Source organism: Vibrio variabilis (assembly GCF_003263785.1).
Taxonomy (GTDB): Bacteria; Pseudomonadota; Gammaproteobacteria; order Enterobacterales; family Vibrionaceae; genus Vibrio; species Vibrio variabilis.
Window position 1 is genome coordinate 1 of record NZ_JYJK01000040.1, and the last position, 115,343, is coordinate 115,343.

The following is a 115,343-nucleotide window of genomic DNA, read 5'->3' on the forward strand; positions in this document are numbered from 1 at the left end:
CGTGGATGAAATCCTATGTGTATCGGTAAACGATACCTTCGTTATGAATGCATGGAAATCCGATCAAGAAGCAGAAAACATCACCTTCATTCCAGATGGTAACGGCGACTTCACTGATGGCATGGGTATGCTGGTTGAGAAAAATGACCTTGGCTTTGGCAAACGTTCATGGCGCTACAGCATGCTGGTGAAAAACGGCGTGGTAGAGAAGATGTTCATCGAGCCAAACGAGCCGGGCGACCCGTTCAAGGTTTCTGATGCAGATACGATGCTGAACTACATCGCGCCAAGCTACAAGACTCAAGAATCTATCACAGTATTCTCTAAGCCAGGTTGCCCATTCTGCATGAAAGCGAAGCAAAACCTGATTGACCATAACCTTCAGTATGAAGAGATCGTGCTGGGTAAAGACGCAACCACAGTGACTTTGCGTGCCGTGAGCGGCCGTACGACTGTACCGCAGGTGTTTATCGGTGGTAAGCATATTGGTGGTAGTGAGGAGCTTGAGGCGTATTTGGGTTAAGGTTCTTGATCCTTGGTCCTTGGTCCTTGGTCCTTGGTCCTTGGTCTAAATAGTATTAGGTCAAGAGATAGTAAAAGCGAGCCTTATCGTTGGGCTCGCTTTTTTTGTTTGAATTTTTTGAAGATTATTTAGCTTCGATTTCTGCTGCGATCACAGAAATCTCTACCAACAAGGCTTCGCGAGCCATGTCGCCGGTCACACAAGCACGTGCTGGTGCATGGCCTGCTGGCACCCATGCGTCCCATACTGCGTTCATTGCTTGGAAATCTTGCATGTCTTTAAGGTAGATGGTTGCTGATAGCATGTGCTCTTTGTCGCTGCCCGCTTCAAGTAGCAGAGCCTCGACCTTATCAAGCATAGTTTGCGTCTGTTCAGTAATGTCTTTAGTGGCGTCTGCACACACCTGACCACAAAGGTAAATCGTGCCATTGTGCTTAACGATGCGGCTCATGCGCTCTTTAGTATGAAGGCGTTCAATCATAATGTTATTGCTCTTTTTAGGCTATCCGAACGATAGGGCTGAAACAGGAAGGCCTATTCTATCGGATACCAAGGACAAGCAACACGCGAACATTGTGACATGCTTGGCGAACCAAAGTTTTTCTCGCTGCGAGCAAAAGCAAAGGGTTAGATCAATCGAACTTGAGAGGTTTAGATTGAAAGGGAAGAAAACTTTGAAAAGCGCTAAAAAGAAAAAAGCCCCGTAATCAACCTTGATTCGGGGCCTTCTTAGATTCTTCTAAGAAAAAGCAGTGGTACTTTAATAGACCGTGCCTTTTCTTGTTTGTTCCCAGAAAAATGATCTTTTTTTAAAATTTTTCCGATCTTTTCGTTACTCACTTATTTTTCAATGAGTTATGCAACGTTCATCTTGGCAATAATTTGCTCTACCAAGTTCACTTCCAACGCTACCTCATCACAAGCATGCTGCCTCGGACATTGGTCACAGTCTTTTAGAACTTTCTCAGGCAGCAGCGTCTTCGATGTTGGGATGAAGTCGTGCTTCATAAAGAACTCTGGCGTACGAGTCAGAACGAACACTTTCTTGATCGCCATCTTACGTGCTTTCTCTACCAAGTGCTGAACAATCGCTGTGCCCTGCCCTTGACCTTGCCAGCCCGCTTCAACACCTAAAGAGCGGATCTCAGCCAATCCTGAGTCATACACATAGAGTGACGCACAACCCGTGACTTCACCATGATGCTCTGCGACGGCGAATGAGCAATATCACGCACCAGTTCATTGCGGCTACGAGGTAGGTTTTCACCAAGGTTCGCCCAGTAAGCCACCATGCTCTCTAGCGCATCGATATCCGTCAGACGAGCAGAGCGCACTTTCACCGCCGAGTTATCACGCGCGGTGAGACGTTTCTCTGCTTGGTCCACCGCGTAAGCGACTTGCTGCGGCGCCACACCACCAAGAGCATTACGCTTCTCTAGGCAGCTCTCAATGGTCAGGATGTCGTAAACATCGTTCTCAATCACTGGCGAGAACTCTTTCAGTTCTTCAATGGAGAGCTCCTCGAGTGCGCAGCCTTTGGCAATCGCACTGACAACGGCAACACCCACAATATGGTGCGCTTCACGGAATGGAATACCTTTAGCAACTAGGTAGTCTGCAAGCTCGGTAGAGTTTGCATAACCTTGCTTCGCCGCTTCCAGCGTACGCTCGCCGTTTACCTTGATACCATCGAAACAGAGCGCGGCCATTTCCATGCAGTCACTCCAAGTGTCGAGTGCATCAAATAGACCTTCTTTGTCTTCTTGCATATCTTTGTTGTAGGCAAGTGGCAGAGCTTTTACTGTCATCATCATGCCCGCTAGCGAGCCGTAGACACGACCGGTTTTACCACGGATAAGCTCTAGAGCATCTGGGTTCTTTTTCTGAGGCATCAAAGAAGAGCCAGACGTCACAGTATCCGCAAGTTCAATAAAGTTCGACTCACCTGAGTTATAGAAGATCATATCTTCAGCCAGACGAGATAGGTGCAGCATAGAGATAGAGGCAATAGACATCAGCTCCATCACATGGTCACGGTCAGATACCGAGTCCAAGCTGTTACGAGTTGCTCTTCTGAAGCCTAGGTTATGTGCAAGCTGCTCACGATCCATTGGGTAAGCCGTACCCGCTAGCGCACCAGAACCTAGTGGGCAGGTATCTAAACGCTTAATGGCGTCATCCAAACGAGAGTAATCACGCTCAAACATCTCAACGTACGCTAAGCACCAGTGAGCAAACGTCACAGGCTGAGCACGCTGAAGATGGGTATAACCCGGAAGAACCGTATCTTGATGTGCTCTTGCGACCTCAACCATTTGCGATTGCAGTCTGTCGAGACCCAGCAAAAGTTGCTGACCCTGCTGACGACACCAAAGTTTCAGGTCGGTCGCCACTTGGTCGTTACGAGAACGGCCGGTGTGCAGCTTCTTACCTAGGTCGCCCACTTTGCCAATCAGTTGTTGCTCAACCCAGCTATGGATATCTTCCGCATCCGATCTTAGGATCTGCTTTGGATTTTCCATCACTTCGAGTTTAAGCTCGTTCAGTGCTAGCTCTAGCTTCTGCTGTTCATCTTCAGTAAGAACACCCACCGAAACCAACGCCTTTGACCAAGCAATTGAGCCAACAATGTCTTGCTCAGCAAGTCGGTAGTCAAAGCGCAATGAATCATTAAAGTCTTTGAATCTCGTATCTGCTGCTTGGGTAAATCTTCCGCCCCATAATGCCATCGTGTCTCTCCTAACTGCTCAGTCTGCGTCGCTGCTTCTGTGGTTACTTATTGTAAGAATAAACCGCTATTCTCGCTGAGTGAATTGAATGCTACTCAGTGTCTTTGTTGATAGGGTTCAAGGTACGACAAACCGAATTAAAAATAAAGTAAAAATTCATTTATTTCACATAAATATTCAAATCAATGCTATTTCAGAGTTTTGTCGCTCATTTTTATCGTCCAGATAAAAAGAAACCCATTTGATAACAAATGGGTTTCTAGATTTCAATCCGTATGATGGAGCGACATTATTTTTTCTTCGCTTCGTTCAATGCTCTGATACGGCTTGATAGCGAGTAAAGACGGATGAAGCCTTCCGCGTGGCTTTGGTCGTACACTTCATCTTCACCAAACGTTGCGAACTCTTCAGAGTACAGGCTGTTTACGCTGCGTTTCTGAGTCACAATCGCCTGACCTTTGTATAGCTTAACCACGACTTCGCCGTTCACGTCCTGTGCCAGCTCTTCCGACGCTGCCAAGATAGACTTACAAAGTGGTGTGAACCAACGACCGTCATAAACAAGATGTGAGGCTTTCACGCCTAGCTCTTCACGGAACTCAAACGATGTTTTGTCTAGAACTAGCTGCTCAACCGCACGCAGTGCTTCCATCATGATTGTGCCCCCTGGAGTTTCGTAGCAGCCACGAGACTTCATACCGACAAGACGGTTTTCAACGATATCGATACGACCAACGCCGTGCTTCACGCCTTTCTCGTTTAGGTAAACCAGAGCGTTGTATGGCGTCATTTTCTCACCGTCAACGGCAACTACTTCGCCTTTTGCTACTTCTAGCGTCACGTATTCTGCTTGATCTGGTGCTTGCTCAGGATCCACTGTCCATGCCCAGCAATCATCGTTTGGCGCATTCCATGTATCTTCTAGAACGCCGCCCTCTGTAGAGATGTGCCATGCGTTTGCATCACGTGAATAGATCTTGGTTAGTGAAGCGGTACAAGGGATGTTGCGCTCCGCGAGGTAATCCAGACACTCTTCACGGCTCACTAGATCCCACTCACGCCAAGGCGCAATCACGGTTAGGTCTGGGGCAAGAGCTGCAAATGCACCCTCAAAACGTACTTGGTCATTACCTTTACCTGTACAGCCGTGACACAATGCGTCAGCACCGACTTTACGCGCTACTTCAACCTGAGCCTTAGCAATAATCGGACGCGCCATTGATGTACCTAGCAGGTATTTACCTTCGTAGTACGCGCCCGTTTTTAGCGTTGGGAAGATGTAGTCAGCGACCATTTCTTCTTTCAGGTCTGCAATGTAGCATTCAGAAGCGCCTGATGCTTTCGCTTTTTCTTCGATTGCCCACAAGCTCTTCTTCGCCCTGGCCTACATCAGCAACAAATGCCACAACTTCACAATCGTAGTTCTCTTTTAGCCATGGGATGATAACTGACGTATCTAGACCGCCAGAGTAGGCAACAACAACTTTTTTTACAGATGGTTTACTCATGTCTCTCTCCTTGTCCGAGCCTGATTTTGGCGGTCAGCTTCTCGGGTTACTTCACTTTAAATTCGTTAATCGTAAATTTGGCTTACTTTCTGATAATTCAGTTTGGGACGAACTGTGTGCCGATACTCTTACCAGCAAACAATTCGACTAATTTTTCTGGGTATCGCCATGTCGCCACTTCAATTGGGCGACCTAGGTCGTTAGCCGCTTCCAGTGCAGCTTGTACCTTAACAATCATGCCATCGGTAATCACTTTGCCTTCAATCAGCGCATCCGCTTCTTGCTTAGTCAGGCTTGGTAGCAGATGACCTTTGCCATCCAGCACGCCGCTCACATCAGATAGCAGCACTAATTCTGCATCCAATGCACCAGCCACTGCGACTGCCGCTTGGTCGGCATTAACGTTCATTAGCTGACCTTGGCTATCGAGACCGATTGAGCTAATGATTGGCAATGCGCCTGTAGCTAAAATCGCTTGTAGAACCGCTGGGTTACCTGGCTTAGCATCACCTACCGCGCCAAGCTCTGGGTCTAGCTCAGTCACTTCACAAAGGCCGCCGTCAGCAAGACTCAAACCTACCGCATTGAGACCCGCTTTAATCGCATCGCCTTGCAGTAGCTTGTTTGCTGTGCCCGCTAGAGCGCCCGCAATCAAAGGGATCTGATCATAAGGTGTCACGCGCAAACCTTGCTTCTTAACAGTAGGAATGTCGAGCTTCTTCATCAGGTCATCTACAAGGTAACCGCCACCGTGAACAATCACGATACTTCGCTGTGCTTGCTGGCTGTAATCAGAGATAGCCTTAAATAGTTTTCCAAGCGTATCAGAGCACGACAGTGCCGCGCCGCCTAACTTGATCACTAATGGTGTATTTTGCTGACTCATGCTGCTCTCCTCGACTAAACCAACGCGGTTAGCTGTGCAAACTGATTTTTGATATTCAAACACTGCATCGCTTGACTCGATGCGCCTTTTAGCAGGTTATCAATCGCCGACACCACGATGATGTGTTGGCCTTGAACCTTATAACCGATATCGCAGAACGGCGTGTTCTCAACATCTTGAATTCTTGGGATAGTTTCCCCTTTGACGCGCACACCTGGTTTGCTCTCGTAAGCCGATGCAAATGCTGATGCAACCTGCTCCGCAGTCACACCATCGTTAAGTTTCATGGTGATGGTCGCCAAGATGCCACGCTTAAAATTGCCTAGGTGCGGAGTAAAAATCACATCACAACCCAAATGCGTTGCAATCTCTGGTTGGTGTCTGTGATTAAAAATCCCATAAGGCTGAAGGCTGACCTCGCAAAAGCTGTTGGTCATCGACGCTTTACGTCCCGCGCCAGAGACACCACTGGTTGCATTGATAACTGGCCACATAGTGCTATCAACAAGACCAGCTTCAAGTAGCGGTTTGATTGCCAACTGTGAAGCGGTTGGGTAGCAACCTGGTACTGCCACGAGCTGCGCGCTTTCAATCTCTTTTGCGTTCCACTCTGCAAGGCCATACACCGCCTTGTCCAACCAGTTTTCGTGCTGATGCTCAAAGCCGTAGAAGGTGGTATAAAAGTCATCGGCTTTCACGCGGTAAGCGCCTGATAGGTCAAACACTTGGCAACCTTGTGCTAAAAACACTGGCGCCAAATCATGGCTCACCTCGTGGGCTGTTGCCAAAAATACAATGTCACACTCGCCTGCTGCTTTTTGCACATCGACCAGCGGCTGTACTGGCATTTCAACTAAGCCTGCCAACTTACCGTGCAACTGAGAAATCGGTTTGCCTGCATCGACACTATTGGCGGACACGTACAAACCTGATAGCGTGAGCTCTGGGTGTTTGGTCACCATGAGAGCCAGCTCTGCTCCTGTGTATCCTGATGCGCCAATAATAGTGGTTTTTAGCATGACTCTGATTCCGTAAGTAAGTCGATTTAACGTTGTTAGTGAAACTTGCAATTAATGATTATAAATATAGAAAAAATGCCATTAATTGATTTTTTATTCATTAATTATGATTTAATATGTTTTTTACAGTCTTAAGATTAATCTGTCAACAGTAGAAGCGAAGATAATATGCAATTACCTAGTTTTTTAGAGGTCTACAAAGGCCTGATCAGCACACCTTCGATTAGCTCCACTGACCCAAGCTGGGATCATGGCAACGAGAAAGTGATCGAAAAACTGGCAACATGGATGAAAGACCTAGGTTTTGAGGTTGAGGTTATCGAGGTTGAACCCAACAAGTTCAATATGATTGCTAAAAGAGGGCAAGGCGAAGGCGGTCTACTATTGGCAGGTCACAGTGATACCGTACCATTTGATGAAGGTCGCTGGAGTTTCAACCCGCATGATTTGACTGAAGCCAATAACCGCTTCTACGGCTTGGGCACCGCAGATATGAAAGGCTTCTTCGCGTTTATCTACGAAGCCGTCAAGAAAATCGACTGGAGCAAACAAACCAAACCACTTTACGTGCTGGCAACCTGTGATGAAGAAACCACTATGTTGGGCGCAAGACACTTTACTGACAACGCACCGTTCAAACCGGATTACTGCATTATCGGTGAACCCACCAGCCTAGTGCCGATTCGTGGTCATAAAGGTCATGTGGCCAACGCGATTCGAGTGACGGGCAAGTCTGGTCACTCTTCAGACCCTGCATTGGGCGTTAACGCCATCGAAATCATGCATGAAGTGTTGTACGCGATGATGAAACTGCGTGACAAGCTAGTGAAAGAGTATCACCACCCAGGTTTCGCTATCCCTAGCCCTACCCTCAACCTTGGTCATATTCACGGCGGCGACAGCGCTAACCGCATTTGTGGCTGCTGTGAGCTGCATTATGATGTCAGACCGCTGCCAGGGATCAGCTTGGATGGTTTGGATAACCTACTGCGGGATGCACTCAAAGAAGTGGAAGCAAAATGGCCAGGGCGCTTATCTATTACCGCGCTTCACGAGCCAATTCCAGGCTATGAGTGCGATCATAAACACCCGTTTGTTGGTGGAATGGAAACATTGTGTGAAACCCCATCAGAAACGGTCAACTATTGTACCGAAGCACCATTTTTGCAGCAGCTGTGCCCTACCTTAGTGCTCGGCCCTGGTTCAATAGACCAAGCCCACCAGCCTGATGAGTTTTTAAGCTTTGATTTTATTGATCCGACCATCAATATCTTAGCCAAAGCAATGAGGCAGTATTGCTTCGAATAAACCATATTCTGTAATAAATTTTCAACAATTCAACCTTTTAACTCGACCAAGTGTGCGTTTTTCGTGCCAGCACGATAAATGCAAACTTGGTTTACTTTATTTGACTCGCACTAACATTTTTCGCTAGATTGTGAGGCTGATAAGGAATAACGGATGTAGTTAAATTACAAGGCAGGACGACTATGAACGAAAAATATGCCCCATTGAAGAGCAATGTTAGGATGCTAGGGCACCTGTTGGGTAACACCATCAGGGAAGCGCATGGAGACGAGATCCTAGAGAAAGTGGAGAAGATTCGTAAACTTTCTAAATCCGTAGTACGCGCAGGCAATGAAGCCGATCGTGACATTCTCATTGAAGAGATTAAAAACCTGCCAAATGAGCAACTGACCCCAGTCGCTCGTGCATTTAACCAGTTCCTAAACCTCACCAACATCGCCGATCAATACCATACGATCTCGCGTAGCTGCGAAGCCGATGTGTGTGAACCAGACCCAATCTACACCCTATTTTCTAAGCTTAGCCAGCAAGATGTCAGCAAGTTTGATACCGTTCAAGCCGTTCGCGACCTCAACATCGAGCTTGTACTGACCGCTCACCCAACAGAAATCACTCGCCGCACCATGATCAACAAGCTGGTCAAAATCAACGAGTGTCTTTCTAAGCTGGAACTAAACGAGCTGTCTGATAAAGAGCGCAAGAAAACCGAGCGTCGTCTCGAGCAGCTCATCTCGCAAAGCTGGCACTCAGATGTGATCCGTCAGCAGCGCCCAACACCACTCGATGAAGCAAAATGGGGCTTCGCTGTGGTTGAGAACTCACTATGGGATGCGGTTCCTGAGTTCTTGCGTGAGTTTGATGAGCGCCTCAAAGGCTATCTAGACGAAGGGCTGCCGATCGATGCGCGTCCTGTACACTTCTCATCTTGGATGGGTGGTGACCGCGACGGTAACCCGTTTGTGACGCATAAAATCACGCGAGAAGTGATGCTACTGTCTCGCTGGAAAGCGGCTGAGCTTTATCTAAAAGATTTCCAAGAGCTTATCACTGAGCTTTCTATGGTTAAGTGTAACGATCAGGTTCGCGACCTTGCAGGTGACGAACACGAACCGTACCGCGCCATTTTGAAACCAGTTCGTAAGTTATTGATTGATACCTTGGAAGTGCTAGAGGCACAGATCAACCATCAAGACGTACCGAACAAGCCAATCCTTGAAGACATCTCCCAGCTATGGGAGCCGCTCATGGCTTGCTACAAGTCACTCCGTGAAAGTGGTATGGCAATCATCGCCGATGGTTCGCTACTCGATACACTGCGCCGCGTCAAAGCGTTTGGTGTGCACCTAGTGCGTCTCGATATCCGTCAAGAGAGTACGCGCCACTCAGACGTGATTTCTGAACTTACCCGCTACCTCGGTCTAGGTGATTACGACCAGTGGAGCGAGCAAGACAAGGTGTCATTCTTAATTAACGAGCTAAGCTCAAAGCGCCCACTGCTACCACGCGATTGGGAGCCTTCAGAGCCGGTTCAAGAAGTGCTCGATACATGCCGAGTGATTGCCTCACAATCTCGTGAAGCGTTTGGTGCCTATGTGATTTCCATGGCTCGCACGGCGTCTGACGTGTTGGCCGTTCACCTTATTCTGCAAGAGTGTGGCTGTAAGTTCCGCATGGACGTCTGCCCACTGTTTGAAACTCTCGATGACCTGAATAACTCAGAAGCGGTCATGAAACAGCTATTCGATATCGACTGGTATCGTGGCTACATCCAAAATCATCAAATGGTGATGATTGGCTACTCTGACTCAGCAAAAGACGCCGGCGTAATGGCGGCGGGCTGGGCTCAATACAGCGCGATGGAAAAACTGGTTGAGGTCGGTGAAGAAGCAGGTATCGACATCACCCTATTCCACGGCCGTGGCGGTACGATTGGTCGCGGTGGTGCACCAGCACACGCGGCACTGCTGTCTCAGCCACCGAAGAGCCTTAAAGGCGGCCTACGTGTGACTGAGCAAGGCGAGATGATCCGCTTTAAGCTGGGTCTACCAGAAATTGCGGTTAACAGCTTCAACCTGTACGCCAGTGCGATTCTGGAGGCAAACCTAATGCCACCACCAGAGCCGAAGCAAGATTGGCGCGACCTAATGGAAGTGCTGTCTCAAGTCTCTTGCGATGCGTACCGTAAAGTGGTGCGTGGCGAGCCAGACTTTGTGCCATACTTCCGCCAAGCAACGCCTGAGCTAGAGCTGGGCAAACTGCCTCTTGCTCTCGCCCAGCAAAACGTAACCCAAATGGCGGCGTTGAAAGCTTGCGTGCTATCCCATGGATCTTCTCATGGAGTCAAAACCGTCTAGTGCTGCCTGCATGGCTTGGTGCTGGTGAAGCGATTCAATACTCTATCGACAAGGGTCACCAAGCACTGCTAGAGGAGATGTGTCGCGAGTGGCCATTCTTCTCAACGCGTTTAGGTATGCTAGAGATGGTTTACACCAAGTGTAATATGGAAATCTCTCGCTACTACGATAAGCGTCTTGCGGATCCAGAGCTGTTGCCTCTTGGTGACAAGCTGCGTGGTCAATTGCAAAAAGACATCGTTGCGGTACTGAACGTAGAAAACCACAACCACCTGATGCAAAGCGACCCTTGGGGACAAGAGTCCATTCGTCTGCGTAACATCTATGTTGAGCCTCTCAACATGCTGCAAGCAGAGCTTCTGTATCGTACTCGTCAGAGTGAAGAAACCGAATCTGAGCTAGAAGAAGCACTGATGGTGACCATCGCCGGTATCGCGGCCGGTATGCGAAACACTGGCTAAACGATATATTATTTTACAAAAGAGACAAAAGGTCGCACATTGCGGCCTTTTATTTTTACTGGCATACTTACTGAGAGTTTTGTTAGTTTTTTGAAGTGGTATCGCATTCTATTCCACTTTTTGCTTATATAATTCAGATATAATTACACTCCGCTGTTCGATAAAAATAAAAATACGACGTCGACGGCGTTGGTCACATGTTCATGTGGCTGTCTAGGTGACAAAGGCTTTAAACACGGTTATTGGTACCCGCTTTGGCGAGGTGCACTGTTCTTTGTGCGAGTTTCCTGGAATCAACCAAGATTCCAAGGCGCTTGCATGGTGTCATCGTTAACCACAAACGCACTTAAAAGAACAACATAACTATTACTAAGATTTTGACCATTTGGATTTAAGACATGTCACTACCACACGTTATCCTTACTGTCCTAAGCACTCGTGACGCAACAGGCTACGACATTACTAAGGAATTTTCTGCTAGCATCGGTTACTTCTGGAAAGCAAGCCACCAGCAGGTTTACCGTGAGCTAAACAAAATGGCTGATAAAGCCCTAGTTACCTGTAAACTTGAGCCCCAAGAAGGCAAACCAGACCGTAAGGTTTACTCAATCACAGATGCCGGCCGTAGCGCGCTTGGCGAGTGGTTTGAGCAACCAACCGTACACCCAACCGTTCGTGATGAGTTCTCAGCGAAACTGGCAGCCTGTGCCGTTCAGCCTTCTGCTGCGTTCCGCATCCAACTGGAAGAGCTTATCGAAGAATCGAAAAAGCTAGTTGCACACTACCGTGAAATTGAAGCGGCTTACTACGCGACACCAAGCACGCTTGAGAAACACGCACGCCTTGAGCGCCTAACTCTTCGCCGTAACCTACTTGCACGTCAAGCATGGTTAGACTGGGCGGAAGAGGCGCTAGCGGAGCTGGAAGCGTTAGCGTAAGATTATTGATCCTTGGTCCTTGGTCCTTGGTCCTTGGTCCTTGGTCCTTGGTCCTTGGAAAGGATAAAAAGAAAAACGCCAGTCATTTCAATATGACTGGCGTTTTTTGTTGTGATTTTTTGGTGGTTTACGCTTCTGGGCGGACACCTAGGGTGTGGCAAAGTGCGTAGGTCATTTCTGCGCGGTTTAGGGTGTAGAAGTGGAAATCCTTCACACCTTCACGGCTCAGTACACGAACCATGTCAATGGCTTGGCTCGCACCCACCAATTGGCGGGTCATTAGGTCATCATCTAGACCTTCAAACTGCTTTTGCATCCAACCCGGCACTTTCACCTTGTTCATGGCTGCAAAGCGCGACGCTTGTTTAAAGTTCGTCACAGGCAGAATACCCGGAACAATCTCCACATCAATACCTGCCGCCACACAGCGGTCACGAAAACGCAGGTAGCTTTCAACATCAAAGAAGAACTGCGTAATCGCACGGTTAGCGCCAGCATCGACTTTACGTTTTAAGTTAAGAAGATCCGCCTGAGCGCTTTTCGCTTCCGGGTGAACTTCTGGGAAGGCTGCTACTGAGATATCAAAATCATGGCGAGATTTTAGTAGCTCCACCAAATCAGACGCATACATATCAGGCTGACCGCCACCTTCTGGAATATCACCACGCAGCGCAACGATGTTCTTAATACCGTTCGCCCAGTAGTCTTCAGCGATATCGATAAGCTCATCACGTGACGCATCAATACACGTTAGGTGCGGCGCGGCCACAAGACCTGTCTCTGATTTGATTTCTTTGATGATGGAGTGGGTACGATCACGCTCACCAGAGTTAGCACCGTACGTCACAGAAACAAACTTAGGCTTAAGTGTTTTTAGGCGGTGAACCGATTTCCACAGCGTCTCTTCCATTGTCGGCGTGCTCGGCGGAAAGAACTCGAATGAAACATTAATATTGTCCGAAAGCTCAGCAATATTCTGGTTCAAAGCATCAATGTGGCCTGCGTGTGTGTATCCCATGGTCCTCTCCCTAATCACCAAGATTGGTTATCCCATCCAATCTCAGATAAAACCTGTCTGTCTTTAAATGATGATTTTTTTGACGTTTAGACGTCTATATGTCTACAGAATGAAATGAATGGGTTTTAAAGTCAATAGAGGGATTATGAATTTTTTTCATGTGGTGAGTTAGGGAAATTGAAGTTCATAGACAAATGAGGGAAACGATTTCTCGTCTCCCTCATTTGTCTTAAAGAATGTTGCTAGAAGAAGCTAGACATCAAATTCAAATCCGACTGAATCGCCCCAGCCGTCACTTCACGACCTGCACCAGGGCCACGAATCACCAACGGATTATCCTTATACCACTTACTCTCAATCGCGAAGATATTGTCACAAGGTAGAAGATTCGCCAGCGCATGCTCTTTCGATAACGCTTCAATCCCTACGCGCGCTTTACCCTGTCTATCAAGACGAGCAACGTAACGCAGCACTTTCTCTTCACGCTGAGCCTTCTCTAGGCGCTCTTGCAGAATGTCACTTAACAAGGAAGCTTGTTCAAAGAACCCTTCCAGCGATAACTCTGCAAGCTCTTCAGGAACCAAAGACTCTACTTCAACCGCATCAGGTTCGATATCCAACCCAGACTCTCGAGCCAAGATGACAAGCTTACGCATCACGTCCGAACCATCTAAGTCTGAGCGCGGATCTGGCTCGGTTAAGCCCTGCTGCCATGCTAGGTCGACAAGCTCTGCAAATGGCACTGAGCCATCAAACTGCTGGAACAACCAAGACAAGGTGCCAGAGAAGATACCCGATAGCGCAACAATGTCATCGCCACTTTCACGTAGGTCTCGAACGGTATGGTTTATGGGTAACCCTGCGCCCACTGTTGCGTTGTACAACCAGTGACGACCGGTTTTTGAGAACGCATCTTGCACCGCGTGGTAGTCATTGCTTGGTGCTGAGCCTGCAACTTTGTTTGCTGAGATAAGGTGAAGACCATGCTCTGCAATACTCACATATCTTTCGGCTAGTGCCGCACTCGCCGTCACATCTAGCACTACACCTTCATCATAGCCTTGAAGTCCAGCCAAACGTTGCAGCCAGATGTCACCTTGGTATTCAATCGCTTCATCTTCGTAGCGGGCTAACACCTGCTGCTCATCAATGCCATCTTCATCAAACCAATAAGTCTGGCTGTCGATAACGGCGACTAAGTTGAAACTCATGCCGCGACGTTTCTCAAGCTCGCTTTTCTGCTCTTTGAACAGCTCTAGCCAGCTCGAGCCGATGTTACCTTTACCACACAATGCAACCGCAACGCGCTTTTGCGCTTGGAACAGCTGAGTATGTACCGATTTCACTAGCGGCTGAATGTCGGATTTACGTAGCACTGCAGCAAGACTCAATTGCGACTCAGCTTCTGAGAAAAACTCGACTGGCGCATGTTTAAGCTGCTGATAAAAACCAAAGCAATGGTTGGCATTTTTAGTCACGCCTGCGCCTACTGCTGCCAGCATTGAATAGCCTTCTTTTAGCTTAATCTCAGCTTCAATCGCCAGATCTTGCAGCTCAGTCAGCGCGCCAGAGGCAATCTCCGCAGTATAGGCAAGACGAAGACGAGATTGATCCGCTTGTGCTTCAAACGCTAACGGCGCCAATTGCGCGCGCTTAAGGCCATTAAGTACTTCGGTCTGAGCACGCTCGAAATCGTGCCCAGCACCAAACGCCAACTCGATAAGCAAGACTTCATCGAGCGAGGTAATAATTTTTGCACCGCGTCCTGAAGCCAATACACGCTCAATACGCGTTGAGCCCGACTCTGGCTGATAGCTGCAGCGAAGACTCAGATCCATCGCACTTTGTGCGACAGGCTGAAGTGTACGGCTGTGAAGCACAGGGGCGGCTAAACGCGCGAGTTCGCTTGCTTCATCCAATCGCAGCAGTGGCAACAGACAAGCGTCACTCACTACACGTGGGTCAGCGCTGTATACGCCTGCGACATCGCTCCAAATCGTCACGCAAGAAACTTCAGCTAGCGCACCAATCACCGTTGCAGAGTAGTCGGAACCATTCCGACCTAGCAGCACGGTCTCGCCAGCTTCACTTTGCGCCATGAAACCGGTAATCACCACACGGTGATGCGCATGCTGAGCCAGCACTTCTTTAATCAGCGGATACGATTTAGCGCGTTCGACCTCTGGCTGAGTGCCGAACTCAGCACGTAGAAACGCTCTCGCATCTTGTGCCACAGCTGGCAGATCATTTTGTCTCAGCAGTGCCGCCAATAGGCGTGAAGACCACACTTCACCATGACCCAGCACAGCAGCGCGCTCGGCATCTGTTATTGGGTAGCCAAGCTCCCCCAGCGTACTGAATTCATCTTTCAACTGAGAAACAAGGCTTTCTGCCTCTTCACCGGTTAACAGCGATTCCACCAGCTCAATCTGAAATTGACGTAGAGCTTGAAGATGCTCATGAGCAATGCGCCCATCTTTGTTCAGTGCATCGAGAAATTCGATAAGGCGATTGGTGGTTTTGCCTGCTGCCGAGACCACAATGAGGTCTTCCTCGTTGGAGTAGTCTTTTAGAATAGAGACGACGCGACGATAACACTCAGGATCGGCTAAGCTGCTGCCGCCGAATTTATGCAACTGCTTGTTACTCTTTCCGCCTAAGGCGCTACTTAGGGTACTGCTTTGACTCATGCCGGCTTATCCTCCAAACGCAGATGCTTTCTCAAATGCCTGAGCAAGGTCATCAATCAAATCTTGCGCATCTTCTAAGCCAACAGAGAGACGAAGTAGCTGCTGAGATACGCCAGCTTCTGCCAATGCCTCTTCACCCATCGCACGGTGGGTCATAGATGCAGGGTGGCAAATTAGACTTTCTACACCGCCCAATGATTCCGCGAGCGAGAATAACTCCAGCTCACCGACAAAATATTTCAGTTGCTCAAAGCTACCTGCAAACTCAAAACTCAACATAGAGCCAAATCCAGACTGCTGCTTCTTAGCAATTTCATGACCAGGGTGCTCTGGCAGGCTTGGGTGATAAATCACTTTCACCAATGGTTGCGGCTTAAGAAAATCTAGGATCTGTTGCGAGCTTTCCTCATGAACACGCATACGAGCGCCAAGAGTGCGAATACCACGCAGCGTCATGTAACTATCAAATGGTGTGCCCGTCGCACCGATACAGTTGCCCCACCATGCGAGCTCTTCTGCGTGCTCTTCGGTTTTGGTGATCACCACACCACCAATCACATCAGAGTGACCGTTAATGTACTTGGTGGTGGAGTGGATAACAAAGTCAGCACCAAGCTCAAGAGGCTTTTGGTATACCGGTGTCAAAAAGGTATTGTCTACCGCCACCAGCGCGCCTACTTTCTTGGCTTTTTCACACACGGCAGCAATATCAACAACGCGCACTAGCGGGTTGGACGGAGTTTCAAGTAGGATAAGCTTTGGCTTGTTCTCAAGCGCGGCATCAAAGGCTTGCTCATCGCTTTGATCCACAAACTGAACCTTGAAGTCGCCTTTTTGCGCACGAGTGTTGAATAGACGGTATGTACCGCCGTAGCAGTCGTGCGGAGCAATGATTGTATCCTCTGGACCTAAGAACGCCGAGACCCAAAGGTTAAGCGCAGAGGTACCACAGTTGGTCACCACCGCACCTTTACCTGATTCCAGCTCGTACAGAGCGGTTTCGAGTAAGCCTCGGTTTGGGTTTCCTGAGCGGGTGTAATCGTAAGTCGGCACTTCCCCAAACGCAGGGAATCCGTAGTTAGTAGAAAGATAAATAGGTGGCACCACAGCGTGATGCTGGGTATCCGATTCGATACCAGTACGTACGGCTATTGTCGCTGGCTTCCGATTGCTCATAGAAACTTCCTTTCTCAGATCGCATGGCTAGAGCCACAGTGTCTACTTTTACCGGTAATATGGGAACCGGCAAACGCCACAAACGTTAAAGAATTAACATTGCATTAAAATAAATGTCCACATTCGTTGCCCCACTTTACTTTCCTAAATGTGAGACGTCAACACTTCTAGACGTCTATATGTCTTTGCTTATGGCAGTAAATCCCGCTAAAATTGCAGGATACTTATTACTACTATTTATGATTAACAGAGCGAAGGTGTGTAATGGCAGATTGGAATGGTGAATACATTAGCCCATATGCGGAGCACGGTAAAAAAAGCGAGCAAGTAAAAAAAATCACAGTGTCTATCCCGCTGAAGGTGCTAAAGGTATTGACTGATGAGCGTACTCGTCGCCAAATCAATAACCTACGCCATGCAACCAACAGCGAGCTATTGTGTGAAGCGTTCTTGCACGCCTACACAGGCCAGCCGCTTCCAACCGACGAAGATTTGCGAAAAGACCGTCCTGATGATATCCCAACAGAAGCGAAAGAGCTGATGACGGCGATGGGGATTGAGTTTGAAGCGTTTGATGAAGAATAATTGGTAAGAGCGGTCCTTGGTCCTTGGTCCTTGGTCCTTGGTCCTTGGTCCTTGGTCCTTGGTAGAGACATTAAAAAAGCGCATTGGTTAATAATCCAATGCGCTTTTTTATTTCTTTAGAGGTTAAAGAGCTGCTCCCCTAGGGCCTAGGACCAAGAACCGCTCTTCCCCTGTTTTTAATCCATATAACTATCAGGCAACTCAATACGCGCCACGCCAGATTCTACTGCCGCTTTCGCGACCGCTTTAGCCACACGAGGAAGCAAACGTGGATCCATTGGTTTTGGAATGATGTAGTCTTTACCAAACGTCAACGATTCAGCGCCTGCAGCATCTAGTACGTCTTGTGGTACCGGCTCTTTTGCTAACTCACGAATCGCTTCAACCGCTGCCAGTTTCATCTCATCGTTAATCTCGCTTGCACGCACGTCTAGCGCCCCACGGAAGATAAACGGGAAACACAATACGTTGTTGACTTGGTTTGGATAGTCTGAACGACCCGTACCCATAATCAGATCATCACGAACCTGGTGTGCAAGCTCAGGTTTGATTTCTGGATCTGGGTTTGAACAAGCAAACACAATTGGCTTGTCGGCCATCAGTTTAAGCGCTTCTGGTGGTAGCAAGTCTGGCCCCGATACACCAAGGAATAAATCCGCACCTTCAATCACATCTTCTAGCGTGCGCTTGTCGGTATTGTTGGCAAACAGCTCTTTATACTCGTTAAGATCATCACGACGCGTGTGGATCACACCTTTGCGATCCAGCATGTAGATCTTCTCACGCATTGCGCCGCATTTGATCAAAAGCTCCATACAAGCGATCGCCGCCGCACCTGCACCTAAACAGACAATCGTCGCTTCCTTAAGATCTTTACCCTGCAGCTCAATCGCATTAAGCATACCTGCCGCGGTAACAATCGCCGTACCGTGTTGGTCATCGTGGAATACAGGCACATCACAACGCTCGATTAGACGACGCTCAATTTCGAAACAGTCCGGCGCTTTAATATCTTCTAGGTTAATACCGCCAAACGTATCGGAGATGTTGGCCACCGTGTCGACGAACTCATCGATCGTGCGGTGTTTGACTTCGATATCAATAGAATCCAAACCAGCAAAGCGCTTAAACAGCAAGGCTTTCCCTTCCATAACGGGTTTAGAGGCCATTGGGCCTAGGTTGCCAAGGCCTAAAATAGCGGTGCCGTTAGAGATCACCGCCACCATATTGCCCTTTGCGGTGTACTTATACACGTTCTCAGCATTTTGCGCGATTTCACGCACTGGCTCAGCCACACCTGGCTATAGGCCAATGCCAGATCGGCAGCAGAGTTAGCGGGTTTGGTTAACGCGATTTCAATTTTTCCAGGGATGGGGTTGGCATGGTAATCAAGCGCTTGTTGGCGAAATTCGTCGATTTGATGATCATCGGACATGGTTAGCGATCCTGCATTTTTGAGACTGAATGGTATTGTTTTTTATGAGTATAAACCCGTTATTTTTTATTAGCTTTGCTTCTAAAGGGTTACATACACAGAGTGGGTACATTTGAACGGAGAGGAGGTATCTCAGATGTTCAATACTCTGACAAAGTTATACTTTGCAAACGCAATACTACGCGACTTCATCACGGTTTTGAATGGATGGGAGAAATGAAAGCAGGAAAAAATTGGAACTGAGTACCAAAATCAAAGGACTGAGATTGACACATAAAATGGACGCTACTGTTGCCCAAAAAACGCAAAAAGGACGCCGAAGCGTCCTTTTTTAATCTGCAAAAGTAATGATTACTTCTTGCTAGATAGAGCACCGAAACGCTTGTTGAAGCGATCAACACGGCCGCCAGTATCAACGATACGTTGCTTACCAGTGTAGAATGGGTGGCACTTATCACATACGTCTAGGTGGATAGAATCTTTACCTAGAGTAGAGTTGAATTCGAATGTGTTGCCGCAAGAGCAAGTTGCTGTTACAGCTTTGTATTCTGGGTGGATACCAGCTTTCATGGGAAACCTCAATAATTTAGGCCGTGTCGCCATCCGATTCTAAGCCGGACACCACACGTAGTTAATAAATAGTCGATACCATCGCTTCACACTTAGTAAGAAAGCAAGAAGCCATGCCATCAAGGCGCAGTATAGTAATGAATAGTGCCATGGGAATCAACTAAAATTGCGACTTTTTTCGCCACCTTTGGTGTCCCTTAACCGATAAATTGATTTCGCAGTCTATACAAGGCTGCCCATACCGTTAGAATAGTCCTCTACTTTATCAATATCGACCTCATTATGCGCCCAAATGTCGCTCGCGTGGCCTTACCTGTGCCACTCGACAAACAGTTCGACTACCTAGTTCCTGCCCATCTGTTTCCAGTGGTTGGCGGAAGAGTGTCTGTCCCTTTTGGGCCAAAGACCTTGGTCGGTATTGTGATAGCGTTCAGCCACGAATCTGAATTTCCGATAGAAAAACTTAAGCCAATAAAAGCAGCGCTCGACAGCTCACCGGTCTGGTCTAAACCGCTGTTCGAGCTTATCTCCTGGTGCAGCCTTTATTACCAGTATCCGCTAGGGGACACGTTAAGTAATGCACTACCCGCCGCACTGCGCAAAGGTAAACCTGCAGAGTTTGCGGCGACGGTTGAATGGCACATCACGGAGTCGGGTAAAAATCAGCTCATCTCTGGATTTGGTCGCGCGGTAAAGCAAGCCAAAGTCATGAGTATGCTCGAAGCAGGGCCATGCTCGCATCAAGCCTTTGTCGATAATGATGTCAGCACGACCGTACTTAAGACGTTGACAGAGAAAGGCTGGATCACATCCATCGAGAAGCAGACGCAGTCCACCACTTGGCCAGAGGCGATCTGCAACGATCCACTCGATCTTCGCCTAAATGCCGAACAGGCAGTGGCTATCGCGTCCGTGAATAGCCAGACCGAATTTGGTTGCTACCTGCTTGAAGGGGTCACGGGCTCAGGTAAGACCGAAGTTTACCTGCAAATGATTAAGCCCGTATTAGAGCGCGGCCAGCAAGCTTTGGTTCTGGTACCGGAAATTGGTCTCACGCCACAGACTATAAACCGCTTTCGTAAACGCTTTAATGTGCCGATTGAGGTCATCCACTCCGGACTCAATGATACCGAGCGTCTCAATGCTTGGTTAAGTGCACGTGATAAGGTCGCCGGCATTGTTATCGGCACTCGCTCAGCACTGCTGACACCGTTTGCCGATCTCGGCATCATTATTGTCGATGAAGAGCACGATACATCGTACAAACAGCAAGATAGCCTGCGTTATCATGCTCGCGACGTCGCGGTAATGCGTGCGAACAAAGAGCAGATCCCAATCATCTTAGGCTCTGCGACGCCGTGTATCGAAACACTGCAAAACGCACTCGCTGGAAAGTATCATCATTTGATCCTCAGCCAGCGCGCAGGACTCGCCGTTCCGACCACCAATAAAGTGATTGATGTCAAAGGTCAGTTTCTTGAAGCTGGACTCTCGGCACCGCTTATCGCCGAGCTGCGCCGCCATTTAGAGGCGGGCAACCAGGTCATGTTGTTCTTGAACCGCCGTGGGTTTAGCCCTGCCCTGATGTGCCACGAATGTGGCTGGACCGCAGAGTGTCACCGCTGTGATGCGTACTACACCTATCACCAATCAAGTAATGAAATTCGCTGTCACCATTGTGGCTCGCAGCGCCCTATCGTCCATCAGTGTGAAGGCTGCGGTTCGCATCAATTGGTCACCGTGGGCGTGGGGACTGAACAATTAGAGGCACAGCTAGAGAGCTTATTTCCCGAATACAATACCATTCGTATCGACCGTGATAGCACTAGGCGCAAAGGCAGCCTTGAGGCCGCATTGGATGCGATTAAGAAGAATGAGTATCAAATCTTGATTGGTACCCAAATGCTCGCCAAGGGGCACCACTTCCCCAATGTGACGCTTGTGGCGCTGTTGGATGTCGATGGTTCGCTGTACAGCAGTGACTTCAGAGCCTCAGAAAGACTTGCGCAGCTCTTTATACAAGTTGCTGGACGTGCCGGCCGCGCCAGCAAGCCAGGCGAAGTACTGCTGCAAACTCACCACCCAGAACACCCGCTACTGCAAAGCCTATTGCACAAAGACTACCGACATTTTGCCGAAACGGTGATTGAAGAGCGTAAGCTAGCCAAGTTGCCTCCATTTAGCTTTTTGACTTTGGTTCGTGCCGAAGCCAACAACAGTAACGATGTCGAGAACTTCTTAAGGCAAGTACGCTACTCATTGGAGGCACATCCGCTCTTTGATAACGCCTGTATGGTGCTAGGTCCGACCCCTGCACCCATTGCGAAACGCGCCGGGAAAGCGAGATGGCAGCTGGTATTGCAAGTACCAAGTCGCCCGCAAATGCAGAAGATCATCAGCGCGGCCAAACCCGTGATTGCCCAGTTACCTTTAGCCAAAAAAGTGCGCTGGTCACTGGATGTTGAGCCGCAAGACCTCAGCTAAATGCCAATTCTTTACCCAAGGCACCAGGCACCAGGCACTAGACACCAGGCAAAATGGTTAATGACAAAACCATAAGCGGCGCTAGTTGTGATATGCTTCACAATTGTTTTGCAAAATCTGTTAATCAGGCCGTAACTTTCATTCGAGAAATGAATAATATTTAGTATTGGTTCATGATTGTAAAAATAGATCTTATAAATCTATTTACTAGATAAATTAATCATTTAACACAAGAATAACCTACAGGGAAAGATAACAATAAATAATAGAACTTCCCTACAGGTTCAGACATACAGAGAGAGGACACACGTTTATGGCGACAATGAAGGATGTTGCCCAGCTTGCAGGCGTCTCAACGGCTACGGTTTCGAGAGCTTTGATGAACCCAGAAAAAGTGTCATCTTCTACGCGTAAACGTGTTGAAGATGCTGTTTTGGAAGCTGGTTATTCGCCCAATTCACTCGCACGCAATCTTCGCAGAAATGAATCCAAAACCATAGTGACGATTGTTCCCGACATTTGCGACCCGTATTTTTCCGAGATCATTCGTGGTATTGAAGATGCCGCGATGGAACATGGTTACCTGGTATTACTGGGTGACAGTGGTCAGTCGAAAAAACGTGAAACCTCATTTGTAAATCTCGTGTTTACCAAACAAGCTGATGGAATGCTGCTACTTGGTACGGATCTTCCGTTTGATATCAGTAAGCCTGAGCAAAAGAACTTGCCACCGATTGTGATGGCGTGTGAGTTTGCACCAGAGCTTGAGCTGCCAACGGTTCATATTGATAACCTCACTTCAGCATTTGAGGCCGTTAATTACCTTTCGAATTTGGGTCATAAGCGCATTGCGCAAATCGCCGGTCCTGACACCGCATTTTTGTGTCGTTTCAGACAGCAAGGCTACCAGCAAGCGCTGCGCCGAGCTGGCCTGCCGATGAATCCAGCTTACACAGTCAAAGGTGACTTCACATTTGAAGCAGGCGCGCGATTGGTTCGCACCTTACTTGCTCTACCTGAGCCGCCAACCGCAATATTCTGTCACAACGACGTGATGGCGATTGGTGCTATGCAAGAAGCGAAGAAGCTCGGATTGCGAGTTCCTCAAGATTTATCTGTCGTGGGTTTTGATGACATTCAGTTTGCTCAATACTGCGATCCACCACTAACGACTATCTCTCAACCGCGTTATGAGATTGGTCGCCAAGCGATGTATATGATGCTAGAAGTCCTCAAGGGTGCAGACGTTCGTGCAGGCTCTCGCTTATTGGATACCGAACTTGTGATCCGCGACAGTGCGGCTCCTCCAAGAATCTTATAGTTGGCGCGATACTGACTTGCAACTTGACCTTGCGGTATTTACCATGAGGTCAGTGAGTTATTTCAATCAGAACCAATCTAAGTGGCAAACCGAGACTATGTAAGACGGGGCAAAGGCACCAGCCGTCGCCCTGCAAAAAAGAAGACTTCCGGTAAGAAACCCTGGCGCAGTGGCTTGCTAGCCATTTTGCTCGCCAGTGCATTTGGCTACGGGTTGTATTTACTGAGTAACGACCCAGAGCCATCCAAACCTGCTCCTGTGGCCACCACACCAGCACCTAAGCCGAAGCCAAAGCCAGCGAAACCAATTCCACCACCACCTGAAGAAAAGTGGGACTACGTGGAAACCTTACCAAAGCGTGAGGTTGAGGTGAAAGCCAAAGAGCAAGTGGTTTCCAAGATCCCTTACATCATGCAATGCGGCGCGTACAAAACGCTAGCACAGGCGGAAGCTCGTAAACTAGACATTGCCTTCCAAGGCATCTCGAGCCAGATCCGTAAAAAAGAAGGCAGCAGTTGGTTTAGAGTGGTATTGGGCCCTTACAAGCTCAAACGTGATGCGGAGCGTGATAAGCATAAGTTACAGCGCGCTAAGATTGAGCCTTGTGCTATTTGGAAAGAAGCGCAGTAAGTACTGAAGCTCACCAGCAAAAAACAACCAATAATCAGCCCCTCACAACAGGGGCTGATTTCGTTTACATCCCGAAAAACTCTTCCCCTTGAATTCCACTCTTCGCGTCCACATATCCATTCCATAACCAAATTAAAACCAAAAAGAGGCAAACGTCGTGACTACTATTGTATCTGTGCGTCGTAACAACAAAGTCGTGATCGCGGGTGATGGACAAGTATCCCTGGGCAACACCGTAATGAAAGGCAATGCCCGTAAGGTTCGCAGACTCTACAACAACCAAGTACTCGCAGGTTTTGCTGGCGGTACGGCTGACGCGTTTACTCTATTTGAACGTTTTGAAAGCAAGCTGCAAATGCACCAAGGCCACCTAACCAAAGGCAGCCGTTGAGCTTGCTAAAGACTGGCGCAGCGACCGTGCACTTCGCAAACTAGAAGCGCTCTTGGCGGTAGCGGATGAAACGGCTTCACTGATTATCACCGGTAACGGTGACGTGGTTCAGCCAGAAAATGACCTGATTGCGATTGGCTCTGGTGGTAACTTTGCGCAGGCCGCTGCGACTGCACTACTAGAAAACACTGAATTAGATGCGCGCGAGATCGCTGAGAAAGCACTGAAGATTGCTGGCGATATTTGTGTGTTCACCAACCATCACCACACTATTGAAGAACTAGAAAGCGACGCGTGATTCGCGCGTTCCAAAAACCAAATAGTGTCTGATTTTTTGTAAGGAATTAATTATGTCTGAGATGACCCCTCGCGAGATTGTTCATGAGTTAAACCGCCACATCATTGGCCAAGACAAAGCTAAGCGCTCTGTTGCTATCGCACTGCGTAACCGCTGGCGTCGCATGCAGCTTGAAGAGAGCTTACGTGCTGAAGTGTCACCAAAGAACATCTTAATGATCGGCCCAACGGGTGTAGGTAAAACCGAGATTGCACGCCGCCTAGCGAAACTCGCTAATGCTCCGTTTATCAAAGTCGAAGCGACTAAGTTCACCGAAGTCGGATACGTGGGTAAAGAAGTAGAAACCATCATCCGTGACCTCACAGATGTGGCGATCAAGATGACCCACCAGCAAGCGATGGAAAAAGTAAAATTCCGCGCCGAAGAGCAGGCGGAAGAGCGCATTCTTGATGCCCTACTACCACCAGCACGTGATGCTTGGGGTCAAAACGAGCAGCCAGATGACTCTTCGTCTAACACTCGCCAAATCTTCCGCAAGAAGCTGCGCGAGGGCAAGCTTGATGACAAAGAGATCGACATTGAAACCGCAGCACCTCAGATGGGCGTGGAGATCATGGCTCCTCCTGGCATGGAAGAGATGACAAACCAGCTGCAGAGCATGTTCCAAAATCTTGGCGGTGACACCAAGAAGAAACGCAAGCTCAAAATTAAAAGATGCTTTCAAAGCCCTTGTCGAAGAAGAAGCTGCGAAGCTGGTGAATCAAGAAGAGCTAAAAGAACAAGCGATCTATAACGTTGAAAACAACGGCATCGTGTTTATTGATGAGATCGATAAAATCTGTAAGCGTGGTGAAGCATCGGGCCCTGATGTATCACGCGAAGGCGTACAGCGCGATCTGCTACCACTGATTGAAGGCAGCACCGTTTCAACCAAACACGGCATGGTGAAAACAGACCACATTCTGTTTATCACCTCTGGTGCGTTCCAAGTGGCTAAGCCGTCGGATCTTATTCCAGAATTACAAGGCCGTCTGCCAATTCGTGTTGAGCTAGAAGCGCTGAGCAGCGATGACTTTAAACGCATCCTAACCGAGCCAAAGGCCTCACTGACAGAGCAATACATCGCGCTGATGAAGACGGAAGACGTCGATGTTGAATTTACCACCGACGGCATCCAACAGATCGCGGATGCAGCGTGGACAGTGAACGAGACTACCGAGAACATCGGTGCGCGTCGCCTTCACACTGTGATGGAGCGTCTAATGGATGAGATTTCATTTGAAGCGACTGACAAGCCTGGTTCTAAATTGGTGATTGATTCTGGCTACGTGAAATCGAAGTTAGGTGAGTTTGTTGAAGATGAAGATTTGAGTCGCTTTATTCTTTAATCTTTCCTTGATAAACCACAAAACGGCACTCATCGTGCCGTTTTTTATTTACCACAGTTCGTGACTTAAGTCCTTCCAGTAGGGATTGTTCGTCGTTACCAAGTCGTTCTTCCAAGCCCTTTTCCAGTGACGCAGTTGCAACTCTCTCGAAGCCGCCTCTTCCATTGTGTCGAACCACTCGTAATGCACGAGCTGATTAACTTGATACTTTTTAACGATACCTTCCGTCATACCGTGTTTATGTTTCCAAATGCGCTTCGAAAGGTCGGCTGTCACTCCGATATAAACCACACCACGTCCCTTTGAGGTCGTAATGTAAACACACGGTTTGTTAGTCTTGTTTGGGTTCATTTTGTTTTCTCTTGTTTCCCCTAGCCAAGCGCCACATGCTATACCGCTTAACCATGAAGAATTTCAGCGCACTTCACACATCCCTCAATATCATACTAATCCCATACTAAAACCATAATTAGTGTGCGTATTTAGCCACTTCCCATTTTGCCGTATACTTACTTTAAACAGTTCATTCATAGCGTAATCATGACTTCTTCTTTTCGTATTTGGCTCGATGCCGCAAGACCTAAAACATTGCCGCTGGCGCTGGTTTCTATCATCACCGGCAGTGCCCTTGCCTTTTCCAAAGGCGAAATGTCATGGAGTGTGGCGCTGCTCGCGCTGCTAACTGCGACTTTGCTGCAAATCCTATCTAACCTTGCCAATGACTATGGCGATGCAGTAAAAGGCACCGACAACGAAAACAGGCTGGGACCGATGCGCGCCATTCAGTCTGGAGAAGTCACGCAGCGAGAAATGAAAAAAGCCATCATCCTGAATGTGGTTCTGACTGTCGCTTCTGGGTTATTTTTGGTGCTACACGCCCTTGAATCGCTGCAAAACATCCTCGCCTTTATTGGTCTTGGCGTGCTCGCTATCGCAGCAGCTATCGCCTATACCGTTGGCAACAAACCTTATGGTTATGTAGGACTTGGTGACATTTCAGTGTTTATCTTCTTTGGTTTGCTTGGCGTCTCTGGAACTTATTTTCTTCACACCGGCCACCTAGATACGCTGCTCTTTTTGCCAGCCATTGGCTGCGGCCTACTCGCCGTAGCCGTGCTCAACGTCAACAACATGCGCGACATCGAAAACGACAGCGCTTGCGGTAAACGTACCGTTGCAGTACGTCTTGGTGAGCGCAAGGCTAAGTTGTATCATTTTGCCCTACTTGCTGTTGCGGTAAGCGCGTTTGCGATGTATCTGTCGGTGCAGCAGTCACCAATTTGGATAAGCCTGCCTTTTGTGCTGAGTCTAGTGGTTGTCATCAAACACGGTACCGCGGTATGGCAGACCACACAGCCAGCACAGATCGCCCCAATGATGCCAATTGTGGTGAAGTGCTCATTAGTCACCAACATCTTGTTTTCTGGTGTGGTTATAGCTCAAACTCTGATCACTTAATTGAGCCTTGTCATTGCATTGACCTATTCAACCGATATACTCGATTTATCCCTTTTGAAAACTGCATAGAAGAGCCGCCATGGAATACAGTACTTCAGCCCTATGTGATATCTACCTAGATCAAGTAGATGTTGTCGAGCCAATGTTTAGCAATTTTGGCGGCAGAGCCTCATTTGCAGGTCAAGTGACTTCCGTAAAATGCTTTGAAGATAACGGTGTAATACGCGACATTTTAGAGCAAGACGGCGTGGGTCGCGTTCTGTTGATTGATGGCGGTGGTTCACTGCGAAAAGCCCTTATAGATGCGGAAATCGCTCAATTAGCAGAGGACAACGAATGGGAAGGCATTATTGTCTATGGCTGCATTCGTGAAGTCGACGAGCTTGAAGACATGAATTTGGGCATCCAAGCGCTGGCCTCTATTCCTGTTGGTGCGGCGCAGTCAGAAGTCGGGGAAGTGGATGTGCCAGTCAACTTTGGTGGTGTCACCTTTTTACCAGAAGACTACGTCTATGCCGATAATACGGGGATCATCCTGTCACAAGAACCACTCGATGTAAGTTTTGATGACGAAGAGGCTGAAGAAACCGAAGAGTGATTGCGTAACAGCAAACACAAGAACAAAAAACGGGAGCATCATTGCTCCCGTTTCTCTATTTATCTGTCTATTAACGAACGCGTCTAGTCATTACCAAACAAGTCACGCGTATACACTTTATCCGCGACATCTTCCAACTCTGGCAACATGCGGTTAGAGATAATCAAGTCAGCTTCTTGCTTAAAGGCATCCACATCTTGAATAACACGCGAGTGGAAGAAATGCTCTTCTTTGAGTACAGGTTCATAAACGATGACCTCAATACCCTTAGCTTTCAAACGTTTCATAATGCCCTGAATGCTCGATGCGCGGAAGTTATCCGAGCCCGACTTCATGATCAAACGATACACACCCACCACCTTAGGGTTACGCTTCATAATCGACTCGGCAATAAAGTCCTTACGAGTGCGGTTTGCATCCACGATGGCACCGATGATGTTGTTCGGCACTTCTTGATAGTTCGCCAAAAGCTGCTTAGTGTCTTTTGGTAGGCAGTAACCGCCATAACCAAAAGATGGGTTGCAGTAGTGGCCTCCAATACGTGGGTCTAGTGCTACACCTTCAATGATTTGACGCGTATCTAACCCGTGGGCTTCCGCATACGAATCAAGCTCGTTAAAATACGCCACACGCATCGCTAGATAGGTATTGGAGAACAGCTTCACTGCTTCCGCTTCAGTCGAGTCGGTATACAGTACATCAATGTTTTCTTTCTGCGCGCCCTCTACCAGCAAGTCACCAAACACTTTGGCGCGCTCACTGCGCTCACCAATAATGATGCGAGATGGATTAAGGTTGTCATACAGAGCACTGCCTTCGCGCAGAAACTCCGGAGAGAAAAACACATTGTCAGTACCCAGCTCTTCACGAACGCGTACCGTATAGCCAACTGGAATGGTCGATTTAATCACAATCACTGCATCCGGATTCACCGCAATTACATCTTTAATGACAGCCTCAACAGAGCCTGTATTAAAGTAGTTAGTCTGCGGATCATAATCTGTCGGCGTAGCACAATCACATAGTCAGCACCGCGATACGCCAACTCTTTGTCCAGCGTTGCCGTGAAGTTGAGATCGTCTCGCTTTAGAAACGCTTCAATTTCGCTATCGACAATCGGTGACTGCCTATTACACAGCATCTCGACTTTTTCTGCATTGATATCGACCGCTACTACCTCATGGTTTTGAGCCAGTAACATCGCATTCGATAGGCCTACATAGCCTGTTCCCGCAACTGCAATTTTCATAGTTCTGTCTTTTAATTTGTTTGTGATTTGTTGACGTTAGATTGAGCCCAAACTAAGTCACCAATGCCATCAGTAGGCACAAAGCCCGTTGGTGCTTGTAACATGAGCTGTCGCAACGCTTGTTGATCATAATCTTGTGCCGCTTGCTGCAAATCGTCAAGTAACTGATTGTATTCGGCTTGCTCCATTGATACCTCTTGGGCGGTCATGATGCGATCGTGAGACGTCTTGGAGACACTATCGCCAATCAGAAGTTCTTCAAACAGCTTTTCACCCGGTCTTAAACCCGTATAGAGGATTTCAATGTCGCCCTCCGGGTTAAGGTCATCTTTCACCTCAAGACCCGACAAGTGAATAAGGTTTTTCGCTAGGTCAGAAATTCGAACTGGCTCCCCCATATCGAGCACAAATACGTCACCACCCTTTGCCATCGCGCCAGCCTGAATCACCAGCTGCGCTGCCTCAGGAATGGTCATAAAGTAACGAATAATGTCTTTATGAGTGACCGTAACCGGTCCACCTTTGGCAATTTGTGCGTTAAACAAAGGGATCACAGAGCCGGAAGAGCCTAATACGTTACCAAAGCGCACCATAGAAAACAGGGTTTGATGCTGCGTCTGGTAGCCTTTAGCAAGTGCTTGCAACCCCAATTCCGCAAGACGCTTTGTTGTCCCCATGACGTTTGTAGGACGAACCGCCTTATCAGTTGAGATTAACACAAATGATGAAACCCTAGCTTCAATAGCAGCACAAGCCGTTCGATAAGTGCCCAAAATATTGTTGTTCACCCCTTCAGACACATTGTACTCAACGAGTGGAACATGTTTGTATGCGGCGGCATGATAAACAGTATCGACTTTAAACTCAGACATCGCCTTTGTTAGTCTTTGCTGGTCTTGTACATTCCCCATGATAGGGACAACTCGCGTACCGATTGTGGAATGTCTTAACTCCCGATCAATACTATAAAGAGAGAATTCAGAAGCCTCAAACAGCACCAAAGTCGTTGGCTCATGCTTTATAATCTGCCTACACAGCTCTGAGCCAATAGAACCACCAGCGCCAGTAACCATCACCGTTTTGTGCTTAACGTTTTTTTCTAGCAAACTCTGGTTCGGCTCCACAGGATCACGACCAAGTAAATCTTCGATAGCCACTTCTTTTAACTGCCCTATCTGATATTCGCCGTTAACAATATCGCTCAAGTTGGGAACAGTCATTACTTCCACAGGGAACTTTGATAAACGCTCAATCACCGCCTTACGCTCGCTTCTTGAAGCAGAAGGCATAGCAAGAAGTACTTTCTTGATGTTGTGTTTATCAATCAGTTTGCTTAGATACTTAGTTCGGTAAATCGTCACACCCTGAATAGTGGTTTTGTGCATTTTCCGATTATCATCAACAAAAGCAGAAACCCGATATTCTTCTCCTTGAGAGAGGACATTATTTAGCTCTCTTCCGGCTTTGCCCGCGCCATAAATGAGAACAGGTGTGCGTCCAACAGCCAATAAATCTGAAATTAAAAAGCGAACCAACAAACGAGAACCGCCACTCAAGCACATCAAGAATGTCGCATAAATGACGGGGACTGAGCGAGGGAGGAAAACCTGAAAATAGTATGAGAAAAGCACAATTGATAGCGCTGACACGGCTGAACCAAAGGCAATGATAACTACGGCCTGCAGACTAAGGTATCGTAATACTGCACGATACAAGCCTATATGGACAAATGTCGCCAACGTGACCAAAACCACCGCGAGCAACACATACCAGTACTCGTGGTCAAGCCAAAACTGTTCGACTGCCCCATTCTAGAATAGAATGCAGCCCAAAAAGAGAGCACGATAAATGCGATATCAACTATCACACTCACTACTCTTTTTATTGATCTAGGCATAGCCCAGATAGGATCTAGAGAAAACACGAATAGACCTCTATTCAAAATTCAGCATTACTGCACGCCATGCTTTATCAAAACGGTTCACTCTTAAATGGAAAAGAGCAAAAACTGCCATTCCTAAGCGAGTTAAATGCCATAAAAGTCCTTATACCACGACACAAACTTATCAACGCCAGTTTTGATATCAACAACCGGCTTGTAACCTGTCGCTTTATATAGCTCCTCCGTCGATGCCCATGTTGACGGAACATCACCAGGCTGCATTGGCATATAGTTCTTTTTCGCCTCCACGCCCAAAGACTCTTCAATAGCCTCTATAAAGTCCATAAGTCTAACAGGTGACCCATTACCAATATTATAAATAGAATAAGGGGCATCACTGCTGTTTGGCGTATCTCGCGTTGCATCATCCTTTACTGGAATAACACCTTGGACGCGGACAATTCCCTCAACAATATCATCGATATATGTGAAATCACGGTACATATCACCGTGATTGTATACATCGATAGCTTTGCCCTCAGCAATCGCCTTAGTAAACTTAAAGGGCGCCATATCGGGGCGACCCCAAGGTCCATAAACGGTAAAGAACCTTAATCCAGTGGTTGGAATACCATATAGGTGGGAATATGTATGAGATAAGAGCTCGTTAGCCCTCTTAGTTGCAGCATACAGAGATACGGGATGATCTACTGCGTGGGACTCCTTAAACGGTTGCTGTGTATTCATGCCGTAAACTGAACTACTGGATGCATAAATTAAGTGTTGAACATTATTATGACGACAGCCTTCCAGAATATTGATATGTCCAGCTAGATTGGCGTCGGAATAGGCATTCGGGTTCTCGAGGGAAAAGCGCACACCCGCCTGAGCGCCTAGGTGAATCACCTTGTCAAACTTCTCAACCTGAAACAAAGAGGCTACAGAAGCCTTTTCAAACAAATCTAAAGTTAAAAACGTAAAGTTGTAGTGCATTTTTAGCGACTGAAGTCGCTCTAACTTTAAGTTTACATCATAGTAAGTATTCAGGTTATCTATGCCAACTACTGTATGCCCCATCTCACATAATCGATGTGCAACGGCGGCTCCAATAAAACCAGCAGCTCCCGTGACTAAATACTTCATAAATTTACCTTAACTCTTAAACGGCACTAGAGAGAGCCGTTGCTCTTCATTTTGTTTCTTAACCACAACGCATGCCACTACCGACAAAGTTGCAAATAGGCATATGCTCTATTTTGAGACTAGCGAATTGCATCCCCAGAACCACTGCCCGTGACTGTCATCAATATATACTTGAAGTATGACTTCAATGTCAGGTTATCAATCATTTTCTTATCCGTTTCAGCGAGAAGTTGTGGTGTAGACATATCGATGTTCTGCACTTGCCCCAAACCGGTTATGCCAGGTCTTACGTCATAAACACCCAAAGAATCACGCTCTTTAATCAGTTCATGTTGATTAAACAGATTGGGTCTTGGTCCCACCAAACTCATTTCACCTTTCAAAACATTGACCAACTGCGGTAACTCATCGAGCTTTGTTTTGCGCAAAAACGGCCTAATTTAGTGATCGAAGCTTGGCTGGCCAAATGACTCGCGACAGACTCAGTCTCCACAGACATAGTCCGAAATTTAATGAGCTTGAACGGCTTTTTGTAACGCCCGACCCGCTCTTGAACAAAAATAGGTGAGCCGGTATCAAAAAAACCGACGAGTATAACAACCAATAAAATAGGCCAAAGAACAATAAGCCCCAAAAAGGCTGCAAAAATATCTAACAATCGGATCATATTCACTTACTTACTTTACGCAGAGACATCATAGCCTGCTTCATTGTGACCGGTGGTTTCCATCCAAGAACTCGCCCAGCAAGTGAGGATTCTACCTCCAAATTGCCAAAAAGCTGTTCAATTAATGAGGTTCGACCTAACAAACGACCAACTAACCGCATAAGACTAACCGGTATCGGCACTTGATAGACTTTTTTCCCTATACCCTCTGCCATTAAACTCGTAAACTCTTTAATAGAAACCGTATCATTATCAGAGACTAAAAAAGTGTTGTTGGGCGCTTTAGGATGCACAGCGCACGTAATCAAAAAATCAGTGAGGTTATCTACTGCGATGAAGTCACGTCTATTGGTTGCCCCCCAAAGGGTAAAACAGGCACCTTAGTGATTAACTTGAGCAACATGCCAAAGTTGCCTGGGGCGTTAGCTCCATAAACCAATGGAGGGCGCACGATAACAACTTCTAGTCCAGTATCTTCAGCAATTTTTTTAAGCCCAAGCTCTGCATCTAATTTAGATTGGGCATACGGGTTTTGCGGATCTGCTTCATCATGGCAGCAAAAAGGAGACTCTTCCGTAGACGAGCCATTTACACCAATTGAACTAACAAAAACAAAACGCTCAACGCCAGATTTGGCCGCTTCTCGAGCGAGATGTAACGTGCCTTCTGTATTGATTTCCTGAAAATCTTGTTGAGTCTGATGCCTATTGTGAGCTACGCCAGCTAAGTGAATCACAGCTTTGACTGAATCAAACGCCCCTGCCCAGCAAGTAGTGCTATCGATCCCACCACTAATAACAAAGCGCTCTAAATGAGCAAAGTCATCCATTATTTCACTGTTTTTACGCTGAACTAAACGAAGCTCATATTGCTCTGAGAACGTCTCCACCAAGTGTCGACCAACAAAACCAGAGGCTCCTGTAAGTAATATTTTCATTCCAACCTCAAGACTGGCACAAGTTGTATAACCGACTCATCATCAGGTCAAAAGAAAATTTGGCCTTATAACGCTGATAAGAATGCTCCCCTAATTCAGATAACTCTGTCGCACTCATTTGGCAGAGTTTTGACAAACAAAATGCCAGATGCTCGCTGTCTTTATCAGGGATGAGATAACCATTTATGCCCTCTTCAATAAGTTCAGGGATCCCACCCACAGCCGTCGCAACAACAGGCTTTTTGAAAGACATCGCTTCGATAAGCGACAGCGGCAACCCCTCTGAATTTGAAACTAAAAGAACGAGATCATGGCTACAGTAATAAGGCGCAAGATCTGTCTTAAAGCCCAGAATGGAGATTTTACCCTTAAGCCCGAGCGCCTCAATCCTCTGACGATAGGTCTCCAATTCCGGCCCTTCCCCCAGCACGGTTAATGTCCAATTGAGCGAGGATATTTTAACCAGTGACGCCAAAAGCGTATCAAAGTCTTTCGGAGCTTGGAAACGAGTGACCGTTAGCATGCGAAGCGTGCTCGATTCAGGTAGCCGTTCAACTCTCTCTTCAGGCTGTCGAACTCCATTATAAATAAGCGATAACTTCCCGGGGGATATACCAAGTTGCCTGGTCGCAAACTTAGTATCTTCTTCTGAAATACACACCACACGATAACAACAGAGACTCAAAAACTGCTCCATTTTCGAATAGAAAACGCGTCCCAACCCGGTTGCAACACGAATATTCGACCAGCCGTGGGCAATAAAAATCACCCGGCATCCAGTTAACAATAGCGCGAGTCGACCCAATAGGCCTGCTTTTGCTGAGTGGATGAGTACAACGTCGGGTTTACACGCCAAGATTTCTCGTCGAATCGTAAATAGACATTTTAGATCAGCTAACGGGGAAATCTCCCTAACGAGGTTTGGAAGACTGATGTAATCCATTCCAAGCCTCTCAGCCCTTTCACTCAAAGGACCACTTCCACCCGCAACCACAGAAACCGAATGCCCATCATCAAGTAATTGCTTTGAAGTCTCTAGAATGTACTTCTGAGCCCCTCCAATCGTGTCGGAGCGGGTAATAAAATGAACGAACTTCATAATTAGATGCTATGCCTTATCGAACCAAACTTGGTGATAGCCAGAAATCATTTTAGATAGACTAAAATTGTCTACTATCCTTTGACGGCATGCGCTCATTCGCGCTTTCCAAGCTTCCGGGTTTGACTCCCGCTCACTCATCGCTTCTAGCACAGCACTGGCTAACGCATCAGGATCCTTTCTTGGTACAACCCAACCGGTGTCACCAACAATCAAGCTGCGTCACCAACGTCAGTCGTAACACATGGAGTGCCACAAGCCATCGCTTCATTAAGTACATTAGGAAATGCTTCACTTGCCGACGAAAGGACAAAAAGATCCATACCATTCATGACGGCTGGTACATCACTTCTTCGGCCAAGAAGCTTGACAGCTTTCTTCGACTCATCGGTAAGTTGCTCCATCAAATCTTTGTTCTCACGAGTTAACTCGTGACCGACTAAAGTAAATGTGCAACTCACGTCGCTTTGTACCAACGTGTTTATCGCAGACGTCAATGTGGGGTAATCTTTAAAGGGATGGTACCGGCCAACATGACCAACCAGAAACTCATGCTCAGTCAAAGCCAATTGTTGACGAAACGTGGCTCGTGAAGCCATGTCTACAGCAAAGTCATCAACATCATAGCCGTTTTGTACCACCGCGCCCTTTGAGGCAACATAGCCGATGTCTTCCTGTACCGAGCGAGCCTTCTCAGCACAATATATGATCCTATCAGGTACAAATCGAGATAACAGAGCATTGAGCTTTGCCACCCAGATAGTTGAGCGCTTCGACTCACCTCTGGCCAAGTTAGACTGATGAACCCCCATACAAGCTGAGAAACACCAGCCAAGCGGGCAACAATGCCACCAATCAAGTCAGCATGATACATCCAAGTTTGTACAACATCGGGTTGGATACGCTTTAACAATCGGTATAAGTTTCGCAACGCCGAAAAACGCACTCTTCCTCTAGGTAAATCAAGGGTAAAGACTTCAATCCCCTCCTGCTCGAGCAGAGGACCATACTTACCCTTATCCATCATCGAAACAACAACATGATTGCAGCAATTGTCAGACTGACACAGACGATAAAGTAGCGCTTCCGCCCCCCTCATCTAAACCAGTGATAATATGTAATACAGTTTGCTTAGGCACTACTATTCCTTATTTCACTGATGGCTCAAAAGGCGGGCAGCCCAACACAGTCTCATACTCTTTAACTATCTGCTTCGTTGCATAACGGGAAGCACTCTCTCTAACCTGTTCAGAAGAAATAGCGCCTGCTAAAAAAGCATCGCATGCGTCGACCAAACCTTCGATCGACTGGTACTCCACTAAATAGCCATTAATGCCGGGCAAAATAATTTCTCGAGGGCCACTTTGACAATCGAATGCAATGACCGGAGTACCTAATGTCGTTGATTCCACCAGCACATTAGGAAATCCTTCGTAAAGAGAAGTCAATAACGTCGCTTTAGCATGAACGTAATACGGAATCATATCAGACTGAAAACCCTCAAAATCAACCCTATCAAGTACCTTTCGATCATTCGCCAGTTGCTTTAAATCAGATTCTAAACTGCCCTGCCCCACAATTTTCAACCTTAGAGAGGGGTATCGCTGAGCGATTTTTGAAAACGCCTCGATGGCATAGTGAAATGCTTTTTGCTGTTCAAGCCGACCAACGCAAAGAAAGTAATCTTGCTTTGTCTGTTGAGATAAATCATTCGCTGCCGCATAGGCCTCTACATGATTTGCTACCGGGTTATAAATGACATTTGATTTGCTTTCTAACTGAGGAAAAACCGACAACAAGTCTGTACGCATATCTTGACATTGGTTAATCACATGATCGACCTTGCAGTAGAAGTGGTTGATCAACGGACGGATAATACGTCGCTGCCAAAAACCTGTGACTTGATTCGTATTTTTGGAAAATGTATTAATATTGCGAGCCAAAATCTTAGTTTTAAAACCAAACATGCTACGTAACATCACCAAAATAACAGACAGCTCGTAATTAAAAACTAGCATTTGCTGCGGTTGATATTTACGCACATACTTTAGTAAAGGAATAGGAGCATGGCGCGCATTGTCTACCCCAAGAACAACCAAATGTATTCTTGGATCTAACCTTTTCAGATAGGTCGCCTCCTTAGTATGAAGGATAACCAAATCAACACTCCATCCTGATGCGACCAAACCATTTGCCACATTCACACAGACGCCTTCAGCACCACCGCCTGCGAGCGTGCTGATAACGAAAGTGATTTTTTTATTGTTCATTTTATTTACTTCGCATAAAGAAATTATTAGTGCCAATCCGTCAATTGATACAAGAAACAATGACGTCATAACTAGTTAGGGCATGTGCGCCGATAAACCCAGTAGTAGTCAACAAAGAACAACAACCGTGCAACAGTGATCCCTATTGCACCACCAAGTAAGCCAAAATTACTAATCAATACAGTGGCTAGGACACCTGAAACGATTGACACCCTTAAAGACACATCTCGATATAATTTGTCCATCCCCTTCGGCAAAAAGTACCCTTGACTGTAGCATTTGAAAGCCCCACAAATACGACGCCAATCATCAAAATAGTGAGATACTCATTAGAAGAACCAAAGCCATCCCCCAAAAAGAAAGTGAGCGTTGCTTCACCAAAGAAATAGATATAAATAAGTGGTGGAAGGCTAACAGCCAGATTTGCTACTACTAGTCTTCCTACCTGACTTTCCCTCATTCGAGCAAGTACCGGGTAGACGGATTTTGCTAGTATGTTTTGTATAGAAATAACGACAGAGCACAATCTTGATGCCACCGCAAACTTCGCAAACTGTTCTGGCGGATACGAGGTTCCAAGGGCTATCGTAGGAATCGCATTGTAAAAATTGGGGGCAAGTAAACCAATAAAGACACTCATCCCTTCTCTCATTGCAGAAAAGAAATTAAAGCCAATATTTATCTGGAGCCCTCTACAACGTTTACAGTGCAGAGCTAGCCATACACCCCCGAGGAACATGGGCAGAGTCACAGCACTTAAAGCCAGCCCGATATCTGACTCATTTTTAACAAAAAAAACAATCACTATAAGGTTGAGCAATTTGCTCACCATCGTTACTTTAGTAACCAGTGCCATACTCCCTATCCCCTGAAAAAACCAGACAGGCGTTAAAGAGTAACCAAACAAATACGGCACAGCAGATACGGCTAATAAAGTTAATAGCGCTTCATCTAAGAAAATATATCCATAGATCAGCACAGCGACAATATAAAAACGCCGCCAAAACCACTCTTAACCCTTGTGTCTGTCCATATATCAACTTCTGCTTATCGATATCACCTTGGTGGTTGGCAACTTTTCTTACCGCGGTATACTGAGTACCATAGTCAATGATGGTATGACCAAAGTACAAAATCGTTAAAACTAACAAGTAATTTCCATACCCATTCTCCCCCAACGTTCGAGTTAGGATAGGCATTACAATAATTGGCATAATCAGACCAAGAAAGTCGATCACCCCAAAACTGAACAAATTACTTAATACGGCTTTCAGTTTTGACATAGGATTTTTTGGCGTTATTAATTATAGTTTAAAGCTCAACTTTTCTTCAGAGAAACATCTTAAAAATTTAAATTTATACATATTCTCAATTCAAGCCACCTCTTATTTCCTGCATCAAATCTTCAATAATATATTTTTGAAGATTTACTTTTTCGACATGGAATTCCATGTTTTCGTCCCAGTAGCCCATACAACTATCATATGGCACTATCGAGAATGCATAGCTAATTTCAACTATTAGCGGCTCACCATTTTGAAAGACAAAATCAAACGCTAAAGATTGACAACCAAGACGTTGAGTGACATCAAAAGCAACTTCTATACACTTGGGTCTATTTCTTTAACATCATATGAAATAATGCCGCTCCCAGAAGCTCTAAAGTCATTCTCTCGAGTATATCTTTTGATTGCAACGGCTCGCTTTCCAACAACGATAACTCTTATATCGCTGTCATTGCCATCAATATAATCTTGAAAGTAAACATACCCTATTTCACGCCCCATAGCTTTATCTTGTTCGGTTGATATAACTTGCCTTCCCAGAGCTCTAATAACACCAATAAAGGAGCTAAGGCTTTTATTACGCTTGAGTTCATCAAGTCTATCGCTCAGTATTCCCACTTTATTTACATACGGGAAGCCGCTGGAAAATGCTTTATTGACTAGAGATGTAGCAGAAGAAATATCAGGCACCAACTTTACATTATTCGAACCAGCGCCGCCTCTGAGTTTGAATACCTTGGGATAGGAGGTTTTTTTCAGCCACTCCAGTGCGGCTTCTTTTTCATAAAAAGAGTATGTTTTTATAACAGGAGCATCGATCGCTTCCAGTAAATACTTTTGCCCAACCTTATCATCATAGTGCCATGCGGTACGAGAGCTTGGAAATACCAATATCCCTTTCATTTCTAAAGACAAGGTTAACTGGTGCATAAATAGACGAGCCTTGGTGTTGTGATGCCACCAATTAAAAAGCAATGCATCCACGTCCGTCAAATCGCTAATGATTGACGTTGAATAGCAATCCACTAACTTATAGTCAATACCATTGTCTTTACAATACTCTATCCACCTATGGCTGAAGCTTCCTTCCTCATGGTGTATCGCAATTTTAGGTTTTCTCTCTGGTATTTTCATCAGAATATCTCAAAGTATCAGCCTGCTTTAGCAAGCATGATTCAGTCTACACAACGCTACCGCCCTTGAGTCACGCCCCCAAAAGCCTCAATTCACACTGACATTATCACACCCTATAAAGTGACTTAAAATGGCAAGATAATAGCGCCAAATTGTACCTGAGTTATCAATCTAGCGCGAACATTTCAAGTTCATTCAGGCTGTCAACTTATCAAACTATAATGTTCAAGTTGGGACTAGCGAGTTCAACTGTTGTGGCAAAGCGCTGCTTTCTATCGAGTTCACCGTGGATCAGATGAAGTTGTTTCAGCTGGCTTAAACACCCTGCCACAAACTTAAGCAGATCTTGCTGATCAGCATGTGCAGAATACCCAGACATCGAATGTATCTTGGCACTGACATCAACTTGCCGCCCCTCGATTGTCACTGAAGCACATCCGCTCTGAATCTCACGCCCTAACGTACCACCAGCCTGATAACCACAAAACACCACATCGGTTCTTTCGTCAGGCAGTAGCGCTTTTAGGTAATCCACAATACGTCCACCCTGACACATACCAGAAGCCGCAATCACTATCGCAGGTTCACCGCTGGTCTTGAGGCGATTAACAAGCCTTGCGTGCTCTCGGTGAGATTCCACCACAATACATTGATCAAAGCTGAGCGGGCGCTGCCCACGCAAGACCTTCGCTTTTGCTTCTCTACTCCAAAGCTTACGGTAACGCCGATAGGCATTGGTCACCTTTGCCGCGAGTGGTGAATCCACAATAATAGGTAAGCGCTCACTTAGCTGATGTTGCGACAGCAAGTTTTCTATATCAAACAGCAGTTCTTGGGTTCGCCCAATGCTAAACGCAGGAATTAAAATGACGCCCCCGTCTCTAAGGCTACGCTGAATGATCTCAAGCAGTCGCTTAGAGCGGGTTTCAACGTCTTCATGATGCTTATCCCCATAGGTGGATTCCAAAAACAGATAGTCAGCACGCTTGGGCGGCTTAGGATCGGGCAGCAATGGAGTGTGGCTTGGCCCAAGATCCCCAGAAAATACCACCACCTCTTTGTTAGGAAGCATGATTTCGACATAAGCACTACCGAGTATATGACCAGCAGGCTGAAACCGAATATGAGTAAAGTAACCTTGCTGGGCATCTTTGATGGGAACCCACTCGTTGTATTTCACTGCTCGAAGCTTACGAGCAATCCACTGCACAATATGCGTTCGTTGAGACTGGGTCAGACCTGCTTGAAACTTGAGTCCATCTTCTAGCATAAGCGGGACTAAATGCGCCGTTGCCTGTGTGCAATATATCGGCTCTCGAAAGCCAGCCGCCACCAACCAAGGAAGTCGGCCTATATGGTCGATATGGGCATGAGTAAGCACTAACGCACGAATGTGAGAGATCGCAAACTCAATATCTAGCGAGCCCTGTTTGGCATCTTTCCCTTGAAACAGACCACAATCAATGAGTAACGAGTTCCTCTTCACATTCAGCTCATGGCACGAGCCCGTCACAGATACCTTGCCACCATGATGTATCACGCTTACCTCATTGGTGAGTGATACCGCTTTTTTAGACATTGGCATTCTCGCTCCTTGTTGACTGTGCTTGTTTAGGAAACGCCTTAACCCTTGCGAAAAAAGCGCAGGAGAGGGTCTCAACATGATCGTCTTCTTTGCGCCGCTCGCAAAAATAGAGCCATTTCCAGACATCGGTATTGTGAGTGTTGAATGCGATTTTGCGATTCTGTCTAGAACGCGCAGATTGGATGGGAGTTCGGTTGGTAATAAACAGCACGCTGCCTCCTATTGCTCATTGAGTCGGTCGAGCATAAAAAACAGCCGGGAGAGAAACTCGATGCGATTTACTATTTGCGACCGAGAAGGCAAATAGGCGGGAAGTGTTGCACGCTATAACATGAAAGTAAAAACACTCTCAAAGGAAGTGACGCAAGGCAGCGCCACATTGAGCACCACCTCGCTGGCATAGAGTCATTTGAGCTAATTAATTGTTACCCAAGCGCTCTCTTGTGTATGAACCATCAAGAACCCGTGTCCACCACTCTTTATTATTCAGATACCATTCAACCGTTTTTCGGATACCCGATTCAAACGTCTCTTCTGGTTTCCAACCAAGTTCACGTTCAATCTTTGACGCATCGATAGCATAACGAACATCGTGACCAGGACGATCTTTTACATAAGTAATCAAGCTTTGGTATTCATCTACACCTTCAGGCTTGTTCGGTACTAACTCTTCAAGCAATGCACAAATAGTTTTCACAACTTCGATGTTTGCCTTTTCGTTGTGACCGCCAATGTTATAGGTTTCACCAAGCTTACCTTCCGTCACTACCTTATAAAGGGCGCGGGCATGATCTTCGACAAACAACCAATCACGAATTTGCATGCCATCACCATAAACCGGCAGTGGCTTACCTTCTAGCGCATTAAGAATCATGAGCGGAATAAGCTTTTCTGGGAAATGGTAAGGGCCGTAGTTGTTTGAACAGTTCGTCACCAGAACAGGGAATCCGTAGGTACGACCCCAAGCTCGAACAAGGTGATCAGAACCGGCTTTACTCGCTGAGTAAGGGCTGCTTGGTTCGTATGATGTATCTTCAGTGAACAAATCATCGGTGCCTTCTAGATCGCCATATACTTCATCTGTGGAGATATGGTGGAATCGGAACGCCGACTTTTTACTGTCGTCTAAGGTGTTCCAATACTGTCGTGATACTTCCAACATATTGAAGGTGCCAACCAAATTGGTTTGGATAAAGGCAGCGGGGCCATCGATAGAACGGTCAACATGCGATTCAGCCGCTAAATGCATAACTGAATCTGGCTGATGCTCAGCAAAAACACGCTCTAGCTGTGAAAAGTCACAGATATCGACTTGTTCGAATGAATATCGTCCCGACTGCGCTGCATCTGGCAAAGACTCTAAATTGCCAGCGTAAGTCAGTACATCAACATTGATCACGCTATCTGATGTGTTATCGAGGATATGACGGATTACTGCACTGCCAATAAAACCTGCGCCACCAGTCACTAAAATTTTCATGCTTTTCCCTTATTATTTAATACACTTCTGCGACCAAAAAACTCAAACGCAAAATTCTATACTCCTAGAGCTTTCCGATGAGAAGCACCAAAATACTCACCGAAAGTATTCGAGAGTTTACCCGAGATACAGGCATTTCGCGACTATTTGTCCTTCTTTACCATACAAAGCACTATCGTTTTTATAGCGCCATTCACACTCTCAAAAGTAGGTGAGTCGTAGCATGGCAAAAAAGCGCATATAAAGTTTCTCGTTTTGGAATATTCATCACATTAACTCGCTCTCCCCGACTAAAAAATAGCCAAACTTTTCCTAGACTTAAATCTATGTTCACAAAAGCTATGTTTACAAACACTGCTCTGCCACATAGTAGCGATAAGAAACGATACAGTGGCGGTGCCGCGAGTTAAATGAGAACTATTGGCTCAGACAAAAACTTGGTAACCACAAAACGTTACTTACCCTAAAAACCAAGGAAGGCTTAAGAAAATGAAGGCGAGATATCTAACTGCGTTGCTGGCTATGAGCGCACTGCTTGGGTGTGAGAATTCCGATGATAGCACAACGCAAAACCAGTCACCTCCACAAGCAGCAACGTTTACTGCTCCCTATTCAGTGATATTAGAAGGATTAGGGGAAGGAAGCCTAGTTGGGACGGAGGTACCTTTTAGTTTAACAGCTCAACCAGGCGTATTATCAACTCTAGAGATAACCGGCGCTGAAGCTGTCGAAACAAACGTAGCGTCTCAAAACACAACGAATAACACACAACACTACAAGACTTCGCAAGGAGGATTTGTAGTGACCCGCGGTGATAATGCACCAACGACAGCCATAGTGCTTGAGTTAGTGGTTACCATTGACGGTTACTTCACCAACAGCCAACAAATTGAAATCCCTGCTGAAAGTGATGTTGCACAAGAGTCTGCTGGCTTATGACTATCTCACTAACGCCTATTGCTGTGCAGAGCGAGGAGATAGCTGTCACCGCAGCCGAAGCAAAATCTAGCAGTGATAGTAGTGGTATGGTTTTACAACCGATAGTGGTGACCACACCACCTCCCGCAGAAACCGACACTAAGGCTGCGGCTGTTGCCGGTGGCTCCGCAGAGATCGATGTTCCAGTTGGTACCACGCTAACAGATAGATTTGGCGAGCCTGTTACCGGAAATATTACGGCTAATGTGGTGTTTTTCTCTAACGAGCCCGAAGGTGCTGGTATAGTGACTGAAGGTGAAGAGTCAGCCCCAGTCGAGTCTGCGCTTCTTGCCTTCCCCGGAGGTTATCACCCACTGAAATCTTAGATGAGGAGGGGCAACCAAATGAAGAATTAAGCGATATCTCGTTCATTTCAGCCGGCTTCACTGCGATAGAAATCAAGAATGATGCTGGGCAAGTAGTAAGAACCTTTGATCCACCGATTGATCTCACATTCCAGGTATCAGCGAAAACCGTCAACCCGGACACAGGGAACCCAGTCAAAACCGGAGAAGCGATCCCTGCGTGGTCTTATGACGAGGAAACAGGCAAATGGAAAGAGGAAGGCACTGCTGTCATTGGCGACTACAACGCTGACACCGATACCTTCACCGTCACCAAGCAAATAAGCCACCTTTCTTATTACAACTTGGACTATCGACAAGCGAATTGTAGAGCAAACTTTACCATTCAAGATACCAGTCGAGAGGACTACTATCCGTACGTAACCTTTGTCAGAGATGGTGGGGGTGGGCGAAAGCTAAATTACTTCGTACCTTTGGTGAACATACCTATGACAGAATGCCAAGAAATGGCGCTGGAACGATCGCGATTACGGAATTTAGGGGCGCATCTCGTTCGAGTTTGATTACCTCTGCTGTCAACAGTTCTGGCACGGCTATTCCAGTTAATAGTGATGGTACCATCACCTATAACTTCTGTGATTTAGATGGCGCAACTATAAGCCTGGCGGCTAAAACAATTGAAAAAGCAACGTACAACGTCCAATTCGCGAGTCAGTGCTCCGATACTGGTCTATCAACACCTCAACCGGGATACGCAAAGCTATTTAAAACCATTGGTGATAAAGATTTTTATACGCGTTCTATCGTTGTTGAGGCGGGTAGTGCCGAATCTTTACAGTTAGACCCAGCAAGCTACAAAATCAAAGCATACTTACGTGGTGCAGTGCAAGGTGATAAAGAAACAGAGAAAAGCTTCACTTTAACTGAAGGACAGGTGCTGGCGGATACCGTGGTATTTAACGCAGGGATATGTGAACCAGAAGATGGGACAGGTGCTGGCACTGGTGGCGGCGATGGTAGTTCCGGAGGAGGCACGGGCGGCTAATAGACAGAAAGTATAGCATTCCATCAAAAAACGGGCATACGCGATAAGTGCGATGCCCGTTTTAGTTTTTTCTTACACCATCGTTTATATTCAGAACTGTCAATAGGAGCTTCGTTCCAAAATTTCATTTCATCTCACTGCGTTGCTCATGCTTTAGACTAAAATGACATCTTGGACTAAAGCTGAATCAACAAGTCAACGCCCTTAACGAGCAAACAGAGAACCTTTAAATGAGTTTGGCCTATCTATACGCATCTTTTCGCACTAAGCACTCAAGAGTTGGGCGCTTGTTTGAAACCATCACCGTTATCGGTGCGTTTGCTGCAGTTGCAGCGATGTTGATGGTAGAAGAGCCGATATCCATACTAATCAGTCTGGGGGTGAGTATTGTCTGTGTGCTACTCATTCTACTATTTCGTGCAGCTGACAAAGTACGTCGTCGTACACCTTTGTGATAGAAACAATGCGATAGAGACAAGCATAACCGAGGCTAACGCCTCAATCATCCCTATTTTTCATTACCTTAGCAATAAAACAAGCGCCACTATAAGCAAACAGCAAGCCAACACCGTTCGCTAACCAATCATAGATAGAACCTTGTCTTCCGGGTTGCATAAACTGCAACACCTCGACCACACCACTCAATAACCACAATATCGTGAATACCAAACGCCAGCGTGTTGCCTTTATTATGGTCGTAGCACAGAGACCAAGAACGAAATAAGCCATAGCGTGCTGCACCTTATCAAACCCATCTAACTCAATCAGGTTCGTTGGCGTTGGTTTTAAAGACAGCACAGCGATTCCGACTAGAACAAGGATAAAAAGTGCCACTCGGGCTTTTTGCGAAAGATAGGATTGGATAAATTCGATCGTTTTTTGAAGCAAAGCTGAATAGCTCGATTAACGTAGTAAGGCTATAAACGCTAAAGCAATAATAAACAGAAGACAAGTAAACAAACATCAAAGTTGCCAAATACTGATAGAGCGTTACTCATACCTTAAAATGGAGGTGAGACAATATTTGGTCAAGTCACTGCTAGGATTTGTGCTTCTTCTAGTGTTAACGGCTCAGTATCAGTCGACAAGTCTCCAGTGGTCGCCTTCGTACCAAGGTATAGGTTGTTGTAGCAGTAGTTAGTCGCTTCAATGTAACCCTCTACACTACCGCAGTCAAAACGCTTTCCCTTGAACTTGTATGCCATGACACAGCCTTTTTTAGCCTGCTCAAGCAGTGCATCGGTCAATTGGATCTCCCCACCTTTTCCTGGCTCCGTATTATCGATATATTCAAAAATATCCGGCGTGAGAATATAACGCCCAATAATCGCAAGATTACTCGGCGCTTTGTCGGCTTCTGGTTTCTCCACCATGGTCTCCACACGGTATAGATCATCTTTTAGAGCATGGCCTGCGATCACACCATATTTATGGATTTCTGACTCTGGCTCCTCTTGAACCGCCACGATAGAGCAGCGAAACTTTTTGTACAATTCCACCATTTGAGCTAGAACTCCATGATCCTGATTTACACAAAGATCATCCGCGAGAACCACGGCAAATGGGTTATCACCAATGAGTTCACGGCCGATCCCAATCGCATGACCTAGGCCTTTCATCTCTCGCTGTCGAATATAAGTGTAAGAAGCCGAACTCATCAAACCGCGAATATCCCCAAGAAGCGCTTCTTTAGACGTGCCACTAATTTGGTGTTCTAATTCATAGTTCTTATCAAAATGATCCATTAGCGTATGTTTACCGCGACCTGTCACAATCGCCATGTTAGTCATTCCCGCTTGGATAGCTTCATCGACACCATACTCAATCAACGGCTTGTTGACGATAGGCATCATCTCCTTTGGCATTGACTTGGTTGCGGGTAAGAATCGCGTGCCGTAACCGGCAGCGGGAAACAAACAGTGTTTTATCATTTTTTAATCCTAGCTAACTCTTTGACTGCATTAATACGCGTTTTTATCGACAAAGCCTTTAAACACCGTCAAGAACAGTATTTTGGTATCGAGCGTCACAGACCAGTTATGAATGTATTCTAAGTCGTATTTCACGCGCATTTGCATCTTGTCTAGCGTATCTGTCTCACCGCGCCAGCCATTGATCTGAGCCCACCCCGTAATACCTGGCTTAACCAAATGACGCAGCATATAGCGATTAATCAGCTTTCGATATTGCTCATTATGGGCAACAGCATGAGGACGAGGTCCCACAATAGACATGCTACCTTGAAGCACATTAATGAACTGTGGAAGCTCATCGAGTGACGTTCTGCGGATAAAGCCTCCTATGGGCGTTAAGCGCGCATCGCCTTTTTTAGCTTGAGTGACGACATTTCCGTTCTCCATGACCGTCATAGAGCGAAACTTCCAGACTTCAATCGGTTTACCATCCATCCCATAACGTTTTTGCTTAAAAAAGACGGGACCAGGAGAGGTGACCTTTACCGCAGCGGCAATCAGCAGCATAGGCACACTGATCAAGCAAAGAATAATAGATGCACAGACAAGATCAAAAGTCCTTTTGACGATGGCATTGGAGCCATCCATAGGAGACGAATATATACTGATAACAGGCAGACCACCCAAGTTATCAGCCCTTGCATGGAGTAACTCAAAGGTGAATACATCTGGCAAATAGCAAACTGTACAGCTGGTGTCCGTAAGGCCGTCAATCACTTCGGCAACCTCTTTTTGCTTGGAAAATGGCAATGCAATATAGATCTTGTCGAAATCCCCCGCTTGAGCACGCTCAATCAGATGCTGGAGGTTCCCAAGTACCTTTGCCGGATTCACTTCATGGCTATCATTTACGTAATCATCGGTATCAAAAAAACCCACAATGTTATACCCCATCCAAGGGGAAGCATTTATCCGCTGAGCCACATTCTGTCCAAGGCGCCCAGCACCTACAATGGCGATTCTTCTTGTATTGTAGCCCTGCTCACGAGCCAGTCTCAGTGTTGACTTCACAACAAATCGATAGGCTACAAGCGTTACAGCGATAGATGAATACCAAAAAAGAAGCTGCAACTGACTATCAATCAGGTTGAACCCCACAATAGATTCGAAACCCAATGATAAAAAGAAGGCAAACGTCCAGTTAATTAACAAACGAGACGCTTCCATTCGAAATGGCGTCGTACGCCAAGAAACATAAAAATGTTGAATTTCACATATGATGTAAAACGTCACCATCGCAAGGAGGCTGGTTAAATACGTCACCTCCCCAATGTAGCCTACGCTGAAATAACTTACCATCATGGAACATACAAATATCACCACGGCATCGCATGCTCTATTGAGCATCGCCACCGTAGTTTGCCTACTTTGTAGGACACCCTTCGTATTAGTCATTGTTTCATCCTTGCCGAGGTAGCCCGGTCTATGAGCCGTTAATGTAATAGCAAAACTATAAACAAGAGCAACATTAGCCTAGTTGTTGTATATAAATGATTTAATGGCTTCGTAGAATATTAAGTGTATTGAAGCCAAGTTTTTTATTTACGTGATACACGCAAAGTAGATTTTGAATTGCAATAGAAAACGCAGTGACACAAGCGGCGGCTGTGACACCATAAAGAGGAATAAATAATGCGCTGCCCACAATCATGAACACAGATGAAATTAGAACGTTAGTTCTTAATATTCGTTCGTGCCCGGTCATTTGCAGCAAATATCCCACGGAGCCTGTGATGACATTGACAAATTGGCCTAGCGCTAGTATCCGTAACAAATTCGCACCTTCAGTAAATTCGGAGCCAAACAGTCCCATTAACCAAGGAGCAAAAGCGAACATGAAACCAACGACAGGTAGTGCAAACAGTGTCATCAGCTTTCCGGACATCAGTGCGACACTGCGAACCTGTTTCATGTCTTCTTGTCGGTAGGATTCAGCAAACTTTGGCGCTGCAATACTGTTTACTGCAATAAGTATAAAACTGGTTAACAGTGCCGTACGCTGGGCGGTTGCAAACAATGCCACATCCTCTGCACTGCCAAGAGCACCCAATAACAACTGCCCAACCCATTGCGTAACCTGTGCCAACATCACGATGACAAATAAGGGTCTTGCCGTTGCCAGCACCTTTTGTCGCTCGCAGTCTTCCAGTATAGATAACTTGGGCTTGCGACCTTTGTTCCAAAAATAAAACGCAAATAAGCAAAGAATTATCGCAGAGACAAAATATAGGTATAATGCATCTATGACATTGGAAGGTTTAAAAGCCCAAAAACATAGCAAAGCAATGGAAGACAAACCGGCTGCTTGAAATAAAAGCGCATGAGTAATTCGCTTTTGACCTTGAAAGCAAAAACTATGTAACTGTGTTAGTGCGATGGGAAAAACAACCAAGGCACCAATGTTTAGTATTAACTCTAACGGCGGCTTTTCAAATACCGCATTTGCTAGCCAATGACTGAGCACAAAAAGAAGCAGAGCGCTAATGACCGCAATGGGAATGACTTTGGTTAACGCAAGTCGATATATCCCTGAAACCTTATCAAACTGTTGCAGAACTTGATAACCCGCAATATAGCGCACCAAGGCATTGTCGAGCCCCTGCCTAACGGCAACGGCCAATATAAACACTATCGCTTGCGCTAAAAAGAAATACCCCGCTTGCTCTGCACCTAAATAGCGAGCAATAACCACATTAAGCAAAAACCCCGATAATGCCCCTAGCACCTTGATGCTAAATGCCAAAGCAGACTTTTTTATTACTTCATTGTCTAGTATCCGTTTTAACTTTTTCAACATACAGTATTGCCTATAAAAACCCTAGCTAAGTACTTGGCAAATCACTATTAGACATACGTTGATCAAATTTCCCGGCCTTGATAAGCAGTGATTCGTATTGTGATAAGATATCATTCCAAATGAAACGCTGTTTAAATTGCTTCTTAGCGTTCAGCTTCTTTTCTTCAACTAGATCATCATTGTTGTACGTTGTATCAAAAAACTGTTCCAATGCTTGTTGGCCAGAAAAATAGACCGCTGCATCGGAAGCTACCCATTGATTAAATTGATTGTCATGAGCAAGAACTGCACAGCCAGCCCCTAACGCTTCGACTAAGGAAGGGTTAGTTCCTCCCACCTGATGACCGTGAACATAGTAGCGAGAATAGAATCTTAACGCGCCAACAACATCATGGTCATAAATAGCACCCGGAAACACAACCTCGTCACTAGCAGAGTCTAAAACCTGTTTATGATACGGGTTTTCGTCTGGTGTAAAGTTGCCGAGAACAACCAGTTTTTGATTGCGCTTCGAGTTTGAAAACGCTTTAACCACTTCCAAAATGGAGTTTTCAGGCTCTGGCCTAGCGATAATGATTGAATACTTTTTTGGTTCAATTTGGAATTTGTCTAAATGGGCGATATCTGCAGACGAAACATCCGGCGCACCATATGGATCATGGTTATCTTGTCGCGATTTACTCGCGTTGCTAAATGGTCTTCAATGCGGGGATGATCGGCGACCAGATAGTTACCAAACCAACAACCAAAACGTTCATTGAGCCAAAACCAACTCTTCGCTACCCTGCCCCATTTTTGACGTTTCCATTCAATGCCATCCATGTTGATGACATTGGTTTTACCAAATAGACGATGCAGAAGATTAAAGCAGGCCGTGTTATACCCTAACGTCAAATAGACACCATCTTGTCTTAAAGAATGTATCACCGACTTTAAATCAAACACTATCGTTCCAAGAGGGCCGCTCTGGCTAACAGGAATATGTATACGTTTGATGCCTTGCCACTCTGATTCGTAAATTTTACCTGAGTGATCTTCTTGGCAATACACAGTGACTTGCCAATCATTAGTAATTAAGTACTTGCAAAGATACTCGGCAAATGTTTCGAATCCTCCATGATTTGCAGGGACTCCACGAATACCTAACACAATGACATGTTTATTTCTCATAACCTAACTTCTTCATAACTTCATTGAACACACTCGCTATTTCAGAAGGCAGCGCTACGCTTTTTTTCTTTGCTGGAGCCTTTAAAACGGCCTCACAGTAGCTCTCGAAGTTTTCATCCGTTGATAAATTACAAAACTCCAATACCTTGTTTCTATAATCTTTTGATACTACGAAGTCCTCATACTTGACTCCCATAACGAGATCTCTCTCTACTAGTTCCAACCCTTTCTTCATAGTGACTATCCACTCAACCGCTGCACGATGTACATGATCGGAATATTCTTGTATCAGGCCTAGAGAGGGGGACAAGTCTTCATCATAAGCAACAACTTGTTCACATAAAGCATGCCATTTTCTATCGTTAGCACCCCACCAATCATGACACTCACCGCTACTCTCCACGCCTAGCCTCTTAGACCACAAATCTATTGAATGACATGTATCCCAACCATTTCTATAGAGAAACAAAAACTTTGCATCAGGAAATATGTCTCTTACATAGCTTGTTCTAAATACCATTTCTGGGTACTTATCAACAACTCTACTCGAAAGGGAAACTAGACCATAGTGAGCATATATACGGTTAGCGTTATCCTTCATTGATGGCGTAACATGCGATTCATCAAGCATATATAAACCAACATTTTTTTGATAACTACCAATTAAATCATCTGAACGATTTAGGTGAGACCAGAATGCTTTAGGCTCATTTAGGAAACCAACTTCTCGATGAATACCTAGAGTCACACCTAATATTGTGGTTCCACTTCTTCCCGTACCTAAAATAAAAATGGGTTCCTTAACTTTACGTTTGGTTGGGAGGTGAGCTTGTAGTTTTAACAGTTTAAAAACAAGGAAATTGAACCAACGACCTCTAGTTGTCAATGGTCTTCCCTCATAAAACAAGTAGGAAACTAATCTAGTATAGGCCTTTCTTTTTGATAAACTTATGAATTTATCATCGAGTTGAGCGAGCATTAATGACTTCCTGATAGAGTGATGAAAGTTGATTGTAATAGACTTCTTTGCTGTAGCGTTCGTCTAGATCCAAGCGACTATTTTTAGCAACATCATTGTAAGATGATGAATACAATCGCTCTATGGCATTAGATATAGATTCAACATCTCCCGGCTCATGTAAAAAACCATTTTCTCCGTCCTTTACTTGTTCAGTAATTCCGCCAATAGACGACGCTACTATTGGTTTGCTATATGCTTTGCCTTCCAATACCGTCATTGAACAATTCTCATACCACTCGGATGGCACCATAATGGCTTTCGATTTTCTTACTAGTTCCCACAATTCCTCACCCTGTTTGAAGCCTAGAAAATCGACATTTGTCAATCCATGTTCTTTTACGATACCACGTAGTTCCTCTTCATATGGACCTTGACCAACTATCAACAACTTCTTATCTGGATGCCTTGTCATCGCCGAAATTAAAGTATGAACACCTTTTATCTTCTCCAACCTACCAAAAACAGCAAGTAGTCACCCTCATAGACTTCGCTAGAAATATTCTCAGCATCCACAAAATTATAAATCGTTGTTAATTTACTCTCTGGCACACCTGCTTGGACCATCTTTTTCATTTGAAAATTAGATACGCAGATAAATCTGTCAACTTTATCAACATCCCCCAACCAACGGGATATATTATACTCTAGGTACCTTACCGCAGAAGCAATAAAGCTATTATCTTTGCATTTGTTAAAAAGACAGTGCAAAGTAGTTGAGTCAATGCACTTATTGCAGATATCTCCATTGTTTATATGTGTATATACTGGACAAGAAAGCTTGTATTCATGCAGCGTTTGTATAATCGGAACACTATTACTTCTAAGCGGTTCAAGAATTGACGATGTCAACTTTCCGTAATATATGTGCAAGTGCGCTAAATCAAATCTTAAAGCGGATAATTCAACCAAAGACGACAACTTTACTTTGGCTTCGTTATTATAAAAATATTTAATAATTGACGTAAGATTTCTTCTATTAAAATCAATTTCCACTGGATATTGATCATTGATTTTTGAAGAGTAGAATGGTGTAACTAAATGCCCTCTTTCAATTAGTATCTCGTTCGTTGAAAAGTAACATCTATCCGACCCTCCTCTTACTTCTTCAATTTGATTTACCGACAAGATGTTTAAAGCTCGTTCGCTAGCACCCACTCCCATAAATATTCCTTAAAAACTATAAACCTCGAAAACTACAAAAATGTATATTGTTACAAAAAGCTAACCACATAAACGCATAGATTAAAACAGTATTTACGTTAATAACCTAGCGCTTGCAAAGTAGTGGCACTATATTTTTAGATATAGCTGAGTAACTTAGCGCATCCGCTCAATATATTCAGTGTATAGCTTAGATGAAATGGTATCGTAATCCCTAAATCCATTAACAATCTCAACACCTAAGTTGTCCCTTCTAATTTTAATTGCCTCGGCCAATCCATTTGCTATCGCTTCAGCAGTATTTTCTACAACTACACCACTTTTCATTTTAACCACACAGTAACTTTGATCAGGTACCGAGTCAGTAACTACAACAGGAATTCCTAAAGCCGCATACTCTACTACTTTTGTCGGAGATGATGTTTTGAGTAGGATATTGTCATCTAATAAATTTATGGCCACGTCGCAGTTGGCTAACCTTTTTAAGGCTTGTTCTTGGCTAAGCCAACCAGTAACTTTAACCCTACCCTCAATTCCATATTGTTTACACATAGAAGAAAACCAAAACCTATCCGAATGGTTATCAAGAGAGCCAACCACAAGCATAAACGCCGTTGGATTTCGCTGAAAGAACAAGCTTATCGCTGAAAAAAAAAGTTTCGTTGAATCTAATTCTATTGACAACGCCGAGGTATCCTATACAAATACTACCAAGCACCTTATCATAACTTGACTCAACGTTAATATTTTCAATGAATTGAGTATCCACCCCATAGGTACAACGACGACTTTTTTAGGGTCAAGGTTATAATTTGATTCAAAGTATCTTCTCATTTCATGACTTTGTAAAAAAATAACATCTGAAAGAAAAAAGTTAGCTCTTGTTATAATTCTTCCAATCTTTCCTCTCAGTAGATAGTAGATTCTCTTGGAAAGCGAAGCTGTTCCTCTCTTGTATTCAAACTTTTGAATATCATCTTCTGGAAATGGCCAAGAAATCCAAAGAAAGAATTTCCTATGACACATCTTCGATATCAAAGCTAAAACAAACGAAATAAACATCATATCTCGAACTTGTATAGCATTATACTTCTGTATGTTTCTGAGCGTTAAGACGATGCGATAGATTGCCTCAGAGCTAAATCCGACATCTTTAGGTATAGATAAGAGCTTGTTGTTACTGGCGTCAGATTTAGCAACATAGGAAACATCTAACCCCTTCCCTTGCAGTCGATCTTGAAACAAGCAACTTAGATCTACTCTCGAGAAGGGGAACCTATCCCTTGTATGATAGAGTAACTTCATTTCAATTAATTACCATCTCTTTCAATTCGTAATCTTCAGTCTGATACCCGAAAAACTCAACATCTTTTTTGTATCTTTCACTAACTAACTGATAGGTTCTGCGATTATAAAATGATCTATAGTCATAATCTTTGGTTTTGTTCGAGTTTCCTATTTCACCAATCCCAAACTCCTGTAACATTTCACTTACCTTAGCTTTATCTTCTATACGACTCCATTTAGTTTTTACTGACTTTGCATCCACCATAATTAAATAGTATTGGGACTTAAAATGCCTGTCTGAAACAACATCTTCTAACTTACAGACTTTCTCTACAAACTCTTCAAATGAATCATCGAAGTTAAAATAACCACCTAAATAGTTATCATATTCAAAACCTTTTCTCCTGATGGTTTCAAAGTCCTCAAACTTATTTAAGTACAATGAAACTATTCTAGCATAGGGATTCCTTACAAAAGTAAAGCACTCACGTATATTATTTACACTCCCAAATACACTATACCCTTTTATAACGGATAGATTATGAATATCCCTATAGCTTAAATTCTCCACATCCTCACCAGCTATTTGTAACATTCTTTTTTTTATTGAAGAGCATGCCACTTTAGAGTTAACTAGATACACTACATCTAATTCATCAATTTTAAAAAACTCTTCTTTATCAATGCTCAAATTTAGCAACTTCGCTTTCAAACCATCTTTGAACATCTTTAGCCCAGATTTAACGATGAAAATTACATTGGAAAAATAGCTAATATACACTTCTCTCATTACTTTCTTTTTCCTTTTTTATTTTTGCCCATGTCGCCCCAATCAACATAGGAATAAGCCAGGAAGTAGAGGCATAGCCTTCAAAGTTCTCAGTCATTCCTCCAAAGATTGAAGTAACACAAATACCAACAGTCAGACAACCTAAAAGGCTTGACCTCACAATATCTTTATAGTTTAAAAACAACAAATGCACTTTGTACATAACCAACCATAGTAAACCGAAAATACCAAGCTCGAAGAAATATGTAAAATAGTCGCTCTGAGATGAAGCTAGCTTATGATAACTCATATATTTTTCCGACCAAGACTTATAACCATTACCATATAATACCTTGCCGTTTACGGTCTGATCCCACATAACATACCAAACTTTCACTCTCGTATGTATCGAGTTTTCGGAATAAGATCTATCATCATCAATATAGTTCTGTATTGAGTTTTTATCAATTTCAGCCACAGTTGACACCGCGTCATTATTCACATTATTAATATAGACAGCCAATATAGAAGCAATAACTAAATATACCAACTTTGCTTTAAATCCTGAAGACAATAAGTAGTATGCACTTATAGAAAATATATAACATATGATTGCTACCCTAGCACCAGAGTAATATATTACTAACGGCATTACCACACCAATAACAGAGTATCTAAACAGTCTATCGAGCTTCGTTTTAGACTTTGTTAGATGTATATATGCAGGCACTAAGGAAGAATAAAACATACCAGCGCTATGAGGATATTCAAATATCAGAAACGAAAACCTTTCGCCTACCGCTCTATTAGCATCAAAATTTGCCCCGGAAGTTATAGTGTATGCAACACCGGAGAGTATCCCTAAGAGAAACATTAAATCAATCATTTTCTCTATGCTTTTTGAAGATTTAAAGAAAGCCAAATATGCCAAGTATGCGACAGATAGAATAGTCAACACTTTTATAAGCACTTCAACCATCTTTGACAAGTCATTTAATATAAGGGAAGGTAAAGAAAAAAATAAAAGTGCAGATACCAACCTGAAACTATAATTATTGTGAATGTTATATCTTGGCAGTTTAAAAATTAATGTCGCAACAAGAATTATGGTGGCGATATTGACTAAGCCACTACTGGAAGCCCCCCCCTGCACCTCTAATGTTCTCATTTACCATCCCCATCATTAGATGCAAAAGAAAAACAGGCACAAATGCATTCCTTATTTTTAGGTACATAAACCCCCTACTAATATTTGACTGTTAGGGCAGGCTTTAGCCTAAACACATGCTAAGCCAATGGTTAAACGAAAAATCATGAGCATCCCCGTCAGTAAAGGCTTGCCATAACCTTCAAAAGATACTCAGAGTCTATCGCACGCATTGCTCCTTTGTGTTTAATACTCGCTTTCAAAGTCGTTTCACTCTTCAGCATGTTTAAACACATCAGTCTGATCCTAACGAAATTTTCTACGCTCTCTTCTGTGCGTATTCGGCAAGCATCTTCACCAAATGTTGTATCCAAGGGCCAATGCATCGACTCGACCAACCAATGTGAGAGTGTTGCATTCAACAATTCCTTAACACGTTAATCCTTGTTCGTTAAAGCTAGTCTGGTTTCTTGTTTGCCACGCTATTTTTTTCCTGTGTACTGCAAGAATCACCATCGTGTTTTTTGCAGCATGCTCATGTCAAACAATACAAACCATACATATAAACAATAACCTCCGTACTTCTTAGGTCTCAATGACATATGCATAATTATAGTAACCATATGTATAAGAGTTTGATGCCTTACGCTCTATAGCATTGAGAATCAGCCCTTTCACTTCCACACCAGACTGTTCAAACCGCTGTTTGGTCACTTCGATTTCTTTAATGGTATTTTGTCCAAACCGACCAACTAACATCGTGGTTCCTGCATAAGCCCCAACAATGCTTGGGTCGGTTACTGCAAGAATGGGTGGTGTATCAATGATGACCAAATCGTAGTTCTGCTGTGCCCATTCGGTAAAATCAGCGAAACGTTGGTGCATTAATAACTCAGAAGGGTTTGGAGGGTTTGTCCACGAGTGACGATGTCTAGGTTTTCAATACCACTCGCTTTTATCGCCCCAGGCAACTCTATTTTGCCACTCAGATAATCCGATAGGCCGTCATCCCACTTTAGGCCAAACTGCCTTTGTAAGTACCCTTTGCGCATGTCGGCGTCTACCAGCAACACTCGCTGGCCGGTTTTAGCAACAACGACAGCAAAGTTGGTTGAGATAAACGTTTTACCAACCGAAGGAGAGGGACCGGAGATCATTAAGATATTGTTCTTCGCTTCCATCATTGCGAAGTGCAAGCTGGTGCGTAGACCTCGCAGCGCTTCAATGGACAGATCTGCGGGATTTGTCTCCGCCAACAACTGATCAATATTGGCTTTTTTGCCCAACTTGCGCTGGAGCACGTTTAGGCGAACTTGAATATCGGACTTTGGCACACTGGCATACACTGGGAGGCCTATGGCTTCAATTTGGTCCGGCGTCTCTACGCTTTATGGAACGCTTCTCTAACTAATGCATAAGCGACAGCTAGGAAACCGCCCAACATTGTGGCAATCACTACGATAATAGCCTTCTTTGGCTTGACTGGCTCTTCTAGCGTCTCTGCGTAATCTAATATACGAACGTTACCAATAGCGCTCGCCTTCATCACGTTGAGCTCTTGCACTTTCTCTACCAGTTGCAGGTAGATGGCTTGGTTCACTTCTACATCTCGACTGAGTCGAATCACTTCTTGCTGTGTAGCTGGCATCTTCGCTACCATGCTTTCTAAGCGCAGCTTTTCTGATTGAAGAGTCTTACGTTTTTCGATGAGTGAGATATAGGCTGGGTGGCTCTTTTTAAAACGCTGGGCAATGTCGGCTTCTTTGAAGGTTAGCTCATTGAGCTGCGACTCAATGGTGACCATAGTTTTCAACACAGACTCTGCCTCTAGTGCCAGATCAACCGAATCGTTGGCAATTTTAAACTGATTCAGCTTGCCTTCTGAGGCATCCAATTGACCTTGAATTTGCGGTAAATGGCCGCGCAAAAACTGTAAGCTTTTTTCTGCTTCTTCTGATGTACGCTCAACGTTTTGTATTAAATAGTCAGAAGCGATGCTATTGACGATGGATTGAATCAACTCTGGATCTTCGCCTTCGAGTACTAGACGCAAAATACCGGTCTTTTTACCTTGTTCAGAGACACTCAAGCGATCTTTAAGGTCTGCAATCGTCACTAATCTGGCTGTTTTGGTAATCAGGAACTCGGTGCCGATTGGTGCGTCAATCGCGCTCACTCCTAATGTAATACCATTATCTTGAGCAAGTTCGCCAATCGTGCCCTCTAGTACCACACTATCATCCCAAATAACCTGATAACTCCCCTGCTCTGCAATAGACACGAGCATAGGCTTGCCAAGTAACTCTTTAGGAACCTCAAAGCGCTCCACTTGAAAGATAGGCGCTGTCGCACCGGTTAGCCTTGCTATGCCTTTACCTATGAATGGTAGATATTTAGGCTCCACTTTGGTGGTGAGCTGCAGTTTATCAACCGTATTGCCCAATACCATGCGAGATTTAATGATCTGTGTTTCGGTATCTGATGAACTTTCTGTCGCGAACATATCGGAGATGTCAGATAGACCAGGTACGCCCGATGACTTCTCTTCGACTTGAACAAGTGCATCTGCCTGATAGATAGGTGTGCTTAACAGTGCCACCGTAACACCTAGGACAGCAAAGAAAAAGGTGACCAAAATGATGAGCCATTTTGCATCAAGCAAAATACCAAAGAGTTTTCCTAGGTCAATTTCGTCGTCTGCCACTTGAGAGGTGTGGTTTGAAGGCTGATTCATGGTTGTAACTTCTTATGGTCTAAATCTAATTGGAGAATCTGTGATCAGGTGACATTTGTGTCAGCCACCCAGTTTGATACACCAACGCTGGGTGCAGTCATCGATAAGCTTGAAAACATGATCAAAAGCTTCTTTGCTTTGACGAAAAGGATCCGGAATATCCAGTTGTCCATTCCAGTGACCCAATAACATCGTTTTACCGCGTGCCTCAGGAGCAATACTACTTACCGCTTCAATGTGCCCCTTTTCCATAACGAGAATGAGGTCGTAGTCACTGCACATCTGGGGCGTAAGTTGCTGTGATGTATGTTGCGTTATATCCAGCCCATGTTGCGCCGCGACTTCCGTCGCCTTGCTGTCAGCTGGTTTACCGACCAATCCACTTTTTTGAGAAGCAATACCGGCTGAGTGGATGGTCTTACCTGGCAATTTTTCGGCCATAGCCCGCTCTGCAATAGGAGAGCGGCATATGTTGCCTACACAAACAACCAGTACTTTATCGAACATTACGTTTCCTGTGCCTTAGCAACTGCATTTTTAATCCGTCCAACCGCGGAACGAAGCGCCCGCGTCGCCGATATTTTTGATACCAGCTAATGTTGGCAGTAATTGAGTCATCAGTCGGTTCCAACGTGCCAATGGCGTCGCAGTCACGTAAACAACATCGTAGGGTTGAAGATCAAACTCAGTTCCTAAAAACAGAGCAGTCGAGTCTTGCATATCCAACTGATAGACACGGGCAATTTTCTCGGAGCGTTCGTTAGATTCGATAGGACGGATCACGAATACGCCCGTCGCATTGGCTGCAACTTCGTTGATGCCACCCGCACTGCTCAATGCCTCGGTTAGGCTCATGCCATTGCGCTCCATCTTGAGCGTTTGAGGCTTTCCTACCTCACCCATGACAAACACTTTCTGGGCGTCGTTGCGTGGCACATGAATAATGTCACCGGGTTGCATCAGCTGATTTTCGGTTAGATCTCCTTTTTGCATCAATGCGTAAAGGGAGATGCGATGCTCGTTACCATTACGCGTAATAGTCACGTTGCGCCAGTCAGCCTGTTCCGCTAATCCACCCGCGTCGTTAATGGCATCCAACAATGTCTTGGGAATGTTCGTCACAGGTTGCTGACCCGCTGCTTTGACCTCGCCGGTCACATAGACTTTTTTGGATCGAAACGCAGCGACATTCACGTCGACTTGTGGACTTTCGATATATTCCGCTAGCCGAGCCGCAATTTCTTGTCGTATCTCTCTAACGGTTTTGTCTTTGACCTCGACTAATCCGATATAAGGGTAAAAGATAGTTCCATCGGAACTTACCCAGTTACCTGCCTCTGCAGAACTTCGGTATGAGCCCGCAGGTATGGTCAGCTCAGGGTGATCCCAAATGGTAATGTTAAGAATGTCACCAGCACCCACTTTATACTCATATTGAGCTATTTCTAGATCGAGTGCAGGGTTAGATCTTGATTCCGGTTGAGGTGACTTAAACGATGAAACTCGCTCGGGCGTTAACGGATAAACGTCCACCAGCGCAGATATATCGGTACTCTCGCCTTGGTTAATGACTACATTTTTATTATTTAATGGGATATGGCCGCCAGGTAATGTGCATCCGGTCAAGACTAGCGGCAACGCGATCATGACTGATAATAGTTTTTTAGTTTCCATCTAAAAGAAAATCCAGAATAACTGACTAACAAAGGCCATACATATTACTCTTCGCTGTTCTCATTGCATGTCGTCATTGCAGCGCAGCGAGTTGGCTAATAATAGTAATAGCGCCTTAAATTACACCTATTCTTTGTATATTGAGACAAATAGTCAAGATGATTAACTTGCAATAATGTACGACGACCCGCGCAAACCGAGATGAACCTCGCATTACTCAAGACTAACCATAAATTTTTTATACGCTACCGCCCTACGATGTTAACGCTCCACCGCTCCGAGCACATTCCCTTGTTGTTTTCTACGATTCAAAGCAATCCCTGCCAAGCGCTATAAAAATGCTAGCATTCAATAAACATGTAAAAGCTAAGATTTACCGTAAATAAATATCTATGAGATTACCGATATTGCAGTTGTAATACACTGAAGAAGAGCAAGATCCAACTCATACTTTTTTGAAGCAATGGAATTATTGCTTCCTACTCGCTTACTACTCTTGCGAGATGGTGTATATGATGACTCGATCTATATAACCACTAGAGATAGTTTTATTTGTCTGTTCCTTTCTCTGTTACGTGCTCTTCATGGGAGATGGGGTCGTAAAAATAGATCGTTCCGCATTCTTGACATCGACACTTAAACATCTCTCGGTGGGAGAACGTTCTCTCTGAGAAAGACCTTTTTAATCTCGACGCCACCTCTTCTTTCTTGCAGTTGGGGCAATAATGATTAAAGTTCACGCGACACCTCCTTGATGTGGAGTTCACGACGGCCTCTATCTGTCGACGTCTCAATCCAAGTTAACTCAAGGCAGATAAACTGCTTCTAAGCAGCTAACTAACGACTTATGTTGCTGACCGTGCTACTCATTCCATTTTGTTCCATTCAATACAATCCTGAGGATGCGACCATCAAAGGATTCTGTGACGTCCGTTCCATACACGTTCATTATTTGACATATGAGATGCATATGCAACTTTAGAAATGTGACTTAAGTCTCATAACGCTGGCGCGGTACGCCATACCGCATGTTTTTGCTTTTTATTCATGCGCTTATTACATATTGCATAAATATAGAAACATGGTGTTTGAGATAAAAGTCACAATCTATTGAGAGCACTATCAACGGTTAGGAATGTGACAAAAGAGGCAGGGTAGACTTCTTGCCTCTATCGTCATTAGTTGGAAAGTAACCGCTCTAAACTAGCTTCCGGTACCACCACCGGTACCACCACCACCGGTACCACCAGTGCCGCCAGTACCACCACCGGTTGTACCACATTGACCCGCGTTGAAATCAAGTGTATCCACCAATGTCTGTCCGGCTGTTAGGGTAAACTGCTTAGTTGTATCTGTTTCACCGGTTACATTACCTCGTAGTAGGCCACGCAGTTCATACTTGGCTGGCTCCAACGTAAGTTGCTTAGCTACGCCAGCGTTCATACTGAATGAGCCTACTGAAAACTTCTGATCGCCAATGAACTTATAGAGATAGGCAATACCAGGCTGCTGTGTAACTTCACCTGTATCGGCACATTTACTCTGTAGCGATACAGAGTAGTTTGCCATCTCAATAGCCTCAGACTTGAGTTTGATATTAGCGCCATTAAGATTACAGAAGTTATGCGTCAAGGTGCCATCTTCATTGACAGGGATAGCTTGCCCGTTGACCGTTGCGGATTCAATTAAGCTCGAAGCATTTGAAGAACGAAAACGCGTGATTGCGATAGTGCCTTCACCACTTTGCGGAATATTGTTAAACGTATGTTTTCCAAAACCGCTTACCGTTCTGCGCTTACTCCAACCACCACCGTCACGGACAAACAGTACTGATGGTTGATAATTGTCGGTCGAGCCTCCCTCAATGGTGAAACTAGCGCGACAGTTACGACCCAACCAGTAGTCAAGGTTGTAGTAAGATAGGTGAGAAATCTGCTTAGTGACGGTAAAGGTGTCCGTTTCTGCATTGTAATCACCGACGAGTGCGGTGCCCTCATCTTTCCACTGACCCGCTACCTCGTCGTATGACCAAACTGGTATGGTTTCCCCTTTGGCAACGACTTTGCCCGTTTCCGGATTTATTGTCTTCGCTGACACTTGGAATGTGAGATCAATCGGCGGCTCAAAACTAGACACTACCTGACCTTTGTCATTGCGGATTTCAATCGCTGTAAAGCCAGCAGAGACAAAAGTACCACCAGAAAGCTCTGGATCAACCTCACCACTTTCATCCAGGATTTCCGTTGGTGACAGGCCACCAGGGAATGATAGAAGTGCAGAATCGGTCGATAGGTCAGTCACCCCCGAAGGCTCATTCGAGAAATAGACAACATTTGCTGTAATATTGCCTGTTACTGGTTCGCCATTACGATCGGTTAATGTGGTGTTGGCTGGAACATCTAATTTTGCCGTCCCGCCGGCAATGGCTTGTTCATTAGCGGAGCCTTCTTCTGGAACCGGCGTTTCAATGACTAGCGACTGCTGAACCACCCCAGTCTCACTCGTCGCTGCTTTGACTTCCGTCGCCGTGACTGCGACTTTTTCCGTTTCTGGCACCAGCGGTGTTAATGACAACACATTAAAGCCAGCGCCCTCTTCCGTGATGTCAGCTTCAGCTGGGATAATGATCGCTTGACCCGAAGTAAAGTAGCCATCTGCTTTAACGACTAGCTCCAAGGTGATCTCATCAATACTCGACTCACTAGTACGAGAAACAACAAAACTGCCGGTACTGGTTTTAAAGCTAACAGGTGGCGTCGCCGCAGAATTTTGCGCAGATACACTGTCGGTCTTTTCGGCGCCGGTAATCGCTAATGTGTCTACTACCGATGCTGGTGACAAACTAAACGTCACATCTTTACCAACGATAGATCCTTCGCCCATCCCCTCAAAAAAGATGGTATATGGGGAGTTAAATGCCTCTGCTTGAGACGGTGGAATATTTACTGAGTTGCTATTATCTGAACGTTCACAGCCTGTTAGCATTGCTAGGCCGACTAACGTCGCTACCATTGTTTTTTTCATTTTCTAAGCTTTGTCCTTACTTCTGTCACTGCCTATCAAGAATCCAATTGAAATAAGACAGCTGTCTCTCTGGGTCTTAAAAGGTGTATTGCGCACCAATACTGTAGGTATGAAAGTCGGGGGTTCCACCCACATTCGGGTAGTACTTATAATCGACCAGAGCACTCCATTTTTCAGCGAGTTGGTATTCAACGCCCGCCCCAACAGTTCCTGTTACATACGAATCGTTGCAGCACACATTATTGCCGTTTGCTTTCCACTCATAAACAAAGACACCGGCTCGGAAAAAGAGGTCAAATTTGTCGTTTATGTTATAAATGGCCTTTGCTGCTAGATCGACACCCGTTGCGGTATAATCTCCATCTACATCACTTAAAGAAATTTTACCTAAATCGACATATCCTATTTCAGCAGCCAACCAAGGAAGCGCACGAATACCGGCATACGCCGACCATGTTGTGACATTTTTATCAACACTGGTTAAATCCGTCACTGTGTTGTCTAATTGCGATACATGTCCACCGCCAATTTTAGCGCCAACATAATAGCTTGGCTCTTGAGTTGCAGCATTAGCATATAGCGCGCCAATAGAAGCGATTAGAGCTAAACTCCACTGCGTTTGTTTTTTCATTTTTTCGTCCTTTATATTTGATCTTCTTTAATTACTACTGGACGACTTATCATCTTTAAACTGAAGATAAGCATCTTTTAAGCGAGTTAAGTTGGCATTAATGTATTTCGCCGATAATCGATCTCGGTTGTAGTAATTGCGGTCAATTTGATTTTGAAGATCAGAGGTTCTAGCAAGTGTTCCTTCAAGTGCATTGTACTCACCCACCATCGTTCTATAACCCCAAGTCCATTGTTCAATTCCTCTGATTTGAATCGGATCTGGCTTCATGCTTTTTCTGAATGAAAGAGGAAACGATAAATTTAGGCCAGCAAAACTCTTATCTGTATGCTGAAAATAAAGACTGACTGCGGTGTCTCCAAACCAGTGCTTACTGGTTAGAGTAAAGCCTTTATCCCCTTCCCAATATTGCCCTGCGTTTGCTTCTATCGCCCAATCGTACTGGTCGAAGTAATAACGATAGTGTCCAAGTATTGGCGTGGCACCATCTTCGTCTCTATTTTGCTTATTTTGATAATAGGAGGCTTCAAAACCAAATTTGTGAGTCCCTTGCGGTGATTGCCAGCGTAGTTCACCCGTCCCACCTTGATAGTCTGTGGCGATTTGTCCGACACTGGCCTGAGCCATAATACCTGAAGGTAGTCTTAGGCCTTGGTGGAATAAAATCCGGTCTACCGTGTTGGTATGCCTGCTATTCCCGAAACGGCGCCCGTCGGCAAAGTCGTCTGAGTGAGACAGTGGAAGCATATGGCGAACATCAACCAGGCCACCACTCCATACCGGCACCTGAACGTTGGTAGAGAGAGCAAGAGAGTAGTCAAACACGCCCCATTCGGTGCCAATGTTTGAATATAAACTAGGCGAGAGAATGACCTTTGGCTTAAAACGATAGTCATTTTGCTCAACCTCTTGCCAAGTCACATCTGCATCACCATTAAAACGGTCGGTGTTTACTATCAAGTGTGGCATAGCAATAGCACGGTTAGATACCGTGCCCTGGAAAAGGCGATACAGTTCCTCTTTTGTTCCAGAGACTTGAACGACGGGCAAATTGTTGTTTAGCAATATCAGGCGGAATTCGTCTTGAGTAATGCGCTCACTCATAAAACCTAAAACAACACCAATTGCATCAATTTCGTTCCTGTTGAACAAGTTATTTTCAACCTTAACCACCAAATGTGAAGACGTTGAACCCACTGAGACATTCTCAAAACCGTAATCAGCGAGAAAACTGGCTAAGCTTCCCAATTGATTCGAATCTGTGCTGTGCTCAGATAGCTTCTGGGCTGTATTATCTTCAGCAACGTTATCTTCAACAACTTCCGCCGAGCTAGATGACCGGTCGCTTGCCTTAGACTCAATAACCTGTTGTTGGCGTTGTTTTTCTCTCTCTAGGGCCAATGTTAACTGTTGTGTATCAACACCTTGGCTGTTGCTCTCAGTTCGAGCATAACGACGGGCGTTATTGGATCCGGCCAGAGGGAAAGAAAGCCCTGCTCCAATCCATTGATTATCTCTATCTTTGGTAGAAGAGTCGCTGAAAGCTTGAAAGGTAAGATTTGCTTTTGCGCCGTAAGGCAACCATGATGAGGGCGTGTATAACTTAATCCCGGCGTTCATGCCCGTGCCGTCATAATCTGTAATAAGCTGCATCCAAGGCCATGGCTGATATTCAATACCACCAAAAGGGCCCGATAAGTAGTCCTTACCCATTTGATGCAACAATGGCTTACCGATTTAGGGTGTTTGCCTTTGGTTGAGTTATGACCCAGACCTGCTGATAGACGAAAATTGGCGAGTTGTTTCGTGAATACAGCATAATAACTGCTGTGGTAACTCACCTCTCCACCGAAGTCATTGACACCTAACGCAAACTGAAACCAATCTTCAGGAATAAACCATCCAGCATCAACCTTGGCTGAAAAAGAAAGATCGCTGCCTGTAGCAGGCTGCCAAGGGGACCATTGATGTCTTTATGACTATTTTGAACCACAAACTCTACATGAGGAAGAATACCCAACCCATCAAAATAGTATTATGAGCGCCCTTGTGATAAGCAATAGAATTATCTACGCCTTGCTCCATGTTATAACTAGCGAATACTTGGCCGAACTCGAGCGCCTCTGCGTGTGGCGTCCTTAAAAGACCCGTTCCGCCCGTCTGAGCCATAGAAGTATTAAAGCTATCGACACCCTCAAACACCAACTCTTCAGCAAATGCTGGTTGGTTAATTACGCTCGCGCCAAAAAGAAACATAAACACAGTCACATGAGAGGGCGTTAATTTAATAACGCCACGACTGCATTTTTGTTGTACACAAAATTCCATGTGCCACTGCACCCTACTACTTGTCCAGAAGTGGACCGGTCACATATGTATTATGCGACTTCAAAATATAATTTGGATGCATATTAAATCGTACAGATTACGTACTGTTTATGTTTTTAACTCAATGGGTTGCATATTTGTGACGCTAATCACAAATATGTGCGATTGGTTCCAAAAATACATAAAAAAGCTGAGCAATGTTCCACTGCTCAGCTTGCTAATGATTTGATAAATATACTAAGTGTAGTGTTTCTCTACTTTCTCGATAAATGCAGATAAGTCCGCTTTCGGTAGACTATTTATGCCAGCAGCTGCGGCACGCCCCCGCCCGTCTCGAACTGCGCACATATGTCTCCTGCACCTTGTTTGTTCGCCAACGGCGCCCGAAGAGACACGGTATAGGTTTTATCTGCGTTACTTGTTAAAACCGCATGCGCTCTTTCAGGAGATTGGTTGGCGAGCAAATTGCCATACACACCGCTAATCCTTCTGGAGCTGGCAGTATCTCTGAGCTCATAAACGGCTAAGCTTTCACTTTCATGAGTAGCTGAATAGCCAGAGCATCAGCTAGGTCCGCCTCATAGGCTTGCTTTAACGCATAGTATGGGGAGTTTAGGTCATTCTTTGCATCGAATGGAGATGTGTATTGATATAGCGCTTGGTACAGCTTGGCCGGGTCAAAATGTAAGTCATCGACACTTGCACCGTATCCATTGTAGTTAATAAGAGTACCTAACTCTTTAAGGAAGTCGCGCTGCTCTTCATTAAAGCCTGCGTTGATTGCCAACTCATCGGCTTTTGCAATTAAGTTATCACCATAGGCAGCGGTAATCGCCCAATCGTGAAATTGACCGCCTAATAGTTGGTCGATAATCAAAGAAGTACAGATATTGGGATCCAGATCAATATGAGCCTCCAAGTTTTCAAACTCCGGGATCTCTCCAGCTCGGTGATGATCGGCATAAAATACCTCAGCTCCAACCTCCAGAGCCTTTTCTAGGGCTTCTAGGTTCTTCTCCATTGAAATATCTAACACGGTAAGTTTGTCACCGGCCTTAGGGTTTACTTTATTTACCAGATTAATGTCCCGCTTTACACCAGTCACTAACTTTGACTCTTTAGGAGAAGCTAATCTCAATTGTAATAGTGCGATGATGCCATCGGCGTCACCATTAAAAATATCATAATTTTTCATATATTTAAGCCAAACACTCTGTCGATTCTGAAACCGTTAATAACGTAACTCAAGCTAGTATCATTTAGCAAATTTGAAATATTTCTAGTAAAAAATGTTCTATTTTGGCAAACCCAACCACAACGGCTAACAACTCGCCACTCACTCATTTAACAACATAATTTATGACCAGTCATATTGAATCATAACCAGCGCTACTGTATCTTAACGACTGCTCTTTCCAACGTTCGCGTTGCATAATGAGTAGCATCAAGGAAATTTTTCACCACGTAAACACCTCTATTACCACCATAGCAATTCGGTAACATTATTGAGGTAGACTGTACATTTGTCTTAAGAGTTTCCTCCTCAAACTTTGAAGCGTGTTATGGATAACGCAATACCGTAGGGCGGTAGCGTGTTCAACGCTACCACTAGTAAGATCTGCGTTTTGAATATCACCAACTCAAACTCCAAATTCGCCATCATGGTTGCAACCCTGTTTGCAATCTCCGGCTGCGCGCAAGCTCCGCGCCAGGTAGAAGCTCAAGTTCAACTTGTCGAACCTAATATGGTTAACTTAGGCGAAAAGCTGCCTGCAAAGTACTGGCCAGCCTTAACCAACCCAAATACAACAAAAATTGACGCTAATGGCTTGTCAATCGAGGTTGGTAAGCCCTACACCTCAGGACTCGGGCAAGAATGTCGCTCGCTACAGATGGTTAACCACAATAGTGAGAATCGAACACGCATTGCTTGCGCAAAAATAGTCACTACCGATTCGAATTCAACGAAAACAGAGAAAGCGTGGTTTTTAACCGACGATATCGTTGAATCATCAACAATAATTAAGATCCAATAATGTCAGTATTGCAATTATATTCTCGGCTAGGCACCTTGCTACTAAGTGTTGTTTGTACCTCAGTATCTGCGGTAACCATTCCGCCAGAGTTAATGGGCAACAACACAAGCACAACAGCAGTGCCAACCGGAGCCACTTCACTTCCTGCCACTAGCACCTCATCACAAGTCGCTATTTCTTCGCAGCTCCAAGCCGGGCTCTCTCCAACCAAAGCACTCGAAATGGGCAGTTATAATACGGCCGGGCGTAATGGCACGCTGCTTCCGGGAGAAGTCGACGTTAAAGAGCTACTGCCGTCATCCGGAGAAGCACTACCTCCTCCTTATGGCGCTAACCTATTTGCCGGCGGTTACGAAACCGAGCGAAGTGACGGCCTAAATGACAACTACCTGATCGCCGCTGGTGACAAAATCAACATATGGCTTTGGGGCGCGGTGAATTATTCCGATGTCACCACAGTGGACAACCAAGGTAATATCTTTATCCCGAACGTTGGCCCAATCAAAGTAAAAGATGTCAGAGCAAGCGAAGTCAACGCTCTCGTAAGCTCCAAAATCAAAACCATCTACACTCGGAATGTCAGTGTTTACGTTAATCTACTGACCTCGACGCCAGTGAGCATCTACCTAAGCGGACCGGTAATACGTCCAGGCCAATATGCTGGCATGGCTTCCGATTCTTTGCTCTACTTTTTAAAACGTGCCGGCGGTATTGACTCGGAACGCGGCAGTTATCGTAATATCCAGGTACGTCGTAACAACTCAGTGATTGCTGAAGTTGACCTCTATGATTTTATTCGCAGTGGCAAACTTCCAAAGGTGAGTTTTAAAGATGGCGATACTATTTTAGTCTCACCACAAAAATCTGCCGTTGTTGTAGCAGGTGGCGCAAGAAACCCATTCCGTTTCGAGCTAGACGGCAACAAAGCACTAGGCTCCCAACTCTCTGAGTATGCCCGACCGCTGGCAAAAATCTCTCACGTTGGGGTGGTTGGCAACAGAGAAAGTGGCCCATTCTCACGCTACCTTACCTACAAAGACTTCCTTGAATTTGAAGTACAGGATGGCGACAAAGTCTTCTATAACGATGACTTACATGCACAGGTGATGGATATTCAAGTCATGGGCAGCTATTTAGGCCCTTCTTACTTTGCCGTCAAAAAAACCGCTAAGCTTCACGACTTGTTGCATTATATCCCTATCAACCCAGAACTGGCTGATTACGGCTCTATTTACATCCAAAGAAAAAGTGTCGCTGCACGCCAAAAACAAACACTCAATGACTCTCTCGACCGACTAGAGCGAAGTGTCTTTACTGCGCCAGCTTCTTCCGATGGTGAAGCGGCCATTCGAGCCAAAGAAGCTGAAATGGTGCTGCAATTTTCAGAAAAGGCGCGAAAAGTGGAACCACTTGGTAAAGTGATTGTGTCCGAAAATGGCAACATCGCTAACATTATGCTCGAAGAAGGCGACCAAATCGTCATTCCATACAAAACCGACCTGATTTCTATCGGTGGAGAGGTGTTAATGCCACAAGCTGTGGTGTTTAATAAGAATGCGACCATTGATGATTATGTGGCTTGGGCAGGCGGGTTTACTGAACGAGCCGAAGATCAACGCATTGCCATTGTTCGCGCCAACGGGCTGGTCGAGTTTGGAAATGACAAAGAGATCCGCAAAGGCGACCAAATCCTCGTGCTACCAAAAGTGGACACCAAGACCATGCAAGCGGTTAAGGATATTACTCAGATCGTTTATCAAATTGCGGTTTCGGCCAACGTTGCGCTACGACGTTAACCCGAATAACGACTATATTTTATGGCCACTGTAAAAAAACGCTCAACGCTCGTTATTTGGAAAGACGTCATCTTTGCCATCTTTTTACGTGAAATAAAGAGTAAATTTAACGATAAACTAGGGATTGCATGGAGCGTTATCTCACCAGTTAGTTTTATCTTACTATTATCGTTTATTCGCGGAAAAATGGATGGAGGACACACGCACGGCATCCCGACCTTTTTCTTCATGGTCTATGGCATGATTTTAGTTCAGTTTCTAACGGGCATGATTGAAACTGTTTCTGCATCGATAAAAAAAAACAAACCCTTGTACGCTTTTAGGCAGGTGCAGCCAATTAGCTCAGTTATCGCCATTGCAGGCTTCGAGTTCTTGGTCAAGGTTTTTGTTATATTAACTATTGCCGTTCTGTGCCTATTTTTGAAGATGGAAACCCAAATGGATGACCCCATCGAGGTAATACTTATCGTGGTTCGCGTTTGGTTAATTGCTACTAGCCTAGGGCTAATTTCAGCCTTAGCATCTTGCTACGTTCCAGAGTTGGATAAGCTGCGTAGTCTAGCAATGAGACCCATTTTCTTTATTTCCGGCATCTTTTTTAGCTTCAAGATATCCCCAGAGAATATTGGCATTACCTAGACTGGAACCCACTGCTCCATGCTGTCGAACTTATACGCTACGCCGCCTACCCAGCTTACGGTTCTGAAGGTGTGAGTTACTTTTACCTAGACACAGTTACCATAGTATTGGTGTTCTTTTCACTAGCTTGCTATCACGTAGGTTGGAAACAAGCCATTAGCCGATAAGTAAAAACTCTAAAGCAGTTAAGATTGAAAAGTACCTATGATTGAACAACGATTTAACGAGTTTAGGCTCAGTGTAAAGCCAGTAGAATTTAATGATATAGAATTCTTAATGAACGAAGCCAAGCAACTCGATAGTAGCGACCCACAGCTTGCTAACCGCATTCGACTTAGAGTCAAAAATTTAAAAACGCAACAACAAAAAATGCCGACGCAGCCAAAGGTAGCCCAACCCAGTTCGCAAGAGGCAACACAAACTGACAAATCAACACCCGCCCCCTTGAGAGCACTCTCCCTTCTCAAGACTATACGGAGACAAAGAAAGCATTGCCTTCCAAAGCCAATGCGTCAGAGGAGGCGCCAAACTGGCACGCCCCTTTTAGCCCTTTGGTTGAATGGGTATCAAGACGCCCTTTTATTGCTTTGGTGCTTATTCCAACGCTACTATTTGCTGCATATCAACTATTTTGGGCCTCCGAGCGCTTCGAGAGTCAAGCTCAAGTAACCGTTCAGCAACCAGATGGTATGGCAACCATGGATGCCTCAATGGCGCTTCTGAGCGGGTTGGGCGTGAGTGGCTCCCAAGGAACAGACTCTGAGCTTGTTAAAGCGTACATTTATTCCAATGACATGATCGAATACCTCAATCGTGAGCTTGGTATGCGCGATCACTTTGCTGACACGAGCATCGACTATTTTAGTCGCGTGCACGACAACGATAGCCGAGAAACCTTAATTGAGTACTACAAAAAGCGCGTCAAAGTCGAAGTCAACGTTGCGTCGGGCGTGATTACTATCTTTGGGCAAGCCTTTAGCCCTGAGTACGCTCAAAGGCTGACACAAACCATAGTCAATCGAGCAGAGTGGTACATTAACTCCATTGGTCATCAACTGGCACAGGAGCAGTTAACCTTTATTCAAGGTGAGCACGAGATTGTTGCGCAGAAGCTCAGTGATGCCCAAACCGCTTTACTTGGATTTCAACAAAAGTACAACCTGATCGACCCTACTGCAGAGGGCGCGGCAATTCAGCAAATTGCTTATGGCCTAGAAGGACAAATTGCCACAAAAAATGCCGAACTCACTGGGCTTAGCCAAATCATGAGCGCACAAGCTCCTCAAGTACAGATGTTGCAAAATGAAATTGCCGCTTTAGAGCAGCAGCTGCTCTCTGAACGTACCAAACTCGCGACATCAGAAGGCAAAAGCTTCTCAGTGAGCCAAATTTTGGCCACGTTTACAGACTTAAGAGTAAAAATGGAGCTAGCGCTGCAAGCCTACACTGCCTCACAGATCTCTCTTGAGAAATCACGCATTGAGGCATATCGTCAGCTTAAATACCTCGTCACAGTGGAATCAGCAACGACGCCAGAGGACAATCAGTACCCGGAGGTTGTTTATAACGTCACCCTGTTTGCGATTTTAGCGAGCATGGTATTTGCAATCGGTCGCATTATCTTACTGACCATCTACGAGCTTAAATAGCAAAGCGCTTAAGTAGCGAATCCTTGTACCAGCAATATTTGACAAAAGATACACATATGAAGATTATCGACACCGCTATTACAGACGTTAAAATCATTGAACCACAAGTCTTTGGTGACGAGCGTGGCTTTTTTATGGAAACCTTCCGAACCACTACGTTTAACGAACAATGTGCAGAGCGTGATTTTGTGCAAGAAAACCACAGTAAATCCAGCCAAGGTATTTTGCGCGGTTTACACTACCAAACCGAAAACACTCAAGGTAAGTTGGTTCGAGTCGTAAAAGGCGAAGTGTTTGACGTAGCTGTTGACATGCGAAAAGACTCACCAACGTTTGGTCAGTGGGTAGCGTCTACCTTTCTGAGCAAAACAAAAAACAGCTTTGGGTGCCAGAAGGATTTGCCCATGGGTTTTACGTCACTTCAGAAGAAGCCGAGTTCGTTTACAAATGCACGGATTTTTACAATCCGAATGCTGAAGTATCTATTAAATGGGATGACCCTTCACTGGACATTAAGTGGCCACTGGTTGACAACCTGCCACCCAGCCTATCAGCCAAAGACGAGACAGGCCTCAAATTTACAGAAGCACCAGCCTTTTAAAGCTTGACTGGACGCTGTGCTACTGCAACATCAAGAATAAAACCCATGTGACAATTGAGATAACATCTAAGGAACAGAATGCATTTATATATCTCTGCGGTCTCGCATGGTCACGAACGATTAATTCGTAAGTTTCAAACGCTAAAACGATTGGCTAACCACCCCGACATCACGGTTCTTTGCCGCGACAATCAGAATAGCCAAGCACTCAAAAAACACTGTGAGTGCAGCGGTATTCTTTACTTCCCAAATCAAACAAGGGCAGGGTTTGCTACCAATAACAATCTTAATTTTTGGGAAGCTAAAAAGCTGGGGATGCGCGACGATGACTATTTCGTTCTTCTTAATTGCGACGTACACATCAACACTCTTGCTTTACAGCAACTCATCATCTCGCTGGAAAAAAGCAAGCCATTAATAGCGGCTCCCAACTTATTCTTGGATCACGAGCACACCATCTATGATGACAATCTACGTAGATACCCATCAATACTGACGTTCACAAAAAACTATTTATTCAACGATCGAAGTAGCGTCATAGATAAAAGTAAACCAAGTCAACTACCTGAGCGCTACTGGGCTAGCGGGGCATTTTTGGCGTTTACTTCACTGGTGTACCAACAATTAGATGGAATGAACGAACGGTTTTTCCTGTACTGTGAAGACATCGACATTTGCAGAAGAGCAAGTAAACAAGGCATTCCCGTGACCTTTCTGAGTAATGTCAACGCCTCTCACCATCGCAGGAGAAGTAGCCAACGCTTTCTTTCACGAGCGTTCTTTTGGCATGTGAAAAGTGTGTTTATCTACTCATTAAGTTCAAAACGTTTGCTATCGGTAAAAGGACTAAAAAGGCACTTGCCTCAATGAAGCACGCTAGATTAAACCAACTATGTGATTGGGCAGTGATTGTTTTCTACTTCCCCGACGAAGATGCTATCAAGCATGCACTTTGGCTACAAAAACAATACCAGCAAAGCAATGGTCAACTTGTTGTTGTCGACAACACACCATACAACATCAAAGAATTGGACACACAACAGCATTTAGCACAGTTCAAGCACTATATTGCCAACAATGATAACTTAGGTATTGCCAAAGCACTTAACGATGGTATTGATTACGCCCTCAATCACGGTGCAGATTGGTGCTTTTTATTTGATCAGGATTCGAGGCCGGATGGCGAGTTTTTTCGACATATGCGAGCCGCTCGCGACCACCTAACGCGATGTAAGAAACAGTTCGCAAAACCAGTAGCGGCTATCGCTCCTGTTTACTATGACACTAACTTGCAACGCTGTGGGCGCATAGTTCAAATACAAGGATCGCAGCTTTCTCGTCTGAGAGCTCCGCAACATATGGAGTGGGCCAGCTATACGATTACATCGGGCAGTTACCTATGCTTGGCTCATTATCACGACATAGGTGCTCATGACGAGTCGCTGTTTATTGATTTTGTCGATATCGACTGGGGACTGAGAGCCAACGCAAAGGGCTATCAAATTCATGTTATTCCCGCAGCCAAACTGACACACAGTTTGGGAATACAACCTGTATCCGTATTTGGCGTGAACATGGTGAACCATTCTGCGACTCGTCACTACTACTATTTTCGCAACCTCATTCATATGTTGAAGCGCTCCTATGTGCCTCGAGTTTGGAAGCGAACAGAGCTATTAAAATTGGTGCCCAGATTTATCGTGTACTCTCTGTTTACTAACAACAAACGCCACCACATGACTGCAATGCTGCAAGGGACTTGGCACGGCCTTAAAAACAAAGTAGGAAAACGAGATTAGCAAAAAAGCTAACCGAAATACCATTCAAGGACATTTATGAGAGTATTAATTACGGGTCAAGGCGGCCAACTGGCTTGGGAACTGGAGCAGACGGCACCAAGTCATATTGATTGGGTTGCATTCGACGCTCAACAGCTAGACATCACTAACACCGCTCGTGTATACGAGGTTCTGGTGCAAGAATCACCTGACCTAGTTATTAACGCCGCCGCCTACACCGCGGTAGACAATGCTGAAAGCGACAGCAGCATTGCCTATGCCGTCAACGAAAAAGGCAGCGAAAACCTAGCATTAGCTTGTAAAGAGATCAACGCAAAACTGATCCATGTTTCTACCGACTTTGTGTTTGATGGCAAGCAAACCACGCCTTACTCTGTGGATGCCACCCCAAGCCCAATCAACGTTTATGGCGCATCCAAATTAATGGGTGACATGAAAATTGCCGACATTCTTGGTGGAAACGCCACCATTATTCGCACCGCATGGGTATACTCTGCGCACGGCAATAACTTTGTCAAAACCATGCTTCGCCTAATGGCGGAAAAACCAGAGTTGGGCGTTATTTACGACCAAGTGGGTACACCAACTTGGGCCAAAGGTTTAGCACAACTTATATGGGCACTAACAGCGAAAGCTGACAGCTTTAAGCCTGAAGCTGACAGCACAATCTTACACTGGACTGATGCTGGCGTGGCATCTTGGTACGATTTTGCAACAGCTATTCAAGAGCTAGCCATAGAAAAAGGGATGCTCGATAAGTCCATCCCCGTGCGCCCTATCCCTGCTAGCGCTTACCCTCTGCCTGCAAAACGCCCGAGTTTCAGCGTAATCGATAAGGCGAGCACAGAGGCGCACAGCGGAGTACAAACTCAACACTGGCGCAAACAACTATCAGCGATGATGGATGAGCTGAAAGCTAGGGGCGAGAAGCGAGAGGCTAACAGCTAACAGCTAACAGCTAACAGCTAACAGCTAACAGCTAACAGCTAACAGCTAACAGCTAACATTTTATACAAAAACAACGTTTACAAAGAGCTTAATCATGGAAAACTCCAACACACCTCGCAAAGGCATTGTACTTGCTGGAGGCTCAGGCACTCGTCTTTACCCTTTGACGAAAGGCGTGAGTAAGCAGCTAATGTCAGTATATGACAAGCCTATGATCTATTATCCGATTTCAAGCTTAATGTTAGCGGGTATCAAAGAGATCCTCATCATCTCTACGCCAGAAGAGTTACCGCGCTTTCAAAATTTACTTGGCGACGGCTCTGATTGGGGTATTCGTTTTGATTATAAGGAACAACCCACCCCAGACGGCTTAGCCCAAGCTTTCATCCTCGCAGAAGAGTTTTTAGATGGCGCGCCAGCGGCTCTCGTATTAGGTGACAATCTTTTCTACGGTCACGACCTTGCTAAGTCACTAATTAATGCCAATGGCCAAAAACAAGGCGCAACCGTGTTTGGTTACCACGTTGCCAATCCGACTTCCTATGGTGTAGTGGAATTTGATCACAACGGTACTGCCATATCTATTGAAGAGAAGCCGAAGCAACCTAAGTCAAACTACGCAGTACCGGGACTTTACTTTTTTGATAATAACGTGGTTGAGTATGCCAAAAGCGTAAAACCCTCTGCACGAGGTGAGCTTGAAATTACCGACGTCATCGACCAATACCTGAGCCAACAAAACTTAAAAGTGGAGATTATGGGGCGCGGCACGGCTTGGCTTGACACAGGAACCCTTGATGACCTGCTAGACGCTGCTGTTTTCATTAGAGCAATAGAAAAGCGCCAGGGTTTAAAAATATGTTGCCCCGAAGAAATTGCCTACAGAAAAGGCTATATCAATGATGCACAACTTCGTGATATTGCCACTCCTCTGGTTAAGTCAGGCTATGGTACATACTTACTAAACCTTCTAGAAAACAAAGTGTTTTAGTTTACAACTTAGACGCAAATTCTGGTTCGGCTTAAAACCAGATAAAGAATTAAAAATCACACAAGAGTAAAACAATGATCTTGCCCGTAATAATGTCAGGTGGCAATGGCTCTCGCTTGTGGCCATTATCTCGAAAAGCGCACCCAAAACAGTTCCTTCCTTTGGTAGGTGAGCAGACCATGCTGCAAGAGACCATTCTTCGCCTAGAAGGACTGGATTGCCAGCAGCCGACGGTAATTTGTAACGAGGGACATAGATTCATCGTTGCAGAGCAACTTGCCGAAATCGACAAACTAGGCGGTGAAATCATACTTGAACCTCAAGGCCGTAACACCGCTCCGGCAATTGCCCTTGCTGCCTTTGATGCCGTCCAAAAGCAGCAAGACCCGTATTTATTAGTTCTGGCCGCTGACCATGTCATTCGCAATGTAGATGTCTTTCAAGCCGCAGTGTCAAAAGCGCTAATTTGTGCTAAACAAGGCACATCGTCACTTTTGGTATCGTCCCAGATAAGCCAGAAACTGGCTACGGTTATATCAATTCCGGCAACCCTATCAATGACTCCGATTGCTTTCATGTCAGAGAATTTGTAGAAAAGCCAGATCTCGAGACCGCAAAAGAGTACCTCTCTTCAGGGCAATACTTCTGGAACAGTGGTATGTTCCTTGTAAAGGCAAGCGTCTACCTCTCCGAACTAGAAAAACACAATCCAGATATATTTGTCGCTTGTCAGCGCGCGATTGAAGGTTCAATTAAAGAAATTGACTTTACCCGACTAGACAACGATGCATTTCTTACTAGCCCAGACGACTCGATTGATTATGCCATCATGGAACAGACGACTTTAGCCGCTATGGTCAAGCTTGATGCGGGCTGGAGTGATGTCGGCTCTTGGTCATCCATTTGGGAGGCCTCACCTAAAGATGATGCAAACAACAGCATCCGTGGTGATGTAAAAACAATTGATGTCTCGGGTTCTCTTATCGATGCAAGAGACAAAATGGTTGCGGCTATTGGTGTAGAAAACATAGTCATCGTGGAAACAAGTGACGCAGTTGTGGTCGCAGATCAATCCCGCGTTCAAGACATAAAGACAATCGTTGAGCAACTCAATGCAGCGCAGCGCAGCGAAGCCACCGAGCACAAAACCATCTATCGCCCATGGGGAAAAATAGACTTGCTACAAAAAGGCTACCGCTACCAGTCGAAGCAAGTGACCATTAAACCCAACAGCCGACTATCACTACAAAAACATTACCACAGAGCCGAGCATTGGGTTGTTGTATCCGGTACCGCGAAGGTAACCTGTAATGGTCAAGAATCAATAGTGACCGAAAATCAATCGACCTACATTCCCGTTGGTGCTGAGCACTCTATTGCGAACCCAGGCCATATCCCCTTAGTGATGATCGAGGTTCAAACGGGTAGCTACATAGGTCAGGATGACATCGAACGACTCGAAGACATATACGGATTTGAAAAAGACAAATATTAGCTAATCAGGAACTTATATGACCAATTACTCTTCGAGCAGATTTTAATTTTGTAATTTATTGGAAACCCAATACATGACTTTCAATTCATCAACCAGTCTAAGCCAAAGCAATGTCGCCTTTGGCACGAGCGGCGCACGTGGTTTAGTCACTGACTTTACGCCTGAGGTATGTGCCGCATTTACCCATGCTTTTATCTCAGTGATGCAGCAAAGTTTCGCGTTTGATACGTTGGCTATTGCCATTGACAACCGCCCAAGCAGCGTCGCCATGGCACAAGCCTGCGCGGCGGCAGCTAAGCAGGCCAATGTCGCTATCGTCTACTATGGGGTTATACCAACGCCAGCGCTTGCATATACCGCGATGCAACAAAATATTCCATCAATTATGGTCACAGGAAGCCATATTCCCTTTGATCGCAATGGTCTTAAGTTTTATCGACCGGATGGCGAGATTGAAAAACAGGATGAGCAAGCCATTCTCAACGCACCTGTAGACTTTACTCTGCCTTCAACTCTCTCAGAACTGATTGCTGATAATACGGCTGCTGAACACTACATCCAACGCTACACCTCAATATATAGCTGTGACGCATTGAAGGGAAAACGAATTGGTATTTACGAGCATTCGAGCGCAGGACGTGACCTTTACCCTGACATATTCACAGCACTTGGTGCAGAAGTCGTCAGCCTAGAGCGAACCGATACGTTCGTCCCTATAGATACTGAGGCAGTAAGCAAGGAAGACCAGCAAAAAGCAAAAACGTGGTCGAAGGACTATGGCTTTGACGCTATATTCTCTACCGATGGAGACGGCGATAGACCTCTCGTTGCTGACGAGGAGGGGAACTGGCTACGCGGAGACATTCTCGGACTGTTGTGCTCCCGCGCACTCAATGTTGAGGCTCTTGCCATCCCAGTGAGCTGCAACACAGCTGTAGAACTCAGCCGGTTCTTTTCACATACAGAACGAACCAGAATTGGCTCACCTTACGTGATTGCCGAGTTCGCAAACCTTGCATCAAAATATCAACGTATAGCCGGATTTGAAGCCAATGGCGGTTTCCTTTTAGGTAGCGATATTGAGATCAACAACCAATCACTCAAGGCACTACCTACGCGTGATGCAGTATTGCCATTTATTGCTGTTTTAGTCGCTGCAGAGCAGTCCGGAATTAAAGCTCTGGTTGACGCATTACCAAAACGTTTTACCGCTAGTGACCGCATCCAGAACTTTGCGACTGACAGAAGCCGAACGATTCTTACGCAAGGCACGCTACAACCTCAGCGACTTATCGAAAACCTAGGGTTTGATAACCTTCACCTCGAGGCATTAAACACCACCGATGGTCTGCGAATGGTGTTCAATAACGGCGATATTATTCACCTTCGACCATCTGGCAATGCACCAGAGTTACGCTGCTACGCGGAGGCTGCTGAGGACAGTATCGCTTCGAACTATGTTGCCCAAGCTCTCGAGCAAGTGCAAAAAATAAACGGATAAAACACACTAGAACCAATGGCTAGGCGCTACAGTCATTTACTGTGGCGCCTAGCCGCATCGAGAGAAGAGCATGAAGCAAGTCATTTTTTATGGTATTGAAAACAAAAGTCACCTAGATGCACTGGATTCTTTTTTGCAATCGCAGAAGCACATCGCACACCAAGGTATCATCAATGAAACTTCCGATTCTCGCGCATCGAGTGGGTGGAACACCGTTATCTACACAGGTGAGTTAGAAGAGCTAGAACGACGAGAGGGCTGTCTATATATCTGCTTTTACAGCGCTCCTGAGTTGGCAGTAAGCCATGACACCTCTCAGCAAGACTGGTATCAGAGGCATGAACAGCGCCTAAGCTGGGCGATGGAGCGCTTAGAGACCACCATACTAGTCGAAGAATATCGCACTTTTCAAAACCTAACTGCGCTCTGTGCTCTGTTGAGCGAGCAGTATGACGTCGCATTGTCTTTACCACAGTTACCATCACTTAAAGTTTCCATAAACGAGTTGGCATCACAAATGGGAGCGCTGGTTTTGTTACATGCTGATCTAAAAAGTCAAACACTGTTTGAGCAGCTCGAAAGTGCTGCCGAGTTACTCGGAGAGGACTTTAACCCAAGCATTGCCCACAGGTTAGCTACTTATCAAAAGAAAATCAGTGAACACGAGCGCGAAGCAAAGCTAGCTCTTAACACAGAGCAGGCCAACTTAGCCAAAATAACCTCTGAGTTCAAAGAGAAAACTACTCAACTTGAAACTGCCAACTTCGAGCTAAGATCAGAAAATGAACTAGCGTTGCAGCAAATTCACCAACTACAAGAAGAGCTTGAGCAAGCGCATCTATCAGCGACCCAAACTGAGCAAGCATTAAAAGATGAACTCGATAACGTCACCATTGAATCCGACAAGACAAATGCTCAATTAGTCACGAAAAACCTTGAGCTCGCCTCAGAAAACGAACTAGCATTGCTGCAAATTCACCAACTTCAAGAAGAACTAGAGCAAACGTACTTGGCGGCAAAACAGTCTGAGCAATCATTAGAATCCGAGCGAACCAAAAGTCAAGATTGGGCTTCACAAAGCGAGATTGCAGCAAAGCAGCTACTCCAGCTACAAAACGAAATAGACCAACTTCAAAAGTCAATGGATAGTAAAGAAAACATGCTTAGTCAAAACAAACAGCAGCTTATGGATAAATTGTCTGAAGAACAATCCAAAGTAGAACTACTCAACAACAAACTCACACAACAAACAACAATCACGACCGAACTACAAGCTGAAAACGAACTGGCCTTGCTTCAGATCCATCAATTGCAAGAAGAACTCGAGCATTACTACTTGAAGTATCAACAGCAAGCGAGTTGGACACCTTTAGAGGCTTGCGTTTCTAACGACAGTAGTCACTTACGAACAACGTTGCAATTGTTATCCTAGTGTACTTAGTCGTCAGCCAATAAAATGAAGCAACTTGTTATACTCGACCCTGGGTTAAAAGAGCTGAGCGGGCACCACCCAGCAAGTATCGAGGCGATTGTAAATGCACTCGACGTATCTCTCGATGCGTTAAACCACCCACGGATAAGTGTCTATTGTCACAAGGAGATTTCAACCTCATACGTAGAGCAAAAACGGCAACAAGGAGTCGAAGTTAACGCGCACTTTAGTACTGAGTACTATCAGTATTTTTATCAGTCTCCGACCCGACAGCAACTTATACACTACACACTCAACTTAGCCAGTGAGTATTACCAAGCAATATTAAAAGCTGTAGAAAATAAGGATGCTGGCTCTACGGTAATATGGTGCCACACTCTTGGTTGGCAGCACGCACAAGCGTTATACCTAGCCTTGTCAAATGCACACCAAACAGTGTCCACTTCGAAGTTGAGGCCATACCGGGTAATAGTAGGCTTGATGTACCACCCCTTGAGTCGGTTACCTAAACTTGAGCCTGAAGTCATTACACGTAAGATGCATCATGAGCTAGCATTGAAGCGACTTTCATCTTTGAGCTCAGTACAGCTATTGGCGGCAGACTTCGAAATACAAGACTACTATCAGCGCTTGTTAAAACGTCCTATTGATATACAGCCGTGCTTGCTATTAGGACAAGAGAGCAAGCTGCAACGACAATGCTGGCAGCACAGTAAAAATCAAGTACTACTGTTTACGGGTGACGCGAAGCCCGATAAAGGGTTTACGCAACTACCTGACTTAATTCGTAGTGTGGTACCAAACTGCCCTGAGCAACAGTTTATCGTGCAGTACACACTCACTAACCAGTCGAGCTCGCTAGCCAGTATCGAGAGTCAGCTTAAACAGCTTAGCAATACCTATAGCAACCTCACATTAGTGGATAGGTTTCTTGAACACCAAGAGTTGATGACGCTATTTCAAACCAGTGAAACCATAGTGCTCAATTATGACTCCGAGACATACCAATACCAGAGCTCTGGCGTCTTGTGGCTGGCGGCATTTTTTGACCTTAAGGTAATAACCCTAACCAAGAACTGGCTAGAAAGAGAAGCGAAACGACTGATAAGCGAGGTCACATATTGCGAAAAAAAAACTGAAATCGTGACATCAATTACAAAAAAGTTGTCACTCTATAAAAACGAAAAAAAATTTGGCAATACAGGGCATTACAAGAAGTTTCTTTTCGCCCCACTCAATTCTTGGTTACACAGTCAATTTGATTGAACATTAATCACGCAACAACATCTTTATTTTTGAACCGAGATCGAATAACTTATTCCACTCGGTGCTTATTGAGATTAGCCGTATACAGGGAGCAGTATGAGCGCACAGTCAAACCTTACAACGCCAACATTTTTACAACCAATGACCAACTTAGTTGTATTAGGCGCAGGTGATGGAACTGAACGAGAATCTTTACTTAAGCACGAGGCTGAGCAGTTTTACTTGTATGAAGGGCACTCAAGTGCCTACCAAGCTCTATGTGAAACAATGCCTTCTAGCCAGAACATAAAAGTCATCAATCGAGTGGTTGCCGCGGTAGAAGGAATGACGGATTTTCATCCCCATAAGCCGACACAATTTTCAGGCATCAACACAAAATGGGTGACGCAAGCGTTCAAAAACGCAGTATGTGAAGGCACACAGCAAGTTCCCGCTCTCTCTTTAGCGAACGTCATTGAGCAGCACCCGTCCTTAAAGAATGCTAACAGTGTAAATGGCTTGATCTTAGATTTAAATGGGATTGAATGTGATGTAATCAATGGCACGTCCAGAGAAGTTCTTGACCATTTTAGTTACATTGAACTAAGAACAGTTAAAGCAAATCAAGACACCTCAGAACCCATAAGCCAAGCTTGTGCGCTCGCCTCACTGACAAGCCTCGGATTTGAGCTAATTGATATTAAAACATCCGGTCTGATCACTACATTAATGTTGACTCGCCAACTGGAACAAACGGAGCCATCGACGCCATTAATGGAATCGATTAGTGAGGCAAGACTAAAACCGCTCCAGGCGGAATTTGATGAATACCAGCAAACCGTCTCGGAAGAATTTAGCGCACTACATGAAGAGCTAGACAAACTTATTGAAGAGAAACAAGAGCTAGTCTCTATTATCTCGTCTCTAGAGTCTCGCATCTCTGAGCTCACTGAGAACAAAACATCATTAGAGACCGAGAACCAAAATCTAGCGACGAGACTCTCAAACAAAGAGTCTGAACTTTCAAGCAAGTCAAAACAACTGGAAGAGTTGCAAAAAACTTCTCAAACCAAAGAAAGTGACCTAGTCTCTAGTATCTCATCACTAGAGTCTCGCATCTCTGAGCTCACCAAGAGCAAAACATCATTAGAGACCGAGAACCAAAATCTAGCGAATAGACTCTCAAACAAAGAATCTGAGCTTTCGAACAAATCAAAACAACTAGAAGTGTTACAGAAAACCGCTCAAGATAAAGAAAGCGACTTAGTCTCTAATATCTCGACTTTAGAATCTCGTGTCTCTGAGCTCACCAAGAGCAAAACATCATTAGAGACCGAGAACCAAAATCTAGCAACTAGACTCTCAAACAAAGAGTCTGAACTTTCAAACAAATCAGAACAACTAGAAGTATTACAAAGAACTTCTCAAACCAAAGAAAGTGATCTAGTCTCTAGTATCTCGACTTTAGAATCTCGCATCTCTGAGCTCGCCGAGAGCAAAGCATCATTAGAGACCGAAAACCAAAATCTAGCAACGAGACTTTCAAATAAAGAGTCTGAACTTTCAAGTAAGTCAAAACAACTGGAAGAGCTACAACAAGCTTCTAAAGCTAAAGAAAGCAACCAAGCATCTAGAATCTCATCGCTAGAAAATGAGAACATTGAACTCACTCGCTCCACTCGTTTGAATCAGAAAATGCTTGCTAAATCTCAGGTAGATTTGGACGATTTACGTGAAAAGTATACCGCCAAATTACAATCAGAAACGGAGTTAGTTGAACTGATTAAAGAGCTGCGTGAAAAGCTAACAATCGCATCGCAATATTACTATCAACTACAGCAAGAGCACCCAGAACTGCTCGCTTATTCTGGCTCAGCTAAAGGCGAGTAAACATGACTAGCTTTAACAGTTTCAAAAAACAGTTGGATGACGCGCTGGAGTTGCTCGAAAGCTCAGAACAAATAAAACAGCTAAATTTACCTCAAGTCACAGGCGCTCTAATGGTGGATACCGAATCACTATTAGATAGGTGCGATCAAGTATGTAAAAAGCATGAACAAGAAAAGCCGACTATACGGGTTATTCATCACCTTGCTTGTAGTGGTGGAACGCTGGTATCTAAGTGTATTTCAGCTATGCCAAACGTTTACTTGTTAAGCGAAATTCATCCTTTCACAGAACTTGGAATGGATTTAGATAATCCAAGCTACAGGCCAACAGATCTGATTTCGCTTTCAAAGTTTTCAGGTATTCCAAATCATCGGCGATTAGCAGAAAAACTGTTTATAGATGCGTTAAAGCCATCTATAAACACGTAACAGATATGGGTGGTATTCTCGTATTACGTGATCACACTCATGCTGACTACTGTGTGTCCGGTGATATCCCAGACAAGAGCGAGCTTGAGTCACTGCTAGAGAAGGACTTTAAGGTTAAGTCTATTCTTACAATTCGAAATCCAATAGACTCATATACTTCATTAATTAAAAATGGCTGGGTGCATTTTGCCCCTCAAACATTTGATGAATATTGTCGTCGTATATTATTGTTGGTCAAAAATTTCAACGATGACCAAATATTTAGCTATGAAGATTTTATAAAACGCCCTAGCATAGAAATGCAAGCTTTATGTAAATCATTGGCAATACCTTTTGAAGAGTCTTTTGATGATATGTTTGGTATTTTTCGAGTTACAGGTGATAGTGGAAGAAGTTCTGATATCATTGGTGATCGTAGTAGAGTGATAGACGATAATAAAGTTTTAGAATACAAGACATCAGATAATTACAAACTATTAATAGATGAATTTAAAAACAAACTAGATTGGTTAGATTAAGAGTCCATTATGTTATACAAAAAGTTTCAACTAATTAAAAATGAAATAGATACAGGTAATTATTCACTAGCCTGTAAGTTGTTAGCCGAGATCGAGTTTGACGAAAAGTCTAATGCAAGTAAAGCTTTGCACGCCGCACTTTTAGAAAAGCTACCTCACTCTGACAACAATGCTTCGTATGCTAAATTGGAACAGGCTACATATTCGCACCTTTCTGATTTTGACTCTCAAAATATCAAGCCTGGAATTAGTATTGTTTCATGCTGTATGAACCGCAATGAAAATCTACTTAAGGCGCTGAAGACTTGGGTTAAATTGCCAGTTGATGAAATTGTGATTGTTGATTGGTCTTCAAAACATCCAGTTTGTGACACTATTAAAGAAATAAATGATGCTCGAATTAAAATATTGCGCGTTGAAGATGAAAGTAAATGGGTGCTTACTTATGGGTTTAACGTTGGCCTTCGTTTCGCCTCTTACTCTAAAGTATTCAAGTTTGATGCTGACATCGAAGTAAGTGAGGACTTTCTTGAAAGAAATAGTATCAACTCTCAGCAGTTTGTACGTGGCTATTGGAAGTCTGCACTAGATCAAGGCCTAGACTCTCAAGTCTTTGTAAATGGCTCTTTTGGTGCCTATAAACAGCACCTTAAAGATATAGGTTATTACAACGAACTTATCCGAACGTACGGATGGGATGATTCTGACCTTTATGAGCGATTAGCCTCGAATTGCGGCTTAAGTACCACTTACTTGGACTTTAAATCAATACTTCACATGGAGCAGAAAGCAGGTGACCGTACAGCCCATCAAGATGTAATTATCGATAACTATCTAGGAGTAGTTCCTACTACAGAGTTCAACAATCAAAGAAATAAATTCATTGGCAGAACGACTGAATACTGGAATATTAATCGATTGCAAAACTATGATATTATCAAACTAGATAACAATAATTGGGCATTAAAGAGAACAACTCAAGAAATTAACATTCCAAATTATTTAATAGCGGATGCTAACTCATATGCTGCTATGCATTTTTTATGGCATCGAGAACCTCAGTTAATTTCAAAGTCTAGCTTATATAAAGAACTTGCTCAATTCATCTTCCGTGAATATGAGTCAGGTGTTCATTTTGATATAACAAAAGAACTGTTAGGTGAGCTAGATAACAATCACATGGTAATAGAGTTTAATAGCAAAAACTCTTCCTTTAGAGATTTCTTGAATGAATGTATCAATATTGCCAAATCAAAGAGAATGCGTCTTTACGCTTTAGTACATGGTGATAGCTTTCTGCACAAACGTTTAGGTGATTTGAATGGATTTGTAGAAGTAATTACTCTTACTGAAACCTTAGCGAGTGCTATTTCAGAAGTTAGAACAAAAAACGGTCTCGAACCAATTTCGATCGATAATATGCCACTTTCTAAAGAGACAGTTGAAAAAACATTAGAATCTCTTTTCAATCCAAAAGTGTACATAGACGCACAACATGGCTTAGGTAATCGTATTCGAGCTATTGGCTCAGCGGCTGCGATTGCAAATAAAACTGGACGTGAACTAGTAATTGTTTGGCAATCAGATCATCACTGTGAGTGTGAATTTGATGACTTATTCGACTATCAAGGAAAGGTAATTAAGGAGTCTTTTCTTAATGAAGCTTCTCTGAGCATGGATGTATACAATTATATGGAGATTGAAGCTGGATCTTGTAAAGATAAGCTTATAGAAATTAACGACTCCAGTCATTTGTATCTGAGAGCGGCCTATACATTTAACTCTCCTTATTCACACTGGGACACAGAAAATGAATTTATTCGTAGCCTAATCCCAACTAAAGAAATACAGGATCTAGTAGAAGATTTTAATTTAAGTAATTGCATTGCTGCGCACATTCGTATGGAAGCAGGTGCTGGATTAGATCATAACACTTATGACTCCGTAGAAAACTGGACTCAAGAGGGACATGACCAATTGCACTTCTGGAGAGAGAAAAGTCATTACTCGCACTTTATCAAGCGAATAGATGAAATTCTAAATAGTAATAGTAATGTCAAATTATTCTTGGCAACAGACCTTCCAGAAACTTACTCAGTTTTTGAAGATTATTATGGTGAAAGGCTAGTTTACCTTAAGCGTGAACTATACGATCGTTCAAAAGAACAAATTAAGTATGCCTTGGCTGATGCAATTTTGCTTAGTAGGGCTAGTAAGTTACTAGGTAGTACTTGGAGTTCCTTTAGCGAATTAGCTATGCGAATGTCAACTACCTATAGAGAAATAGAAATGAGCGGTAGAGATTTTTAAAGATGAACGATAAGAAAATTGGAATTGTTGGTACTCACGGTAGAGTTGATGACTGTTGTTTTTATGATACAGAGGTTCTATTATCCAAAGTTGGCCAAAACACTGGTAATCTACTATTCCAATATGCAGTAACAAAAGCGATTGATGAAGATAAAGTTATAATTGGCACAGATATCCCTTGGGATGTCGAGCTAGTAAAAAAAACCTGCCGACTAATCGTTATTCCTTCAGCAAACTTCATCCGAGAAAATTTTGACTTCTCAGGGTTTGTTGATTTTTTGGACAACACTGGATTGCCTCTTGTTTTCCTTGGGTTGGGTGCACAGGCGAAAGATTATGATCAAACTACATTTAATTTTCATCCAAGCATCGAGAAGCTCATTCGACTAGTAAAAGAACGTTGCGTCGTAGCGGGATTGCGAGGCGAATTTACTAAGAAGCTACTTGAACGATATGGCGTTACAAATACTGAAGTAATAGGGTGTCCAACCAACTTTATTAACAGAAATGAGAACTTTATTTCGAACCTAGAGAGGAAGTGGGATCGAGAGATTCTATCATTTGTTGCAACAGGAGACGAACCTTGGCCTAGCGATCTATCTAAGAGAGACGCTGAAAGACAAATGATTGATTGGATTGACTCTGGTGCAGGTATCTATTTGCAGCAATCAGTTGCACCTTTTATAAAGTATGCTCGCCAGAATAACCCTAACCAACAAGAAAGCGTACCTGAGCACCATGAAGAAAGTTTAAGAATGGCGATCGCACCTAACATGTCGACGAAGGAGTTTAGAGCCTTTGTTGCAACTAAGATGCGCCTATACTATTCAGTAGACCAGTGGTTAGAGGACTCCGCACGCTTTGACTTTTCTATTGGACTGAGACTTCACGGAAATATGGCTGCTTGGCAAAGTGGCACACCTGCGATATGGATATACCATGACTCAAGGACGCGAGAACTAGCAGAAACCATGGCCTTACCACACATTAGTCACAATGATTTCCTAAATGTGAACTCTCTTGCTGAACTCCGCCACAACATCAAGTTTGATTTCTCCGATTATAGCGCCAGACGCCATCAACTACTTGATAGATATAAAAATATCCTTCAAGGTGCTGGAATATCTCATGTATTTAATTGATGCCTCTAGTATTTATACTCCAGGCTCAGGATTAATAGACGGGGATTCCATCCCCGTCTTCCTAAAGTCAGATGGAAATATTTCTAGGTTGGCATTCAACCTGGTTGAACCTTCAACTGTAGATGAATCAAGCTTTCTGACCTTTTCTCTGTCTACTACAACTTCGAAATTGATCACTGCCGATATTCTAAAGGGGGATTTCGGTTACCCTGAAATATCATTACAAAATTCTTTAGGTCAAGTTGTTCGATTCAGAAGAGGCAATATGAAAGACTTCATCCTAGGCTTGTCTGATGACAGGTGCTTTGAAGTAAGCCTTCCATGTAGCTCTTTTCTTCATCACACTGACCTTAAGAGTAACATAGATGCTTCTACAAACTTCTTTGCAAGTCCAATAACAAAAGTTTCCTTTGATTTTTTGTCTAACCCAAAAGGAGATATTGAACTTACCATCACTAAGCCTAGATTTACAGTGGCCAGAAAAAAGGCGGTTTGTGCAACAAAACTTCTCGATATTTTTCGTATAAATAATGCCGCTTTTCTACCTCCGGTTATCACAGAATTTGGAGTGTTTAACTTATCAGTAAGTCCCAACAACCTATGCTCCCAGCTATACAAAGAGGGTATTTCACTTTCCTATGAGGTTTCTCAGGACGGAAGAATATTCTCATCTCGTACCGTCCCTTTAAATAACAGTGTTATTATAAGCTTTAATATACCTAAATTTGGCGCAGCACAGTTGTCTCTTCGATTGATTCATAGCGATGTTGTCGTCGCTGAGTCACATAATAGCTATGTAAAGACTTTGCCTGCCGGCAGGGCTTGCTACTCTTTAGGTATTTCTGACGCGACCAACTTCCACGGCACGCATATGTTAGGTAGCAAAGTCCATCGACTTATCGTCAGTTTAAACTCCATTGTGAAAGAAAATGGCACCTATCGTTTTTCTGGTGATAACAATCCATTCTACAATATCAATGCTATTAATAACGCTACTATCTATATAGCTTTTAAAGGGATGCCCAAATGGCTCAGCCGAAGTTCAAATTCAGACTACGGCCGCTATGCCCCAGTTTGCTATGATGAATATTCTAAGCTCATAAGTTGGATTGCAAGCCAGCTTCAAGAAGGAAACAGATATTGTATTGAAAGCTGGAATGAAGCAAACGTCATTTATGAATGGAATGACACTTTAGACTCTTTACGAAAGCTCCACTCTGCAACATATACTGGGATAAAATCAATTAATCCTTGTATAAAAGTCTTGTCACCATCCAGTACAAGCTGGGATTTTGGGTACTTCAAAAAACTTGATGATGTTGGCATTCTGGATAACTCGGATGGTTTATCTTTACATGGTTACACATATTCACCTGAGCAAAGCCATAAGTTATTTACAATGCTTGAAGAGTTTGTTAGCCGCAAGTCAAAGATCCATAAAGAATTTAAAGCTCATATTACAGAGATTGGGTTTCGCACCCCAGCCTTTAGCATTCTAGAGCAATCGGAGTATTTATCTTTATTTACTCTACACTCACACTTCTCGAAGTATGTACAATGTATCAACTGGTTTCGTTATCAGAATTTAAGACTAGAGTCTGAACTCTTTTACGACCAAAATAACAGTTCTGGTTATGCTATGATAGGCCATCAAAACTTGTATGCCAGACCAAGTTACGCAGCTTTTCGATGGTTAAATACATTACTGTTTTCAACAGAGCCTTACTCTGTTGAAAATAATGGCGCTTCGATTTTATTTTCAGGCAAATATAAGAAATCAGAAAAGATTATAGCATCCTTTTGTAGACATAAAAGACACAAACAACTAACAGAAAATGCAAATATAGTTCATAATAAGCCTCTATGCATTTATGATGCCTACGGGAATGAATTAGACTTTAATCAAATTACAGACCACAGACTGATTTATTTAATCAGTACAACTTAACAATAGGTAGCACAATGAAAAAGGCACTCATCACTGGAATTACTGGTCAGGATGGTTCATATTTAGCTGAGTTTCTTTTAGAAAAAGGTTACGAAGTTCATGGTATTAAACGCCGCGCCTCTTCTTTCAATACTGAACGAGTGGATCACATCTATCAAGACCCACACGTAGATAACCCCAATTTTGTACTTCACTATGGTGACCTTACAGATACGTCCAATCTAACACGTATCTTAAAAGAAGTTCAGCCGGATGAAGTATACAATTTGGGTGCACAATCTCACGTTGCAGTATCATTTGAGGCTCCGGAGTACACAGCTGACGTAGATGCAATGGGAACGCTTCGTCTTCTAGAGGCAATCCGTTTCTTGGGCTTAGAAAAGAAAACGCGTTTCTACCAAGCATCAACTTCTGAGCTATATGGCTTAGTTCAGGAAATTCCGCAAAAAGAGACAACCCCATTCCACCCACGTTCTCCCTACGCTGTGGCGAAAATGTATGCTTACTGGATCACTGTAAACTACCGTGAAGCTTACGGTATGTATGCGTGTAATGGCATTCTATTCAACCACGAGTCACCTCGCCGTGGTGAAACCTTCGTAACTCGTAAGATCACGCGTGCAATCGCCAATATAGCCCAAGGTTTAGAGCCATGTTTATACCTTGGCAACATGGACGCACTTCGCGACTGGGGTCACGCTAAAGATTACGTTCGCATGCAGTGGATGATGCTACAGCAAGACCAGGCAGAAGATTTTGTTATTGCAACTGGAAAACAGATCTCAGTACGTGAATTTGTTCGCTTATCAGCAAAAGAAGCAGGCATTACGTTAGAGTTCTCTGGCGAAGGTGTTGAAGAGATTGCCACTGTTGTGGCTATTGAGGGTAACAATGCTCCAGGCGTTACGGTTGGTGACATCATTGTTAAAGTAGACCCTCGTTACTTCCGTCCAGCAGAAGTTGAGACTCTGTTAGGTGACCCAACGAAAGCAAAAGAAAAGCTTGGCTGGGTACCGGAGATTACGGTTGAAGAAATGTGTTCAGAAATGGTGGCTTACGACTTAAACAAAGCCAAACAACATGCTCTGCTAAAAGAACATGGCTTTGATGTATCGGTAGCCAAAGAAAACACACCAAATATTAAAATGAACTAAAGGCTGGATATTGGAGGCTAAATGCTAATATTTAGCCTCTAACATCCGAGAAAAAACAATGAAAAAAGTATTCGTAGCAGGCCATCGTGGGATGGTGGGCTCGGCGATTGTTCGTCAGTTAGAAAAACGTGATGATGTTCAAGTCATTACTAAAACACGTTCCGAGTTAGACCTAACAAATCAGCAAGCAGTCGCTGATTTTTTTGCCTCTGAAGGCATTGAACAGGTCTACCTAGCCGCTGCTAAAGTGGGAGGGATTCATGCAAACAATACCTACCCCGCAGAGTTTATCTATGAAAACCTGATGATTGAGAGCAACATCATCAACTCGGCTTACCAGAATGGCGTAAAAAAGCTGCTGTTCTTAGGGTCTTCTTGCATTTATCCAAAGCTAGCAGAGCAACCAATGCAAGAAACCGCATTGCTTACCGGCACATTGGAGGAAACCAATGAACCGTATGCCGTTGCTAAGATTGCTGGCATCAAGCTATGTGAATCTTACAACCGCCAATATGGTGTTGACTACCGCAGCGTGATGCCAACCAATTTATATGGTCCACACGATAACTTTCATCCCGAAAACTCGCATGTGATCCCTGCTCTGCTTCGTCGTTTTCACGAGGCAACATTACGCGGCGATTCTGAGGTCATCGCTTGGGGTAGTGGTACGCCAATGAGAGAGTTTTTGCACGTTGATGATATGGCAGCCGCCTCTATTCACGTAATGGAATTAGACAAAGCAATTTACGACGAAAATACAGAGCCTATGCTTAGCCACATAAATGTCGGTACAGGCGTAGATTGTACGATTCGTGAACTGGTTGAAACTGTGGCTAAGGTCACTGGGTTTAAAGGTAAAATTGTTTGGGATACGACTAAACCAGATGGCGCCCCCGCAAGTTAATGAACGTAGACCGCTTAGCTGCCCTAGGATGGAAATACAGTTTCACCTTAGAAGAAGGTCTAAAAGACGCATACCAATGGTTCTTGGACAATCAAGATAACTTCCGTGGCTAAAGCGAAAACTTCTTGAACCACAGAGTGTGATTTACTTTCTCTTTCGATCTGTGGTTCATTTCTAGCTTCTAGCTTCTAGCTTCTAGCTTCTAGCTTCTAAAAGGCTCCACTATGTATCTAGACAAAGAAACATTCACCACTGTCATCGAGTCGACACCACTCGTATCCATTGACTTACTCATTGAAAACTCTAAAGGTCAAGTTTTGCTTGGGCTTAGAAATAATCGACCAGCTCAAGGCTTTTGGTTTGTTCCTGGTGGTCGTATTTTAAAGAATGAGAAACTAGATGACGCTTTTATGCGTTTATGCCAAGAAGAGTTGGCATAACACTCACTCGAGAACAAGCGGAACACTTGGGACCATACGAGCACTTTTACAATGATTTTGTCTTTGGTGAAGAGGTTTCTACTCACTATGTCGTGCTGGGCTATCGAATTGTTCTCGACATCGTTGTTGACGACCTACCGAAGAAACAACATGGACAATACCAATGGTTCACAAAAGAACAAATGCGCGAAGACGCCAGTGTCCATGAACACAGTAAGTGGTATATTTAATTCCAACTTGCTCACACGTTAAAGGAATACAAATCCGTGTTTAAGAAAAAAAAGCAACCACAAACACACACACCTAGCTTGCTAGACTATCAATTTCATATTGATGCAGTTACACCCAAGCTTATCTCTGGCTGGGCGGTAAATAAACTAACTGATCAAACAGCCTCTATTGAGGTACGTGCCAATGAGCAGGTAATTTGGCAAACTCAAGCATCGCAGCCGCGTGCTGACTTAGCACAGGCCGAACTGGGCGATTGTGCCTTCACGATAAAGCCGGATACCAAAGCGCTAACCTCAGATATTGAGACCGTCGATTTATTTATTGATGGTTTTAAAGCCAATGAAACGCCTTTCCCTCTTGCCATGAAAGCATTGCTTCCAGAGCATTACATTTGCCATGTCGATGTCATCAAGGACACTATGATTAATGGTTGGTGTAAACACAAACACATTGATGAGCACCGCGTTACTATTGAGCTTAAAGTAGATGAGACTACTGTTGCTAGCACAATCGCAGAACAATTCCGCTCAGATTTACAAGACGCCAATATTGGTGACGCACAATATGGTTTTCAGCTCACTGTTGACCTGGCCTTATTGCCATCCGAGACGGTCACTGCCGAGATCTACCTAGACGGTAAACCAGGCAATATTGAACCGCTTAAACTAAGCTTTGACTCTGCTGAATTTGAGAGAGCCAAGTTTATGCAACAGTTTGGCAGCCAAATGGAGAGCTTTCAGCAGCAACTTAGTAATGAGCAACAGCGTATCGCGGCGCAAATTGCCGAAGTTGGGGAAGCTCATCAATCGACCTCTCTCAATCTAGTCACTAATGTTGCTATCGCAAATATTGCCGAGATTTCTACACGCCTAAATATCCTGGAGCGTGTGGTTGCTGAGCATCTACAGAAAGATCGTTAATAGTTGCATTTGTATGCGTATAGAGGAAGCGGCATTGAATCAAACACCAAACACTAGCTCTGCAAGAGGCTTTATTGACAATTTTGATGCAGGCTCGATAAGGGGCTGGATCTTTAATGAACAGGTTCATAGTGAGGCAAATGAGTTTTATGTTGCTTTGCAAGGCGACATCATTGCCAAAGGCATTGCCAATGAGTTTAGAAAAGATCTAGAGCAAGCCGGGTTCGGCGATGGTAAATGCAGTTTCTCTTTGTCCCTTTCGCTTCCTCTGTCATCTCTCGTAGCAAGACTCTAACCTTACTCGATCACCAAAAGCGCCCTATACCCGAGGCGCAACTGAGTATCAGAGCTCCCGAGCATACGATAGAACTGTCTTTGGTATCTGTTGCACCACAACAGTTAACGTTTACTTATTATTCAGACACCGACATCAATAGCCATCTGGTTTTGCACGCCAACGCTTCTCCTATTTATTCGAAACAAATCGGTATAAAAGCAGGGGTCGGGACGTTAGTGGTGCCAATATCCAGAGATGAGTTAATAGGTAGAGAAAATGACTTTCAACTTGCATTAAGTGGTTGGCCATGTTTTTTGTGGCAGCGGAGACTTTTTCTTGCCAGATTGTACTCGGACCGTGCATTAAGCGCCGAGACTCAAAATGCAGTGCGACAAACCACTCAATCTCGAGAGGAATTACTCGCGGCCAAGCTAGTGAAGAAATTAGAAACGGTTACCGCCGAGTCGACAAATTCGCTCTATGATGCACTGCTCGCATCATTGGGCAAACCTCACGCGTCACTTCAACTCCCTTATGCGACCAAACCTGATGTATCGGTTATTCTTCCCGTTGGGATAGACAAAGCTGATCTTTACCAATTTGTTGGTGCTCTACTGTTAGGTCACAACGACCTTACCTACCAGCTTATTTGGCCAACCAGCTCACCAGACAGCGTAGACATTGCCAACCTAACCCTTGTCTCGTTGACGGATGAATTAGCACCTGCATCAGCGCTACAGTTGGCATTAAACTCTGCACTTGCTCCAGTTACTATTGTATGTCCGCATAACATTGAACTTGACTCGCATTGCCTGGAAACACTGCAACAATCACTAAGCCAAACAGACATTGGCTTTGTTGGAAGTAGCCTTCAAGATTATCACGGCTACATCATTGATACTGGTATTGATGGCTGTCGAGACAGTCACGTCACCGAGTTAGAGCTGGCATCACACTGTCGCCACCGTTATGTGCGGCCAATAGACTACAGTTTAGTAGCTCCGTCAGCGTATCGTACCGAACAAATTGCGGCCTTGGGTATTAACCCAGAGTCTCAATCAATATCGGATGTATTGATTGATTGGCAAACACGTTTACGCGACATACAGCTATTAGGGATGTACCAACCTAATGCGATTGCTCGAGGGCAAGAGCTGGCTCAGCACTGGCGATATCATCAAAAAGAGGCGAATACTCTCGCAAGACATTTAGCCAAGCGGCACAATACGCAAACTCTCACCGTAGAAGGTCGAGCAGTACTCGGAACCATACTCGTCATTGACGCCCAGACCCCAACGCCCGACAGCGACGCTGGTTCCTATGCCGCCATTCAGGAAATAAAACTTCTTCAGGCTCTTGGCTACCATGTTGTATTTATTCCTCTGAAGATGTCGTTCGAACCCCGCTACACAGAAAGGCTTCAAAGCATGGGGATAGAGGTATGTTATGCCCCATATTACCGTTCATTTCTGGACGCGATATTGGATCATTTGCCAACCTCCAGTGCCGTTTACATTACAAGGCATCATGTTGCGTCACAGTGCCTAGAGACTATTCGAACACACGCCCCTGATGTGCCGGTGCTGTTCAACAATGCTGATTTACACTTCCTGCGCGAAATCCGCTCGGCACTCTCCATGCCAGCTGAATCAGAAGATCAGAAAAGAATCCAGCAACAGTTACTTAATGCAGCCTTGGAGACAAAAAACAGTGAGCTGGATGTCATGAAGCAAGCCAATGCGGTACTCTCATACAATGATTCAGAACACGCAGTCATTACCTCACACTTATTGACCCAAGATAAGATATTTAAGTGTCCTTGGGTATTAGAGGCGAAGGAAAAACAGTGTCAGTTCCAGAGTAGTCAAGGTATTGCATTTTTGGGCGGATACAAACATTGGCCCAATGTTGAAGCCGTAGAATTTTTCTTGGAACACGTTTTCCCAGCACTCGTTGAGCAAGCACCAGATATTAACGTTTATTTATATGGCAGTCATATGCCGGACACTTTCCAACGCTTTTCTCACCCAAATCTACACTTGATTGGGTTTGTCGAAAACCTTGATGATGTATTTTTAAATCATCGTCTATTCATCGCACCACTTCTGTCGGGTGCAGGAATCAAGGGAAAAGTTCTCGAGTCGGCAGCATACGGTACGCCGAGTGTGCTCTCACCTATCGCTGCTGAAAGTACCGGCTTATCGATAACATCAACACTCTGATTGCAGATACGCCACAGGAATGGATTGCAAAAATCACTGAGCTATATAGTAATGAGCCGCTTTGGCAACAACTTTCATGCAACGCACACACGCTCGCAAATGAGCAATACTCATTTCAAAACGGATTACGAAAAATGGCCGATGCTTTCCACTTTGTCGGCTTAGCACGATAGACCAAGATCTCCATCAAAAAGGAACACTTCAGTAGTATTATGAACAGACGTATTTTTATCACGGCCATTCGGATTGTTCCGAAGCGGTTACAAAGTAAAGCTCTTGGGAAAGCCCTTAACTTCCTGTTTACTGAAAACCCTATAAAGGTAGATGACGGGACAACGCTAGCCATCAAGCTTGAGGAAATCAAAGACCCATGGCACTTTGTCAGCGAAGGTCACAAACTCAGTGCGATCTCAAAAGCACCCGTTTGTTCTGATATCTCTGTCGAGTCTAATCTAGACACTGTGCTATCACTCCAAACAAAAGAAGAACTCAACAACGCTATTGTCAATAACCAGATATCCATTAGTGGCCACAATAAGGCTGCGCTACTTTCCGCTATTTCAGAGCTACGTCAACAAACCATGGATGATCTGGTCAATAGCGGCTATCGATTCTTGAGACTAAAGCAGCCACCACGCTTAGATATCCATGCCGTCAGTTTCGCGGATGTCAGGAATCAACAAGATGTCGACTTTTTACGTGATGAAGCAATACGTCTGGAAAATAAAGATATTAGGCTGGCGCTCAAGTTAATGGAAATTGCGCACAAAGCACGACCAAACGGCCCTGTTATCTCACAAAAAGTACAACAATATCGTCAAAAAGTGAGCAGCCTTTAATCACCACCAGCACAACGTATATATCATCTAATTTACTTCGCATTATACAAAAACAACGGTAACATCATGTCGGCTTACAAACTTAGCAACCCCATCAAAAACTATGAATGGGGCTGTAAAAACTCGCTAAACAAACTTTTTGGGTGCAGTAACCCAGACAATGCGCCTCAGGCCGAACTCTGGATGGGTGCACATGCTAATGGCTGCTCTGAACTTCAATCCAACGCTATGTCATTAGCCACATATATAGAGACTGCACCCCATAAGACGCTAGGTGAATACACCGCGCAGCGATACAAAGCCCTCCCTTTTTTGTTCAAAGTACTTGCCGCTGATGCGCCTCTATCAATACAAGTGCATCCGAGTAAAGACAAAGCAGAAGTTGGATTTAGACGAGAGGACCAAATTGGCCTCGCAATCACTGACGCTAAGCGCAATTACAAGGATGACAACCATAAACCAGAACTGGTCTATGCAATTACTTCTTATAAGGCCATGAACGGTTTCAGACCAATCAATCACATTCTGAATTTGTTTGAAGAGCTCTACCTTCCATCACTACATGAGGAACTAAGTGCTTTTCAGCAGTCACCAAATACAGAAGGTCTCAAGGCGTTTTTCTCCAAATTGCTTACGCTAAATGATGACAAACTGTCACAGGCCATCAACGAGCTGTCTCATCACTTTCAACGCCCAGATTTATCCTCAATGGCAAAAGAAGCTTTAGAGTACAGTCAGTCCTTTACTCAGCATTTCATCAATGATGTTGGAATACTTTCTCCGTTGGTATTGAATACAATAGAGCTGGCTCCCGGTGAAGCCATGTTTCTTCATGCTGAAACACCGCACGCTTATGTTCGCGGCACCGCACTGGAAATTATGGCAAACTCAGACAATGTCTTGCGGGCAGGCCTCACACCAAAGCATATTGATGTACAAGAGCTATTGGACAACACGCTCTTTGAGCCAATTGAACCAGAGAATTTAAAGCTAAACCCCGCTCTTTCTGACGGACGGGCTCACTTCCCAGTTCCGGTAGATGACTTTGCATTCGACATTCTTTCTGTTGGCCAAACACAAAAAGTACAGCACCTTCGAAGCGCAGAGATTCTTTTTTGCATTGACGGTGAAGTGGTTATTGAGACCTCAGAGACAACAGTTACTCTTAGAGCCGGAGAGTCTGCGTTTATTCCTTGCTCCACATTCAAATACCAATACAGTGGTGTAGGAAAGCTCGCTCGAGCTTACAACTAGATAATAAAACATAAAGGACAACGTCAACCATGATCAAACACTGCCTATTCCCCGCAGCAGGCTACGGTACCCGCTTTCTACCGGCTACAAAGTCAATGCCAAAAGAAATGATGCCGGTCGTGAATAAGCCACTTATCGAGTATGGTGTCGAAGAGGCGATTCAAGCAGGCATGAACCATATGGCCATCGTCACTGGGCGTGGTAAACACACGCTCATGGATCACTTTGATAAAAACTATGAGCTAGAGCACCAAATCAGTGGCACCGCCAAAGAGTCGCTGCTTACCGACATTCGTTCTCTCATAGATTCTGCGTCTTATACTTACATTCGACAGCGAGAAATGAAAGGTCTGGGTCATGCAATTCTGACGGGTAAAGAACTAGTTGGCGATAACCCTTTCGCGGTGGTGTTAGCAGACGATTTGTGTGTAAATAAAGATGATGGCGTTCTTTCGCAGATGGTGAAGCTTTACAACAAGTTTCGCTGCTCTATTGTCGCGGTTGAAGAAGTGCCTGAATCAGAAACCCACAAATATGGCGTCATTGCCGGTGAACAGCTGAAAGACAATCTGTTCCGTGTGGATAACATGGTTGAAAAGCCAGAGCCTGGAAGCGCTCCAAGTAACCTTGCCATCATTGGCCGTTACATCCTCACTCCAGATATTTTCGAACACATCGAAAATACCGAGCCAGGCAAAGGCGGCGAAATTCAAATTACGGATGCGCTGTTAAAGCAAGCCCAACAAGGGTGTGTGATGGCATATAAATTTGAAGGCAAGCGTTTTCGACTGTGGTAGTGTTGAAGGGTACATGGATGCGACGAATTATTGTTACCAGAATATTTATCTTACCTCCCAAAATCCAGAACGCCCTGAACACACAAACCTTGAGAGCGACAATTACACAAACTTACCTAAAGAACCAGCTCTTACTTAGGTAAGTTCATTAGAACATGCTAACGTCATAGCAATACACGGAGAAGCCCAGTGCTAAACTTATTTCGTAAGGTCAAACATAAAATGACCAAGCATAATGATTATGTGCCACCCCACTCGTTTCAGTACCACCTAGATGTGACAGAAAAGCATCTTGTATCTGGATGGGCGCTTGATACAGCAAACCCAGAAAGACCTGTCCACCTTGCATTCAAGAACGGTGACAAAACATTTTGCGAGGTGTTCGCTGATAAGCCACGTGAAGATCTCAAGACAGCTAGCCTTCCAAGCGATACGTGTTCGTTTGAAGTCACACCCGACCTACCACAAAAAGATCTGAGTTCAATTGTCGCTGACCTGTATATAAATGGGTTAAAAGTCAATCAGTCCCCATTATATTTTCACTCAACTACGACAAACTTCTGGGGTATTTGAGAGAAGATCTTCTCAATGCTTCAGCATCTTCTTAGCCAAAGAACACGTGGCAATGTAAGCAAGCATCTAAGCTTTGTTTCAGCTGTGTAAGCGTTGGTTTTACACAGCTGGAATGAGCACGTTTCGCTCATTAACCAACCTAATGAGCCATCTCCTCCTATCTGCACCACTTATTCCCAATGGCACTTTGTTAGCATATTGCGAGCGCTAGAGACATCCTGTATTCTCTATTACCTAAATAAAAACCTGTTGACTGGATTTATTAATAGGCTTTCTCCAGAACAAAAACCACTACGCAAAATGGATGCGTCAATACTGTGAAACCATAGGGCGGTAGCGTTCCCAATCACAGCTTACGGCTAGGACAATGTATTAAATGGCTATAGAATCACTGCGACAGGTGGGGCAAACCTTCGCCTCTCCTGTACTTACTTTCTTTTCTCAGCAACTCGCTCAGTTTCCCTCCAATCACTACTTTTTTCTTGCCCGCGAAGGATATTGGCTCGAACAAGCTTACGATACTTATCAGCACGCACGCGGTGTAAAGACAAACTCTCAATATCTACTGGCATCTCGAGCTTTTCTGTTCAAGTTAGGCCTTATTGAGCCTAAGAGTTATGACATTTCACTCGACTTCTCTTTCTCGGGTAGTCTTTATGAGCTAATGCGCACGCGCTTTATGCTCAGTGATGTCAGCATCCGTAAACTGTTCGATGAGAAACAACAAACGAAAAGTATCGTATTACCCCACGATTTAAAGAACGTTGCTCAACTACTACAGGAAAAGCTGCCACAGCTAGAAGCAATCATTGCACCATCAATGAATGCCTACCGTCACTATCTATCGAGCCTTGGTTTTTTCGACCATAAGCAGGTTCATTTAGTTGATCTTGGTTACAGTGGCAGCATTCAGACACTGCTAAGTCTACTGTTTCATGTCGACTCGGTAGGGCACTACTTAATTGCCTCAAAGCCAGGTCAACACACGCATAGCGGCAACCAATTAACCATGAAAGGCTACTTGAATGAGGGAAGTAAGCTTGGTGAAGGTTACACGCCATTGGATCGCTCAATGCTGTTGGAGGCTGTGCTGACAGCTCCAACAGGTCAGTTTCAGGATATTCGTTTTGATGAAACCGGTGAGCAAACCTACCAGTTTTTCTTTGGACGTAAAGTTCGCTCACAGCACAACTTCCACACGTTGGAAGCGATGATGAAAGCCGCTCTTGAAAGCATCGAGCAACATTCCGCTCTCGATATTTCATTTGAAAAACAAGAAGTAGAGCAAATTCTCACTTCACACATGAAAAAACAAGGCATGTTCCCGCGCAGTTGCTGGGAAGTATTTTCTCTCGATGATGACATCGCAGGAGAAGGCACACTGGACGCATTAGATTTTTGGGGACTAAAACGATGAACTACCGAGCAATGGTAAAGCACAAATTACCACTGGCAGAAAAACTGCTGCGTAAGAACCCAATGTTAATGCGCTTGGCGGTGAGAACTGAGTCTCACCTCATCAAACGACAACTTAAAAAACAAACCAAACAGCTGCAAGGCACCGTCGCTGCGCTATCAACCGACCAAATAGAACTGTTACAAGATGCCAAAAAACAAGGCATGTTCGACCGTAAGTGGTACGAAGATGCCCAACAGCGCGTATTTAATAGCGAACTTGAGGCATTTGGTGACTACCTAAGTAAAAGCCGCTTTTGTGGTGTGAGCCCAAGTCCAGCATTCGATAACCTTCACTACTTAAAAGCCAATCCAGACGTCTATCACTCTGGGTTACCACCGCTAGCCCATTATCTCGCTACCGGTCGTCACGAGGGACGATCTTCACGACCGTTCTTACCGAACTGGACACCAACAGACAAGCTGATAACCCCTGTAGACATCAAGGCGATTGAGTCATTAAACATCGCCCTTTGCCTACACGTGTTTTACGATGACTTTCTCGATTACTATCTCGAATGCCTTGAGACTTTCCCGACAAAAGTGGATGTCTTTGTGTCGGTGACCAGTGAAACATCAAAGACGCTCGCTGAAACGAAGCTAAATCAATGTGATAACGTCAAGAAACTTGAAGTCGCTATTGTGCCGAACCACGGGCGAAATTTCGGACCGTTACTGGTCGAGTTTGCCGAGCAATTGATGCAGTATGATCTTTTCGCTCACCTCCATTCTAAGAAATCCCTTTATTCTGGTCGCCAACAAACACAATGGGCAGACTATTTAGGTGAGTTCTTGCTCAAAGACGCGCATCGTGTCGCTCAAATGCTCACGTATTTTGCTCAAAACAAAGACTGCGGCATTTATTACCCAACATCCTTTTTCATGATGCCAGACTGGGTAAACCACTGGCTTAAGAACAAACCTTTTAAGCAGCGATTCTTTGAAGAATGGCAGATCGAACATCATGACGACTTCCTTGCTTACCCTGTGGGTGGAATGTTTTGGGCAAGGCCTTCGGCTCTCAAGCCGCTGTTGGACAAAACCTACCAATACGATGATTTCCCGGCTGAGCCACTGCCCAATGATGGCTCAGAGCTTCATGCACTTGAACGTTGTATTGGCCTGCTTGCAGAGAAAACCGGTCACAAGCAACTGTTTTATATACCAGAGTTAGGTTCTTTTACTCATGACCAAAGTTTTGTCTTCTCAAATTATGTGAATACAAAGCAGCAACTTATGGATAAAGTCAGACCTTTTGACATCATCTCATTCGATGTGTTTGATACATTGGTACGCCGCAGCCATTTCGTCCCAGATTACGCCAAGCTCAAATTCGGACAACAGCTCGAAAAAGAGGGGCTGGTGGCCAGTGCCCATGAATTCGTGAAACTTCGCAACAACGCCGAATTTGAAGTGCGTAAAGAGACAAACTTCCAAGGCGATGTGAATATTTTTCAAGTGTATGACAAGCTAGGTCAGCACTTCGACTGGTCAGCCGAGCAAGCGCAGCAATACGCTGAAGTAGAGTTTGGTTACGATCTTGCGATGATTGAAAGCAAAGACGAAGTCGTAGACATATTAAACACGCTCATTGGCGCAGGAAAAACGGTCTATATTATCTCTGATACTTATTACAGTGAGCATCAAATCGTACTCATGCTGCGTAAAGCAGGGGTCACCAATGGCTATCAGCTTTATGTCTCCTCAGAGATGGGACTGCGCAAAGACAACGGCAGTATGTGGTCATATATGCAAGGTCACCTTAAAAACAAGGGCAGCTTTGTACACATTGGTGACAATGCCGTCGCCGATGCACAAATCCCCGGTGACTTTGGTTTGGCGAACCTCCATATTCTTAACCCACTTGATAAGTGGCAAGCAGCCGGCTTTGAGAACCCTCTCGTCGGTAAAGATGAATTAAACGAACAATTAATTGCAAAATGGGGACCAATGATCAGTAGCTTTGGTCGTTACCCGTTTTTTGGTGAATAACCCATTATGAGCATCAATCTAAATCAACCTAAGACCCTTATTTTCCACCCTGGAATTGGTAAAACAGCAACAAGCGCAATTCAAACCATAGGACTTGAGTTACCTACAAACAATTCGGGACAGGCCTGTTTTTCACCGTATGGCGTTTATGGCGGTGCACACAATCATTTTGCCTCTGTTCACCCTGGGTTTAGCCCAGCGATTTTTGAAAAGGAATGGAAGGAACTACTCAACTTTGCTGTTAACAGAGATACCAGCACCATAGTCTCTAGCGAATTTTTAATTCGAGACAATGCAAATCATATCGGATATATGTTAAAGGATGCGCTAAAAAGTGGCTTACAGGTCAAGGTATTGTTTGCAATAAGAGATTACACCGACTATCTAAAATCCGCTTACCTTCAAGCGGTTAAGGTGCAGTGGGGACTGCGCCAAAATGAGCATATTTTCGATTTTTGTCATCGAGAACTGAATCAGATACGTCTCCCTGAAAAACTCGATATCTGGGCAAGGCATATCGGCGACGAAAATATTTACATTAAAGAGTTTACTCGTGACTCTAAAGATTTTGTTCGGAGCTTTTTTTCTGACATTGACATCACATTGCCTGTCGAAGTATCGACGAATCAAAAGGTCAACTCTTCCATACCTTTTGAGGCAGCACAAACGCTGCGCGCATTCGATCGAGTCTGTAACGATGTAGAAAAGCGAAAGGAGCTGATCTCATTTTTGTCAAACATTGACTACGATGGCAAACATCAACAATCGGTCAGTAATAAAATAAAGAAAGAAATCACTCGTAATACTTATCAGCATGACTGTGAACGATTAAAAGCACGATATCAATGGATTGAAAGCAAATGATTGAAATGAACTACCAAGATCCTGTGGCTCGAAGAGTAAAGCATGATTACTCTTTAAAACTTAAAGACTATATTACTCCAATATGTGGTTCAGATATCAGTGATACGCGCCTCTATCAATCTAGTTTTACTAAGTTCACTCCTAGGTACAAAATAGAAGATAACGTTCTATTACTACCTTATAATGAATCTTATCACATCCCTTCTAGCGGTTTTTTCGAGCATTGGGCATATGATAATCACCTTAACCCAATTCTTATTGCTGATCACTACAAACCTGTGTTGAGAGGATATCGAGATCACTCACAATTGCCTATTTATCCTTTCCGAAAAAATTTGCCAAAAACTTATTTGAGCGGTAGCTATTACTATATGGGGATGCTCAATCCACACTATGGACACTTTATCCAAGAATCAATTACTCGTATTTGGCTAGCATTGAAGAAACCAGGGATTCTACAAGAAAACACTAAATTTGTATTCCATGTCTTTAGTAACTTTACTAAAGAAGCTGAGGATAAATTCTTTCAATCCAACTTAATGGAGTTCTGTCATGCACTCGGGTTGCAAAGAGAAAATATCACGTTCGTAAGAGAACCTACGATTTTTGAGCATATGGTTATCCCAGAGTCATCGGTCTCCGTAAGCGATGGGAACTGCTATCTATCAGACGAAGCAAAACATGTGTGGAACACAATAAACCGCAACATGTCAAACAGCAATAGCAGCGGTTCAAACCCACCTAACAAAAAGATCTATCTAAGTAGAAAAGCGGTGAAAAACCCTATTCAAGGGCGTATCTTGGAGAATGAAGGTGAAGTGGAACGATTTTTTGAAATTTCTGGGTTTGACATTGTTACCCCTGAGCTATTAACCCAAAAAGAGATGCAGACTATTCTATCTGAGACTTCTTTTATAGCGGGAAACCCTGGTTCTGGTCTTCAAAATTCATTTTTCATTCCACACGCAGCGACCACTCTGGGGTTAACTTGCTTGCCTATAATGAGAATTAACCCAGGTCTAAATCACCAAGTAAACACCGACCTTATTTGTGGTCATCGTAGCCTTGGATATTGTACCCCTGATGATTTGATATCAGTATCAAGCAATGAAATAAAGTGGCGCATAGACATAGAAAATTTGGAACGTTCACTTGAGTTGTATTTATAATCGAGGTAGTTTTGTTTAAGCACGTTATCATCCACCTGGGTCTACATAAAACAGGCACAACTTCAATTCAGAGAACGCTTAGAAAGAATTACAACGCACTACTAAATAATGGTATTGCATACCCTCAGCTCACCATAGCTACGTTCAAACCAGCCAATCATTCTTGGCCTATAATAAATCTAGTAAGTGACAAACCATCTTTATACCACCTAAATATAAGACACAGAATTAAACAGATAGAAATTTCAACATCAAATAGCTCTAACCTAAACGAGTTACAAAGTCTATCTTCGACAAGTAGAACTCTCTTGATTTCTGCTGAGGGGATATCAAATTTAGATACCCCTCATCTTGAGAGGTTAAAAAAACTGATTGAGTCTATCGCCGATCAAGAAGCAACCTTTGAGTTTCACTACTTCAAACGAGATATTGGTAACTATATTACCAGTGTTGTTCAAGAACGACTAAAAGGTGGAACGTTGGAGCAATCTATCTTTGATGGGCTAAATGCAAGCAAAATGAGTAATGACTACTTGCGCATTGATGCTCTCAAACGCACTTTCCCTCAATCGATAATCACTGAACATAGTTTTGAAGAAGCATGTAAATATAAGCGTGGATTAGAGCAGTATTTCCTCGAAAAAGTAGTAGGTTACAAGCAATCATATAAATCAGTCAAGATGAGTAATGAAAGCTTGAGTGCTCAATCTTATGAACTTATTCAAAATTACATATCAAACTCTAATCAATATCAGGAAGTCCCCCTATCAGGGAGTGACTATCAAAAAAACATACACCTACTATCTATGATTTCTGGCGACAAGTTCAGGCTAAACCATAGGCATGTTAAAGGTATAACAGCACTCGACAATAAGCACCTTCTTGAAGAAAATATTTTATCATCGCATGTAAAACAACCAGAAGACTGTTGGGAAAAATTTGATTTCAACAGCACATGCAAGCACTTAATAATAGTAAACGATGAATGTCGAAAGATATCACTAAAATACTTGAACAATGTTGCTTTAAACTTCAAAAACAACTCTCCAACAACATCAGCCAAGATCATCTCATTGATAATCACAGTAAAACTTGGAGTCATGGCGCGTTCGATATTAAAAGCCTCGAAAATTAAGTTAAAAAAAATCCACTCAGAATGAAAACTTGCCAAGAACTATATCCACAAGCAAAGGATACACGATGATTAGAGCTAGTAACCTTACCAAATTCTATCCTTCAGAGCTTGGGAATCAGTATATTTTTGAGAACCTAACTTCACCTTCCCTAGCAACCGGAATATCGCTATTTTGGGCTCTAACGGCGCAGGCAAGTCCACGTTATTTAGAATCCTTGCTGGCAGTGAATACCCAAATAAAGGCAAAGTGGTCACTGACAAATCCATTTCTTGGCCTGTCGCTTGGCGACGGGTATTCACCCACAGATGACCGGACGAGAAAATACCCGCTTTATCGGTCGAGTGAATGGTGTAGACAACCTAGCGGAATACGAAGAAAAAGTTAGAGACTTTGCAGAGCTTGGCATCAAGTACGATCTCCCTGTCAAAAGCTACTCCAGCGGTATGCGTTCTCGTTTGGCCTTTGGGTGTTGCATCGCTATCGATTTTGACGTCTATTTGATTGATGAAGCGACCTCTGTCGGCGATCCAAAATTTAAACGTAAGGCCAAACAAGCGCTACTAGATAAGTCTCGAACGGCCAATGTGATCATGGTGAGCCATGACATAAAGGAAATTCGACAATTTTGTGACAGCGCCGTTATTCTGCACCAAGGGAAGCTCGAGTACTTCGAGGACTTAGAGCAGGCTTTAGAGGTGTATAGCACTCTATAGGCTTATGCAGGTTGATATACTCTCGACTTATTCGTGAGCCCAATTTATGTTAGCCTTTGACAACATATCAAGAAGGAATGCAAACAGGTTACGACCTTTAGCAAAAACAGACACTATGGAAAAAAATAGACTTACCCACCTTAAGGCTTTAGAAGCTGAATCCATTCAAATCATGCGCGAAGTCGCTGCTGAATTCGATAACCCTGTTATGCTTTACTCCATCGGTAAAGATTCATCGGTTCTATTGCATTTGGCGCGAAAAGCGTTTTACCCAGGAAAGATCCCTTTCCCGTTGATGCACGTTGATACTAACTGGAAATTCAAAGAGATGATTGAGTTCCGTGATCGACTGGCAGAAGAGTATGATTTCGATCTTATCGTGCATAAGAACCAACGCGGACTTGACATGGATATCAGCCCGTTTGTTCACGGTAGTGCAAAGCACACAGATATCATGAAAACAGAATCGCTCAAGCAAGCTCTAGACAAGCATGGCTTTGATGCGGCATTCGGCGGCGCAAGACGCGACGAAGAAAAATCGCGAGCTAAAGAGCGCGTTTACTCGTTCCGAGATAAAAACCATCGCTGGGATCCGAAAAACCAACGTCCTGAGCTTTGGAATATCTACAACTCTAAGGTAGAAAAAGGCGAAAGCATCCGTGTATTCCCGCTTTCTAACTGGACAGAACTTGATATTTGGCAGTACATCTATCTGGAAAATATTGAAATTGTTCCTCTTTACCTCTCTGCTCCGCGCCCTGTTGTCGAGCGAGACGGTACTCTCATTATGGTCGATGATGAGCGTATGCCACTTAAAGAAGGCGAAGAACCAGAAATGAAGATGGTTCGCTTCCGTACGCTTGGTTGTTACCCACTGACTGGCGCCGTTGAGTCTGAAGCGCAAACGCTTCCTGAAATCATCCAAGAAATGCTTCTTTGTACCACTTCTGAGCGCCAAGGGCGCGTCATCGACCACGATTCTGCTGGCTCGATGGAAAAAAAGAAGATGGAAGGTTACTTCTAGGAACAGCTAGAAGTTTGTAGCTATCAGCTGACAGCGGTGTGAAGTTAGTCGTTCAGGACTCTCTGTACCCAGTAACATAGCGGAAGGTATGACTCGCACAAGCGATCGTGAAAAGATCCGCTTTTTAGAAATCTGTCGTTCATCACTAGCTGAAACCAGAACACAAATTTATATTGGCTCGCAAATAGGTTATTTACCTAAAGATATTGCAAACCTGTGGCTCAACGAAACTAAAGAGATCGCAGCCATGCTAACTGGGCTAATGAAAAGTATTAAGCAGGAAGGGGCAAGCTAACAGCTAACAGCTAACAGCTAACAGCTAACAGCTAACAGCTTATCGCCCCTTCTTTCTAAAAGGAATTAAAAATGTCACACACATCAAACCTAATTGCTGAAGATATCCAAGAATATCTTCGAGTTCACGAAAACAAAGATCTGCTGCGTTTTTTAACGTGCGGCAGCGTTGATGATGGTAAATCAACACTGATTGGTCGACTTCTGTATGATTCAAAGATGATTTTTGAAGATCATATGTCAGCGATCGAAAAAGACTCAAAGCGCTTCAATACCACCGACGAAGAATTCGACTTGGCGCTCTTAGTGGATGGTCTACAATCTGAACGAGAGCAAGGTATCACTATTGATGTTGCATATCGCTACTTCTCAACAGAACAACGTAAGTTTATCATCGCAGACACGCCAGGACACGAGCAGTACACCCGTAACATGGCCACCGGAGCTTCTACGTGTGACCTTGCAATCATCTTGATTGATGCTCGACACGGTGTACAAGTCCAAACTCGTCGTCACAGCTATATTTGTTCATTGCTAGGCATCAAGCATATCATTGTTGCCGTGAACAAGATGGATATTGTGGACTACGACCAAGATGTCTACAAAAAAATTAAAGATGACTACCGTGAGTTTGCAAAAGATTTAGAGTTCACAGATGTGCGCTTTGTGCCTATTTCTGCGCTAAAGGGCGATAACGTGGTCAACGAGAGTGAGCATATGCCTTGGTATCCTGGCTCCCCTCTAATGAAGCTTCTGAACTCGGTCAACATCCATCGTGGTGGTTTTGAACCGTTCCGATTCCCAGTTCAATATGTAAACCGCCCTAACCTAGACTTCCGCGGCTTCGCAGGAACAGTCGCTGCCGGGGACATTCGTGTCGGCGACTCTGTTGTGGCACTGCCTTCGGGCAAACAAAGTAAAGTAAAATCGATTGTTACTTTTGATGGCGACCTTGAAAAAGCACACGTCGATCAAGCGGTAACTATTACTCTGGAAGATGAGATCGACATTAGCCGTGGTGACATGCTGGTACGACCGCACGAGCAACCACAATCTAGCCAAATCGTTGATGCGGATGTTGTGTGGATGGCAGAAGAACCATTGCACGTTGATCGTCAGTATGAAATTAAGGTCGGTGCCAAATCAGTTTTTGGAGAAGTGCAAAGTATTTATCACAAAGTTGATGTCAACACGATGGAGAAAGAGGAGGCCAATCAGCTCGCTCTGAATGAGATTGGCCATTGTCAGATTGCCTTCACCGAAGCCGTCACCTTTGATGCGTATAATGAAAACCGCTCGACTGGAGCCTTCATTATCATCGATAGACTCACCAACATCACTGTTGGCGCGGGTATGATTCGCAACGCCCATAAAGGTCTAATTTCAGCACAAGCACCGAGTGAGTACTCTGAGTTTGAACTGGAACTGAATAAGCTCGTGACCAAGCACTTCCCACATTGGGGAGCGAAGACACTTAAGTAGTTATTGGTGCTGGAGGTTAGTCGCTAGCTTCTAGCTTCTAGCTTCTAGCTTCTAGCTTCTAGCTTCTAGCTTCTAGCTTCTAGCTTCCATCGTCCAATTATCCTCTGGCTACCTTAATGTTAGTTTTTATCATATTTATTCTCACTATTGCGGGGTTGATTCGCTATCAACAAAGACCCGCGATGGTTTTTGGCGTTGCTTTTATGGTGCTGTTTGCATCCAACGCTGTATCCGCTAATGACGTACTCAATAGTATGTCTAACCAGGGACTCCTCACTCTTGTATTGCTAATGCTGTGTTCATTAGCGCTCGAAAAAACCCGCCTACTGCGACTTATCGCAACAAAAGTCCTTCACCAAAGTTACCTTCAAACTTGGTTTCGTCTATTTGGTATCACCGCCACTACTTCAGCCATCCTGAACAACACGGCTGTCGTCTCTACTATGCTCGCCCCGATAAGAAATAACCCTTACCACCCCGCGAGCAAGCTACTTCTTCCACTGTCGTACGCGGCTATTTTGGGCGGTACGCTCACTCTAGTCGGTACATCGACCAATCTCATTGTTAACAGCTTAGTTTTAGATTTTGGACTACCGTCACTGAAATTCTTTGACTTCACCAAGGTCGGGCTTATGTTGGTTGTTGCCTGCGGTTTAACATTACTCATCTGCAACCGCTGGCTACCAGCCTATCAACAGACGGCTGGAGAGTCTAAAAGCTACTTCATTGATGCTAAAGTCCTGGGTGGCTCCAGTCTAATTGGTCAATCCATCCAGCAGAATGGCTTACGTCATCTCGAGTCGTTATTTTTGGTTGAAATAGTCCGTAATGGACAACTGATAAGTCCAGTTACTCCCACTGAGCGATTGCAAGAAAATGATAGACTTATCTTTAGTGGTGATATCAACAAAGTCATGCAATTGAGTCAGTTTGATGGCCTCAAAACCTTCGCGCATGACAATGGTTTACCGCTTAACAACCTTACTGAAGTCGTTGTCAGGCCAGAGAGTAACCTTCTGGGTCAGACGCTAAAAAAAGTGGGATTTCGCGCCAAGTTCGATGCTGCCGTCGTGGCCATACGTCGCGATGGGCAACGAATATCAGGCAAGCTGGGTGACTCAAAAGTCATGGCTGGTGATGCTCTAGTTCTCGCGGTCGGCCCTGACTTTAAAAATCGACAAAACTTACAAAAGAACTTCATCGTTGTCAGCGGGCATGAACCAGAAGTCATGCTCTCTGGTTACAAAGAACTCCTAACATGCTTCGGTTTTTTGGGTACTATTCTCTTGTCTGCCTGCGGTGTAGTTTCACTGTTTAAGGGAGTTTGTTTACTTCTTGGCGTTTTACTCATTTGCAACTGCTTGAGTGTATCGGAGATACTTCGGCGTTTCCCGGTCGATATTTGGTTGATTATTGCTACCGCACTAGTCCTATCTCAGGCCATGTCTAATGCTGGAGGACAGCAAGTATTAGAACACCTCGTTCAACATTACTTGAATGACCTGTCACCGCTTACTGCTGTTATTGTGGTTTATATTCTTACCTGGCTTCTGACGGAGCTAGTCACCAATAATGCAGCGGCTGCCCTGTTATTCCCTGTTGCGCTTGGCTTATCTGAAGCGCTTGGGGCGAACAATACGGCTTTCATTATGGCGGTTGCATTTGGTGCTAGCGCTAGCTTCATAAGCCCCTACGGTTATCAAACAAACTTAATGGTATTTAATGCCGGAAAATATAAACTCAGCGACTTCGTAAAAATCGGGGCTCCTGTTAGCATCGTCTACGGCATAACGACGATTACCGGTATTTATTGGGTATATGCTTATAGCCAATACGCACTAAGTTTGAACAAATACAATGTTACTGACTGGAAAAGTAACGCATAGAACAATGTATAAAGAGGAACTATGACTTCACCATATATCGAAAAAGACACTCAGAGTGAAAAATCAAGTGATGTCGTCTGGCACCTAGCTTCTGTAAGCCACAACGAGCGCGTGTCGCAGCTCGGACAAAAGCCCGCGATTTTGTGGTTTACTGGACTGAGTGGCTCAGGAAAATCAACGATCGCTAACGCTGTTGACAAGATGTTATTTGATCTAGGTATCAAAACGTACCTCTTAGATGGTGATAATATTCGCCATGGCTTGAATGGTGATCTAGGTTTTAGTGACAATGATCGAGTAGAAAACATCCGCCGTGTGAGTGAAGTTGCAAAGCTCTTTGTTGACGCAGGTATCATAGTTTCAACTGCCTTTATTTCCCCTTTTACTTCTGACAGAAAAATTGCGAGGGATCTTGTTGACTCATCTCAGTTTATTGAGATTTTTATTGATACACCTCTCGACATTTGCGAGGCACGAGACCCGAAAGGCTTGTACAAGAAAGCTCGAGCAGGTGAAATCAAGCACTTTACAGGTATATCTTCGGCTTATGAGGAGCCAATAGCTCCTGAGATACATGTAAAGTGCGGAGAGAAGAGCATCGAGGAATGTGCGATTCAAATCGTAGAATATCTTCGAGAAAACAATTACATAAAGTGAGAATACCTTTACTCGGTCAAAGTGACACAAAGATGTCACGTTAATAACTCAATATAGTAAAACACAACGTTAAGGAACGAGCAGTGCTTACAACGACAGCTGGCGTGCTCACGGTATCGACCTTGAGCCTGTTATCAATGCGCAAAGCGGCGTTGCATTATGGCTTTGTGGATAGCCCATGCAATAGAAAAAGACATTCAGGTGAAATCCCGCTAGTGGGTGGTGCTTCGCTGTTCGTTTCAGTGGTTTTTATCTGCTTGACCCAACCCATGCTCGTACCCATGAGCTATGACTACCTTATTGGGGGGCGCTTTTAGTCCTCGTCGGTATGTTCGATGACAAGTATGATATTTCAGCGAGCTTGAGACTTGTATTGATGCTCTTCTTGGCTATTTGGCTTGCCAATGATGGGGGGCACAGCATAAACAACCTCGGAGACTTGGCGGGTTCCGGCAAGCTGGACATAAAAAGCGTTAGTGTTGCGTTTACGGCAGTCGCATTGATAGGGTGCATTACTGCATTCAACATGGTCGATGGCGCTGATGGGCTATTGAGCGTCCTTGCGAGTGTTACTCTTCTTGGTCTATCGGCAATATTCTATGCATCTGGGGAGTTGAATCTGACTTACTTTTGCTTGCTGTTTGTCTTGGCAATGGTGCCTTATGCCATCTGCAATCTAGATATTATCCCGAACCGATCATTACGAGTATTTATGGGTGACTCTGGCAGTTTCCTAATTGGATTTACCGTTATCTGGCTAATGATCGCTGCCACTGAAATGTCCGGAGAGCCTTCAGCGGAGCCCATCATGCGGCCTGTTACTGCACTTTGGCTTATTGCGGTGCCTCTCATGGATATGGCTATGGTGATGTTGCGAAGAATGAAAAACAGACGTTCACCATTTTCAGCCGATCGTCTGCACTTACATCATATCTGCGCGCGACTAAAAATGGGACGTTACCAAACCCTATTCATCATTGGTGGGGTTTCTCTAGCACACGCACTTGTTGGGATAGCCGGAGAGTTGTTGCAAGTTCGTGAGTCAATCATGCTGGCTCTGTTTCTGTTATCGTTCTCTCTATATGTTATCTCTATCAGTTACATATGGAAATTTACTACTTTCCTGAGACATCGTTTGAATATTCGCTAATGTTTTGTGTGGTTATTAAGCATTAAACAAACGATGTCAGACAGGGATAAAAGAGATTTAATCAACCTTGCTAGGTCTTGACGTCCAAGGTGATCTAGCATCAGTCACGCTAAATAGCTCATACTTACGCCCAAGCATCTGACCTCCATCTCGAGTTAGCGGCTGCCAGTTAAAGAACGCACGATTAGCACTCGGTTTGACCGTCATGATGTCAAACGGTATTGAGACATAAAAGCCTTTGGTAAAGCTACCTTCACCAAACTCTTCCGAGCTTAAGTTGGTAAAACTCGCGTAAGCGCCAGCAATCACGCCACTTTTAAACTGTTTTGAGAAGTCCAAACGAGTACCAACATCGCCTGCGAGGAACTGACCAAACCCAACTTTAAATAGCGTGCTGTCTAGGAATGACCACTGTGGCATGTAGTAGCCCGTAACAAAGCCCGTGGTTTGATTCACTGCTGCTTTGAATGGCCTGCCGAACTCTGGGATGTTTTGGTCTTCTTGGTCGAATACTCCAAAAGCGCTTCTTGGATCGCGCTGCGATACTAAATTGATGTCGGCGCTGATCGCCCAATTTCGATTTAGCGGACGATAAAGCAACTCACCACCTGCACCCGCAAACATAGTTTCTAAATAGCCACCATAGACTTGACCATAAAATCCATTGCCAAACTCTTGAAAGTACGTCGCTTGCAAGTTTTTCACCCATAAGGTGTTGTCAGACACATAAGCCTAAACAGGGTTCTAACCCTAGGTACGTTAGTGCCATCGGGCGGGACAATGTAATTAAACTTGTCGTAGTTATCGACAACATTCAAATGCACCGTGCCGGATAGATTGAGATTTTTCGTTGCCCAAACATCAGCCGTTCCATCGATACCCAACTCATACAGATAGAAATTCTCCGCAGAACCAATCGACTGCGCTAGCGTTGGTCTAAACGAGTATTGGAGGCGATCAAAGCCGTCATATTCTATTGCTGCTGTTTCCGTGCTGAC

General features: G+C 44.4%; 90 protein-coding genes and 17 pseudogenes (1 of these 107 running past the window's edge). 60 read left to right on the top strand and 47 right to left on the bottom strand.

Annotation, left to right across the window (positions count from 1 at the left end; translation table 11 throughout):
- Positions 1 to 523: glutaredoxin domain-containing protein (locus tag TZ48_RS04505; RefSeq protein ID WP_112478390.1), on the top strand; the 523-nt coding region annotated here is incomplete at its 5' end.
- A 124-nt stretch (positions 524 to 647) separates the two neighbouring features.
- Here the strand turns inward: TZ48_RS04505 and TZ48_RS04510 are convergent.
- The 5 genes and pseudogenes from TZ48_RS04510 to argC form a co-directional block, all read right to left on the bottom strand.
- Positions 648 to 1,004 (bottom strand): RidA family protein, encoded by a 357-nt coding sequence (locus tag TZ48_RS04510; RefSeq protein WP_112478391.1) that lies wholly within the window; start codon positions 1,002 to 1,004, stop codon positions 648 to 650.
- Positions 1,005 to 1,378: 374 nt separating this feature from the next.
- Positions 1,379 to 3,252, bottom strand: a pseudogene (gene argH / locus TZ48_RS04520) (argininosuccinate lyase).
- A 289-nt stretch (positions 3,253 to 3,541) separates the two neighbouring features.
- Positions 3,542 to 4,760: pseudogene (locus TZ48_RS04525) on the bottom strand (argininosuccinate synthase).
- Between the two features lie 97 nt (positions 4,761 to 4,857).
- Positions 4,858 to 5,646, bottom strand: a complete 789-nt coding sequence (argB, locus tag TZ48_RS04530; RefSeq protein WP_112478393.1) for an acetylglutamate kinase — start codon at positions 5,644 to 5,646, stop codon at positions 4,858 to 4,860.
- A 14-nt stretch (positions 5,647 to 5,660) separates the two neighbouring features.
- A complete protein-coding gene (gene argC / locus TZ48_RS04535; RefSeq protein WP_112478394.1) occupies positions 5,661 to 6,665 on the bottom strand; it encodes an N-acetyl-gamma-glutamyl-phosphate reductase in 1,005 nt (334 codons plus the stop codon).
- A 168-nt stretch (positions 6,666 to 6,833) separates the two neighbouring features.
- Here argC and argE point away from each other — a divergent pair, with 168 nt between their 5' ends.
- The 3 genes and pseudogenes from argE (at position 6,834) to TZ48_RS04550 (ending at position 11,726) form a co-directional block, all read left to right on the top strand.
- Entirely contained in the window at positions 6,834 to 7,973 is a 1,140-nt protein-coding gene (gene argE, locus TZ48_RS04540) for an acetylornithine deacetylase (RefSeq protein WP_112478395.1), read from the top strand.
- A gap of 182 nt (positions 7,974 to 8,155) precedes the next feature.
- Positions 8,156 to 10,788, top strand: a pseudogene (gene ppc / locus TZ48_RS04545) (phosphoenolpyruvate carboxylase).
- 398 nt (positions 10,789 to 11,186) lie between these two features.
- Positions 11,187 to 11,726: a PadR family transcriptional regulator gene (locus TZ48_RS04550; protein WP_112461357.1), complete on the top strand. Its 540-nt coding sequence runs from the start codon at positions 11,187 to 11,189 to the stop codon at positions 11,724 to 11,726.
- 127 nt (positions 11,727 to 11,853) lie between these two features.
- Here the strand turns inward: TZ48_RS04550 and metF are convergent, their stop codons facing one another.
- The 3 genes from metF to TZ48_RS04565 form a co-directional block, all read right to left on the bottom strand.
- On the bottom strand, positions 11,854 to 12,744 hold the full coding sequence (gene metF / locus TZ48_RS04555) for a methylenetetrahydrofolate reductase (protein ID WP_042477154.1): 891 nt from the start codon (positions 12,742 to 12,744) through the stop codon (positions 11,854 to 11,856).
- Between the two features lie 242 nt (positions 12,745 to 12,986).
- On the bottom strand, positions 12,987 to 15,434 hold the full coding sequence (locus tag TZ48_RS04560; protein ID WP_112478396.1) for a bifunctional aspartate kinase/homoserine dehydrogenase II: 2,448 nt from the start codon (positions 15,432 to 15,434) through the stop codon (positions 12,987 to 12,989).
- A gap of 6 nt (positions 15,435 to 15,440) precedes the next feature.
- Entirely contained in the window at positions 15,441 to 16,610 is a 1,170-nt protein-coding gene (locus TZ48_RS04565) for an O-succinylhomoserine (thiol)-lyase (RefSeq protein WP_112478397.1), read from the bottom strand.
- A 264-nt stretch (positions 16,611 to 16,874) separates the two neighbouring features.
- On the opposite strand from TZ48_RS04565, the gene metJ reads away from it, so the two are divergent.
- Complete coding sequence (metJ, locus tag TZ48_RS04570; protein WP_006071165.1) at positions 16,875 to 17,195, top strand: met regulon transcriptional regulator MetJ; 321 nt, start codon at positions 16,875 to 16,877, stop codon at positions 17,193 to 17,195.
- Between the two features lie 176 nt (positions 17,196 to 17,371).
- Here the strand turns inward: metJ and TZ48_RS04575 are convergent.
- A pseudogene (locus TZ48_RS04575) lies at positions 17,372 to 18,630 on the bottom strand (malic enzyme-like NAD(P)-binding protein).
- Positions 18,631 to 18,981: 351 nt separating this feature from the next.
- Complete coding sequence (gene rpmE, locus TZ48_RS04580; protein WP_006071169.1) at positions 18,982 to 19,200, bottom strand: 50S ribosomal protein L31; 219 nt, start codon at positions 19,198 to 19,200, stop codon at positions 18,982 to 18,984.
- A gap of 282 nt (positions 19,201 to 19,482) precedes the next feature.
- Between rpmE and priA the strand changes: the two genes are divergently transcribed.
- The 5 genes and pseudogenes from priA to hslU all read left to right on the top strand — a co-directional run bounded on the left by priA (position 19,483) and on the right by hslU (position 25,712).
- Positions 19,483 to 21,684, top strand: coding sequence for a primosomal protein N' (gene priA, locus TZ48_RS04585; protein WP_112478398.1), 2,202 nt, complete (start codon positions 19,483 to 19,485; stop codon positions 21,682 to 21,684).
- 313 nt (positions 21,685 to 21,997) lie between these two features.
- A complete protein-coding gene (gene cytR / locus TZ48_RS04590) occupies positions 21,998 to 23,005 on the top strand; it encodes a DNA-binding transcriptional regulator CytR (RefSeq protein ID WP_112478399.1) in 1,008 nt (335 codons plus the stop codon).
- An 81-nt stretch (positions 23,006 to 23,086) separates the two neighbouring features.
- Complete coding sequence (locus tag TZ48_RS04595) at positions 23,087 to 23,635, top strand: SPOR domain-containing protein (protein ID WP_112478400.1); 549 nt, start codon at positions 23,087 to 23,089, stop codon at positions 23,633 to 23,635.
- Between the two features lie 157 nt (positions 23,636 to 23,792).
- Positions 23,793 to 24,324 (top strand): annotated as a pseudogene (gene hslV / locus TZ48_RS04600) (ATP-dependent protease subunit HslV).
- 52 nt (positions 24,325 to 24,376) lie between these two features.
- Positions 24,377 to 25,712, top strand: a pseudogene (gene hslU, locus TZ48_RS04605) (HslU--HslV peptidase ATPase subunit).
- Between the two features lie 48 nt (positions 25,713 to 25,760).
- On the opposite strand, the gene TZ48_RS04610 reads toward hslU, so the two are convergent.
- Positions 25,761 to 26,063 carry a GIY-YIG nuclease family protein gene (locus TZ48_RS04610; RefSeq protein WP_112478401.1) on the bottom strand — a complete coding sequence of 101 codons (303 nt, stop codon included), beginning with the start codon at positions 26,061 to 26,063 and terminating at the stop codon, positions 25,761 to 25,763.
- 189 nt (positions 26,064 to 26,252) lie between these two features.
- Here TZ48_RS04610 and TZ48_RS04615 point away from each other — a divergent pair, with 189 nt between their 5' ends.
- Entirely contained in the window at positions 26,253 to 27,170 is a 918-nt protein-coding gene (locus TZ48_RS04615) for a 1,4-dihydroxy-2-naphthoate polyprenyltransferase (protein ID WP_112478402.1), read from the top strand.
- A gap of 79 nt (positions 27,171 to 27,249) precedes the next feature.
- On the top strand, positions 27,250 to 27,768 hold the full coding sequence (gene rraA, locus TZ48_RS04620) for a ribonuclease E activity regulator RraA (RefSeq protein ID WP_112478403.1): 519 nt from the start codon (positions 27,250 to 27,252) through the stop codon (positions 27,766 to 27,768).
- 83 nt (positions 27,769 to 27,851) lie between these two features.
- Here rraA and TZ48_RS04625 read toward each other — a convergent pair.
- The 15 genes and pseudogenes from TZ48_RS04625 to rfbB form a co-directional block, all read right to left on the bottom strand.
- A pseudogene (locus tag TZ48_RS04625) lies at positions 27,852 to 29,017 on the bottom strand (nucleotide sugar dehydrogenase).
- 11 nt (positions 29,018 to 29,028) lie between these two features.
- The gene (locus TZ48_RS04630; RefSeq protein ID WP_420822920.1) at positions 29,029 to 30,783 is read right to left on the bottom strand and encodes a polysaccharide biosynthesis protein; all 1,755 of its coding nucleotides are present in this window, start codon (positions 30,781 to 30,783) and stop codon (positions 29,029 to 29,031) included.
- A gap of 260 nt (positions 30,784 to 31,043) precedes the next feature.
- On the bottom strand, positions 31,044 to 32,042 hold the full coding sequence (locus TZ48_RS04635; protein WP_112478404.1) for an NAD-dependent epimerase: 999 nt from the start codon (positions 32,040 to 32,042) through the stop codon (positions 31,044 to 31,046).
- 119 nt (positions 32,043 to 32,161) lie between these two features.
- Positions 32,162 to 32,709, bottom strand: a pseudogene (locus TZ48_RS04640) (sugar transferase).
- Between the two features lie 2 nt (positions 32,710 to 32,711).
- Positions 32,712 to 33,646 (bottom strand): annotated as a pseudogene (locus TZ48_RS04645) (NAD-dependent epimerase/dehydratase family protein).
- Positions 33,647 to 33,653: 7 nt separating this feature from the next.
- Positions 33,654 to 34,745, bottom strand: coding sequence for a glycosyltransferase family 4 protein (locus TZ48_RS04650; RefSeq protein WP_112478405.1), 1,092 nt, complete (start codon positions 34,743 to 34,745; stop codon positions 33,654 to 33,656).
- 9 nt (positions 34,746 to 34,754) lie between these two features.
- Entirely contained in the window at positions 34,755 to 34,961 is a 207-nt protein-coding gene (locus tag TZ48_RS24735; RefSeq protein WP_239670703.1) for a glycosyltransferase, read from the bottom strand.
- Positions 34,958 to 35,557 (bottom strand): glycosyltransferase, encoded by a 600-nt coding sequence (locus TZ48_RS24740; protein WP_239670704.1) that lies wholly within the window; start codon positions 35,555 to 35,557, stop codon positions 34,958 to 34,960. Before TZ48_RS24740 ends, TZ48_RS24735 begins: the two co-directional genes overlap by 4 nt.
- Positions 35,558 to 35,613: 56 nt before the next feature.
- A pseudogene (locus TZ48_RS24745) lies at positions 35,614 to 35,844 on the bottom strand (glycosyl transferase family 1); the annotation flags it as partial.
- Positions 35,845 to 35,893: 49 nt separating this feature from the next.
- On the bottom strand, positions 35,894 to 37,015 hold the full coding sequence (locus TZ48_RS04660) for a glycosyltransferase (protein ID WP_112478406.1): 1,122 nt from the start codon (positions 37,013 to 37,015) through the stop codon (positions 35,894 to 35,896).
- Positions 37,016 to 37,229: 214 nt separating this feature from the next.
- The gene (locus TZ48_RS24335; RefSeq protein ID WP_162674491.1) at positions 37,230 to 37,994 is read right to left on the bottom strand and encodes an oligosaccharide flippase family protein; all 765 of its coding nucleotides are present in this window, start codon (positions 37,992 to 37,994) and stop codon (positions 37,230 to 37,232) included.
- Entirely contained in the window at positions 37,963 to 38,298 is a 336-nt protein-coding gene (locus TZ48_RS26260) for an oligosaccharide flippase family protein (protein ID WP_162674492.1), read from the bottom strand. Before TZ48_RS26260 ends, TZ48_RS24335 begins: the two co-directional genes overlap by 32 nt.
- Positions 38,299 to 38,616: 318 nt before the next feature.
- Positions 38,617 to 39,435, bottom strand: a complete 819-nt coding sequence (locus TZ48_RS04670; RefSeq protein WP_239670705.1) for an ATP-grasp domain-containing protein — start codon at positions 39,433 to 39,435, stop codon at positions 38,617 to 38,619.
- A 211-nt stretch (positions 39,436 to 39,646) separates the two neighbouring features.
- Positions 39,647 to 41,020: an MBL fold metallo-hydrolase gene (locus tag TZ48_RS04675; RefSeq protein WP_239670706.1), complete on the bottom strand. Its 1,374-nt coding sequence runs from the start codon at positions 41,018 to 41,020 to the stop codon at positions 39,647 to 39,649.
- A gap of 418 nt (positions 41,021 to 41,438) precedes the next feature.
- The gene (rfbB, locus tag TZ48_RS04685; protein WP_112478408.1) at positions 41,439 to 42,500 is read right to left on the bottom strand and encodes a dTDP-glucose 4,6-dehydratase; all 1,062 of its coding nucleotides are present in this window, start codon (positions 42,498 to 42,500) and stop codon (positions 41,439 to 41,441) included.
- Between the two features lie 489 nt (positions 42,501 to 42,989).
- Between rfbB and TZ48_RS04690 the strand changes: the two genes are divergently transcribed.
- From TZ48_RS04690 to TZ48_RS04705, 4 genes are all read left to right on the top strand, one after another.
- The gene (locus TZ48_RS04690; RefSeq protein ID WP_112478409.1) at positions 42,990 to 43,439 is read left to right on the top strand and encodes a hypothetical protein; all 450 of its coding nucleotides are present in this window, start codon (positions 42,990 to 42,992) and stop codon (positions 43,437 to 43,439) included.
- Positions 43,436 to 43,804 carry a hypothetical protein gene (locus TZ48_RS04695; protein WP_112478410.1) on the top strand — a complete coding sequence of 123 codons (369 nt, stop codon included), beginning with the start codon at positions 43,436 to 43,438 and terminating at the stop codon, positions 43,802 to 43,804. Before TZ48_RS04690 ends, TZ48_RS04695 begins: the two co-directional genes overlap by 4 nt.
- A 475-nt stretch (positions 43,805 to 44,279) precedes the next feature.
- The gene (locus TZ48_RS04700; protein WP_112478411.1) at positions 44,280 to 44,828 is read left to right on the top strand and encodes a hypothetical protein; all 549 of its coding nucleotides are present in this window, start codon (positions 44,280 to 44,282) and stop codon (positions 44,826 to 44,828) included.
- A 230-nt stretch (positions 44,829 to 45,058) separates the two neighbouring features.
- On the top strand, positions 45,059 to 45,283 hold the full coding sequence (locus TZ48_RS04705) for a hypothetical protein (protein ID WP_112478412.1): 225 nt from the start codon (positions 45,059 to 45,061) through the stop codon (positions 45,281 to 45,283).
- Positions 45,284 to 45,326: 43 nt separating this feature from the next.
- Here TZ48_RS04705 and TZ48_RS04710 read toward each other — a convergent pair whose 3' ends face one another.
- The 20 genes and pseudogenes from TZ48_RS04710 to TZ48_RS04815 all read right to left on the bottom strand — a co-directional run bounded on the left by TZ48_RS04710 (position 45,327) and on the right by TZ48_RS04815 (position 67,739).
- Positions 45,327 to 45,626, bottom strand: a complete 300-nt coding sequence (locus tag TZ48_RS04710; protein ID WP_162674493.1) for a VanZ family protein — start codon at positions 45,624 to 45,626, stop codon at positions 45,327 to 45,329.
- Positions 45,627 to 45,856: 230 nt separating this feature from the next.
- Complete coding sequence (gene galU / locus TZ48_RS04715; RefSeq protein ID WP_112478414.1) at positions 45,857 to 46,759, bottom strand: UTP--glucose-1-phosphate uridylyltransferase GalU; 903 nt, start codon at positions 46,757 to 46,759, stop codon at positions 45,857 to 45,859.
- 30 nt (positions 46,760 to 46,789) lie between these two features.
- On the bottom strand, positions 46,790 to 48,196 hold the full coding sequence (locus TZ48_RS04720) for an undecaprenyl-phosphate glucose phosphotransferase (RefSeq protein ID WP_112478415.1): 1,407 nt from the start codon (positions 48,194 to 48,196) through the stop codon (positions 46,790 to 46,792).
- A 100-nt stretch (positions 48,197 to 48,296) separates the two neighbouring features.
- A complete protein-coding gene (locus TZ48_RS04725; RefSeq protein WP_112478416.1) occupies positions 48,297 to 49,598 on the bottom strand; it encodes a flippase in 1,302 nt (433 codons plus the stop codon).
- A 25-nt stretch (positions 49,599 to 49,623) separates the two neighbouring features.
- Complete coding sequence (locus tag TZ48_RS24750; RefSeq protein WP_338062252.1) at positions 49,624 to 50,220, bottom strand: glycosyltransferase; 597 nt, start codon at positions 50,218 to 50,220, stop codon at positions 49,624 to 49,626.
- Positions 50,208 to 50,768 (bottom strand): DUF1972 domain-containing protein, encoded by a 561-nt coding sequence (locus TZ48_RS24755; protein ID WP_239670707.1) that lies wholly within the window; start codon positions 50,766 to 50,768, stop codon positions 50,208 to 50,210. The genes TZ48_RS24750 and TZ48_RS24755 overlap by 13 nt, the downstream gene beginning before the upstream one ends.
- On the bottom strand, positions 50,758 to 51,747 hold the full coding sequence (locus tag TZ48_RS04735; RefSeq protein ID WP_112478417.1) for a sulfotransferase family protein: 990 nt from the start codon (positions 51,745 to 51,747) through the stop codon (positions 50,758 to 50,760). The genes TZ48_RS24755 and TZ48_RS04735 overlap by 11 nt, the downstream gene beginning before the upstream one ends.
- Positions 51,728 to 52,240, bottom strand: a complete 513-nt coding sequence (locus TZ48_RS04740) for a glycosyltransferase family 4 protein (RefSeq protein WP_112478418.1) — start codon at positions 52,238 to 52,240, stop codon at positions 51,728 to 51,730. Before TZ48_RS04740 ends, TZ48_RS04735 begins: the two co-directional genes overlap by 20 nt.
- Positions 52,228 to 52,950: a glycosyltransferase family 4 protein gene (locus TZ48_RS04745; protein WP_112478419.1), complete on the bottom strand. Its 723-nt coding sequence runs from the start codon at positions 52,948 to 52,950 to the stop codon at positions 52,228 to 52,230. Before TZ48_RS04745 ends, TZ48_RS04740 begins: the two co-directional genes overlap by 13 nt.
- 156 nt (positions 52,951 to 53,106) lie before the next feature.
- Positions 53,107 to 53,634, bottom strand: a complete 528-nt coding sequence (locus TZ48_RS04750; protein ID WP_112478420.1) for a glycosyltransferase — start codon at positions 53,632 to 53,634, stop codon at positions 53,107 to 53,109.
- Positions 53,635 to 54,256: 622 nt separating this feature from the next.
- Positions 54,257 to 55,027, bottom strand: coding sequence for a sulfotransferase family 2 domain-containing protein (locus tag TZ48_RS04760; protein WP_112478422.1), 771 nt, complete (start codon positions 55,025 to 55,027; stop codon positions 54,257 to 54,259).
- The gene (locus TZ48_RS04765) at positions 55,008 to 56,174 is read right to left on the bottom strand and encodes an O-antigen ligase family protein (RefSeq protein ID WP_112478423.1); all 1,167 of its coding nucleotides are present in this window, start codon (positions 56,172 to 56,174) and stop codon (positions 55,008 to 55,010) included. Before TZ48_RS04765 ends, TZ48_RS04760 begins: the two co-directional genes overlap by 20 nt.
- Before the next feature lie 564 nt (positions 56,175 to 56,738).
- A pseudogene (locus TZ48_RS04775) lies at positions 56,739 to 58,887 on the bottom strand (polysaccharide biosynthesis tyrosine autokinase).
- A gap of 60 nt (positions 58,888 to 58,947) precedes the next feature.
- Complete coding sequence (locus tag TZ48_RS04780; protein WP_112478425.1) at positions 58,948 to 59,394, bottom strand: low molecular weight protein-tyrosine-phosphatase; 447 nt, start codon at positions 59,392 to 59,394, stop codon at positions 58,948 to 58,950.
- Positions 59,395 to 59,424: 30 nt separating this feature from the next.
- Positions 59,425 to 60,561: a polysaccharide export protein gene (locus TZ48_RS04785; protein WP_112478426.1), complete on the bottom strand. Its 1,137-nt coding sequence runs from the start codon at positions 60,559 to 60,561 to the stop codon at positions 59,425 to 59,427.
- Positions 60,562 to 61,764: 1,203 nt separating this feature from the next.
- Positions 61,765 to 63,585: a hypothetical protein gene (locus TZ48_RS04790; protein ID WP_162674490.1), complete on the bottom strand. Its 1,821-nt coding sequence runs from the start codon at positions 63,583 to 63,585 to the stop codon at positions 61,765 to 61,767.
- A 76-nt stretch (positions 63,586 to 63,661) separates the two neighbouring features.
- Positions 63,662 to 64,216: an outer membrane beta-barrel protein gene (locus tag TZ48_RS04795; RefSeq protein ID WP_112478428.1), complete on the bottom strand. Its 555-nt coding sequence runs from the start codon at positions 64,214 to 64,216 to the stop codon at positions 63,662 to 63,664.
- Positions 64,217 to 64,243: 27 nt separating this feature from the next.
- Positions 64,244 to 65,941, bottom strand: coding sequence for a YjbH domain-containing protein (locus TZ48_RS04800; RefSeq protein ID WP_162674494.1), 1,698 nt, complete (start codon positions 65,939 to 65,941; stop codon positions 64,244 to 64,246).
- A 273-nt stretch (positions 65,942 to 66,214) separates the two neighbouring features.
- Complete coding sequence (locus TZ48_RS04810; protein WP_239670708.1) at positions 66,215 to 66,472, bottom strand: hypothetical protein; 258 nt, start codon at positions 66,470 to 66,472, stop codon at positions 66,215 to 66,217.
- Between the two features lie 309 nt (positions 66,473 to 66,781).
- A pseudogene (locus TZ48_RS04815) lies at positions 66,782 to 67,739 on the bottom strand (DHH family phosphoesterase).
- A 430-nt stretch (positions 67,740 to 68,169) separates the two neighbouring features.
- Here TZ48_RS04815 and TZ48_RS04820 point away from each other — a divergent pair.
- From TZ48_RS04820 to TZ48_RS05020, 44 genes and pseudogenes are all read left to right on the top strand, one after another.
- Complete coding sequence (locus TZ48_RS04820) at positions 68,170 to 68,580, top strand: hypothetical protein (RefSeq protein WP_162674495.1); 411 nt, start codon at positions 68,170 to 68,172, stop codon at positions 68,578 to 68,580.
- Positions 68,580 to 70,376 (top strand): polysaccharide biosynthesis/export family protein, encoded by a 1,797-nt coding sequence (locus tag TZ48_RS04825; RefSeq protein ID WP_112478433.1) that lies wholly within the window; start codon positions 68,580 to 68,582, stop codon positions 70,374 to 70,376. Before TZ48_RS04820 ends, TZ48_RS04825 begins: the two co-directional genes overlap by 1 nt.
- Before the next feature lie 21 nt (positions 70,377 to 70,397).
- Positions 70,398 to 71,015, top strand: coding sequence for an ABC transporter permease (locus TZ48_RS04830; protein ID WP_239670709.1), 618 nt, complete (start codon positions 70,398 to 70,400; stop codon positions 71,013 to 71,015).
- A gap of 491 nt (positions 71,016 to 71,506) precedes the next feature.
- Positions 71,507 to 72,664 carry a KpsE/RkpR family capsule polysaccharide export protein gene (locus TZ48_RS04835; RefSeq protein WP_239670710.1) on the top strand — a complete coding sequence of 386 codons (1,158 nt, stop codon included), beginning with the start codon at positions 71,507 to 71,509 and terminating at the stop codon, positions 72,662 to 72,664.
- Positions 72,665 to 72,687: 23 nt separating this feature from the next.
- Positions 72,688 to 73,272: a dTDP-4-dehydrorhamnose 3,5-epimerase gene (rfbC, locus tag TZ48_RS04840; protein WP_476723313.1), complete on the top strand. Its 585-nt coding sequence runs from the start codon at positions 72,688 to 72,690 to the stop codon at positions 73,270 to 73,272.
- Between the two features lie 71 nt (positions 73,273 to 73,343).
- Complete coding sequence (locus TZ48_RS04845) at positions 73,344 to 74,135, top strand: glycosyltransferase family protein (RefSeq protein ID WP_112478434.1); 792 nt, start codon at positions 73,344 to 73,346, stop codon at positions 74,133 to 74,135.
- Positions 74,132 to 75,064 carry a glycosyltransferase family 2 protein gene (locus tag TZ48_RS04850; RefSeq protein ID WP_112478435.1) on the top strand — a complete coding sequence of 311 codons (933 nt, stop codon included), beginning with the start codon at positions 74,132 to 74,134 and terminating at the stop codon, positions 75,062 to 75,064. Before TZ48_RS04845 ends, TZ48_RS04850 begins: the two co-directional genes overlap by 4 nt.
- A gap of 36 nt (positions 75,065 to 75,100) precedes the next feature.
- Positions 75,101 to 76,012, top strand: a complete 912-nt coding sequence (gene rfbD / locus TZ48_RS04855) for a dTDP-4-dehydrorhamnose reductase (RefSeq protein WP_112478436.1) — start codon at positions 75,101 to 75,103, stop codon at positions 76,010 to 76,012.
- Positions 76,013 to 76,106: 94 nt separating this feature from the next.
- Positions 76,107 to 77,003, top strand: a complete 897-nt coding sequence (rfbA, locus tag TZ48_RS04860) for a glucose-1-phosphate thymidylyltransferase RfbA (protein WP_112478437.1) — start codon at positions 76,107 to 76,109, stop codon at positions 77,001 to 77,003.
- 74 nt (positions 77,004 to 77,077) lie between these two features.
- Positions 77,078 to 78,498 (top strand): annotated as a pseudogene (locus TZ48_RS04865) (mannose-1-phosphate guanylyltransferase/mannose-6-phosphate isomerase).
- A 73-nt stretch (positions 78,499 to 78,571) separates the two neighbouring features.
- Positions 78,572 to 79,999 (top strand): phosphomannomutase, encoded by a 1,428-nt coding sequence (locus TZ48_RS04870; protein ID WP_112478438.1) that lies wholly within the window; start codon positions 78,572 to 78,574, stop codon positions 79,997 to 79,999.
- 70 nt (positions 80,000 to 80,069) lie between these two features.
- Positions 80,070 to 81,431 (top strand): coiled-coil domain-containing protein, encoded by a 1,362-nt coding sequence (locus tag TZ48_RS04875; protein ID WP_112478439.1) that lies wholly within the window; start codon positions 80,070 to 80,072, stop codon positions 81,429 to 81,431.
- Positions 81,432 to 81,455: 24 nt separating this feature from the next.
- Positions 81,456 to 82,697, top strand: a complete 1,242-nt coding sequence (locus TZ48_RS04880) for a hypothetical protein (RefSeq protein ID WP_112478440.1) — start codon at positions 81,456 to 81,458, stop codon at positions 82,695 to 82,697.
- 96 nt (positions 82,698 to 82,793) lie between these two features.
- On the top strand, positions 82,794 to 84,566 hold the full coding sequence (locus TZ48_RS04885; protein WP_112478441.1) for a coiled-coil domain-containing protein: 1,773 nt from the start codon (positions 82,794 to 82,796) through the stop codon (positions 84,564 to 84,566).
- 2 nt (positions 84,567 to 84,568) lie between these two features.
- Positions 84,569 to 84,994 carry a hypothetical protein gene (locus TZ48_RS04890; protein WP_112478442.1) on the top strand — a complete coding sequence of 142 codons (426 nt, stop codon included), beginning with the start codon at positions 84,569 to 84,571 and terminating at the stop codon, positions 84,992 to 84,994.
- A 5-nt stretch (positions 84,995 to 84,999) separates the two neighbouring features.
- Positions 85,000 to 85,512 carry a sulfotransferase family protein gene (locus tag TZ48_RS04895; RefSeq protein ID WP_112478443.1) on the top strand — a complete coding sequence of 171 codons (513 nt, stop codon included), beginning with the start codon at positions 85,000 to 85,002 and terminating at the stop codon, positions 85,510 to 85,512.
- A 9-nt stretch (positions 85,513 to 85,521) separates the two neighbouring features.
- Entirely contained in the window at positions 85,522 to 87,822 is a 2,301-nt protein-coding gene (locus tag TZ48_RS04900) for a glycosyltransferase (protein ID WP_112478444.1), read from the top strand.
- A gap of 2 nt (positions 87,823 to 87,824) precedes the next feature.
- A complete protein-coding gene (locus tag TZ48_RS04905) occupies positions 87,825 to 88,964 on the top strand; it encodes a polysaccharide pyruvyl transferase family protein (protein ID WP_112478445.1) in 1,140 nt (379 codons plus the stop codon).
- On the top strand, positions 88,951 to 90,912 hold the full coding sequence (locus tag TZ48_RS04910) for a hypothetical protein (protein WP_112478446.1): 1,962 nt from the start codon (positions 88,951 to 88,953) through the stop codon (positions 90,910 to 90,912). The genes TZ48_RS04905 and TZ48_RS04910 overlap by 14 nt, the downstream gene beginning before the upstream one ends.
- 14 nt (positions 90,913 to 90,926) lie before the next feature.
- Entirely contained in the window at positions 90,927 to 92,066 is a 1,140-nt protein-coding gene (gene gmd, locus TZ48_RS04915) for a GDP-mannose 4,6-dehydratase (protein ID WP_112478447.1), read from the top strand.
- Between the two features lie 58 nt (positions 92,067 to 92,124).
- A pseudogene (gene fcl / locus TZ48_RS04920) lies at positions 92,125 to 93,083 on the top strand (GDP-L-fucose synthase).
- Between the two features lie 111 nt (positions 93,084 to 93,194).
- A complete protein-coding gene (locus TZ48_RS26070) occupies positions 93,195 to 93,410 on the top strand; it encodes an NUDIX domain-containing protein (protein WP_338062250.1) in 216 nt (71 codons plus the stop codon).
- Between the two features lie 26 nt (positions 93,411 to 93,436).
- Positions 93,437 to 93,640 (top strand): NUDIX hydrolase, encoded by a 204-nt coding sequence (locus tag TZ48_RS26075; RefSeq protein ID WP_338062251.1) that lies wholly within the window; start codon positions 93,437 to 93,439, stop codon positions 93,638 to 93,640.
- A 36-nt stretch (positions 93,641 to 93,676) separates the two neighbouring features.
- A complete protein-coding gene (locus TZ48_RS04930) occupies positions 93,677 to 94,561 on the top strand; it encodes a hypothetical protein (protein WP_112478448.1) in 885 nt (294 codons plus the stop codon).
- Between the two features lie 34 nt (positions 94,562 to 94,595).
- The gene (locus TZ48_RS24345) at positions 94,596 to 94,856 is read left to right on the top strand and encodes a hypothetical protein (RefSeq protein WP_162674496.1); all 261 of its coding nucleotides are present in this window, start codon (positions 94,596 to 94,598) and stop codon (positions 94,854 to 94,856) included.
- 416 nt (positions 94,857 to 95,272) lie between these two features.
- A complete protein-coding gene (locus TZ48_RS04935) occupies positions 95,273 to 97,060 on the top strand; it encodes a glycosyltransferase (protein ID WP_162674497.1) in 1,788 nt (595 codons plus the stop codon).
- 212 nt (positions 97,061 to 97,272) lie between these two features.
- Positions 97,273 to 97,899, top strand: a complete 627-nt coding sequence (locus TZ48_RS04940; protein ID WP_112478450.1) for a hypothetical protein — start codon at positions 97,273 to 97,275, stop codon at positions 97,897 to 97,899.
- Positions 97,900 to 97,965: 66 nt separating this feature from the next.
- Positions 97,966 to 99,153 (top strand): mannose-6-phosphate isomerase, class I, encoded by a 1,188-nt coding sequence (gene manA / locus TZ48_RS04945; RefSeq protein ID WP_112478451.1) that lies wholly within the window; start codon positions 97,966 to 97,968, stop codon positions 99,151 to 99,153.
- A gap of 29 nt (positions 99,154 to 99,182) precedes the next feature.
- Positions 99,183 to 100,089: pseudogene (gene galU / locus TZ48_RS04950) on the top strand (UTP--glucose-1-phosphate uridylyltransferase GalU).
- 83 nt (positions 100,090 to 100,172) lie between these two features.
- The gene (locus TZ48_RS04955; protein ID WP_162674498.1) at positions 100,173 to 100,523 is read left to right on the top strand and encodes a hypothetical protein; all 351 of its coding nucleotides are present in this window, start codon (positions 100,173 to 100,175) and stop codon (positions 100,521 to 100,523) included.
- A 376-nt stretch (positions 100,524 to 100,899) separates the two neighbouring features.
- Positions 100,900 to 101,940, top strand: coding sequence for an HAD family hydrolase (locus TZ48_RS04960; protein ID WP_112478453.1), 1,041 nt, complete (start codon positions 100,900 to 100,902; stop codon positions 101,938 to 101,940).
- Positions 101,937 to 103,970, top strand: a complete 2,034-nt coding sequence (locus tag TZ48_RS04965) for a rhamnan synthesis F family protein (RefSeq protein WP_112478454.1) — start codon at positions 101,937 to 101,939, stop codon at positions 103,968 to 103,970. Before TZ48_RS04960 ends, TZ48_RS04965 begins: the two co-directional genes overlap by 4 nt.
- A 6-nt stretch (positions 103,971 to 103,976) precedes the next feature.
- Complete coding sequence (locus TZ48_RS04970) at positions 103,977 to 104,834, top strand: hypothetical protein (protein WP_112478455.1); 858 nt, start codon at positions 103,977 to 103,979, stop codon at positions 104,832 to 104,834.
- Positions 104,831 to 106,003, top strand: a complete 1,173-nt coding sequence (locus TZ48_RS04975; RefSeq protein WP_112478456.1) for a glycosyltransferase 61 family protein — start codon at positions 104,831 to 104,833, stop codon at positions 106,001 to 106,003. Before TZ48_RS04970 ends, TZ48_RS04975 begins: the two co-directional genes overlap by 4 nt.
- A gap of 308 nt (positions 106,004 to 106,311) precedes the next feature.
- Positions 106,312 to 107,163, top strand: a complete 852-nt coding sequence (locus tag TZ48_RS04980) for a hypothetical protein (protein ID WP_112478457.1) — start codon at positions 106,312 to 106,314, stop codon at positions 107,161 to 107,163.
- A 147-nt stretch (positions 107,164 to 107,310) separates the two neighbouring features.
- Positions 107,311 to 107,448: an ATP-binding cassette domain-containing protein gene (locus TZ48_RS24760; protein ID WP_239670711.1), complete on the top strand. Its 138-nt coding sequence runs from the start codon at positions 107,311 to 107,313 to the stop codon at positions 107,446 to 107,448.
- Positions 107,421 to 107,852, top strand: a complete 432-nt coding sequence (locus TZ48_RS04985) for an ABC transporter ATP-binding protein (protein WP_239670712.1) — start codon at positions 107,421 to 107,423, stop codon at positions 107,850 to 107,852. The genes TZ48_RS24760 and TZ48_RS04985 overlap by 28 nt, the downstream gene beginning before the upstream one ends.
- Before the next feature lie 115 nt (positions 107,853 to 107,967).
- Entirely contained in the window at positions 107,968 to 108,876 is a 909-nt protein-coding gene (gene cysD, locus TZ48_RS04990; protein ID WP_112478458.1) for a sulfate adenylyltransferase subunit CysD, read from the top strand.
- A gap of 58 nt (positions 108,877 to 108,934) precedes the next feature.
- Positions 108,935 to 109,171, top strand: a pseudogene (locus TZ48_RS04995) (four helix bundle protein); the annotation flags it as partial.
- Between the two features lie 71 nt (positions 109,172 to 109,242).
- On the top strand, positions 109,243 to 110,652 hold the full coding sequence (cysN, locus tag TZ48_RS05000; RefSeq protein WP_112478460.1) for a sulfate adenylyltransferase subunit CysN: 1,410 nt from the start codon (positions 109,243 to 109,245) through the stop codon (positions 110,650 to 110,652).
- A 116-nt stretch (positions 110,653 to 110,768) separates the two neighbouring features.
- Positions 110,769 to 112,538: an SLC13 family permease gene (locus tag TZ48_RS05005; protein WP_112478461.1), complete on the top strand. Its 1,770-nt coding sequence runs from the start codon at positions 110,769 to 110,771 to the stop codon at positions 112,536 to 112,538.
- 21 nt (positions 112,539 to 112,559) lie between these two features.
- The gene (gene cysC, locus TZ48_RS05010) at positions 112,560 to 113,195 is read left to right on the top strand and encodes an adenylyl-sulfate kinase (RefSeq protein ID WP_112478462.1); all 636 of its coding nucleotides are present in this window, start codon (positions 112,560 to 112,562) and stop codon (positions 113,193 to 113,195) included.
- An 83-nt stretch (positions 113,196 to 113,278) separates the two neighbouring features.
- Entirely contained in the window at positions 113,279 to 113,512 is a 234-nt protein-coding gene (locus tag TZ48_RS05015) for an MraY family glycosyltransferase (RefSeq protein WP_112478463.1), read from the top strand.
- Between the two features lie 11 nt (positions 113,513 to 113,523).
- On the top strand, positions 113,524 to 114,345 hold the full coding sequence (locus TZ48_RS05020) for an undecaprenyl-phosphate alpha-N-acetylglucosaminyl 1-phosphate transferase (RefSeq protein WP_112478464.1): 822 nt from the start codon (positions 113,524 to 113,526) through the stop codon (positions 114,343 to 114,345).
- Positions 114,346 to 114,402: 57 nt separating this feature from the next.
- Here TZ48_RS05020 and TZ48_RS05025 read toward each other — a convergent pair.
- Positions 114,403 to 115,343: pseudogene (locus TZ48_RS05025) on the bottom strand (YjbH domain-containing protein) (it continues 1,262 nt past the right edge of the window).

Excerpts from the sequence above, each read along its gene's own strand:
- TZ48_RS04510 (WP_112478391.1), bottom strand. The coding sequence starts at position 1,004 with ATGATTGAACGCCTTCATACTAAAGAGCGCATGAGCCGCATCGTTAAG.
- argB (WP_112478393.1), bottom strand. The coding sequence starts at position 5,646 with ATGAGTCAGCAAAATACACCATTAGTGATCAAGTTAGGCGGCGCGGCA.
- argC (WP_112478394.1), bottom strand. The coding sequence starts at position 6,665 with ATGCTAAAAACCACTATTATTGGCGCATCAGGATACACAGGAGCAGAG.
- argE (WP_112478395.1), top strand. The coding sequence starts at position 6,834 with ATGCAATTACCTAGTTTTTTAGAGGTCTACAAAGGCCTGATCAGCACA.
- TZ48_RS04550 (WP_112461357.1), top strand. The coding sequence starts at position 11,187 with ATGTCACTACCACACGTTATCCTTACTGTCCTAAGCACTCGTGACGCA.
- metF (WP_042477154.1), bottom strand. The coding sequence starts at position 12,744 with ATGGGATACACACACGCAGGCCACATTGATGCTTTGAACCAGAATATT.
- TZ48_RS04560 (WP_112478396.1), bottom strand. The coding sequence starts at position 15,434 with ATGAGTCAAAGCAGTACCCTAAGTAGCGCCTTAGGCGGAAAGAGTAAC.
- TZ48_RS04565 (WP_112478397.1), bottom strand. The coding sequence starts at position 16,610 with ATGAGCAATCGGAAGCCAGCGACAATAGCCGTACGTACTGGTATCGAA.
- metJ (WP_006071165.1), top strand. The coding sequence starts at position 16,875 with ATGGCAGATTGGAATGGTGAATACATTAGCCCATATGCGGAGCACGGT.
- rpmE (WP_006071169.1), bottom strand. The coding sequence starts at position 19,200 with ATGAAAGCTGGTATCCACCCAGAATACAAAGCTGTAACAGCAACTTGC.
- priA (WP_112478398.1), top strand. The coding sequence starts at position 19,483 with ATGCGCCCAAATGTCGCTCGCGTGGCCTTACCTGTGCCACTCGACAAA.
- cytR (WP_112478399.1), top strand. The coding sequence starts at position 21,998 with ATGGCGACAATGAAGGATGTTGCCCAGCTTGCAGGCGTCTCAACGGCT.
- TZ48_RS04610 (WP_112478401.1), bottom strand. The coding sequence starts at position 26,063 with ATGAACCCAAACAAGACTAACAAACCGTGTGTTTACATTACGACCTCA.
- TZ48_RS04615 (WP_112478402.1), top strand. The coding sequence starts at position 26,253 with ATGACTTCTTCTTTTCGTATTTGGCTCGATGCCGCAAGACCTAAAACA.
- rraA (WP_112478403.1), top strand. The coding sequence starts at position 27,250 with ATGGAATACAGTACTTCAGCCCTATGTGATATCTACCTAGATCAAGTA.
- TZ48_RS04635 (WP_112478404.1), bottom strand. The coding sequence starts at position 32,042 with ATGAAGTATTTAGTCACGGGAGCTGCTGGTTTTATTGGAGCCGCCGTT.
- TZ48_RS04650 (WP_112478405.1), bottom strand. The coding sequence starts at position 34,745 with ATGAAGTTCGTTCATTTTATTACCCGCTCCGACACGATTGGAGGGGCT.
- TZ48_RS24740 (WP_239670704.1), bottom strand. The coding sequence starts at position 35,557 with ATGGGGGTTCATCAGTCTAACTTGGCCAGAGGTGAGTCGAAGCGCTCA.
- TZ48_RS04660 (WP_112478406.1), bottom strand. The coding sequence starts at position 37,015 with ATGAACAATAAAAAAATCACTTTCGTTATCAGCACGCTCGCAGGCGGT.
- TZ48_RS26260 (WP_162674492.1), bottom strand. The coding sequence starts at position 38,298 with ATGTCAAAACTGAAAGCCGTATTAAGTAATTTGTTCAGTTTTGGGGTG.
- TZ48_RS04670 (WP_239670705.1), bottom strand. The coding sequence starts at position 39,435 with ATGAAAATACCAGAGAGAAAACCTAAAATTGCGATACACCATGAGGAA.
- TZ48_RS04675 (WP_239670706.1), bottom strand. The coding sequence starts at position 41,020 with ATGCCAATGTCTAAAAAAGCGGTATCACTCACCAATGAGGTAAGCGTG.
- rfbB (WP_112478408.1), bottom strand. The coding sequence starts at position 42,500 with ATGAAAATTTTAGTGACTGGTGGCGCAGGTTTTATTGGCAGTGCAGTA.
- TZ48_RS04690 (WP_112478409.1), top strand. The coding sequence starts at position 42,990 with ATGAAGGCGAGATATCTAACTGCGTTGCTGGCTATGAGCGCACTGCTT.
- TZ48_RS04695 (WP_112478410.1), top strand. The coding sequence starts at position 43,436 with ATGACTATCTCACTAACGCCTATTGCTGTGCAGAGCGAGGAGATAGCT.
- TZ48_RS04700 (WP_112478411.1), top strand. The coding sequence starts at position 44,280 with ATGCCAAGAAATGGCGCTGGAACGATCGCGATTACGGAATTTAGGGGC.
- TZ48_RS04705 (WP_112478412.1), top strand. The coding sequence starts at position 45,059 with ATGAGTTTGGCCTATCTATACGCATCTTTTCGCACTAAGCACTCAAGA.
- galU (WP_112478414.1), bottom strand. The coding sequence starts at position 46,759 with ATGATAAAACACTGTTTGTTTCCCGCTGCCGGTTACGGCACGCGATTC.
- TZ48_RS04720 (WP_112478415.1), bottom strand. The coding sequence starts at position 48,196 with ATGACTAATACGAAGGGTGTCCTACAAAGTAGGCAAACTACGGTGGCG.
- TZ48_RS04725 (WP_112478416.1), bottom strand. The coding sequence starts at position 49,598 with ATGTTGAAAAAGTTAAAACGGATACTAGACAATGAAGTAATAAAAAAG.
- TZ48_RS24755 (WP_239670707.1), bottom strand. The coding sequence starts at position 50,768 with ATGAGAAATAAACATGTCATTGTGTTAGGTATTCGTGGAGTCCCTGCA.
- TZ48_RS04735 (WP_112478417.1), bottom strand. The coding sequence starts at position 51,747 with ATGCTCGCTCAACTCGATGATAAATTCATAAGTTTATCAAAAAGAAAG.
- TZ48_RS04745 (WP_112478419.1), bottom strand. The coding sequence starts at position 52,950 with ATGGGAGTGGGTGCTAGCGAACGAGCTTTAAACATCTTGTCGGTAAAT.
- TZ48_RS04760 (WP_112478422.1), bottom strand. The coding sequence starts at position 55,027 with ATGAGAGAAGTGTATATTAGCTATTTTTCCAATGTAATTTTCATCGTT.
- TZ48_RS04765 (WP_112478423.1), bottom strand. The coding sequence starts at position 56,174 with ATGAGAACATTAGAGGTGCAGGGGGGGGCTTCCAGTAGTGGCTTAGTC.
- TZ48_RS04780 (WP_112478425.1), bottom strand. The coding sequence starts at position 59,394 with ATGTTCGATAAAGTACTGGTTGTTTGTGTAGGCAACATATGCCGCTCT.
- TZ48_RS04785 (WP_112478426.1), bottom strand. The coding sequence starts at position 60,561 with ATGGAAACTAAAAAACTATTATCAGTCATGATCGCGTTGCCGCTAGTC.
- TZ48_RS04790 (WP_162674490.1), bottom strand. The coding sequence starts at position 63,585 with ATGAAAAAAACAATGGTAGCGACGTTAGTCGGCCTAGCAATGCTAACA.
- TZ48_RS04795 (WP_112478428.1), bottom strand. The coding sequence starts at position 64,216 with ATGAAAAAACAAACGCAGTGGAGTTTAGCTCTAATCGCTTCTATTGGC.
- TZ48_RS04810 (WP_239670708.1), bottom strand. The coding sequence starts at position 66,472 with ATGTTTCTTTTTGGCGCGAGCGTAATTAACCAACCAGCATTTGCTGAA.
- TZ48_RS04825 (WP_112478433.1), top strand. The coding sequence starts at position 68,580 with ATGTCAGTATTGCAATTATATTCTCGGCTAGGCACCTTGCTACTAAGT.
- TZ48_RS04830 (WP_239670709.1), top strand. The coding sequence starts at position 70,398 with ATGGCCACTGTAAAAAAACGCTCAACGCTCGTTATTTGGAAAGACGTC.
- TZ48_RS04845 (WP_112478434.1), top strand. The coding sequence starts at position 73,344 with ATGCATTTATATATCTCTGCGGTCTCGCATGGTCACGAACGATTAATT.
- TZ48_RS04850 (WP_112478435.1), top strand. The coding sequence starts at position 74,132 with ATGAAGCACGCTAGATTAAACCAACTATGTGATTGGGCAGTGATTGTT.
- rfbD (WP_112478436.1), top strand. The coding sequence starts at position 75,101 with ATGAGAGTATTAATTACGGGTCAAGGCGGCCAACTGGCTTGGGAACTG.
- rfbA (WP_112478437.1), top strand. The coding sequence starts at position 76,107 with ATGGAAAACTCCAACACACCTCGCAAAGGCATTGTACTTGCTGGAGGC.
- TZ48_RS04870 (WP_112478438.1), top strand. The coding sequence starts at position 78,572 with ATGACTTTCAATTCATCAACCAGTCTAAGCCAAAGCAATGTCGCCTTT.
- TZ48_RS04875 (WP_112478439.1), top strand. The coding sequence starts at position 80,070 with ATGAAGCAAGTCATTTTTTATGGTATTGAAAACAAAAGTCACCTAGAT.
- TZ48_RS04880 (WP_112478440.1), top strand. The coding sequence starts at position 81,456 with ATGAAGCAACTTGTTATACTCGACCCTGGGTTAAAAGAGCTGAGCGGG.
- TZ48_RS04885 (WP_112478441.1), top strand. The coding sequence starts at position 82,794 with ATGAGCGCACAGTCAAACCTTACAACGCCAACATTTTTACAACCAATG.
- TZ48_RS04890 (WP_112478442.1), top strand. The coding sequence starts at position 84,569 with ATGACTAGCTTTAACAGTTTCAAAAAACAGTTGGATGACGCGCTGGAG.
- TZ48_RS04895 (WP_112478443.1), top strand. The coding sequence starts at position 85,000 with ATGGGTGGTATTCTCGTATTACGTGATCACACTCATGCTGACTACTGT.
- TZ48_RS04900 (WP_112478444.1), top strand. The coding sequence starts at position 85,522 with ATGTTATACAAAAAGTTTCAACTAATTAAAAATGAAATAGATACAGGT.
- TZ48_RS04905 (WP_112478445.1), top strand. The coding sequence starts at position 87,825 with ATGAACGATAAGAAAATTGGAATTGTTGGTACTCACGGTAGAGTTGAT.
- TZ48_RS04910 (WP_112478446.1), top strand. The coding sequence starts at position 88,951 with ATGTATTTAATTGATGCCTCTAGTATTTATACTCCAGGCTCAGGATTA.
- gmd (WP_112478447.1), top strand. The coding sequence starts at position 90,927 with ATGAAAAAGGCACTCATCACTGGAATTACTGGTCAGGATGGTTCATAT.
- TZ48_RS26070 (WP_338062250.1), top strand. The coding sequence starts at position 93,195 with ATGTATCTAGACAAAGAAACATTCACCACTGTCATCGAGTCGACACCA.
- TZ48_RS04940 (WP_112478450.1), top strand. The coding sequence starts at position 97,273 with ATGAACAGACGTATTTTTATCACGGCCATTCGGATTGTTCCGAAGCGG.
- manA (WP_112478451.1), top strand. The coding sequence starts at position 97,966 with ATGTCGGCTTACAAACTTAGCAACCCCATCAAAAACTATGAATGGGGC.
- TZ48_RS04955 (WP_162674498.1), top strand. The coding sequence starts at position 100,173 with ATGACCAAGCATAATGATTATGTGCCACCCCACTCGTTTCAGTACCAC.
- TZ48_RS04960 (WP_112478453.1), top strand. The coding sequence starts at position 100,900 with ATGGCTATAGAATCACTGCGACAGGTGGGGCAAACCTTCGCCTCTCCT.
- TZ48_RS04965 (WP_112478454.1), top strand. The coding sequence starts at position 101,937 with ATGAACTACCGAGCAATGGTAAAGCACAAATTACCACTGGCAGAAAAA.
- TZ48_RS04970 (WP_112478455.1), top strand. The coding sequence starts at position 103,977 with ATGAGCATCAATCTAAATCAACCTAAGACCCTTATTTTCCACCCTGGA.
- TZ48_RS04975 (WP_112478456.1), top strand. The coding sequence starts at position 104,831 with ATGATTGAAATGAACTACCAAGATCCTGTGGCTCGAAGAGTAAAGCAT.
- cysD (WP_112478458.1), top strand. The coding sequence starts at position 107,968 with ATGGAAAAAAATAGACTTACCCACCTTAAGGCTTTAGAAGCTGAATCC.
- cysN (WP_112478460.1), top strand. The coding sequence starts at position 109,243 with ATGTCACACACATCAAACCTAATTGCTGAAGATATCCAAGAATATCTT.
- TZ48_RS05005 (WP_112478461.1), top strand. The coding sequence starts at position 110,769 with ATGTTAGTTTTTATCATATTTATTCTCACTATTGCGGGGTTGATTCGC.
- cysC (WP_112478462.1), top strand. The coding sequence starts at position 112,560 with ATGACTTCACCATATATCGAAAAAGACACTCAGAGTGAAAAATCAAGT.
- TZ48_RS05020 (WP_112478464.1), top strand. The coding sequence starts at position 113,524 with ATGTTCGATGACAAGTATGATATTTCAGCGAGCTTGAGACTTGTATTG.